The following is a 115343-nucleotide window of genomic DNA, read 5'->3' as shown; positions in this document are numbered from 1 at the left end:
ATCTACTCGCTGCTGATGCTGGAACACGGTTTTATCGCCCCGAGCATCAACATTGAAGAGTTGGACGAGCAGGCTGCAGGGCTGAACATCGTGACCGAGCCGACAGAACGTGCGCTGACGACGGTTATGTCTAACAGCTTCGGTTTTGGCGGCACCAACGCCACGCTGGTGATGCGCAAATACAAGGCATAACCTGCCATCGTTGAAAAAGGAGCCAGTCGGCTCCTTTTTTATCCTGTTGACAGACCCTTGCGTCTGCAGGCAAACTCCTGCCACAACATTATTCTCTCCGATAATGCGTAAGCGTTTAACGTCATCCAACGCGCCTTAATCCTGACAATCAGGTGGAGAAGGCGTGGCTATTACCCCGCCTTACTCTGCGAACTGGAGTAAAGCATGTCTGCAGTAATGAAAACCAAAATCTCCTCTTCAGCGAACGGTTCGTTATTTCGTATCACGCTTGCCATTTTCCTGACCTATATGACCGTCGGTCTGCCGCTGACCGTGATCCCTTTGTTTGTCCATCAGGAACTGGGCTTTGGCAACACTATGGTGGGTATCGCCGTAGGTATCCAGTTTCTGGCAACCGTGTTAACTCGCGGCTATGCCGGTCGCCTGGCGGATCAGTATGGCGCGAAGCGCTCCGTACTCCAGGGGATGCTGGCCTGTGCGCTGGCGGGCGGCGCCTGGCTGTGCGCTGCGCTGTTGCCAGTATCGGTTTTGGCGAAGTTTGGCATACTGATTGTCGGGCGTCTGATTCTTGGGTTTGGCGAAAGCCAACTGCTGACGGGTAACCTGAGCTGGGGCATGGGGCTGGTGGGGCCATCGCGTTCCGGTAAGGTGATGTCGTGGAATGGTATGGCAATATATGGCTCGCTAGCGACAGGGGCCCCGTTGGGACTGTTAATCTACAGCCATTATGGTATCCCTGTGCTGGCCTGCGTCACCATGCTGTTGCCGTTAGTCGCATGGGCGATCAACGGTACGGTGCCAAAAATACCGGCTCACGGTGGCGAGCGCCCGTCGCTGTGGAGCGTTGTGGGGATGATCTGGCGGGCAGGTATTGGACTTGGGCTGCAGGGCGTGGGTTTCGCCGCGATAGGCACATTCATTTCGCTCTATTTTGCCAGCAATGGCTGGGCGATGGCCGGTTTTACGTTAACCGCGTTTGGCGGGGCGTTTGTGCTGATGCGCGTGCTGTTTGGCTGGATGCCGGATCGTTTTGGCGGCGTGAAGGTCGCCACCGTTTCGCTGCTGATCGAAGCGATAGGGTTGACGCTGCTTTGGCTGGCGCCAAATGCCTGGGTGGCTCTGGCGGGGGCCGCGCTAACCGGCTGCGGCTGTTCGCTTATCTTCCCGGCGCTGGGGGTAGAGGTCGTGAAGCGGGTGCCGCCCCAGGTGCGCGGCACTGCGCTTGGCGGCTATGCCGCGTTTCAGGACATCTCTTATGGCGTGACGGGGCCGCTTACCGGGCTGCTGGCGACTTCTTTAGGCTACTCTTCCGTCTTCCTGGCCGCAGCGATATGCGCTGTTCTGGGGATTGTGGTGACGCTACTGTCATTGCGCCACCAGGCGAGTACCTAGGTCCGGCATACGGGGGGATGATGGTTTTACATCATCAACCACAGCAGGATGAGTAGTACGATCAGCGTCAGCGCGATGACCCACGGTTTTTTGAATACCCGTCTGGGCGAGGCGGGGGGAGACTGAACCGGGGGAATGGTCAGTGTCTCCTGTGCTCTGGCGACTCTGAGAACAAAGATTTTGTTAAGCAGGGTCAGCAACTGTGCCGCGCTTAGCGGTGTTTGCGCTGTCACGTGCCAGCTGGTTTGGGCAAAACTCATCACTTTTTGCCACTCTGCCGCTTCAAGCGGCTGTTTTAATGCGGCCTGTAACGAGGTCAGCGTTGGCGCCGCCTGCGCGCTGAGCGTTTGCCGGGCGTGTAGCCAGTATGAGAGCGGGGTGAAGTGGGTAGCCGGGATCAGCTCCCCGCTTTTTACGCCGCTGAGCTCCAGCATGGACTGCCAGATGAGCTTACTGGATTCACCGGTGGCGGCGGCAAGTTTGGTCACCTGCTGATTGAGCGTGTTGTGTTCCGCAGGCAGCAGCGGGCGGTGCGTTGGCGGGCGCTGCTGAGGCTGAGGAATCGAGAGCTGGCCGCTTTGCAGTAATTGCAGCACATTTTCCAGCTGCGGCTGAGTGAGTGCGTGCAGTGAAGTCTGCCCGTCATGTTGACGAATATAATCGCTGACCGCCTGGCGAGTGTTGCCCTGGTTAAGCCGTTCGCTCAGTTGCGCCAGGACCTGCCGCCGGTGATGATTTTGTTGTGCAAGGATTAAGCGTTGATTCAGGCTATTTTCCGCGGCCGTAAAATGGTTTGCCAACAGCGGCGCATCACTCTTCAGGCCCAGATCGTGTTTGACACCGGCCCACACTTCCGCATTTTGCTGCGATGTTAACGCCACCAGGCGCGTAATCTGGCGCTCGAGTACGGTGCGTTGCTGCATGGTGAGCGGAGGTTCGCCTGTCTCCGGAGGGCGATCGGACATACCTGAAACGGGTTGCGTCATGACTAATCCTTTCCGTATTACTGTACTAAATTACTGTACTAAGGGCCGGGGGATGATGTTCCTGGCGGCAAGATTATGGCACACTTCCCCGGTTTACACTCGCTCTCAGACAGGTACTGAATCGTGAAAATCCTTGTTGATGAAAATATGCCCTACGCGCGTGAGCTTTTTAGCCGTCTGGGGGAAGTGAAGGCCGTTGCGGGTCGTCCTGTCCCGGTCGACGCGTTAAACGATGCCGATGCGCTGATGGTTCGTTCCGTCACTAAAGTTAATCAGGCGCTGCTCGACGGCAAGGCTATAAAATTCGTCGGCACCGCCACCGCGGGCACCGATCATGTTGATCAGGAATGGCTGGCGCAGGCGGGGATCGGTTTTTCCGCCGCGCCGGGCTGCAACGCGATAGCGGTGGTGGAGTATGTGTTTTCAGCGCTGTTAATGCTGGCCGAACGCGATGGTTTTATGCTCCGCGATCGCACGGTTGGCATCGTCGGCGTCGGCAACGTCGGCGGGCGTTTGCAGAAGCGCTTTGAGGCGCTGGGGATTAAAACCCTGCTTTGCGATCCGCCGCGTGCCGATCGCGGAGATGAGGGCGATTTCCGCCCCCTTGATGAGCTGGTGCAGGAAGCGGATATTCTGACCTTTCATACGCCGCTATATAAAGAGGGGCAGTATAAAACGCTGCACATGGCGGATGAGGCGCTGATTCGCCGTCTGAAACCGGGGGCGATTTTAATCAATGCCTGCCGCGGCGCGGTGGTGGATAACGACGCACTGCTCAAATGCCTGGAGGAAAACCCGCCGTTAAGCGTGGTGCTGGACGTCTGGGAGCCGGAGCCGGACCTGAATACTGAATTGCTCAAGCGGGTTGATCTTGGCACACCGCACATTGCCGGCTATACCCTGGAAGGGAAAGCGCGCGGCACGACCCAGGTTTTTGAAGCCTATAGCGCGTTTATCGGTCATCCGCAGCAGGTGGCGCTGGATACGCTGCTACCGGCACCGGAGTTTGGCCGTATTACGTTGCACGGACCGCTCGATCAGGCAACGTTAAAACGACTGGTTCATTTGGTGTATGATGTGCGCCGCGATGATGCGCTGTTGCGAAAAGTCGCTGATGTCGCGGGCGAGTTCGACAAGCTGCGTAAAAATTATCAGGAACGCCGTGAATGGTCGTCGTTGTACGTACAGTGCAGCGATGCTCAGGCGGCGACGCTGTTGCGTCAGCTGGGCTTTAATGCCGTACATCATCCGATTCGTTAATATCATCTTAATGCGCCTGCCGGATACGCCGGCAGGGGCGCTTTTTTCTGGAGTACACCACCATGTCTGAAGGCTGGAATATTGCCGTACTGGGCGCAACGGGCGCCGTAGGCGAAGCCTTGCTCGAAACTCTTGCCGAACGTCAGTTCCCGGTGGGGGATATTTATGCGCTGGCGCGGGGTGACAGCGCTGGTGAACATCTGCGTTTTTCCGGTAAGTCGGTTGTCGTTCAGGATGCTGCCGAATTTGACTGGACTCTGGCCCAACTGGCCTTTTTTGCCGCCGGTGTTGAAGCAACCGCGACGTATATCGAAGAGGCCACTCAGGCGGGCTGCCTGGTAATTGATTTAAGCGGCCTGTTCGCGCTGGAGCCGGATGTGCCGCTGGTGGTGCCGGATGTGAATCCGTTTGTCCTTGCGGATTACCGCAATCGCAATGTTATCGCGGTACCAAACAGCCTGACCAGCCAGCTATTGTCGGCGTTGAAACCGTTGATCGATCAAGGCGGTCTGTCGCGTATCAGCGTAACCAGCCTGCTTTCCGCTTCCGCACAGGGGAAAAAGGCGGTCGATGCGCTGGCTGGCCAAAGCGCCAAATTACTGAATGGTATGCCGATCGATGAAGACGATTTCTTTGGTCGTCAACTGGCATTCAACATGTTGCCATTGCTGCCCGATCGTGAAGGTAGCGTGCGCGAAGAGCGCCGTATTGTCGATGAAGCACGTAAAATTCTGCAGGATGACGGTCTGATGATTTCCGCCAGCGTTGTCCAGTCTCCGGTGTTCTACGGCCACGCGCAGATGGTCAGCTTTGAAGCGCAACGCCCGCTGGCGGCGGAAGAAGCGCGCGATGCTTTTGGCCGCGGCGAAGATATCGAGCTGTCCGAGGAGAGCGAATTCCCGACCCAGGTGGGCGATGCATCCGGCAACGCCCGTCTTTCAGTGGGGTGTGTTCATAATGATTACGGTATGCCTGAGCAGGTACAGTTCTGGTCCGTTGCCGATAATGTTCGCTTTGGCGGCGCGCTGGTTGCGGTGAAAATTGCTGAGAAGCTGGTTCAGGAGTATCTCTACTGATGTCCGGGATGGAACAGCCGGTCTATAAAATTGCGCTGGGCATTGAGTATGACGGCAGCAAGTATTATGGCTGGCAGCGGCAGAACGAAGTCCGTAGCGTACAGGAAAAACTGGAAAAGGCGTTGTCGCAGGTGGCCAATGAGCCGGTTAACGTCTTTTGCGCGGGGCGTACTGACGCCGGTGTTCATGGCACCGGGCAGGTGGTGCATTTTGAAACCCGCGCGCTGCGTAAAGACGCGGCATGGACGCTGGGGGTTAATGCAAATTTACCTGGCGATATCGCGGTACGCTGGGTTAAGGCAGTGCCGGAAGACTTTCACGCCCGTTTCAGCGCCACGGCGCGCCGTTATCGTTATGTTATCTATAATCATCGTTTGCGCCCGGCGATATTGAGCCGCGGCGTCACCCATTATTATCTTCCTCTGGATGCCGGGCGGATGCATCGCGCCGCCCAGTGTCTGCTGGGAGAGAATGATTTCACTTCGTTTCGGGCGGTGCAGTGCCAGTCGCGTACGCCGTGGCGTAACGTGATGCACATTAACGTCGCGCGTTATGGCGCTTATGTGGTGGTGGATATCAAAGCGAATGCCTTTGTACATCATATGGTAAGGAATATTGTCGGCAGCCTGATGGAAGTAGGTGCCGGTAACCAGCCAGAGAGCTGGATTGCAGAACTTCTGGCGGCAAAAGACCGGACGCTTGCCGCCGCAACGGCAAAGGCCGAGGGATTGTATCTGGTATCGGTGGATTATCCGGCCCGCTACGACCTGCCGGTCATGCCGATGGGCCCGCTGTTTTTGGCGGACTAATACATACTCGACGTCATTCGAGCAGCATGATAAACACGCGACGGCGCCAGCAGGAAGGCGGCGCATAGATGGACCGGATACGCCGCAGCCAACGCGCATGCAGTTTGAGATATGATGAATGGAGTTATTAAGGGCTAACGCAAATTATGGATCTGATTCATTTTTTAATTGATTTTATCCTGCATATTGATGTGCATCTGGCTGAACTGGTTGCGCAATACGGTATCTGGGTATACGCGATTCTGTTTTTGATTTTGTTCTGTGAAACCGGTCTGGTGGTAACGCCTTTCCTGCCCGGAGATTCTCTGCTGTTTGTGGCAGGGGCGCTGTCAGCGCTACCGACCAACGATCTCAATGTGCATTTAATGGTGTTATTGATGGTGATTGCCGCAGTTGCCGGCGATGCGCTGAACTACACTATTGGTCGGCTTTTTGGCGAAAAGCTATTCAGCAATCCTCATTCTAAAATCTTCCGCCGCAGCTATCTGGACAAAACGCATCGTTTCTACGAGCGCCATGGCGGGAAAACGATTATTCTGGCGCGTTTCGTGCCGATCGTCAGAACTTTTGCGCCATTTGTCGCGGGGATGGGGCATATGTCCTATCGGCATTTCGCGATGTATAACGTGGCTGGCGCGTTGCTGTGGGTACTGTTGTTTACTTACGCAGGCTATCTGTTTGGCGATTTGCCGATCGTACAGGAAAATCTGAAGCTGCTGATTGTGGCGATTATCATCCTTTCGGTACTGCCAGGCGTGATTGAAGTCATCCGTCACAAGCGGGCAGCGGCGAAACAGGCGAAATAACGCGGTGAATTTCTTCGGTCGGTACACTGTCGTCCGAAGAGTAAAGTGTGAGCGGTTCGACCACTTTTTTATCCCATGTTACGGGATGTTATGATTTAATGTGCAACATTCATGGTCTGTAAGGGGCAAAAATGGCATTATGCGCCCCTTGCGACAAAACTGGCATCGACCAGGTTCTGGTAGAAAGGTTATCAATGAGCTGGATTGAACGAATTAAAAGCAATATAACCCCCACCCGTAAGGCGAGTATCCCTGAAGGTGTATGGACCAAGTGCGACAGTTGCGGTCAGGTATTGTACCGGGCAGAGCTGGAGCGCAACCTGGAGGTTTGCCCTAAGTGCGATCACCATATGCGCATGTCGGCGCGCAATCGCCTGCATAGCCTGCTGGACGAAGGTTCTCTTGTGGAGCTGGGAAGCGAGCTCGAGCCAAAAGATGTGCTGAAGTTCCGCGATTCGAAAAAGTATAAAGACCGTCTGGCATCAGCCCAGAAAGAGACTGGCGAAAAAGACGCGCTGGTGGTCATGAAAGGCACCCTGCATGAAATGCCGGTTGTTGCCGCTGCTTTTGAGTTCTCCTTTATGGGAGGATCAATGGGGTCTGTGGTCGGCGCGCGTTTTGTGCGTGCGGTCGAACAGGCTCTGGAAGACCACTGTCCGCTGATTTGCTTCTCGGCCTCTGGCGGCGCGCGTATGCAGGAAGCGCTGATGTCGCTGATGCAGATGGCGAAAACCTCCGCGGCGCTGGCGAAAATGCAGGAGCGCGGGCTGCCGTATATCTCCGTGCTGACCGATCCGACGATGGGCGGGGTATCGGCGAGCTTTGCCATGCTGGGCGATCTCAACATCGCTGAGCCAAAAGCACTGATCGGTTTTGCGGGTCCCCGCGTTATCGAACAGACCGTGCGTGAGAAACTGCCGCCGGGATTCCAGCGCAGTGAGTTTCTGATTGAGAAAGGGGCGATCGATATGATCGTTCGTCGCCCGGAAATGCGCCTGAAGCTGGCCAGTATTCTGGCGAAGCTGATGAACCTCCCGACGCCAAATCCGCAGCTTGCGCCGGAAGGCGAAGTGGTGCCAGCGGTGCCGGATCAGGAACCCGAGGCCTGATGATACAGAGGGCGGGCCTGACGGCGCTGCCCTTTTTTTTACGCGTAGTTATCTTAACTCTTGCCGGATATCATGGAAAAACAACCTATTCCTCAGGCCGCGTCGCCCCTGGCAACGTGGCTTTCTTATCTGGAACATCTGCACAGTAAAGCGATTGACCTCGGGCTGGCGCGTGTCAGCGAAGTGGCGAAGCGGATGTCAGTATTAAAACCCGCGCCGTTTATCTTTACGGTAGCGGGAACCAACGGCAAAGGAACCACCTGCCGTACCCTGGAATCGGTACTGATGGCGGCGGGTTATAAGGTTGGCGTCTACAGTTCGCCGCATCTGGTGCGCTATACCGAGCGGGTGCGGGTGCAGGGCGAGGAACTGCCGGAACTCGCGCATACGGCCTCTTTTGCGGAAATTGAAGCCGCGCGCGGCGAGATTTCCCTTAGCTATTTTGAATTTGGTACCCTTTCGGCACTGTGGCTGTTTCAGCAGGCGCAACTCGACGTGGTGATTCTGGAGGTTGGACTTGGCGGCCGCCTTGACGCGACCAATATCGTCGATGCCGATGTGGCGGTGGTGACCAGTATTGCGCTCGATCATACGGACTGGCTGGGGCCGGATCGCGAAAGCATTGGCCGTGAAAAGGCGGGTATTTTTCGCGCCCGGAAGCCAGCTATTGTTGGTGAACCGGATATGCCGCTGACTATCGCCGGGGTTGCCAGTGAAAAAGGCGCGTATCTGCAGCGCCGCGATGTTGACTGGCATTATAAAACAGCCGCGCAGAGCTGGTCGTTCAGCGATCGGCGCGGCACACTGGCCAATCTGCCGCTGCCGCAGGTACCTCTGCCGAATGCCGCGACCGCGCTTGCCGCCCTGCGCGCCAGCGGGCTTAAGGTTGACGAGCAGGCGATTCGCGAGGGGATTCAAAATGCGATGCTTCCGGGGCGCTTTCAGATAATCAGCGATACTCCACGGGTGATCCTGGATGTTGCGCATAATCCACACGCGGCGGCTTACCTCGCCGGGCGTCTCAAAACCTCAGGGAAAACGGGGCGCGTACTGGCGGTGATTGGTATGCTGCATGACAAGGATATCGCGGGTACGCTGGAAAACCTGAAAGCGGAAGTTGACGACTGGTACTGTGCGCCGCTGGAAGGGCCGCGTGGCGCCACGGCGGCACAACTGATGGAACATTTGCGCGCAGGCCAGGTCTATACCAGCGTCGCGCAGGCGTGGCATGCGGCGATGGCTGATGCCAGACCAGAAGATACGGTGCTGGTGTGTGGTTCATTCCATACGGTGGCGCATGTAATGGAAGAGATAGACGCGGGGAGAATCGGTGGCCAGTAAGTTTCAGAACCGTTTAGTCGGGACGATCGTGCTGGTGGCGCTGGGGGTGATTATCCTGCCAGGGCTGCTGGATGGTCAGAAAAAACACTATCAGGATGAGTTTGCGGCCATTCCGCTGGTACCAAAACCGGGGGATCGCGATGAGCCGGATATGCTGCCAGCGGCGACGCAGGCGTTGCCTTCACAGCCTCCGGAAGGGGCGGCGGAAGAGGTGAGAGCCGGGGATGCCGCGGCGCCATCGCTCGATCCGTCGCGGATCCCGGTGAACAGTAACAGTTTTGATGTGGCGCAGGAGCCGGTTGTGACGGCAAAATCGCAACCTCAATCTCCACCGAAACCTCAGCCTGCACCTAAACCTGAACCGAAACCTCAGCCTAAGCCGGTCGAGAAACCACAGCCGCAGAAGCCGGCTGAAATTCCGGCGCCGACCGGTAAAGCTTATGTTGTGCAGTTGGGCGCGCTGAAGAACGCCGATAAGGTCAATGAGATTGTCGGCAAGCTGCGCGCCTCCGGGTTTACTGTCTACACGGTGCCTTCGACGCCGGTGCAGGGGAAAATCACGCGCATTCTGGTGGGGCCGGATACCTCGAAAGAAAAGCTGAAGGGGCAGCTTGGCAAGCTGAAGCAGCTTTCAGGACTCAGCGGCGTGGTGATGACCTACAGTCCGAACTAACCCTATTCTCTTTTTAGCTGAGAAGAGTGTAATCTGTGAACAGCCTCCGCTGAAGGGGTGTAAGGCGGTATGGCGTTGAATGTTTTTTCAGCGCCATTTTTATTTCTGTAGGGTATGGAAATCCCTACGCAAACGTTTTCTTTTTCTGTTAGAATGCGCCCGAACCGGAAGACAGGGCGTGAAAATCGTGGGACGTATATGGTCTGGATTGATTACGCCATTATTGCGGTGATCGGTTTTTCCTGCTTGGTTAGCCTGATCCGCGGCTTTGTTCGTGAAGCTTTATCTCTGGTAACCTGGGGATGCGCTTTCTTTGTTGCCAGCCATTACTACACTGACCTGGCTGTCTGGTTCACGGGCTTTGAAGACGAACTGGTTCGAAATGGGATTGCTATCGCGATACTGTTTATCGCAACGCTTATCGTTGGCGCTATCGTTAATTTTGTGATCGGTCAACTGGTGGAAAAAACCGGCTTGTCGGGTACCGATAGAGTGTTAGGGATCTGCTTTGGCGCCCTGCGTGGTGTGCTAATCGTCTCGGCGATGTTGTTCTTTCTCGATAGCTTTACCAGTATGGCGAAAAGTGAAGACTGGCAAAAGTCTGAGCTGATCCCGCAGTTCAGTTTCGTTATCAGATGGTTCTTTGACTATCTGCAGAGCTCGTCAAGTTTCTTGCCCAAAGCATAAGCGTTGGGATGTAGCTTAACGAGGAAAAGACGTATGTGCGGTATTGTCGGTATCGCCGGTGTTATGCCGGTAAACCAGTCGATTTATGACGCGTTAACGGTGCTTCAGCATCGTGGGCAGGATGCCGCAGGCATCATCACTATTGATGCGAACAACCGTTTCCGTTTGCGAAAGGCGAACGGTCTGGTGAGCGATGTTTTTGAAGCCCGCCATATGCAGCGTTTGCAGGGTAATATGGGGATTGGTCACGTTCGTTACCCGACGGCTGGCAGCTCCAGCGCCTCTGAGGCTCAGCCTTTCTATGTTAACTCGCCGTACGGCATGACGTTGGCGCACAACGGTAACCTGACCAACGCTCACGAGCTGCGTAAAAAACTGTTTGAAGAAAAACGCCGCCATATCAACACCACCTCCGATTCCGAAATCCTGCTCAATATCTTCGCCAGCGAGCTGGACAATTTCCGCCACTACCCGCTGGAAGCCGACAATATTTTTGCGGCGATTGCCGCGACCAACCGGCAGATTCGCGGCGCCTACGCCTGCGTGGCGATGATTATCGGTCACGGTATGGTTGCCTTCCGCGATCCGAACGGTATTCGTCCGCTGGTATTGGGTAAGCGCGATGTGGGCGATGGCCGCACCGAGTATATGGTTGCGTCGGAAAGCGTGGCGCTGGATACGCTGGGCTTTGAGTTTCTGCGTGACGTCGCGCCAGGTGAAGCCATATACATCACAGAAAAAGGCCAGTTGTTTACCCGCCAGTGCGCGGAAAACCCGGTCAGTAATCCATGCCTGTTCGAGTACGTGTATTTTGCGCGGCCGGACTCATTCATTGACAAAATTTCCGTCTATAGCGCCCGCGTCAATATGGGGAGAAAACTGGGTGAGAAAATCGCCCGTGAATGGGAAGATCTCGATATTGATGTGGTGATCCCTATTCCGGAAACCTCCTGCGATATCGCGCTGGAAATTGCCCGCATCCTCGATAAGCCATACCGCCAGGGCTTCGTGAAAAACCGCTATGTGGGCCGTACCTTTATCATGCCTGGCCAGCAGCTGCGTCGTAAATCCGTACGGCGTAAACTGAACGCCAACCGTGCTGAGTTCCGCGATAAGAACGTGCTGCTGGTTGATGACTCCATCGTGCGCGGCACCACGTCAGAACAGATTATTGAGATGGCGCGTGAAGCCGGGGCGAAGAAAGTGTATCTGGCCTCTGCTGCGCCGGAAATTCGCTTTCCGAACGTGTATGGCATTGATATGCCAAGTGCTAATGAGCTGATTGCTCATGGCCGTGAAGTGGATGAGATCCGCCAGCTTATCGGCGCAGATGGCTTGATTTTCCAGGGCCTGAACGATCTGATCGATGCGGTTCGTGCGGAGAATCCGGATATTCAGCAGTTTGAATGTTCGGTGTTCAACGGTATCTATGTCACCAAAGATGTCGATCAGCGGTATCTGGATTATCTGGATACTCTGCGTAATGATGATGCGAAAGCGGTTCAGTTGCAGAATGAAGTCGAAAACCTGGAGATGCACAACGAAGGGTGAGTCTTACGGGTTATCATATGGCCTGCGCTCGTAAGAGCGCGGGCCATTTTTTTGGTGATTCATCATCCATCGCAACGTTATGCTGTTGCGTTAGAGAGGATAATCCGGCAAAGTTTGCGCCACTGTGTAAGAAGGAGCAATTACCGTGAAGCGACTCATTGTTGGTATTTCCGGCGCCAGCGGCGCAATTTATGGCGTGCGATTGCTCCAGGTTTTACGCGATGTGTCTGATGTCGAAACTCACCTTATTGTAAGTCAGGCTGCACGGCAGACGCTGGCGCTGGAAACGGATTTTTCACTGCGTGAAGTGCAGGCGTTAGCCGATGTGGTTCACGATGTTCGCGATATTGCCGCCAGTATCTCTTCCGGTTCGTTTAAAACCGCCGGGATGGCGATCCTGCCGTGTTCGATGAAAACCCTGTCCGGCATTGTGCATAGTTATACCGATGGTTTGTTGACCCGGGCTGCGGATGTGGTGCTCAAGGAGCGCCGCCCTCTGGTGCTGTGCGTGCGGGAAACGCCGTTCCATACCGGTCACCTGCGTTTACTGCTCCAGGCGGCGGAAATGGGCGCGGTGATCATGCCGCCGGTGCCTGCGTTCTATCATCGCCCGCAAACCCTTGACGATGTGATTAACCAGACGGTTAATCGCGTTATCGATCAGTTTGATATTACCCTTCCACAGGATCTTTTCACCCGCTGGCAGGGCGCACAGGATTGCACTAAATAAGTGCAATGCATCCGTGAGTGTGCTCTTGTGGTGCAATTTTGTCGTCCCGATCAAATCCCCGATATTTAATTTGCTTTTTTGCGTTCTGGCGCTGCGGTTTATCCGTTATTGCTGGTATCTTTCCCTTTAAGACAAATACGCAACCTTTAATTAACAAATTTAACGTTGTTTTCTGTAGTCATTGTGAAAATGGCATAAAATGTGCAGGAATTTGTCGGCAGTACAAATAACAAGACGACGCATCGCATAACAATATCACGACACTTAAGGGTAACCTATGAAGAAGACGGTCCTGGCTCTCTCTTTAATGATGGGAATTTGCAGCGTTTCCAGCGCATTCGCTGCGCTGCCGAAGAGTATTCGCATTGGCACAGACCCCACCTATGCGCCTTTTTCATCAAAGGATGCGAAAGGGGATTTCGTGGGTTTTGATATCGATTTGGGCAATGAACTCTGTTCGCGTATCAAAGTTAAATGTACCTGGGTGGGCAGCGACTTTGACGCGCTGATCCCGTCGCTGAAGGCCAAGAAAATCGATGCTATCATCTCTTCGCTGTCGATTACTGAAAAGCGTCAGCAGGAGATCGCGTTTTCTGACAAGCTTTACGCGGCGGATTCCCGACTGATTGCCGCCAAAGGTTCGCCGATTCGACCGACGCTGGCATCCCTGAAAGGTAAACATGTCGGCGTACTCCAGGGCTCCACGCAGGAAGCTTATGGAAATGCATACTGGCGCAATCATGGTGTCGATGTGATCGCCTATCAGAATCAGGATTTAATTTATTCAGACCTTGCCGCTGGCCGTCTGGATGCCGCATTTCAGGATGAAGTCGCCGCCAGCGAAGGCTTCCTCAAGCAGCCCGCCGGTAAAGATTTTGCTTTTGCCGGCCCCTCCGTTAAAGACAAAAAATATTTTGGTGATGGTACCGGTATCGGGTTGCGTAAAGACGATACCGAGCTGAAGACGGCGTTTGATAAAGCACTGGCCGATATGCGTAAAGACGGTACCTACGACAAGATGGCGAAGAAATACTTCGATTTTAATGTATATGGTGACTAAGACGCCCGCAGGCCCGGAATGCCGGGCCATGTGGAACCGTCTTGCTCTTTATTGGTGCGTGAGTGATTTTTTTGAACCATCATGGTGCGCAAGATGGCCTCGTTGCACGATAAAATTGCATAGTTACGCGTTTCTGGTGCGAAAAGATTTCCTTTCTGGCGCAGAATGTTTTGCCTTATCGGGGCGAATAATGGCACGATAACTGGTGTAAGTGCTTCTAATAAACCCGTTAGAATGACAGTCTGTTGAGGATAGTTATGAAAAAACTGGCGTTGTCTCTCTCTTTAGCGCTGGCGCTTTCCAGCGTTTCCGCCGTATATGCAGCAATTCCGCAAAAAATTCGCATCGGTACCGATCCGACTTATGCCCCGTTTGAATCAAAAAATGCGCAGGGCGAATTAGTGGGTTTTGACATTGATCTGGCAAAAGAGCTGTGTAAGCGCATTAATACAAAATGTACCTTCATTGAAAACCCGCTGGATGCGCTGATCCCGTCCTTAAAAGCGAAGAAAATCGATGCCATCATGTCCTCGCTTTCGATCACGGAAAAACGTCAGAAGCAAATTGCCTTTACCGATAAACTTTACGCGGCAGATTCTCGTCTGGTGGTGAAAAAGGGGAGTGATATCACCCCCGATCTGGATAAGCTGAAAGGTAAACGTGTGGGCGTGCTGCAAGGAACAACGCAGGAAACCTACGGTAATGAATATTGGGCGCCGAAAGGCATTGAGATCGTCTCTTATCAGGGGCAGGACAATATTTATTCAGACCTGACAGCCGGACGCATTGATGCCGCGTTCCAGGATGAAGTGGCCGCCAGCGAAGGGTTTCTCAAACAACCCATCGGCAAAGATTATCAGTTTGGCGGTCCGTCGATTAAAGATGAGAAGCTGTTTGGCGTCGGTACCGGTATGGGACTGCGCAAAGAGGACAACGAACTGCGAGAAGCACTGAATAAAGCCTTTGCCGAGATGCGTAAAGACGGCACCTACGACAAGCTGGCGAAGAAATATTTTGATTTTAACGTGTACGGAGACTAACCATCTTGCGTACCCCATCGTGCGTCATTTGGCGCGCGATGGTCGATGACAGACAGGGTAAGACAGCATGCTGTACGGGTTTTCTCAGGTTATATTTCAGGGCGCGCTGGTCACCCTTGAGCTGGCGTTAAGTTCGGTTGTTCTGGCGGTGCTCATTGGTCTGGCAGGCGCCGGGGCCAGACTTTCCAACAATCGTGCGCTGGCGCTAATTTCTGAAGGTTACACCACCTTAATCCGCGGCGTACCCGATCTGGTGCTGATGCTGCTGATTTTTTACGGATTGCAGATTGCGCTTAATAGCGTGACAGACGCACTTGGCCTGGCGCAATTTGATATCGACCCGATGGTGGCGGGGATTATCACACTGGGCTTTATTTATGGCGCCTATTTCACCGAAACTTTTCGTGGCGCCTTTCTGGCGGTGCCGAAAGGCCATATCGAAGCAGCGACAGCTTTTGGCTTCAGCGGCGGGCAAACCTTTCGTCGCATCTTATTCCCGGCGATGATGCGCTTTGCGCTGCCTGGAATAGGCAACAACTGGCAGGTGATCCTCAAGGCCACCGCGCTGGTTTCATTGCTGGGACTCGAAGATGTGGTGAAGGCGACGCAGTTGGCTGGTAAAAGTACCTGGCAGCCTTTCTATTTCGCTATCGTCTGCGGCCTGATTTATCTTGTATTTACCACGGTTTCCAATGGTGTGCTGCTGATGCTCGAACGCCGTTATTCTGTAGGCGTGAAGAGGGCTGACCTGTGATTGAAATTATTCAGGAGTACTGGAAATCCCTGTTGTGGACCGATGGCTACCGGTTTACCGGCGTGGCGATTACGCTCTGGTTGCTGATTTCTTCGGTGGTGATGGGAGGCATTCTGGCGGTTTTTCTCGCTATTGGCCGTGTCTCAAGCAATAAATACATTCAGTTTCCTGTCTGGCTGTTTACCTACATTTTTCGTGGTACGCCACTGTATGTGCAGTTGCTGGTGTTCTATTCAGGGATGTACACGCTGGAAATCGTCAAAGGAACAGAACTGCTGAACGCGTTCTTTCGCAGCGGCCTCAACTGTACGGTGCTGGCGCTGACGCTAAATACCTGCGCGTATACCACGGAGATTTTCGCCGGAGCGATTCGCTCGGTGCCAGCCGGAGAGATTGAGGCGGCGCGGGCGTATGGTTTTTCAGCGGTCAAAATGTATCGCTGCATTATTTTGCCTTCCGCGCTACGCATCGCTCTGCCTGCATACAGCAACGAAGTGATTTTGATGCTGCACTCCACCGCGCTGGCTTTTACCGCTACGGTGCCGGATCTGCTGAAAATCGCCCGTGATATCAACTCGGCAACTTACCAGCCGTTTACCGCCTTCGGTATTGCCGCTGTGCTGTATTTAATTATCTCGTATGTGCTGATTAGCTTGTTCCGCAAGGCGGAAAAGCGCTGGCTGCAGCATATCAAACCCTCTTCGACGCACTGAGAACGCCATGTCCGACAATAAATTAAATGTAATCGATCTGCATAAACGTTACGGCGAACAGGAGGTGCTGAAAGGCGTCTCGCTGCGGGCGGAAGCCGGGGACGTAATCAGTATTATTGGTTCATCAGGTTCCGGTAAAAGCACCTTTTTGCGCTGTATTAACTTTCTCGAAAAACCCAGTGAAGGCACGATTGTCGTTAACGGGCAAAATATTGGCCTGGTTCGTGATAAAGATGGCCAGTTGAAGGTTTCAGACAAGAACCAACTGCGTCTGCTGCGTACCCGACTGACAATGGTGTTTCAGCATTTCAATCTCTGGAGCCACATGACGGTGCTGGAAAACGTCATGGAGGCTCCGATTCAGGTGCTGGGATTGAGCAAACAGGACGCGCGCGACAGGGCGGTGAAATATCTGGCAAAAGTGGGTATTGATGAGCGCCAGCAGAGTAAATACCCGGTACACCTTTCAGGTGGCCAGCAGCAGCGCGTTTCCATTGCTCGTGCGCTGGCGATGGAGCCGGAGGTGTTGCTGTTTGATGAACCGACATCGGCCCTCGACCCGGAACTGGTGGGCGAGGTATTGCGTATTATGCAACAGTTAGCGGAAGAGGGGAAAACCATGGTCGTGGTGACTCATGAAATGGGGTTTGCCCGACATGTCTCTTCACACGTGATTTTCCTTCATCAGGGGAAGATTGAAGAAGAAGGGCATCCCGACGAGGTCTTCGGTAACCCAAAAAGTCAGCGCCTGCAGCAGTTCCTGAAAGGTTCGTTGAAGTAGTCATGCGGGTCAGTTAAGGGGCCGTCAGCCGGAGTGCGCGGTTCGGTTAAGTGGCGGTCAGGCGAACGCCTGAGGCGATTTTGAGGCTGACAATAGCGTCGGTTTTTTATGCGCTACAGCGGCGGGAGAGTTACAGCTTCAGCTCAGATTGCTGATAACGCGCGTTCTTTTCGCATTGCCCGGCGGCGCTTCGCTTGCGCAGGCCTGCGTGGAATACATAACTTTATGATATTGCTGGTTTTGTAGGTCGGGTAAGGCGTGATCCGCCACCCGACACGAAAACGGCACAATATGTGATGCCGGTTTGTCATCAGCGTTAGCCCAGGCTCACCGCAAGGGGCCGTGCATCTAAAACCTGGCGAGAACGCAGGCCCTCACCCATAACTGGCCGCCAGGTGAAGCCGGTCACAGGCGGTGGATATAACGAAGACCCTCGTATTTCTAGTGAACGGAACAGGCCACTAAGCTAAAAATGGGCGAAAACTAAACATATGCCATTTTCGCCTAACCCACTGCAAAAGCGATTGCCGCTGGATAACGTTCCGGCCAAATGAGGGGCGTTGAACTAGCTCAGCACATCGGCCAGGGCTTCATCCAGCTCATACCAACGAAAGCCAAATCCTGAGGCTTCAAGCCGTTTTGGCAGCATGCGCTGACCGGTGAGCACCAGCACGGAAGATTCTCCCATCAGCAGCCGGATAGCCGCAGCCGGGACGCGGAAGATCGCCGGGCGGTTCAACGCATGACCCAGCGCGTGGGCAAACTGTTCGTTGCGCACCGGGTAGGGAGCGACCATATTAAACGGGCCGCGCAGGTCATTATCCAGTAGCCACAAAATGCCGTTGACCATATCGTCAATGTGGATCCACGCCATGTATTGTCTGCCGCTGCCAATCGGGCCGCCGAGGCCGAGCTTAAACGCTGGCGTCAGTTTGGCCAGAATACCGCCTCGCGGCGCCAGCACGATGCCGGTGCGCAGCAGGCAGACCCGGGTCTGCTCGTTTTGCGCTTCACAGGCGATCTGCTCCCAGCGGGCGCACAGTTTATGCGTAAATTCGTTATGCGGCGGCTCTTCTTCGGTCACCACCACTTCGCCGAGGTCGCCGTAATATCCGGCAGCGGAACCGCTAATCAGCACCGCTGGCGGCGTGTCGCTGGCATGAATCAGCGCGACCAGTCTTTGCGTGATATCCCAGCGGCTGTGGCACAGTCGCTGCTTTTGCTCTGCCGTCCAGCGTTTATTGGCGATAGGTTCGCCAGCCAGGTTAATGACGGCATCAACGCCGTTGAGATTTGTCTGCCCTTCGAAATCGCGCCACAGAGTGACGCGCGAATCGAGCCGGGTTTTCGCCTTTTCAGGGCTGCGCGTTGAAACCGTTACGTCATGCCCCAGCGCTAATAACCGGGGGATAAGATGTCGGCCAATCAGGCCGGTGCCACCAGTAAGCAGAATTTTCATACTGCCTCCTAAGATGCGCCTACCGTCGCCAGCTCATGGTCATGGATACTGAATCGGCATAGCGCAATGCGTACAGTTTATCGATCTCTACTTCAGCATAGGTAACCCAGTGATGTTCGCATGCGATATTGAGCACATCCTGCGTTAATTTTTCCAGCAGGGAGAAGCGGTTATTCTCAATATGGCTAATGATGCGCTTGGTGATCGTGCGGTAGTTCAACGCGTCGTTAATATCTTCGCTGTTGCGGGATTTATCCGCCGGGTAGTGGATAGCGACGTTGACCACCACATCCTGGCGGTTGGCGATCTCTTCTTCTTTAATTCCAATAAAAGTACGCAGGCGCAGGTTCTTAATTCGAATAATGGCGTCTGGTTGAGACATTGCAGGCTTCCTCCGTGTAGTAATTTCCGCAATCATACATCAAAGCAGCGCTGGCGAGCAGAGGGTTAATTGGCTTGTATTTTCATGAGCGCTTCAACGGTGGCAGGGCGCTGGCGAATACGCTCGAACCAGTTGTGTACTGCCGGGAAATTTGCCAGATCGATGCGTTGACGCTGATGGGCATTAATCCACGGCCAGCAGGCAATATCGGCGATGCTGTAGTGGTTTCCGCCAAGCCAGGGACTCTCTCCAAGACGTCGGTTGAGGACGCCATACAGACGTTGCGTTTCCACCTGATAGCGCTCAATGGCGTAGGGAACCGCCTGCGGGGCAAAATGATTAAAGTGGTGATTCTGCCCGAGCATCGGCCCCAAACCGCCAACCTGCCAGAATAGCCATTGCAGCGTAACGTGACGCTCGCGAAGTTCACCGCTCAGTAGCTTGCCTGTTTTTTCTGCCAGATACAGTAGGATCTCTCCGGATTCAAACAGGTTTAACGGCATACCGCCGTCGGCGGGGGCGTGATCAACGATCGCCGGGATCTTGTTATTCGGTGAGATAGCGAGAAATTGCGGACGAAACTGTTCTCCCTTGCTGATATCTACCCGAATCAGGCGATAGGCTAACTGCGCTTCTTCGAGGAAAAGCGTGATTTTATTGCCATTGGGGGTGGGGGCATAGTAAAGATCGATCATGGCATCTCCCGCCGTTATTGCGCGCAAACTTTTCGAGTATAGGCGAAGGCGCCCGATTTGGCTGACGTGCCGGGTCTGTTATCGATTTCACCTCGCTCAAGTGGTTCAGGCAGAATCCTTATGGCGGCGTCGGTGACATCCTCTGAAAGACAGGATATGTTGATTCTTGTACCCTGACCTATTCGCTATTGAGGACACCATGAACCAGCCCGTCATTACCCTGTGGTCCGATGCCGATTTTTTTTCGCCGTACGTGATGTCAGTATATGTTGCGCTACGGGAAAAAAGCCTGCCTTTTACGCTGAAAACCGTCAATCTTAATCGCGGAGAACACTTACAGAGCGGCTGGAAGGGGTACTCTGCGACCCGTCGCGTCCCGTTGTTGGACGTCGACGCGTTCTCCCTGAGTGAATCTTCCGCAATTACTGAATATCTGGATGAGCGTTTCGCGCCGCCGGAGTGGGAGCGACTTTATCCGCATGACCTGCAAAAGCGCGCGCGGGCGCGTCAGGTGCAGGCCTGGCTCCGTAGCGACCTGATGCCGATTCGTGAAGAGCGTCCGACGACCGTGGTGTTTGCCGGCGCGAAGAAACCGCCGCTGAGTGAAGCCGGACGGAGAAGCGCTGAAAAATTGTTTGAAATCGCCAGCGGCTTGCTGGCCCACGGCCAGCAGAATCTGTTTGGCGAATGGTCTGTTGCCGATAGCGACCTGGCGTTGATGATCAACCGGTTGGTCCTGAACGGCGATGATGTCCCTGGCGCGCTGGCTGACTACGCCGCTTTCCAGTGGCAACGGGCGTCGGTTCAGCGCTTCCTCACACTGTCGGGCAAACATGCTGGCTGATAAGCCCTGGCAGTTCCGTTATTATAGGCGCATCGTAATGCGTGGAGATGGAATGTATGAAGCTGATGTTTGCATCGGATATCCACGGCTCTCTGCCCGCAACTGAGCGCGTTCTTGAACTGTTCGCACAACGCGGTGCGCAGTGGCTGGTGATCCTTGGCGACGTGCTGAATCACGGGCCGCGTAACGCTCTGCCTGAAGGGTATGCCCCTGCCCGGGTTGCGGAGAAGCTAAATGGCGTAGCGGAACGGGTGATTGCCGTGCGCGGCAACTGCGATAGCGAAGTTGATCAGATGCTGTTGCATTTCCCCATTACCGCCCCCTGGCAGCAGGTATTGAGCGCGCGAACGCGCCTGTTTTTGACGCACGGCCATCTGTATAGCCCGGATAATTTGCCACCGCTTGCCGCTGGCGATGTGCTGGCTTATGGTCATACTCATATTCCGGTTGCCGAGAAGCGCGACGACATTTTTCTCTTCAATCCCGGCTCGGTCAGCATCCCTAAAGGGGGATTTGCCCCCAGCTACGGCTTCCTGAATGGGGGGCAATTGCAGGTTTTAGCACTCGATGATAATCAGGTTATTGCAGAGGTCGCGATTTACCCGTAATTTACCCCTCAACCATATAGACGCGCCGCGAGAGCGCTTTAAAAAGTAAGGTTTTCTGATGGCGGAACAGAATCATTTGGCAAGCACAGAGTGGGTCGATATTGTTAATGAAAACAATGAAGTGATAGCGCAATCCAGCCGTGAACAAATGCGTGCGGAGTGCCTGCGTCACCGGGCGACTTATATTGTTGTTCATGATGGGATGGGCAAAATACTTGTGCAGCGTCGTACCGAAACGAAGGATTTCCATCCGGGGATGCTGGACGCGACCGCCGGCGGCGTGGTGCAGGCTGATGAGCAAATGCTGGAGTCCGCGCGCCGTGAAGCGGAAGAGGAACTGGGTATTGCTGGCGTACCGTTTGCCGACCACGGTCAGTTCTACTACGAAGATAAACACTGCCGCGTCTGGGGCGCGCTGTTTAGCTGTGTATCACATGGGCCTTTCGCGCTGCAGGAAGAGGAAGTGAGTGAAGTGTGCTGGCTGACTCCGGAAGAGATCACCGCCCGCTGCGATGAGTTCACCCCCGATTCATTAAAGGCGCTGGCGCTGTGGATGACCCGTAATGCCAATAATGAGTCAGCGAAAGCCGAAAAACAGGAAGAGGCGGAGTAGCCGCCGCTACGCATTACTGACAACGTGTGCGCTTTTCGAATCGCCCGGCGGCGCCTGCGCGAGCCTGCATCGCGAATGCTGAAGGTCGTGCAGGCCGCATCAGGCGGAAATGCGAGCACATTATCCGATACCGCTTTGTCATCGGCCGCAGGCGGAGTAGCCGTTAACAGCTGTCCCGCATGCATAATCTGGAGGCGATAGGTTTTCTGTCGCGCCAGTTTCCCTCATTAAGGCGTTCCAGAAGCGTTTTCCCGGCTTCGATGCCAATTTTTTGATGCGGTACCGCCATAGTGGTCAATGGCGGCTGACAGACCCGGCTGACATCGCTATCCCCAAAGCCGACGATGGCTAAATCATCAGGCACTTTGATGTGTCGACGCTGGCACTCATACAGCGCCCCGCATGCCAGCTCATCGGAAACACAAACCAGCGCGTCGAGCTCCGGCCAGGCCAGCACAAATTCCGCGAGCTGTGATGCGCCAGTGGAAAAATTGGCGGGCAGCGCGGCGTTAATTACCCGGTTGGGGGACATATGGTGGCGCAGCATGGCTTTATACCACCCATGTAAATGCTGCTGAAAAATCCACTGTTCCTGATTGGCGCACAGCAGGGCGATATTCTGATAACCGCGGTGGATGAGCATTTCCGTAAGCTCGAACATCGCCGCCACGTAATCAATGCCGATATTCATGTCGATAGGATCGGCGCGCATCGCGCCTATTTCCATCACCGGAATTGAGGCGTTTTTCAGCCAGTGGCGCACCGTATCGCTGTGTTCAACGCTAAGCAGAATGGCGGCGGCGATGTTAGAGGCCAGTAGCGTTTCGAGCAATTTTTCTTCCTGCTCAAGACGGTGCTGCGATTCCGCCAGCATAATTTGATAACCTGCGGGTTGTAATACCTGTTGCAGCCCGGCGAACATTGCTGAGCAGCCCGCCTCTGCAAGATTGGGTACTACCATGGCAATGGTTCTTGAGGAGGCCGATGCCAGCGCGCTGGCGGCAAGATTAGGCATGTACCCGAGCTCCTGCACCGCCGCTTCGATTTTTTCTCGTAGCTTATCGGAAACCTGTTCGGGCGTACGAAGAGCGCGAGAGACGGTCATCGTACCTACACCAGCCAGTTGAGCAACATCGGCGATCGTCACCTTACCGGTGCTACGCCGTTTTCGGGTTAGAGACATACATATTCCTGCTAAACAGACGCTTTTTATTATCATCCATTGCTTCACCTGTCACGGAGTATACCCCTTAAACGGGCTTTTTTAGCGTCTTTTCATGCAACCAACCGGAATTGATAGCGCTATCACAATTTTGCATATTCTCTTTTGGTAGCGCTATCTTTGTGAACTTTATCGCAGATAACTATTGTCCGCTTGCCTACAGTTTGCTCATCTTTTTTGTTAAAAGATGAGGGGAAAAATGCTGAAGACATGGCTCTCAGATGCCACGATTACGCTGCGGCAGAGTGTAGAAAGCTGGCCGCAGGCGCTGGAGATGTGCGCCCGCCCGCTGCTTGCAGCTGGCGTTATTGTGCCTGAATATGTGGCGGCCATTATTGCGCAACACCATCAACTGGGGCCGTATTATGTACTGGCGCCAGGTCTGGCGATGCCGCATGCGCGACCAGAGGAGGGGGCGAAAGGTTTAGGGTTATCGTTACTGAAACTGGAACAGGGAGTGTCGTTTGGCGCCGAAGAGTTCGATCCGGTTGATATTATCATTATGCTTGCGGCACCGGATAAACATAGTCATATCGAAATGATTGCTGACCTCGCCGAACTATTTTCCAGTGAGGCAGATATGCATAAATTACATCAGGCAACGAGCCTGGAGGAGATAAAAAGAATAATCGCGCGCTTCTGACCTGATTTTAATATCTGATTTCTACCCATTACGCGCCTGCGTGATGCGAACGTACTCTACCCAAAAAAGGTGATAACAATGAAAATTATGGCAATTTGCGGTTCTGGCCTGGGCAGTAGTTTTATGGTTGAGATGAATATTAAAAAAGTCCTTAAAAAGCTCGAAATAGAGGCTGAAGTGGAACACTCCGATCTTTCGTCGGCAACACCAGGGGCGGCGGATTTGTTTGTGATGGCGAAAGATATCGCCGCCAGCGCCAGCGTGCCGGAAAGCCAGTTGGTGGTGATTAACAACATCATCGATATTAACGAACTCGAAGCGCAGTTGCGTGCCTGGTTTGCTAAACAATAACTATTTATAGCGAGGCGGATATGTTTATCCTTGAAACGCTGAATTTTGTTGTTGATATTCTCAAAGTTCCCTCAATACTCGTCGGATTAATTGCGTTAATTGGCCTTGTGGCGCAAAAAAAATCTTTTTCCGATGTTGTGAAGGGAACAATTAAAACGATATTAGGGTTTATTGTTCTGGGGGGCGGGGCGACGGTACTCGTTGGCTCGTTGAACCCGTTAGGAGGAATGTTTGAACATGCCTTTAATATTCAGGGCATTATTCCGAATAATGAAGCGATAGTTTCTATTGCCCTTGAGAAGTATGGCGCTTCAACCGCGCTGATTATGGCATTCGGGATGGTGGCGAATATTCTGGTTGCACGTTTTACGCGCCTGAAATACATCTTCCTGACCGGACATCATACTTTCTATATGGCCTGTATGATTGGCGTCATTCTTACCGTGGCGGGATTCGACGGCGTGGGACTGGTATTTACCGGCTCACTGATCCTCGGACTGGTAATGGCGTTCTTCCCGGCCCTGGCGCAGCGCTATATGAAGCGTATTACCGGTACGGATGATATTGCTTTCGGCCACTTTGGCACGCTGGGTTACGTCCTGTCGGGCTGGATCGGCAGCGTCTGCGGTAAAGGCTCGCGTTCAACCGAAGAGATGAATCTGCCGAAGAACCTGAGTTTCCTGCGTGACAGTTCTATCTCTATTTCCCTGACCATGATGATTATCTACCTGATTATGGCGGTCAGCGCAGGGCGTGAATATGTTGAAAGCACCTTCAGCGGCGGTCAGAACTATCTGGTATACGCCATCATTATGGCGATTACCTTCGCTGCCGGGGTATTTATCATTCTGCAGGGGGTTCGCCTGATTCTGGCGGAAATTGTACCGGCTTTTACCGGCTTCTCGGAAAAGCTGGTGCCTAACGCGCGTCCGGCGCTGGACTGTCCGGTGGTCTATCCCTACGCGCCTAATGCGGTGCTGATTGGTTTTCTGTTTAGCTTCCTCGGTGGATTAGTGGGGCTGTTCCTCTGCGGGCAATTTAAGTGGGTCCTGATTCTACCGGGCGTCGTGCCGCATTTCTTTACTGGCGCGACAGCCGGCGTGTTTGGCAATGCCACCGGTGGACGGCGCGGCGCGATGATCGGCGCGTTCGCTAACGGGCTGCTGATCACTTTCCTGCCGGTGCTGTTGTTGCCTGTACTGGGGGCGATTGGTTTTGCCAATACCACCTTCTCAGATGCTGATTTTGGCGCCGTGGGTATTGTGCTGGGGAATCTGGCCCGCTACCTGTCGCCGCTTGCCATTACCGGCCTTGTTGTCGTGTTGTTCGCGCTGCTGGTTGTCTACAACGTGTTGGCGAAAAAGAAATCTGTGGGCGGTAGCGCGCAGGAGAACACCGGAGCTAAATCATGAATGTGAAAGAAGTGACTGAACTGGCGCGTAATATTCGTCTCGCCACCCTGAAATCGCTGACCAATCTTGGTTTCGGGCACTATGGCGGCAGCATGTCAGTAGTGGAAACGCTGGCCGTGCTGTACGGCGCGGTGATGAAAATCGACCCGGCGGATCCGGACTGGCCAGAGCGTGATTATTTTGTGTTATCAAAAGGCCATGCTGGCCCGGCGCTCTACAGTACGTTGGCGATTAAGGGATATTTCCCGATAGAGGAACTGAGTACGCTTAATCAGAATGGTACGCGCTTGCCAAGCCATCCGGACCGGCTGAAAACGCGCGGTGTGGATGCGACGACGGGGTCATTGGGGCAAGGGATTTCTATTGCTGGCGGGATGGCGTTGTCCCATAAGCTGGCGGGACGCGCGAATCGAGTATTTTGCATCGTCGGCGATGGCGAACTGAATGAAGGCCAGTGCTGGGAAGCGTTCCAGTTCATTGCCCACCACCGTCTGAATAATCTGACGGTGTTTGTTGACTGGAACAAGCTACAGCTTGACGGCAAGCTGGATGAAATTATTCGCGCTTTCAACCTGGAAGATAAATTCCGCGCCTTTGGTTTCGATGTTGTTACCGTCAAAGGCGATGACATACCCGGGCTGCTGGCTGCAGCGCAACCCGTTCCGCCGGTGGACGCGCGTCCGCGCGTGGTGATCCTGGACAGCATTAAAGGGCAGGGCGTGCCGTATCTTGAGAAGCTCAGTAATAGTCATCATTTGCGTCTGACGAAAGAGATGAAAGAGACGCTAAACGAGTTCATTCGCCAACGGGAGGCTGAGCATGATTAAGGTTGCACCAGTGGGACAAAAAGACGCAACGGAGATGCGCAAAATTTATGCCGCATTCGTCACCCGGCAAATCGAAGCTGGTCGCCCGATTATCGCCCTCGAAGCGGACCTGATGAGCTCCATGGCGATGGACGGCGTGGCGCGGGATTACCCACAGCACGTCATCAACTGCGGTATTATGGAAGCTAACGTGATTGGCACTGCTGCCGGGTTAGCGTTGACCGGGCGTAAACCGTTTGTGCACACCTTTACCGCTTTCGCCAGTCGGCGCTGTTTTGACCAGCTATTTATGTCACTGGATTATCAGCGCAATAATGTCAAGGTGATCGCCTCGGATGCCGGTATTACCGCGTGCCATAATGGCGGCACCCACATGTCTTTTGAAGATATGGGAATTGTGCGCGGTCTGGCACATTCAGTAGTGCTGGAAGTGACTGATGCAGTGATGTTTGAGGATATACTGCGTCAGCTTATCGATCTTGACGGCTTCTACTGGGTACGCACGATTCGCAAGCAGGCGTCGAGCGTGTATGCGCCGGGGTCAACCTTTACCATCGGTAAGGGTAATGTTCTGCGTGAAGGGGATGATATCACTCTGATTGCCAACGGTATTATGGTGTCGGAGGCGCTGGAAGCGAGTCGTCAGCTTGCGCAGGAAGGCGTGAGCGCGGCAGTGATTGATATGTTTACCCTGAAACCCATCGATCGCATGCTGGTGAAAAACTACGCCGAGAAAACCGGGCGTATCGTGACTTGCGAAAACCACAGTATCCATAACGGACTGGGTTCGGCGGTGGCGGAAGTACTGGTGGAAACCTGTCCGGTACCGATGCGTCGCGTGGGGGTAAAAGAACGTTATGGTCAGGTGGGGACGCAGGACTTTTTGCAGAAGGAGTATGGCCTCACGGCGCATGATATAGTCTCGGCGGCACGAGAGCTACTGTAAATAAAATGGCGACCCTGCTATATGGTCGCCATTTTTGCCGGGTCGCGTTTCGCGAATTCGGCCTGTAAAACGATAGACCCGGTCAGCGTTGCCGCCGGGTCTTTTAGCTTACTGCTGCTGAGCAGACTGAATCGCGGTCAGGGCGATGGTGTAGACGATATCGTCAACCAGCGCGCCGCGGGACAGGTCGTTCACCGGCTTACGCATCCCCTGCAGCATTGGCCCGATGGAGATCAGGTCGGCAGAACGCTGTACGGCTTTATAAGTGGTGTTACCGGTGTTCAGATCCGGGAAGATGAACACGGTAGCGCGACCGGCAACCGGAGAGTTCGGCGCTTTGGATTTCGCGACGTCAGCCATAACTGCAGCATCATACTGCAGCGGACCGTCGATCATCAGATCAGGACGTTTTTCCTGCGCCAGGCGTGTCGCTTCACGTACTTTCTCTACATCGCTACCTGCACCAGAGGTACCCGTAGAGTAGGAAAGCATCGCCACGCGCGGCTCAATGCCGAAGGCAGCGGCAGAGTCTGCGGACTGGATTGCGATTTCAGCCAGTTGCTCAGCGGTCGGATCCGGGTTGATCGCACAGTCGCCGTAAACGTAAACCTGTTCTGGCAACAGCATGAAGAACACGGAGGAGACCAGAGAACTACCCGGTGCGGTTTTGATCAACTGCAGCGGCGGACGAATGGTGTTGGCGGTGGTATGCACCGCGCCGGATACCAGACCATCAACTTCGTCCTGTTCCAGCATCAGCGTGCCGAGAACCACGTTATCTTCCAGTTGCTCACGGGCGACGGCTTCAGTCATGCCCTTGTTCTTACGCAGTTCGACCAGGCGGGCAACATAGCTTTCGCGCACCACTTCCGGGTCGACGATTTCGATACCGGTACCCAGTTCAACGCCCTGAGAGGCGGCAACACGGGTGATCTCATCCGGGTTACCCAGCAGCACGCAGGTTGCGATACCGCGCTCGGCGCAGATTGCCGCGGCTTTAACGGTGCGCGGTTCGTTACCTTCCGGCAGAACAACGCGCTTGCCTGCTTTACGCGCCAGCTCAGTGAGCTGATAACGGAAGGCGGGCGGGGAGAGACGACGGCTGCGCTCGGAGGTGGCGGTCAGGGATTCAATCCAGTCGGCATTGATATAGTTAGCTACGTACTCCTGAACTTTCTCGATACGCTCGTGATCGTCAACTGGTACTTCCAGATTGAAACTCTGCAGGCTCAGAGAGGTCTGCCAGGTATTGGTATTGACCATGAATACCGGCAGGCCGGTAGCAAATGCGCGCTCGCACAATTTGCTGATGCGCGCGTCCATTTCGTAGCCGCCGGTCAGCAAGATTGCGCCGATTTCCACACCATTCATCGCCGCCAGGCAGGCGGCGACCAGCACGTCAGGACGGTCAGCGGAGGTCACCAGCAGAGAGCCGGCGCGGAAGTGCTCCAGCATGTGCGGGATACTACGCGCACAGAAAGTGACTGACTTCACGCGACGGGTATTGATATCGCCTTCGTTGATGATGGTGGCATTCAGGTGATGAGCCATATCGATCGCACGGGTGGCGATCAGATCAAAGCTCCACGGCACTGCGCCCAGAACCGGCAATGAACTCCCGCTTTGCAACTGAGCGGGATCGATCTTCACGACTTTTGCTTTGGAAGAGTCATCGAAGATTTCCGACAGGTCAGGACGAGTGCGGCCCTGTTCGTCAACCGGCGCGTTCAGTTTGTTGACGATAACCCCGGTAATACTGGTGTTTTTTGCGCCGCCGAAACCGCTACGAGTCAGCTCAACGCGCTCTTTCAGTTGTTCCTGCGTATCGGTGCCCTGGGACATCACGAAGACGATTTCCGCATTCAGCGTTTTGGCGATTTCGTAGTTCAGCGACTGGGCAAACTGGTGTTTGCGGGTTGGCACCAGACCTTCAACCAGCACCACTTCCGCGTCCTGAGCGTTGGCGTGGTAGTTGGCGATGATCTCTTCCATCAGCACGTCTTTCTGATTGCTGGAGAGCAAGGACTCGACGTGGCTCATTTTCAACGGTTCTGCGGCCGGAAGGTCGGAGTTCGCGCGAATGATGGTTGTCGTCTGGTCAGGCGCATCGCCACCGGCACGTGGTTGCGCGATTGGTTTAAAGACGCTCAGACGAACGCCCTTACGTTCCATGGCACGGATAACACCGAGGCTGACGCTGGTCAGGCCTACGCTGGTTCCGGTAGGGATTAGCATGATTGTACGGGACACGATATATCCTCTTTCGTTACCGCCAGTATCAGGCGGGATACAAAACTACACCACCAGCTTCCCGTCATACTCAAGTTACATGTGCGTTGGCTTTGTTACTCGGCTCATCCATGAGCCTCTCCCTTACGGGTCGCCGCTACACGGCGTTCAAATCTGTTCCGGACAGATTTGTCGCTCACCCCAGTCACGTACTACTCGTACGCTCCTGGGGATTCTCTGCGTCGCCGCCTTCCTGCAACTCGAATTATTTAGGGTTATAGCTGGCGGTGTGGAATCAGGCGGTCAGACGGTGGGCGTCTTGCGCGATAACCAGTTCTTCGTTAGTCGGAATGACAACGGCCGGGCGAGTGCCTTCTTTGTTGATGAAGCCAGATTTGCCGAAACGGGCGGCCAGGTTACGTTCGTGATCAACTTCGAAGCCCAGTACGCCAAGTTTGCCGAGGGACAGCTCGCGAACCATCGCCGCGTTTTCGCCGATACCACCGGTAAACACAACCGCGTCGAGACGACCTTCCATTAGCGCGGTGTAGGAACCGATGTATTTTGCCAGACGATGACAGTAAACGTCCATTGCACGGCGAGCATCCGCTTTTTCCTGATAGTTGTCTTCAACATAGCGGCAGTCGCTGGTGACTTCGGTCAGACCGAGCAGGCCGGACTCTTTAGTCAGCATTTTGTTGATCGCGTCAACGCTCATGCCCAGCGTATCGTGCAGATGGAAAATGATTGCCGGGTCGATATCGCCTGAACGGGTTCCCATAACCAGACCTTCCAGCGGGGTCAGCCCCATGGAGGTATCAACGCATTTCCCGTTACGAATAGCGGAAACAGAGCCTCCGTTACCCAGGTGGCAGGTGATGATATTCAGCGTTTCAACCGGTTTGTTCAGAACTTTCGCGGCTTCCTGAGTCACATAAAAGTGGCTGGTGCCGTGTGCGCCGTAGCGGCGTATGCCGTGTTCTTTGTACAGGCTGTACGGCAGGGCGTAGAGGTAAGACTCTTCCGGCATCGTCTGATGGAAAGCGGTGTCGAATACGGCAACGTTTTTCTCTTTCAGGTGCGGGAATGACTTCAGCGCTTCCGCAATACCGATCAGGTGCGCCGGGTTATGCAGCGGAGCGAAAGACGCGGCGTCTTTGATCCCCTGAATGACGGAGTCATCGATCACGACGGAACGGGTGTATTTCTCGCCGCCATGAACGATGCGATGGCCAATTGCGGTCAACTGCGCAGACAGCTCTGGTTTTTGTGCCAGAATAGTGTTAACGATAAAGTTAAGCGCTTCACTGTGAGCGGCGCCAGCGCCTAAATCAGCCTCTTGTTTGCTGCCGTCCATTTTCCATTTGATACGCGCTTCCGGGAGATGGAAGCATTCGGCTAAACCGGACAGGTATTCGTCGCCGTTGAGGGCGTCAAGGATAGCAAATTTTAGTGAGGAGCTACCGCAGTTCAGAACCAGTACTAACTTACTCGACATGGAAGTACCTTTATGATGATACGTGGCTAAAAAAAACGTCAGAATGTCACAAAGCGTAGCGCAGGATGACATCGACATTTATGATTAACATCATGCCTTGTACTGTTTTAGGGCACGATGAGAGAAGTACATTTGATTTTATGCCATTTGCCTGATTTTCAGCCAATGGCAGAATATGCGATAATTTTACTAACCTGGTAAAAGGGTCTAACCGCCCCTTCAGGTGCGCACAGAATACCTGATTGACGCATCCATTGCCAAAATCTTTTGAACGTTGTCATGCATAGTTGGTGTTTTGCACAAATTTTTTAAGTTTTACATGTAAAGTTGAGGTGAGTCATGTCTGGTTCTGAGAAACGCCCTGTGAGTTTTTTTGGTCTGTTTCGCCACGGGCAGCACTATGCAAAGACCTGGCCTCTGGATAAACGCCTTGCCCCGGTATTTATCGAAAATCGCATTATTCGCGCGACTCGCTATGCGATCCGCATTATGCCGCCGGTAGCGGTTTTCACGCTGTGCTGGCAAATTGCGCTCGGCGGCCAGTTGGGGCCGGCGGTGGCTACCGCGCTGTTCGCATTGAGCCTGCCGATGCAGGGGTTATGGTGGCTTGGTAAGCGTTCGGTCACCCCTTTGCCGCCGTCGGTGCTGAACTGGTTTTACGAAGTGCGGGTTAAATTGCAAGAGGCGGGTCAGGCGCTGACGCCTGTCGATGGTAAGCCTGATTATCAGGCTTTAGCTGACACGCTTAAGCGTGCCTTCAAACAACTGGATAAAACTTTCCTTGATGATTTGTAATTGGATCAGGAAAACGCATATAAAAGAAGGCGCATAATTTATGCGCCTTCTTTTTTCACGCCGTAAAGTGCTACAGGAGTCAAAAATGGAAATGACCAATGCGCAACGTCTGATTTTGTCGAATCAGTACAAGATGATGACGATGCTCGACCCGGACAACGCCGAGCGTTACCGCCGTCTACAGACCATCATTGAGCGTGGATATGGGTTGCAGATGCGCGAGCTTGATCGCGAGTTTGGCCAGCTTACCGAGGAAACTTGCCGTACCATCATTGATATTATGGAGATGTATCATGCGCTGAATGTCTCCTGGACTAACCTGAAGGACGCCAGTGGCATTGATGAGCGTCGGGTAACTTTCCTTGGCTTTGATGTGGCCACTGAAGCGCGCTATCTCGGATATGTGCGTTTTATGGTTAATGTTGAAGGGCGCTACAGCCATTTTGATGCCGGGACGCATGGCTTCAACTCCCAGACGCCAATGTGGGAAAAATACCAGCGTATGCTGAGTACCTGGCACGCTTGCCCACGTCAGTATCACTTAAGCAGTAATGAAATTAATCAAATCATCAATGCCTGATGGAGGTTGCCGTGCAGTGTAAGGGGTTCCTGTTTGATCTTGACGGGACATTGGTTAATTCGTTGCCGGTGGTAGAGCGTTCCTGGTGTCGGTGGGCGGATCGATTCGGCATTGCCCACCATGACGTGCTGAGCTTCATTCATGGCAAACAGGCGATAACGTCGCTGCGTCATTTTCTCCCGGGGCGTAGCGAAGAGGAGATTCAGGCTGAGTTTGCCTGGCTGGAAAAGGTCGAAGCGACGGATACTGATGGCGTTACGGCGCTGCCCGGAGCGATCGCATTGCTCAATACTCTGGACAAAGCAGGCATTCCCTGGGCAATTGTGACTTCAGGTTCGATACCTGTCGCCCATGCCCGCCATCGTGCGGCAGGTCTGCCAGACGCCAACGTTTTTGTCACCGCCGAGCGTGTTAAGCATGGAAAACCCGCGCCGGACGCTTATCTGCTGGGCGCTGAATTGTTGGGTCTGGCGGCGGAACAGTGCGCCGTTGTGGAAGATGCCCCCGCCGGGCTGCTCTCCGGTCTGGCTGCGGGTTGCCGTACGATTGCGGTGAATGTCCCCGCCGACGCGCCGCGTCTTGATGAAGCGGATCTGGTGCTAACGACGCTTGAGAGCCTGGCGATCGAGCGTCTTCCTGACGGCAATGTGAATGTTATTCTAAAAGACTAATCTCATGATTTGGCCCCGCGTTGACGGGGCATTTTTATGCCAAACTTTCGACTCTATTTTCGGACAAGGATAAGTTGTGAACGGTGAATTGATCTGGGTGTTATCTCTGCTTGCCGTAGCCGTCGTGCTCTTTGCCACCGGGAAAGTACGCATGGACGCTATCGCATTGTTGGTGATTGTCGCTTTTATCCTCAGCAATACGCTAACCCTTAGCGAGGCTTTCTCGGGGTTTAGCGATCCCAACGTTATCCTTATCGCCGCGCTGTTTATCATCGGCGATGGTCTGGTACGCACCGGAGTCGCCAGCAAAATGGGGGCCTGGCTGGTGAAGGTGGCCGGTAACAGCGAAACAAAAATGCTGGTTTTTTTAATGCTGACCGTCGCCGGGCTGGGCGCCTTTATGAGTTCGACGGGCGTGGTAGCCATTTTTATCCCGGTGGTGCTTAGCGTTTCAATGCGCATGAATACCTCGCCTTCGCGGTTGATGATGCCGCTCAGCTTCGCCGGGCTGATTAGCGGGATGATGACGCTGGTCGCCACGCCGCCTAACCTGGTGGTCAATAGTGAGATGTTGCGTGAAGGGTTGCAGGGATTCGGCTTTTTCAGCGTGACGCCAATCGGCCTGGTGGTACTGGTGCTGGGCATTCTCTATATGCTGGTAATGCGCTTTATGCTGAAAGGAGAAGAGGGCGAGCAGGTGCGCGACGGCCGTAAACGGAGCACTTTTCGTGATTTAATCAAGGATTACCATCTGACCGGCAGGGCGCGCCGCCTGGCGATTCGTCCCGGTTCGCCGATGATTGGCCAGCGCCTGGATGACCTGAAGCTTCGCGAACGTTACGGGGCTAACGTTATCGGCGTTGAGCGCTGGAGGCGCTTTCGGCGAGTAATTGTTAACGTTAATGGGGTATCAGAATTCCGTGCCCGCGATGTTCTGCTGATTGATATGTCCGCTTCGGACGTGGATTTACGCCAGTTCTGCGGCGAGCAAATGCTGGAGCCCATGGTGCTTCGAGGCGAATATTTTTCCGATCAGGCGCTGGATGTGGGGATGGCGGAAGTTTCCCTTATTCCGGATTCCGAACTGGTGGGCAAGACGGTACGTGAGATCGCCTTTCGTACCCGTTTTGATCTCAATATCGTGGGCTTAAAGCGCGACGGTAAGGCCATTGATGGCGCGGTCATTGATGAAGCGCTACAGCTCGGCGATATTCTGCTGGTTGTGGGCAACTGGCGACAGATTGCCGCACTGGCTAAACGAGGGCGCGACTTCGTGGTGCTGAATATGCCAATTGAAGTCAACGATGCCTCTCCTGCGCACAGCCAGGCGCCACATGCAATATTCTGCATGGTATTGATGGTCGCACTCATGCTTACCGACGAGATCCCCAATCCAATCGCGGCAATCATCGCCTGTTTATTGATGGGAAAATTTCGCTGTATTAATGCTGAGAGCGCGTATAAAGCGATTCACTGGCCGAGTATTATTTTGATTGTCGGGATGATGCCGTTTGCGCTGGCGTTGCAGAAAACAGGTGGTGTTGACCTGGTTGTCAGAGGTTTGATGGACGTGGCGGGCAGCAAAGGTCCCTATCTGATGCTGGCATGCCTGTTCGTGATGTGTGCGGCGATAGGTTTGTTTATTTCAAATACCGCGACTGCGGTGTTGATGGCGCCCATTGCGCTGGCGGCGGCCAGGTCGATGGACGTATCGCCTTATCCTTTTGCGATGGTGGTGGCGATGGCCGCATCGGCGGCGTTTATGACCCCGGTATCTTCTCCGGTGAATACTCTGGTGTTGGGGCCCGGTAAGTACACATTCAGCGATTTTGTGAAGATCGGCGTACCGTTCACTATACTGGTCATGGTGGTGTGCGTACTGCTGATTCCGGTACTGTTTCCGTTCTGATGAGTTTCCCGGTCAGCTGATACTGCCCGGGAAATTGGGATTCACAGCGGTGAATCCTGGCTGATTTCATCAAGCGAAAGATGGAAACTTGGTACAAATACTCGCATAAAATAGTCCATCTCCGGGCTGCGGCGTGATTCCAGCGTTTTCTCAAGGCGGCTTTTGGCCAGCAAAAACTCATTGTTACCCGCCGACAGCTCTTCAAGGCATTTCAGATAGGCGCATAACGCATCGGCTTGCTTAACGAGCGCTTTCTCTTCTTCGCTATAGTGACGCTCGTCAATTAGCGGAGCAAAAATATCCCGCAGTTCGTCAGGCACCATATCGACCAGCTTTTGCTGGGCGATTTTCTCAATGGCTTTGTACTCCTGAGCAATCTGCGAGTTGAAATATTTCACCGGGGTAGGGAGATCGCCGGTCAGGACTTCCGAAGCATCGTGGTACATCGCCAACAGCGTAATCCGTTCGGCGTTAACCTGACCGCCAAATTTTCGGTTCTTAATCGCCGCCAGTGCGTGAGCCACCATCGCGACCTGCAAACTGTGTTCGGATACGTTTTCTGTGCGCACATTGCGCATCAGCGGCCAGCGATTGATGAGTTTCAGGCGGGAAAGGTGGGCAAAAAAATGACTCTGACTCATAGGAACCCTTAATCAGTAACAACGTCGGGAGCCATTGTGCGCCGGGAATGCCGCCGGATGCAACAAGTCCCGGCGGCGGATCTGACGAAATCAGAGCTGATGATAACCGGAAAGGAAACGCCCGAAGCGGGTGATTGCCATTGCCAGTTCGTCTTCGCGAGGAAGGGTGACGATACGCACGTGATCCGGCCATGGCCAGTTAAAGGCGGTGCCCTGAACCAGCAGGACTTTCTCCTGCAGCAGGAAATCGAGCACCATCTTCTGGTCGTCATGGATATTAAAGCGTTTCGCGTCAATTTTCGGGAACATATACAGCGCGCCCTGCGGCCTGGTGCAGGAGACGCCGGGGATTTCGTTGATCAACTCCCAGGCGCGGTTACGCTGCTCGTACAGGCGACCGCCAGGTACAATAAATTCACTGATGCTCTGATAGCCGCCGAGGGCCGTTTGAATCGCGTGCTGGGCCGGGACATTAGCGCACAGGCGCATAGAGGCCAGCATCTCCAGGCCTTCGATATAACCTTTTGCGTGTTTCTTCGGGCCGTTAAGCACCATCCAGCCCTGGCGGAAACCGGCAACGCGGTAGGTTTTTGACAGGCCGTTAAAGGTCACGGTGAGCAGATCCGGCGCCAGCGGCGCAATTGAGTGGTGCTGCGCGTCATCGTAAAGGATCTTGTCGTAGATCTCATCGGCGAAAATAATCAGGTTATTTTCACGGGCGATCTCAACGATCTCCATCAGCAACTCTTTTGAGTACACCGCGCCGGTCGGGTTATTCGGGTTGATGATCACGATACCGCGGGTGCGCGGGGTGATTTTGGCGCGGATATCGTCGAGGTCCGGGAACCAGTCAGAAGATTCATCACAAAGATAGTGCACCGCTTTGCCACTGGAAAGCGCCACGGCGGCAGTCCACAGGGGATAATCTGGCGCAGGCACCAGCATTTCATCGCCGCTGTTCAGCAGCGCCTGCATAGCCTGGACGATCAGTTCGGAAACGCCGTTGCCGATATAAATATCTTCAACCGTAACATCTCGCATTCCACGCGCCTGGTAGTGTTGCATGATGGCCTTGCGTGCGGAATATAGACCCTTTGAGTCGCTATAACCCTGGGCGGTGGGGAGATTACGGATGACGTCAACGAGGATTTCGTCGGGGGCATCAAAGCCGAATGGCGCCGGGTTGCCGATGTTCAGCTTCAGGACTTTGTTGCCTTCTTCTTCAAGGCGTTTCGCTTCTTTCAGAACCGGGCCGCGGATATCGTAACAGACGTTATCTAATTTGCTGGATTTTTCGATGGGGGACATGAACCTTTGACCTTTTAGCTGTTAGTGCCACTCCCTGCCGTGGAAGTCAGCACGAAATAATGTACTCCCCATCCCGGTCATTTTGAAGGGTTAACAGGAGAAGATTTTGTCGTTTTTGTTTTTTTGGAGTAATCAATATTCCTGATGATTGTTGGTTTTGTTTGTGGATTATGCCTTTATATGGCTAGTTTGTGGTCATATGTTGTGATTTTTTTAATTTTTTCGAACAGTTATATGGTTTGTTGTCTTGAGGGGTGTCCGTTTGTTTTTACGTAAAAGAGTCACTTCTTTTTGCTAAACGTTTAATTCACAGGCTACAAGACTTTGTAACAAGCTTGCCTGATATTTTTAATAAAAGCATTTAATCGATGAGTAATTTTTATTTTATGCAAATAAAATTTTATCGGCTGTTAATTTAATTAATGCGTAGAATCGTGTTTAAAATGGGCGATAAGACAAGTTAATAACGCTTATAAATATTGTTTTTTTCGGTTAGAATATCATCGTTAATATTGATGCCAGGCAAGCCAGACAGCGGTTGTGATATTATTAATATATTGTTATTGCAGGTTTTTGTTTGTGTTGTTGAGTGCCGACATCAGTTTGGATGTTTGTGGTGCGTAAAAGGATGAGCGTTGAGGGTTATTTTTGCGCCGCGTCACAGTAAACGGCGTCAGCGTAATTAAACGCGCCAGGGTGTATCACAAAATATTACTCAGCGATTCCGTGCATTTGCGGCTGATGAGTGCTTTCAAAAGCAATACAGGCACGGACGGCGTTTCGAGCCCGGAGCGTACACGTAATACTCGTACGTGGGATTATTCGCTTCGCTCACCTTCAGGGCCGCACTGGTGTGCGTTCAACATCGAACGCATTTTGTTTGAGCGCTGTCCGAGTCAAAATGGCAAGTGAAACAGCCCTGTGGGCCAGGCGCTCAGTCGCCTGTAAGTGAAGCCAATATGATAAATGAAAATCGCCCGATACTAAATTTAGACCTCGATCTGTTAAGAACCTTTGTTGCTGTCGCCGATCTCAACACATTTGCCGCTGCGGCTACTGCAGTACGCCGTACCCAGTCGGCAGTAAGCCAGCAAATGCAGAGGCTGGAGCAGCTGGTTGGAAAAGAGCTCTTTGCTCGTCATGGGCGCAATAAACTTCTGACGGAACAGGGCATTCAGCTACTGGGATACGCGCGGAAAATTCTGCGTTTTAATGATGAAGCCTGCATGTCGCTGATGTTCGGTAGTTTGCAGGGAACGCTCACGATCGGCGCATCTGATGAGACGGCGGAGACTATTTTGCCTTTCTTGTTGAACCGAATCGGCAGTTTTTATCCCAGGCTGACTCTCGAAATCAAAGCGCTCAATCATGTTGATGTTGAAAAGAGGCTGGCGAACGGGGCAATCGATCTTGCGTTGACCACCCGGCAGACAAGCGGTTATGAACAGATAAGGTTACGTACATCACCAACGTTATGGTACTGCGCAGCCGATTATATCCTGCCACAGGGCGAGTCTGTACCGCTGGTCCTGACCGATACGCCTGACACGCTCCGTGAAGCAATGATTACCGCCCTCAATGCCGCCCGGATCCCCTGGCATCTTGCCCACGCGGCGTCCTCAATCGCCGGCGTGAAAGCGGCGGTGAAAGCGGGTCTTGGCGTGACCGCGCAACCGGTAGAGATGATGGGGAGAGAGTTTCGGGTGCCCGGTAAGAGCGAAGGGTTACCCGGGCTGCCGGACACGCACTATATGCTGAGCTGTTATCCTCAGAAGGTCAGTGAGTTGGCGCGCGTCATTTTTCAGTCACTGAGCGCAGAACATCAACCGTGGTCTGTGCAGCGCGTTTATACCCCGGAAGGGGGAGAAGATCATCCCCTGTTTCATGAAGGGGAAAGTCCGACAAAAGGCACGAAATCTGGTAACAAAATGTAAGTGCGAAAAAGAACCACAAATGTGCGAAATGAACGCAGTGGTTCTTTTTTTCAATTTTTTTTGATGAATTACATGTTTTATTGGTTGTTTTTGATTGAAATCATACGGTTAATCTTCCTGTTCATCGTTTCGCCTCAATTTTTTCTGCACGTTTAATACTTCCTGCTAATGTTAAAAAACCGGATAGTTTGTTGCCGTTTTTTTGATTGAATTAACAAAACCGTGTCATAGATCAAGAAAATACCCCTACTTAGGGGGATGAATCGTGGCTAAATCCTGTCAAAATAGGCGGGTAATTTTGATTTACGGCGGAAACGGACACGATTCACCAGCACTAAATCCCTTCGATATGCAAGGCTACTTAGCAGAAAAGGGCATTTAATGTTAATGAAAAGAATCCAATGTAAATTAATGTTGTGAAAACTTTTGTTAAAGTTGACAAAAGGTTAACGAAAGGGGTAAAAAGCCACCGCAATTGGCCTTCCACATCAACAATCAAGGACGCTTTTTGCACGGCTATTTTTTTATTCCTCCCTGTGAAACGCTGTGGCGTTCATCTGCCGGTAAGAGCAGAGGGTTTTAGCGCTACACTTTTTTGGTTAAGCAATGCGTATGTCAACATCCACTGAAGTTATCGCTCATCATTGGGCATTCGCTATATTTCTCATTATTGCTATTGGTCTGTGCTGCCTGATGCTGGTTGGCGGCTGGTACCTCGGCGGACGCGCGCGGGCGCGTAGCAAAAACACGCCGTTTGAATCGGGGATCGACTCCGTTGGTTCTGCTCGCTTACGCCTTTCTGCGAAGTTTTATCTGGTAGCCATGTTCTTTGTCATCTTCGACGTGGAAGCCCTGTATCTCTACGCATGGTCGACTTCTATCCGTGAAAGCGGCTGGGTTGGCTTTGTGGAAGCCGCCATTTTCATTTTAGTGCTACTGGCTGGTCTGGTTTACCTCGTTCGTATCGGCGCACTGGACTGGACGCCTGCGCGTTCCCGTCGCACGCTGGTTAACCCGGAAACAGGCAGTCCCACTAACCGTCATACGCAGTAAAAGCGAGGCAATAAGATGGATTATACGCTCACCCGCATCGATCCTAACGGTGAGAACGACCGTTACCCCCTGCAAAAACAGGAGATCGTAACCGACCCCCTGGAGCAAGAAGTCAATAAAAGCGTGTATATGGGCAAACTCGAACACGCGTTGCATGACATGGTGAACTGGGGCCGTAAGAACTCAATCTGGCCTTACAACTTTGGCCTTTCTTGCTGCTACGTGGAAATGGTGACGTCATTCACTGCGGTGCATGACGTTGCGCGTTTTGGCGCAGAAGTATTGCGCGCCTCCCCGCGTCAGGCGGACCTGATGGTGGTGGCCGGGACCTGCTTTACCAAAATGGCCCCGGTCATTCAGCGCCTTTATGACCAGATGCTGGAGCCGAAGTGGGTTATCTCAATGGGCGCATGCGCCAACTCCGGCGGTATGTACGATATCTATTCCGTTGTGCAGGGCGTGGATAAATTTATTCCGGTTGATGTTTATATCCCGGGCTGTCCACCGCGTCCGGAGGCTTATATGCAGGCGCTGATGCTGCTACAGGAATCCATTGGTAAAGAACGTCGCCCGCTTTCGTGGGTGGTTGGCGATCAGGGCGTCTACCGCGCCAATATGCAATCGGAACGTGAGCGTAAACGCGGCGAACGTATTGCAGTGACCAATCTGCGGACGCCGGACGAGATTTAACTTGCGCCTGCGGGCGGGATAGCAACTTCGCAAATCAATCTACAACAGCGCGAAGCCTCGCCAGCAGTCACCACGGACCTTTTGCAATGGTGAACAATATGACCGATTTAACCGCGCATGACGCCGCACCAGCCTGGCAAACCCGCGATCACCTTGATGACCCGGTGATTGGCGAACTGCGCAATCGTTTTGGGCCGGATGCCTTTACCGTTCAGCCAACCCGCACCGGCGTCCCGGTCGTTTGGGTGAAGCGCGAACAACTGCTTGAGGTGGGTGATTTCCTGAAGAAATTACCGAAACCTTACGTAATGCTGTTTGACCTGCACGGCATGGACGAGCGACTGCGCACGCACCGTGACGGCCTGCCCGCCGCGGATTTTTCTGTTTTCTACCACCTGATCTCAATAGAGCGCAATCGCGACATCATGCTCAAGGTGGCCTTGTCTGAAAACGATTTGCATCTGCCGACGTTTACCAGGCTGTTCCCTAACGCCAACTGGTATGAACGGGAAACCTGGGAGATGTTTGGCGTGACCTTCGATGGTCACCCGAACCTGCGTCGCATCATGATGCCGCCGACCTGGGAAGGCCACCCGCTGCGCAAAGACTACCCGGCGCGCGCGACCGAATTCGATCCGTTTGAGCTGACCAAAGCCAAACAGGATCTGGAAATGGAAGCGCTGACGTTTAAGCCGGAAGAGTGGGGCATGAAGCGCGGGACCGAAAACGAGGACTTTATGTTCCTTAACCTCGGCCCGAACCACCCCTCCGCGCATGGCGCGTTCCGCATTATCCTGCAACTTGATGGCGAAGAGATCGTCGACTGCGTACCGGACATTGGCTACCATCATCGTGGCGCGGAGAAAATGGGCGAGCGCCAGTCATGGCACAGCTACATTCCGTATACCGACCGTATTGAATACCTCGGCGGCTGCGTTAACGAAATGCCGTACGTGCTGGCGGTAGAAAAACTGGCGGGGATCACCGTGCCGGACCGTGTTAACGTGATTCGCGTCATGCTTTCCGAACTGTTCCGTATCAACAGCCACTTGCTGTATATCTCTACCTTTATTCAGGACGTCGGGGCGATGACCCCGGTGTTCTTTGCCTTTACTGACCGCCAGAAAATTTACGACCTGGTGGAAGCGATTACCGGCTTCCGTATGCACCCGGCCTGGTTCCGTATCGGCGGCGTCGCGCACGACCTGCCGCGCGGCTGGGATCGTCTGCTGCGTGAATTCCTGGAGTGGATGCCGAAGCGTCTGGACGCTTACGAGAAAGCCGCGCTGCGTAACACGATCCTGATTGGCCGTTCGAAAGGGGTTGCCGCCTACACCGCAAAAGAAGCGCTGGAGTGGGGCACCACCGGCGCTGGCCTGCGCGCTACCGGTATTGGTTTCGACGTACGTAAATGGCGTCCGTATTCTGGCTATGAAAACTTCGACTTTGAAATCCCGACCGGCGGCGGCGTTTCCGACTGCTACACCCGCGTGATGCTGAAAGTGGAAGAGCTGCGCCAGAGCCTGCGCATTCTCCAGCAGTGCCTCGACAACATGCCGGAAGGCCCGTTCAAAGCGGATCATCCGCTGACCACGCCGCCGCCGAAAGAGCGCACGCTGCAGCATATCGAAACCCTGATTACGCACTTCCTGCAGGTTTCCTGGGGCCCGGTGATGCCGGCCAACGAATCCTTCCAGATGATAGAGGCGACAAAAGGGATTAACAGTTACTACCTGACCAGCGATGGCAGCACCATGAGCTATCGTACCCGTATCCGCACGCCGAGCTATGCGCACCTGCAGCAGATCCCGGCGGCCATTCGCGGCAGCCTGGTATCCGACCTGATCGTCTATCTGGGTAGTATCGATTTTGTAATGTCAGACGTGGACCGCTAATTATGCACGAGAATCAACAACCACAAACTGAGGCTTTTGAGCTGAGTGCGGCAGAGCGTGAGGCGATTGAGCACGAAAAGCACCACTATGAAGACCCGCGCGCGGCGTCCATTGAAGCGCTGAAAATTGTGCAAAAGCAGCGCGGCTGGGTGCCGGATGGCGCAATCTACGCGATCGCCGATGTGCTGGGGATCCCGGCAAGCGATGTCGAAGGTGTGGCGACGTTCTATAGCCAGATTTTCCGCCAGCCGGTGGGGCGTCATGTGATCCGCTACTGCGACAGCGTGGTGTGCCACATTACCGGCTTCCAGGGGATTCAGTCGGCAATTGAGAAGACGCTGGACATCAAACCGGGTCAAACCACCTTTGATGGCCGTTTCACTCTGCTGCCGACCTGCTGCCTGGGCAACTGCGACAAGGGGCCGACCATGATGATTGATGAGGACACTCACAGTTATTTGACGCCGGAAGCGATTCCTGACCTCCTGGAGCGGTATAAATGAAAAACGTTATTCGTACTGCCGAAACCCATCCGTTAACCTGGCGTCTGCGCGACGACAAACAGCCGGTCTGGCTGGATGAATATCAGAGTAAAAACGGCTACGCCGGGGCGCGTAAAGCGCTCTCCGGGATGGCGCCTGATGAAATCGTCACCGCGGTAAAAGACGCCGGTCTGAAAGGGCGCGGCGGTGCGGGCTTCTCCACCGGTCTGAAGTGGAGCCTGATGCCGAAAGACGAGTCCATGAACATCCGCTACCTGCTGTGTAACGCCGATGAAATGGAGCCGGGCACCTATAAAGACCGTTTGCTGATGGAACAACTGCCGCACCTGCTGGTGGAAGGGATGCTGATCTCCGCGTTCGCGCTGAAAGCGTACCGTGGCTACATCTTCCTGCGTGGCGAATATATTGAAGCGGCGGTGCATCTGCGCCGGGCGATTGCCGAAGCGACCGAAGCCGGTCTGTTGGGCAAAAACATTCTCGGCACCGGCTTTAACTTCGAACTGTTTGTCCATACCGGGGCAGGGCGCTATATCTGCGGCGAAGAAACCGCGCTAATTAACTCCCTCGAAGGCCGCCGCGCCAATCCGCGCTCTAAACCGCCGTTCCCGGCAAGCTCCGGGGTATGGGGCAAACCGACCTGCGTCAACAACGTGGAAACGCTGTGTAACGTTCCGGCGATCCTCGCGAACGGCGTGGAGTGGTATCAGAACATCTCGAAGAGCAAGGATGCGGGCACCAAGCTGATGGGCTTCTCCGGTCGCGTGAAAAATCCGGGCGTCTGGGAACTGCCGTTCGGCACCACCGCGCGTGAAATTCTTGAAGATTACGCTGGCGGCATGCGTGATGGCCTGAAATTTAAAGCCTGGCAGCCTGGCGGCGCGGGGACCGATTTCCTGACTGAAGCGCATCTCGACCTGCCGATGGAATTTGAAAGTATCGGTAAAGCGGGTAGCCGTCTGGGGACGTCGCTGGCGATGGCCGTTGACCACGAGATCAACATGGTGTCGTTGGTGCGTAACCTGGAAGAGTTTTTCGCCCGTGAGTCCTGCGGCTGGTGTACGCCGTGCCGCGACGGGCTGCCCTGGAGCGTGAAAATCCTCCGTGCGCTGGAGCGCGGCGAAGGCCAGCCGGGAGATATTGAGACACTTGAGCAATTGTGTCGGTTCCTCGGGCCGGGAAAAACCTTCTGCGCGCACGCGCCGGGCGCGGTTGAGCCGCTGCAGAGCGCGATTAAATATTTCCGCGAAGAATTCGAAGCTGGCATTAAACAGCAGTTCAGCAATACCCATGCAATCAACGGGATTCAGCCGAATCTGCTTAAGACGCGCTGGTGATTTTAACCCCTCACCCTAACCCTCTCCCCTCAGAAGTAGAGGGTTAGGGCCAGAGCCGCAGTCGTTTTTCTCCCTCTTTTGCAGAGGGGAGGGTGAATGAACCGGAACCGCTTTCTCTCTCGCCCCTTTGGGGAGAGGGTCGGGGTGAGGGGAAGAATTTTGATTAACGCTCGGTCTCGGCTGAGCCAACTGGAAGCATGCTAATGGCTACGATTCATGTAGACGGCAAAGAATACGAGGTTAACGGGGCGGACAACCTGCTGGAAGCTTGTCTCTCTCTGGGCCTTGATATTCCCTACTTTTGCTGGCATCCGGCGCTGGGAAGCGTTGGTGCTTGCCGCCAGTGTGCGGTGAAGCAATATCAAAACGCGGAAGACACGCGTGGCCGCCTGGTGATGTCCTGTATGACACCGGCATCCGATGGCACTTTTATTTCCATCGACGACGCAGAAGCGAAACAGTTCCGCGAAAGCGTAGTTGAGTGGCTAATGACCAACCATCCGCATGACTGCCCGGTCTGCGAAGAGGGCGGCAACTGCCACTTACAGGATATGACCGTGATGACCGGTCATAGCTTCCGTCGCTACCGCTTCACCAAGCGTACTCATCGCAATCAGGATCTGGGGCCGTTTATTTCGCATGAAATGAACCGCTGCATTGCCTGCTATCGCTGCGTGCGTTACTACAAAGATTATGCCGATGGCACCGACCTCGGCGTGTATGGCGCGCATGACAACGTCTACTTTGGCCGTCCGGAAGACGGTGTGCTGGAAAGCGAATTCTCCGGCAACCTGGTGGAAGTGTGCCCGACCGGCGTCTTCACTGATAAAACGCACTCCGAGCGCTATAACCGTAAATGGGACATGCAGTTTGCGCCAAGCATCTGTCAGCAGTGTTCCATCGGCTGCAACATCAGCCCCGGCGAGCGCTACGGTGAACTGCGCCGTATCGAAAACCGTTATAACGGCACCGTTAATCGCTATTTCCTCTGTGACCGCGGTCGTTTCGGCTATGGTTATGTGAACCTGAAAGATCGCCCGCGTCAGCCGGTTCAGCGTCGCGGCGACGATCTGATTGCCCTCAACGCCGAGCAGGCGATGCAGGGGGCGGCGGATATTCTGCGTCAGTCGAAAAAGGTTATCGGTATTGGTTCCCCGCGTGCCAGTATCGAGAGCAACTTCGCGCTGCGCGAGCTGGTGGGCGCCGATAACTTCTATACCGGTATCGCAAAGGGCGAACAAGAACGCCTGCAGATGATGCTGAAAGTGCTGCGCGAAGGCGGTATCCATACTCCGGCGCTGCGCGAAATTGAATCCTACGACGCGGTGCTGATTCTTGGGGAAGATATTACCCAGACCGGCGCGCGTATCGCCCTGGCGGTGCGTCAGGCGGTTAAAGGCAAAGCGCGTGAAATGGCGGCGGCGCAAAAAGTCGCCGACTGGCAGATCGCCGCGATCCTTAACATCGGTCAACGGGCGAAGCATCCGCTGTTCGTCACCAATATTGATGATACCCGTCTTGATGATATCGCCGCCTGGACCTACCGCGCGCCGGTGGAAGATCAGGCGCGTCTCGGTTTTGCCATCGCCCACGAGCTGGACGACAGCGCACCGGCGGTAGAGGGGATGAGCAGTGAGCTGAAAGGCAAAATCGACGTTATCGTTCAGGCATTAGCCGGGGCGAAAAAGCCGCTGATTATCTCCGGAACTAACGCTGGCAGCATTGAGATTATCCAGGCGGCGGCAAACGTCGCGAAAGCCCTGAAGGGGCGCGGCGCGGATGTCGGCGTTACCATGGTGGCTCGCGCGGTGAACAGCGTTGGCCTCGGGATGATCGGCGGCGGCTCGCTTGATGAGGCGCTGAGCGAACTGGAGACCGGCGCTGCTGATGCGGTTATCGTGCTGGAAAACGACCTGCACCGCCACGCTTCCGCCGCCCGTGTTGATGCGGCGCTGGCGAAAGCGCCGCTGGTGATGGTGGTTGACCACCAGCGCACAGCGATTATGGAAAACGCGCACCTCGTGCTCTCCGCGGCAAGCTTCGCCGAAAGCGATGGCACGGTGGTTAACAATGAAGGCCGTGCTCAGCGCTTCTTCCAGGTTTACGACCCGGCTTACTATGATGCGAAAACCGTGATGCTGGAAAGCTGGCGCTGGCTGCATTCATTGTACAGCACCGTTAACAACCGTCAGGTTGACTGGACGCAGCTGGACCATGTCATTGACGCCGCGATTGCCGCCTTACCGCAGCTGGCGGGTATTAAAGACGCCGCGCCGGATGCGACCTTCCGCATTCGTGGGCAGAAGCTGGCGCGTGAACCGCACCGCTACAGCGGTCGTACCGCGATGCGCGCTAACATCAGCGTTCATGAGCCGCGTCAGCCGCAGGATAAAGACACCATGTTCGCCTTCTCAATGGAAGGGAACAACCAGCCGGGCGCGCCGCGTTCGCAGATTCCGTTTGCCTGGGCGCCAGGCTGGAACTCCCCACAGGCGTGGAACAAATTCCAGGATGAAGTGGGCGGTAAACTGCGTCATGGCGATCCGGGGGTGCGTCTGATTGAAGCTTCCGCCAGCGGTCTGGCGTACTTTACTAACATACCGGCAGGCTTCCAGGCTGAAGAAGGGAAGTGGCGTATCGCGCCTTATTACCACCTGTTCGGCAGTGACGAAATGTCGCAGCGCTCTCCGGTATTCCAGAGCCGGATGCCACAGCCGTACATCAAGCTTAATCCGGCGGACGCCGCGAAGCTTGGCGTTAATGACGGTGCAACGGTCTCCTTCAGCGTTGATGGTCAGACGCTCCGCCTGCCGCTGGTTATTTCGGCGGGGCTGACGGCGGGTCAGGTTGGCTTACCGATGGGCATGCCAGGGATTGCGCCGGTACTGACCGGCGCGTGTATTGATACTCTGCAGGAGGCGAAAGCATGAGTTGGTTAACTCCCGATCTCATCGACATTCTGTTAAGCATCCTCAAAGCGGTGGTGATTCTGCTGGTAGTGGTTACCTGCGGCGCGTTTATGAGTTTTGGCGAGCGTCGTCTGCTGGGCCTGTTCCAGAACCGTTATGGGCCAAACCGCGTGGGCTGGGGCGGTTCGCTGCAGCTCGTCGCCGATATGATCAAGATGTTCTTTAAAGAGGACTGGGTTCCGCGCTTCTCGGATCGCGTGATCTTTACTCTGGCGCCGGTTATCGCCTTTACCTCGCTGCTGCTGGCCTTTGCGATTGTGCCGGTCAGCCCGAGCTGGGTTGTCGCTGACCTGAACATCGGCATTCTGTTCTTCCTGATGATGGCCGGGCTGGCGGTCTATGCGGTGCTGTTCGCCGGTTGGTCGAGCAACAACAAATACTCCCTGCTCGGCGCGATGCGTGCTTCTGCCCAGACCCTGAGCTATGAAGTGTTCCTCGGGCTTTCCCTGATGGGCGTGGTGGCGCAGGCGGGGTCGTTCAATATGACCGATATCGTCAATAACCAGGCGCATTTGTGGAACATCATCCCGCAGTTCTTTGGCTTCGTAACCTTTGCGATTGCGGGCGTGGCGGTGTGTCACCGTCACCCGTTTGACCAGCCGGAAGCGGAACAGGAACTGGCCGATGGTTACCACATCGAATATTCCGGCATGAAGTTCGGTCTGTTCTTCGTCGGTGAATATATCGGAATTGTTACCGTATCGGCGCTGATCGTGACGCTGTTCTTCGGCGGCTGGAATGGCCCATGGTTACCTCCTTTCATCTGGTTCGCGCTGAAAACCGCGTTCTTTATGATGATGTTCATTTTGATCCGCGCATCATTACCGCGTCCCCGTTATGACCAGGTAATGTCCTTTGGCTGGAAGGTATGCCTGCCGTTAACGCTGATCAACTTGTTGGTAACGGCGGCTGTCATTCTCTGGCAGGCGCAATAAGGGGTGAATTGACCATGACCTTAAAAGAATTATTGGTAGGGTTTGGCACCCAGGTCCGCAGTATCTGCATGATCGGGATGCACGCCTTTGCCAAACGTGAAACTCAGATGTACCCGGAGGAGCCGGTATATCTGCCGCCGCGCTACCGTGGCCGCATTGTGTTAACGCGCGATCCGGACGGCGAAGAGCGCTGCGTTGCCTGTAACCTGTGTGCGGTAGCCTGTCCGGTAGGCTGTATCTCGCTGCAAAAAGCAGAGATGAAAGATGGCCGCTGGTATCCGGAATTTTTCCGTATCAACTTCTCACGCTGCATTTTCTGCGGCCTGTGCGAAGAAGCGTGCCCGACCACGGCGATTCAGTTGACCCCGGATTTTGAACTGGGCGAATACAAGCGTCAGGATCTGGTGTACGAGAAAGAGGATCTGCTGATTTCCGGCCCGGGCAAATACCCGGAATATAACTTCTACCGGATGGCGGGTATGGCAATCGACGGCAAAGATAAAGGCGAAGCAGAGAACGAAGCTAAGCCTATCGACGTCAAAAGCCTGTTACCGTAAGGAGAGGGTAATGGAATTCGCTTTTTATATCTGTGGCCTGATAGCCATCCTCGCGACCTTGCGGGTGATCACCCACACCAATCCGGTGCATGCGCTGCTGTACCTGATCATTTCTCTGCTGGCGATAGCCGGGGTGTTCTTCTCGCTGGGGGCGTATTTCGCTGGCGCGCTGGAAATTATCGTCTACGCCGGAGCCATTATGGTGCTGTTCGTGTTTGTGGTGATGATGCTCAACCTGGGCGGTAGCGAAATCGAGCAGGAGCGTCAGTGGCTGAAGCCGGGGATCTGGATTGGCCCGGCCATTCTTTCTGCGGTGTTGCTGGCGGTGATTGTCTACGCCATCCTCGGCCTGAACGATCAGGGTATCGACGGCGTGGCGATTAACGCCAAAGAGGTGGGTGTTGCGCTGTTTGGACCGTATGTTCTGGCGGTGGAACTGGCCTCCATGCTGCTGCTGGCGGGCCTGGTCGTCGCCTTCCATATTGGCCGCGAAGAGCGCGCCGGGGAAGTGCTGAGCAACCGTCCGAACGACAGCGATAAAAGAAAAACGGAGGAACACGCATGATCCCTTTAACACATGGATTGATCCTCGCCGCTATCCTGTTTGTCCTCGGGCTGACGGGGCTGGTTATCCGCCGCAATTTGCTGTTTATGCTGATTAGCCTGGAGATCATGATCAATGCCGCCGCGCTGGCCTTCGTGGTTGCCGGAAGCTACTGGGGCCAGACTGATGGTCAGATAATGTATATTCTCGCCATCACCCTCGCCGCCGCAGAAGCGAGTATCGGCCTGGCGCTGCTGCTGCAGCTCCATCGTCGTCGCCAGAATCTGAACATCGATTCAGTAAGTGAGTTGCGTGGATGAATATGCTTGCCTTAACCATTATTTTGCCATTGATTGGCTTTGTCCTGCTGGCGTTCTCCCGCGGTCGTTGGTCGGAAAATCTATCCGCTACGGTGGGCGTGGGCTCGGTAGGTCTGGCGGCGCTGGTCACGGTGTTCGTCGGCGTCGACTTCTTTGCTAACGGTAAACAGGCGATCAGCGTGCCGCTGTGGACCTGGATGTCGGTGGGCGATTTCAACATTGGTTTTAACCTGGTGCTGGATGGTCTCTCTCTGACCATGCTTTCCGTGGTGACCGGCGTCGGCTTCCTGATCCACATGTTCGCCTCATGGTATATGCGTGGTGAAGAGGGCTACTCCCGTTTCTTCGCTTACACTAACCTGTTTATCGCCAGCATGGTGGTGCTGGTGCTTGCCGATAACCTGCTGCTGATGTATCTCGGCTGGGAAGGCGTGGGCCTGTGCTCCTATCTGCTGATCGGTTTCTACTACACCGATCCGAAGAATGGCGCGGCGGCGATGAAAGCGTTTGTGGTCACGCGTATCGGCGACGTATTCCTCGCTTTTGCGCTGTTCATTCTTTACAACGAACTGGGTACCCTGAACTTCCGTGAAATGGTCGAGCTGGCGCCTCAGCACTTCGCCGCGGGCAACAATATGCTGTGGTGGGCAACGCTGATGCTGCTGGGCGGCGCGGTAGGTAAATCCGCGCAGCTGCCGTTGCAGACCTGGCTTGCCGACGCGATGGCGGGCCCGACGCCGGTCTCCGCGCTGATCCACGCCGCAACCATGGTGACTGCCGGTGTCTACCTGATTGCCCGTACTCACGGCCTGTTCCTGATGACCCCGGAAGTGTTGCATCTGGTGGGGATTGTTGGGGCGGTTACGCTGGTGCTGGCCGGTTTCGCCGCGCTGGTGCAGACCGACATCAAACGTGTACTCGCTTACTCCACCATGAGCCAGATTGGCTACATGTTCCTCGCGCTTGGCGTGCAGGCGTGGGATGCGGCGATTTTCCATCTGATGACCCATGCGTTCTTTAAAGCGCTGCTGTTCCTCTCTTCCGGCTCGGTGATTCTCGCCTGCCACCATGAGCAGAACATCTTTAAGATGGGCGGTTTGCGGAAGTCTATTCCGCTGGTGTACGTCTGCTTCCTGGTGGGGGGCGCGGCGTTGTCTGCGTTGCCGCTGGTGACCGCGGGCTTCTTCAGTAAGGATGAAATTCTGGCAGGCGCGATGGCTAACGGTCATATCAACCTGATGCTTGCCGGTCTGGTCGGGGCATTTTTTACCTCGCTGTATACCTTCCGTATGATTTTCATCGTGTTCCACGGTAAAGAACAAATTCACGCGCATGCAGGGAAGGGAATTACCCATCATCTGCCGCTGATTGTGCTGCTGGTGCTTTCAACCTTCGTTGGCGCGCTGATTGTACCGCCGTTGCAGGGGGTTCTGCCGCAGACCAGCGAACTTGAGCATAGCCGTGTAATGACGCTGGAAATAACCTCTGGCGTTGTCGCGATTGCCGGCATCCTGATTGCCGCCTGGCTGTGGCTGGGTAAACGCACGCTGGTGACCTCGCTTGCCAATAGCGCCCCGGGCCGTCTGCTCGGAACCTGGTGGTACAACGCCTGGGGCTTCGACTGGCTGTATGACAACGTGTTCGTGAAGCCGTTCCTTGGCGTGGCGTGGCTGCTGAAGAGCGATCCGCTGAATGCGTTGATGAACATTCCGGCGATTCTGTCCCGTTTCGCAGGCAAAGGCCTGGTGGTGAGCGAGAACGGCTATCTGCGCTGGTATGTGGCTTCCATGAGCATCGGTGCGGTTGTGGTGCTGGCGCTGTTGATGGTATTGCGTTGAGTTTGTTGGCTGGATGAACGATTGCCGGATGGCGTTGTGCTTATCCGGCCTGCAAGCCCAAAAATAATTTTTAGAATTCGTTGAAAATCTGTTCCTGAAGTACAGGTGTCATCGGCGAAGTCAGACCGAAGACCGCCAGCGCAGAGCGACCGGAGCGTACAAAAGTACGTGAGGATTGCGAGCACTGCCGGGATTCGGGCTGGTGAGCGAGATAGCCTGAGCAGGAGTAAATATAAGGGACATACTTAGCTATGTTATTACCTTGGTTAATACTCATCCCCTTTATCGGCGGCTTTCTGTGCTGGCAGTCCGAACGCTTTGGCGTGAAGATGCCGCGCTGGATCGCGCTGATCACCATGGGATTGACGCTGGTGCTCGGTCTGCTGCTGTGGATGCAGGGCGGCTATTCTCTGACACAATCCACCGGTATTCCGCAATGGCAGTCTGAGTTCGTGCTGCCGTGGATCCCGCGCTTCGGTATTAGCATCCATCTGGCTATCGATGGTCTGTCGCTACTGATGGTGGTGCTCACCGGTTTGCTGGGCGTGCTGGCGGTACTTTGCTCCTGGAAAGAGATTGAAAAATATCAGGGCTTTTTTCACCTGAACCTGATGTGGATTCTGGGCGGCGTGATCGGCGTGTTCCTCGCCATCGACCTGTTCCTGTTCTTCTTCTTCTGGGAAATGATGCTGGTGCCGATGTACTTCCTGATCGCGCTGTGGGGCCATAAAGCCTCTGACGGCAAAACGCGTATCACGGCGGCCACCAAGTTCTTCATCTATACCCAGGCGAGCGGTCTGATCATGCTGATCGCCATCCTGGCGCTGGCGTTTGTCCACTTCAATGCGACCGGCGTCTGGACGTTCAACTACGAAGATCTGCTGAAGACGCCAATGTCGCACGGGGTGGAATACCTGCTGATGCTGGGCTTCTTTATCGCCTTCGCGGTAAAAATGCCGGTGGTTCCGCTACATGGCTGGTTGCCGGACGCGCACTCCCAGGCGCCGACAGCGGGTTCTGTTGATCTGGCCGGTATTTTGTTGAAAACCGCGGCTTACGGTCTGCTGCGCTTCTCTTTGCCGCTGTTCCCCAACGCGTCCGCCGAGTTTGCCCCCATCGCAATGTGGCTGGGCGTCATCGGTATTTTCTACGGCGCATGGATGGCATTCGCGCAAACCGATATCAAGCGTCTGATTGCCTACACCTCTGTTTCCCATATGGGCTTTGTGCTGATCGCGATCTATACCGGTAGCCAGCTGGCTTATCAGGGCGCGGTGATTCAGATGATTGCCCACGGTCTTTCCGCTGCCGGTCTGTTTATTCTCTGTGGTCAGTTGTACGAACGTCTGCATACTCGCGATATGCGTCTGATGGGCGGCCTGTGGAGCAAAATTAAGTGGTTACCGGCGCTGTCGATGTTCTTTGCCGTCGCGACGCTCGGGATGCCGGGTACCGGTAACTTCGTCGGCGAATTTATGATTCTGTTCGGCAGCTATAAAGCCGTGCCGATGATTACCGTTATTTCTACCTTTGGTCTGGTGTTCGCGTCGGTTTACTCGCTGGCGATGCTGCATCGCGCCTACTTTGGCAAAGCAAAAAGCGAAATCGCCGCCAAAACGTTGCCGGGGATGTCCCTGCGTGAATTGTCTATCATCCTGCTGCTGGTGGTTCTGCTGGTGTTGCTGGGCTTCTTCCCGCAGCCGATTCTGGATACCTCGCACTCTGCGATGAGCAACATTCAGCAGTGGTTTGTTAATTCTGTTTCTACTACAAGGCCGTAATTCGCCATGACAATAACTCCACAACAACTGATCGCACTGCTACCGCTGCTGATCGTCGGCTTGACGGTGGTGGTTGTGATGCTCTCCATTGCGTGGCGACGCAATCATTTCCTCAATGCCACGCTGTCGGTTCTCGGCCTGAACGCCGCGCTGATTTCACTTTGGTTCGTGGGTCAGAACGGCGCGATGGACGTCACGCCGCTGATTCGTGTTGACGGTTACGCCATGCTCTATTCCGGGCTGGTGCTGCTGGCCAGTCTGGCGACCTGTACCTTTGCTTATCCGTGGCTTGAGGGGTACAAGGACAATAAAGAAGAGTTCTATCTGCTGGTGCTGATTGCCGCAATGGGCGGTATTCTGCTGGCGGGCGCCAATCATCTGGCGTCCCTGTTCCTCGGTATCGAACTGATTTCGCTGCCGCTGTTCGGTCTTGTCGGCTATGCCTTCCGCCAGAAACGCTCGCTGGAAGCCAGTATCAAATATACCATTTTGTCTGCCGTTGCCTCTTCGTTCCTGCTGTTCGGTATGGCGCTGGTGTATGCGAACTCTGGCAACCTGTCGTTTCTTGCCCTTGGTAAGAGCCTGGCGGACAACGCTCTGCATGAGCCGCTGTTGCTGGCAGGGCTGGGTCTGATGATCGTTGGTCTCGGCTTCAAACTGTCGCTGGTGCCGTTCCATTTGTGGACGCCGGACGTATACCAGGGGGCGCCTGCGCCGGTATCAACCTTTCTGGCGACCGCCAGCAAGATTGCCATTTTCGGCGTGGTGATGCGTCTGTTCCTCTATATGCCGGTGGGCAATAGCGAAGCGGTGCGCATGGTACTGGGTCTTATCGCGTTCGCGTCCATTATCTTCGGTAACCTGATGGCGCTCAGTCAGACCAATATTAAACGTCTGCTTGGCTACTCTTCCATTTCCCATCTTGGCTACCTGCTGGTGGTGATGATTGCCCTGCAGAGCGGCGAGATGTCGATGGAAGCGGTAGGCGTGTATCTGGCCGGTTATCTGTTCAGCAGCCTCGGCGCGTTCGGCGTGGTGAGTCTGATGTCCAGCCCGTACCGTGGGCCGGATGCGGATTCGCTCTATTCCTATCGTGGCCTGTTCTGGCATCGTCCGATTCTGTCGGCGGTGATGACGGTGATGATGCTGTCTCTCGCCGGTATTCCGATGACGCTGGGCTTTATCGGTAAATTCTACGTGCTGGCGGTCGGTGTGCATGCGCACCTGTGGTGGCTGGTGGGCGCGGTGGTTGTTGGGTCTGCAATCGGCCTCTACTACTATCTACGCGTGGCGGTGAGCCTCTATCTGAGTGCACCGGAGACACTGAATCGCGATGCGCCATCCGACTGGCAGTACAGCGCCGGAGGCATCGTGGTGCTGATCTCCGCGCTGCTGGTACTGGTGCTAGGCGTATGGCCGCAGCCGCTGATTAGCATTGTGCAACTGGCGATGCCGCTGATGTAATTTGCCTGCTCAATGGTAAAGGATCGCTTCGGCGATCCTTTAAATCGGATGATAACCTGTAGTAGGTTTTGTGCTCGCCTTATTCATCTCACTTTGCGTTTTTTACTCCCTGATTTCTATTTATCAATAACGGACAAATTTATTTAATAAGTGTCCGCTGTTTTTTTACAAAGTGAATCGGGTAATGAAAACTATTATTTCGCTATAAATAGGGTTTTGTGAGGGGTAATAATAGTGTGATGTGCGATTAATTCGGATTTTGGCTTGTGGAAATATCCAGAGTGAGAATATTTATATGAAAAATAAGAATGCGGGGTTTATACTAGTCTGATAAATGAGATAGATATGTTATATTTATCGGGGGGATAACTATAATGTTGATAAATAAATTTAAACGTAATTTATACATAAAATAAATCTAAAAAACTAAAGATATAAATATTCATGATATTTAATGTGATTTACCCGAAGTAAAGCAGCGAATATTCCTAAGCACGAATTGACAATATTAAAATCTGTCGATAGCATGGCGCCAGTTTGATACGGATAACGACTTGAATATTATATCCATTTAATGGAGTGATATTCTTTGTATTATTAATATCAAGCACAAATGAAAGGATGCGCACGGTATTGCGCTTTTACGTTAATACATTGACTGCATTAACTGTATTGAAAAGGATAAATCATGAATAAAACATTACTTGCTACTATGGTTGCTGGTTGCGCGGTGTTCTCTGGTGCTGCGTTTGCAGTAGACGGTCAGGTGAAGTTTACCGGTGCTGTCATCGATGCGGGCTGTGACGTGGTCAACAATATGGCTAACCCGCTGGAAGTGCTGATGGGGCAGGTTCCCAAGACGCAGTTTACCGGCGTTGGCTCGACTGCCGCAGAACAACGCTTCGCTATTAAGTTAGAAAACTGCCCGAATACGGTGACTAAAGCATCGGTAATATTCTCTGGCGATAACGTTGGCGGCGACGACAGCAAACTGAAACTGACTGGAGCAGGTTCTTCTGGCGTCGCGTCCGGTGTAGCCCTGCAGCTGGTTGATGGCAGCACCAACGCGACCCTGCCGCTGTATTCCCGTTCGACCAGTCTGGATATTCCGGGTTCCGGTGATATCGATCTGCCGTTCCGTGTGCGTTATATCCAGACTGAGAGCACCGTTACTGCTGGTACCGCTGACGGCGCTGCGAACTTCACTATCAGTTACAACTGATTCCCGTCTATTTGACCGTGCAGCGAGCCGAATACGGCTCGCTTTTCCAGGGAGCAGGAGATGAAACGATACCTCAACGTGCTGATGGCTGGATGGCTGTTAGTCGGTTCTGCGGCATATGCGGGCGTCGTCACCGGCGGTACTCGTCTGATTTATCACGGTGGCAAAAAAGAGGCCTCTCTCAGCGTAACGAATAATGATGCTACACCATATCTTATTCAAAGCTGGGTAGAGGCGAATAACGGCTCTTCGCCCTTTCTGTTAACCCCGCCATTATTTCGCCTGGAGGGTGAACAGCAGACCCGTCTGCGGGTGATTTATAGCGGCGGGTTACCAGAAAATAAAGAAAGTATGTTCTGGATGAATATCAAAGCGATTCCATCCTCTCAGGCTAAAGAGGGCGCCAATACCTTACAGATCGCCATTAAAACGCGCATCAAATTAATTTATCGGCCGAAATCCGTTGCGGGAACGCCAGAAATGGTGACGGAGCAGCTGCGCTGGACGCGCAGCGGCAATACGCTGCAGGTTACTAACCCCACCGGATTTTATATGAATTTCGCTGAGGTAAAGATTGGTGGCGCAGAAGTCAAAGACGCTAATTGGGTGGCGCCGGGAGAAACGGCGCGCTTTGAACTACCGCGCGGTAGCGCAGGCACTTTGCGCTGGAAATTGATTAATGATTACGGAGGAATTGGCGCACCGCACAGCGCTGATTTATAAAGGCCGTCAGGCCAGGGAGTTCCAGAGAGAATGACAAATAACCATAATAAATGGCAGCTAAATCAGATAGCTGTAGCTCTGGTCGTTGCTTTACTACCGTGGTGTGATGATGCGCTGGCGCGGGATGTATTTAACCCGGCCTTGCTGGAAATAGACGGCCCGCAGACGGGCATCACGGATCTATCGGCCTATGAGCGTGTTGGAGGGCAGCAGCCGGGAACCTACCGGGTAGATATTTACCTCAACAATGTCTTTATGGATACCCGGGACGTGGCTTTTCAACAGCGCGACGCTCAGGGAGCAATCGAATTGCAGCCCTGTTTGAACGTTGAGGAGCTTGCCGTGTGGGGTGTGCGCGTTGCGCAGTTTCCTGAACTGGGCCGCAAATCGGCGGACTGTGCGGATTTGGGCGTAATACCGCAGGCAAAAGCCGATTTCCGTTTTAGCCAGCAGCGCCTGTTATTAAGCTTCCCTCAGGCGGCGGTTGCCAGCGCCGCGCGGGGATGGGTCGATCCGAAACGGTGGGATGACGGGGTGATGGCGCTCCTGCTGAATTACTCTTTGAGCGGGGCGAATAACTGGTCGCGTAAAGATCATACGCCCGACAGCGACAGCCAGTACGTTAATCTGCGTCCCGGCATCAATATCGGGCCGTGGCGTTTACGCAATTACACGACGTGGAACCGCAGCAGCAGCGGCGAGGTGTCACATAGCAGTTGGGATACGGTTTATACCTATGCGCAGCGCAATATTACCGCTCTGAAAGGCGTGTTGACGCTGGGTGACAGCAACACCGATGCCGATGTTTTCGAAGGCATTCCTTTCCGTGGGGCGATGCTCGCGTCCGATGACGATATGCTACCGGAAAGCCTGCGCGGATATGCGCCTGTCGTTCGTGGCATCGCCCGGACGAATGCCCAGGTCACGATTCGTCAGAACGGCTATGAGATTTACCAGTCCTACGTCTCTCCCGGCACGTTTGAAATCACCGATATGTATCCAACCGGCGGCTCGGGCGATTTATCGGTCACCATCAAAGAGTCTGATGGCAGCGAGCAGCACCTGGTGGTGCCCTATGCATCGCTTCCCGTACTTCAGCGTGAAGGCCGTCTGAAATACAGCCTTACCTCCGGCGTATACCGCGCCTATGACAATAGCATTGATCAGACGCCTCTAAGCCAGGCCACGGCGATTTACGGTCTGCCCTGGGGAGCGACCCTTTACGGTGGGGGGCAATTTAGCCGCAAATATCAGGCGCTGGCGCTGGGGATGGGGAAAAACCTCGGCGCGATCGGCGCCGTCTCAGCGGATGTCACCCAGGCGTGGTCGAAGCAGCGGAATCAAGACCGGGAGAGCGGGCAGTCGCTACGGGTCCGCTATAGCAAGGATCTGCCGGGCATGGGAACCAACGTGACGCTGGCGGGATATCGCTATGCGACCAGTGGCTACTGGGATATGCAGGAGGTACTGAATACCTATCAGGATAATCGCGATAGCGCTTCGAGCGAACGGCGGCGTAACCGCGGAGAAGCGACGCTCAGCCAGAGCCTCGGCGACGAAATAGGGTCGCTGTCGCTGAGCTATGTCCATGAGGATTACTGGTCCACCGGGCGTACGATGGAATCCGTTGGCGTCAGTTACAACAATAGCTGGCGTGGTATTAGCTATAGCCTGAACTACAGCTATAACCGCAATACCACCGATCGGAGTAGCGGAAAACGTAATGACGAAGATCATCTGTTCGCGCTCAGTATTAGCGTACCGCTCGGTGAATGGCTACCTAAGCCAGTTTATGCAAATTACGCGTTGAACAGCAGCAAAAATGGTTCTACCAGCAATACGCTGGGGCTGTCCGGCACGCTGCTGGAGCGTAATAACCTGAGCTGGAGCGTGCAGGAAGGCTATACCAGCCAGGGAAGAGGCGAGAGCGGCAGCATCAACGCGGACTGGCGCGCAACCTATGCTGAACTGACCGGCGGCTACAGCCATGACAAATACAACCATCGCCTGAACTACTCCCTGCGCGGCGGGGTACTGGTACATGAAAACGGCCTGACGCTGGGCCAGCCTTTTGGCGAAACGGTGGCTTTAATTAAGGCCCCTGGCGCCGCGGGCGTCGGCGTAAACAACCAGACCGGCGTCAGGACCGACTGGCGCGGCTATACCGTGGTGCCTTACGCCTCGCCTTATCGCAAAAATACGCTGACCCTTGATACCAGCACCATGCCGGATGATGTCGAGCTTGCGTTAACCACCCAGACGGTGGTGCCGACTCGCGGCGCGGTGGTTCGCGCAAATTATGTTACCAGCGTAGGCAATCGGGTGCTGATGACGATACGCCGGGAGAATGGTCAGCCCTTGCCTTTTGGCGCAATGGTAAGCGTGACAGGTGCCGCAGCACCAGCGCAAGCTTTTATCGTTGGTGATGGCGGGCAGGTCTATCTGACCGGGCTGGCACCTGATGGCGAACTTAATGTGAAATGGGGGGCTGGCGCACAAGAGCGCTGTCGGGTCCCGTATGCGTTGCCGTCAGGCAAAACCCTAACCGGTATTATTGTCGCCCAGGGGCTATGCCGCTAATCGAAAGGATGCAGAGACAATGAAACGATTTTCAGGAATATTGGCGGGTCTGGCGGCGCTGATGATATCGCCGCAGGCGATGGCGGGAAATGGCTGGTGCCAGAATAATAGCGGTGCTCCATTTCAGGACAGCTTTTCGTTTGTTCAAACGTTCACCGACCCTTTGCAAAATCAGGCCGGCAGGTTGTTTAACCGTTTGTACGGGTGGAATACCGGGGGAACATACCTGACAACATGTGATTGCAAATATTCCGCTACTCTGCGGGTTAAAGCGACGATACCGGGCCTGACTCAGACCCAGACCCGCAACGGACTCAATTTCTATCGACTTAATGAATACCTCGAAATTGCCAGCGAGATATATTTAGCGGGGTATCAAAATCAATTTTTTCCTACCCCGGTTAATAATCAGGGTTTTGATGTTATTGTATGTGGTGCAAATGGTACATATTTTGATGCCGGCTCGCGAGGATATATATCACTCTATTTTACCCGACCTTTTGTCGGCCAGGTGACGATCCCTCAGACGGTTGTTCTTAATGTTTACGGTTCGACGAAATCGGGAAGCTATAGCTCGATTCCAATGACGCAGATATCAATGAGCGGTACGGTGACGGTACCGCAATCCTGTGAAATTAATACCGGTCAGCCGATTCACGTCGATTTTGGCGATATTGCGGCCAACAACTTTAAAACAGCGGGCCAGATGCCGACGGGTTTCACTCCGCATACGGTAAATATGACGCTGGCCTGTACCAATATTTCCAACAAGGTAAAAATCGCCCTTTCATTTCAGGGGGCAGCGGATAACCATGACAACTCTGCGCTGGCCACCAGCAATAATGACATTGGCGTACGGATCGAAAATATTACCGGAACCAAAATCCCTGTTCTTTCAGGATTGTTACCGGTCAATATGAACTACTCTGCCCAGATCGGCGAAACAACCATGAAAATCTATCCGATTAATACTACCGGCAATTTGCCCGCAGGCGGCGGATTTACGGCCACGGCAACCATTCAGGCTGAAATTCAATAACAGGAGCAAATAATGAAAAAGGCGCTATGGCTGGCATTGTTACTACCTGTTTGTGCATCATGGGGAGGCGTCCCCCTGTATGTGAAAGGTAATATTTATTTTCTTCCCTGTAATGTGAGCACCGACACAAAATATCAGGAGGTGGATTTTGGTACGTTTCTGAAAAGTGATTTTCAGACGCCCGGTACCGCTTCAGAATGGAAAACATTTAATCTGAAGGTGGAAAACTGCCCGCCAGGAACAACAAAAGCGACGGTGAAGTTTGACGGCATAACGGATAGCGATGATGCCACGCATTTCGCCAATCAGGCGGCCAGTAATCCGGCGCAGAATATTGCGCTGCAAGTAACCAACGCCGGGCATACGATAACCTACAAAAATCAGGACCAGATGACGATTGATATTAACAGTGGCAACGCGACGGGCGTCTTTCCGCTGGCGGCACGCTTATATTCAACCCAGGGGGCGGTGACGGCCGGTAGATTTGAGTCTGTAGTACAGCTGACATTCACCTGGCAGTAACTTTAGAGCCTATCTCATTAGGACTATTTTGCTTGTCATTTTGAACCTGGGCAGTGCTCAGAATCCTCACGTACTAGGTGTACGCTCCGGTTCTTCCGCGCTGGCCGTGTTCAAACTGTCTGTGCCAATAACGCCTGGTGGGATAGGCTCTTAATATCTATAGCCGCCATACTTGAGGTTGCAGGTGCGTTGGTAATAGCCCGACCCACATCCCCTAATGCCGTTCACTTAAGCCAATCATCGGTGTTGTCTTTTGTTTTATTTGTCAGCGGCAATCGCATTATTGGTGGTTATGGCGAATATGGCGCATTTTTCATTTTCGCCCATTCAGATTCCGTGGTCTGTTCCGTTCACGATAAATACGCGGATAGTCGTTATATCCACAGCGTGTGAACGGGCAGGGGGACGTTTCGCCCGTCCCCCTGCACCCCCGGCATGGCGCTGAAAACCTGCCGCTGCGCGGTCCGCTCCACTCCGGCTTCATCTGGCGGACCGGGCGGGACTCGACGTCCCTGTCTCGACCCGCCCTCTGGCCGCCGTCCTGGCGGCCAGTCCTGGATGCGCGCCTGCGTTCTCGCCAGGTTTCCTTGATGCGCCCAACCCCCATGCGGTGAGTCCGTTATTCGTCAGTGGCTTTTCAGAGGCTGAAAGTCATAAAAAAATTATATCCTTTATATTTCAGCCCGTATCAGCTCAGTTAGTGAATCAACCGAATCAGATTTTCGTTTAAACCACCGATTAACAGAACCACTCAGCCAGCCATAAACGCAACTGACAACTCTTAACTGACAAGCATTAGGCCCACATCCCCGGGCCTCGTTCTTGTGGGCGCTGCGCACCTCAGCCGCTGGCTGTGGGGTTCCCGGCGTCGCCGCGTTATTCCCGTTTTTATTCCACTATTTCCTCTATTTCCACTATTCCACGGTATAGGTCAGAAAATCTTCCGCCAGTAGGGTGGACGGGAAGACTTCCCGACACTCAGCCAGCAGGCGCTGACAGCCCTCGGCGTCATAGCGCGAGCTGAAATGCGTGGCGATAAGCGTACCGACGCCCGCATCTCGTGCCAGCGCAGCCGTTTGCTGGCTGGATGAATGCCCGCGGCTGTTAGCCTTTTCCGCCATCGCCTGTTCGAGGGTGACCTCATGAACCATGACGTCCACGCCGCGCGCCAGCGCCAGCGCTTCTGTGCAGGGAGCGGTATCGCCGAAAATCGCCAGCTTTTTACCCGGCGTGGCCGGACCGAGATAGCGGCTGCCGTCAATGACCCTGCCATCTGCCAGTTCAACCGTTAATCCCTGTTTTAAACGCTGAAACATCGGGCCGGGGGGCATGCCATCGGCGATAAGCCTGGCGGCATCAAGCGTGCCTGGCTTATCGTGCTGCTCGATACGATAGCCGTAGCACTCAACCGGATGGTTTAGCGGCCAGGCAGTAACCCGGTAGCCTGCTTCATCAAAAACCACGCCTTTCTCAACTTCGACAACGGTAAGCGGATAATCGGTCCATGAACCGCTAAGACGTAGCGTGGTTTCCACAAACTCTTTCAGCCCCTCAGGCCCGTACAACGTCAGCGGCAGCGAATTTCCCTGCATCGAGCGGCTACAAAGCAGACCGGGGAGGCCGAACAGATGGTCGCCATGTAAATGGGTGATAAAAATCTTATTCAGTTTGCCAGGATGATAAGGGGTATGCAGAAACTGATGCTGAGTTCCTTCTCCGCAGTCGAACAGCCACATCTCAGCCGTTGTCGGCTGTTGCAAATTCAGCACCATAGACGTCATATTACGTGTACGGGTGGGCACGCCAGCGGATGTTCCCAAAAATAGTAATTCCATCGTCCGGTGTCCTTAGGGCGAGAGTCAAAAAACAGAGTATACCTGCCATTATTCAGGTTGCATGTGCGTTGGTTGCGGAGTGTCCGGGTGAAACGATATCAAGTAAGGAACGATAAATGATGATATGGCAGGATCTACACCACGCTGAACTGACCGTTCCACAGCTCTATGCTGTGTTGAAGCTACGCTGTACGGTGTTCGTTGTCGAACAAAACTGCGCTTATCTGGATGTCGATGGCGACGATCTGGTGGGAGAAAACCGTCATCTTCTCGGCTGGCGCGACGGCGAACTGGTGGCCTACGCGCGCATTCTCAAGAGCGATGATGAGTTTGAACCAGTGGTGATTGGCCGGGTGATCGTCAGCCCGGCGGCGCGCGGCCAGAATCTCGGCTATCAGTTGATGGAACTGGCGCTGGCCTGTTGCCGCCAGCACTGGCCGCAAAAGGCGATTTATCTGGGGGCTCAGGCCCACCTGCAAAAATTCTACGCCAGCTTTGGTTTTGTACCGGTTACTGAGGTTTACGATGAGGACGGCATCGAACATATCGGCATGGCGCGTGAAATCGTCGCCGTCTAACGAGCCGCAGTCAAACGTGGCTTCCTCATTGTAGGTACTGCTATTCATTGTGTTACCCCGTATAATATAGGGCCTTTATTCTGTGGCGGTTTGCGCGTTGTTTGTTTCCCTCTACCGGAAAGTTTATATAGCTGTCTGGCCGACGATTTTCCGCCAGCCGCCACACTCTCAACGGCGTTTACCTTTTGGTGGCCTTTAACCTGCGGCGGGTATACGGGTTAAAGGCCATCATTTGTTGTTTTTGCGCCTCTTGGTGTTCGCTGGGGCGATAAATATACGTTGAGATTGTTCGTCGGGGCTGAACCGAAGCAAGAGCGGCTGAAAATTGAACATAACGCTGCCAACGTGCGTGCGTTTTGCTTGCAGAAACACAGATAAAACGATGCATATCAAAACGGCAATAATTTGCATTATTTATACTTAGCCTCAATATTTGATACTGGACAAATTCATGTCAGTAAGCGCATTTAACCGACGCTGGGCGGCGGTGATCCTGGAAACGTTAATTCGCCACGGCGTGCAGCATATCTGTATTGCGCCCGGTTCGCGCTCGACACCGTTAACCCTGGCGGCAGCGGAAAACCACGCGTTTATTCACCATACCCATTTTGACGAACGCGGCCTCGGCCATCTGGCGCTGGGGCTGGCGAAGGCCAGCGGCCAGCCGGTGGCGGTGATTGTCACTTCCGGCACTGCGGCGGCTAATCTCTATCCGGCGCTGATCGAGGCCGGATTGACCGGCGAAAAACTCATTTTATTGACCGCCGACCGTCCTCCGGAATTAATTGACTGCGGGGCTAATCAGGCTATTCGTCAGCCGGGGATGTTTGCCTCGCATCCCTCGCAGACGATATCGTTGCCTCGTCCGTCGCCGGATATTCCCGCCCGCTGGCTGGTTTCGACTATCGATCAGGCGCTTGGCGCGCTGCGCACTGGCGGCGTTCATATTAATTGCCCGTTTGCTGAACCGCTGTATGGCGATATGGACGATACCGGCGTTGAATGGCAGCAGCAACTGGGGACATGGTGGCAGAGTGATAACCCCTGGTTGAGCCAGTCGTTGCATCTGGAAAGTGAAAAGCAGCGCGACTGGTTTTTCTGGCGACAAAAGCGCGGTGTGGTGGTAGTCGGGCGAGTGAGCGCCGAAGAGGGCAAAAAGGTGGCTGAGTGGGCGAAAACCCTCGGCTGGCCGCTGATTGGCGATGTGCTCTCACAAACCGGGCAGCCGCTGCCCTGTGCCGACTTGTGGCTTGGCAATAGCAAAGCGGTTACTGAACTGGCGCAGGCGCAAATCATTATCCAGTTGGGCAGCAGCCTGACCGGAAAACGGGTGTTACAGTGGCAGGCGACCTGCGAACCTGAAGAGTACTGGCTGGTGGACAATCTACCGGGACGTCTGGACCCGGCACAGCATCGCGGTCGTCGCCTGGTCTGCGCCATTGACCGCTGGCTGGAACTGCATCCGGCGGAAAAACGCCCGCAATGGGCGACCATGGTGCCAGAACTTGCGCGTCAGGCGTGGCAGGCGGCGGTCGCCAGTAGCGCGGATTTCGGCGAGGCGCAGCTGGCGCAACGGATTCACCGCTATCTACCGGAACAGGGTCAGCTATTTGTCGGCAACAGCCTGGTGGTGCGGTTAATTGATGCGCTGTCGCAGCTACCGGCCGGTTATCCGGTTTACAGTAATCGCGGAGCCAGCGGAATTGATGGCCTGCTGGCGACGGCCGCCGGGGTACAGCGTGCCAGCGCGCGCCCGACGCTGGCTATCGTCGGCGATCTTTCGGCGCTCTATGATCTCAATTCGCTGGCGCTGTTGCGTCAGGCGTCAGCGCCGATGGTGCTGATTGTTATCAACAATAATGGCGGGCAGATTTTCTCTCTGTTGCCGACGCCGCTGGAGCAGCGAAACCAGTTTTATCTGATGCCGCAGAATATCAATTTTGATCATGCGGCGGCGATGTTTGGTTTGCCTTACCATCGTCCGGCGGGGTGGGCGGCGCTGGAATCTGCCCTGGATGCCGCCTGGCGAGAGCCTGGCGCCACGCTAATCGAACTGGTGGTGAATGAAACCGACGGTACGCAAACGCTGCAGCAGTTGCTGGCGCAGGTAAGCCAGCTATGACGCTGCATTCGGTGGCAGAATGCGGCCAGTCGGGCTACCCCTGGCTGGTCTTTTTGCATGGTTTTTCCGGCGATTGCCGCGAATGGCGGACGGTGGGAGAGGCGTTCAGCGCCTATCCGCGTTTGTATCTCGATCTGCCGGGCCACGGAGGTTCGGCGAATATCGAAGTGAGTGACTTTGCCGATGTCTGCCAGCTCCTTAAGAATACGCTGAATAGTTACAACATACTAAAGTACTGGCTGGTGGGATACTCCCTGGGCGGACGGATGGCGATGGCCTATGTCAGCCAGCCGCGTAAAGGTCTCTGCGGGCTGGTCGTCGAAGGCGGGCATCCGGGATTACAGGATGACAACCAACGTCTGCTGCGCCAGCAAAGCGATGCCGCATGGGCGGAACGCTTGCGCTGCGAGCCTTTGCCGCAGGTCTTTGCCGACTGGTATCAACAGCCCGTTTTTGCTTCCCTTGATGAATCCCGTCGTGCGGCGCTGATTGCGCTCCGCAGCCAGAATAATGGCGCGGCGTTAGCGGCGATGCTGCAGGCAACCTCACTGGCGAAACAACCCGATCTTCGCGGGTTATTACAGATGCGTGATTTTCCTTTTCATTATCTTTGCGGCGAACGCGACGGCAAATTTCGCGCCATTGCGCGGCAACTTGCTGCGACCACGCACATTATTAATCATGCCGGACATAACGCACATCGGGAAAATCCCGATGCCGTAGCGGCCTGTCTGGCGCAGTTTTTAGCGAGTTAACTGAAGGACACCCTATGATCTCTCTTGATGAAGCCATGCTTTACGCCCCGATTGAATGGCAGGACTGCTCTGAAGGCTACACCGACATTCGTTATCAAAAATCAGCGGACGGGATTGCCAGAATCACCATCAACCGCCCGCAGGTGCGCAACGCATTCCGTCCACTGACCGTTAAAGAGATGATTCAGGCGCTGGCGGATGCCCGCTATGACGACAATATCGGCGTCATTGTCCTGACCGGCGAAGGTGACAAAGCGTTCTGTTCCGGCGGCGATCAGAAAGTTCGCGGCGATTACGGCGGCTATCAGGACGACGCCGGCGTGCATCACCTTAACGTTCTCGATTTCCAGCGTCAGATCCGTACCTGTCCGAAGCCGGTGGTGGCGATGGTCGCGGGTTACGCCATCGGCGGTGGTCATGTACTGCATATGATGTGCGATCTCACTATCGCCGCGGAAAACGCCATTTTCGGCCAGACCGGTCCGAAAGTCGGCTCATTTGACGGCGGGTGGGGCGCTTCTTATATGGCGCGCATCGTCGGGCAGAAAAAAGCCCGTGAAATCTGGTTCTTGTGCCGCCAGTACGACGCGCAACAGGCGCTGGATATGGGGCTGGTGAATACCGTGGTACTGCTGGCGGATCTGGAAAAAGAGACCGTGCGCTGGTGCCGCGAAATGCTGCAAAACAGCCCGATGGCGCTGCGCTGCCTGAAGGCGGCGCTGAACGCCGACTGCGATGGTCAGGCCGGTCTGCAGGAACTGGCGGGTAACGCCACCATGCTGTTCTATATGACCGAAGAGGGTCAGGAGGGGCGTAACGCTTTCAATCAGAAGCGCCAGCCGGACTTCAGCAAATTTAAACGGAACCCGTAATGCGACAGGTGCAGGTTTACCGCTGGCAGCTACCGATGGATGCGGGCGTCGTGCTGCGTGAACGGCGGTTAAAAACCCGCGATGGCGTGCTCCTGTGGCTGCAGGAAGGGGGGCGTGAAGGCTGGGGGGAAATATCTCCTCTGCCGGGATTCAGCCAGGAAACCCTGGACGATGCGCAGTCAGCTCTGCTTGCCTGGGCCACGGCCTGGCGCGATGGCCAGGACGCTGCTCCGCCAACGCCGCCTTCAGTTGCTTTTGGCGTCAGTTGCGCCCTGGCGGAGCTGCGTGACGAACTGCCGCACGCGGCGGATTATCGTGCCGCGCCGCTCTGTACCGGCGATCCGGATGAGCTGTTTTCGAAGCTTTCCCGGATGCCCGGTGAAAAAGTCGCGAAGGTTAAAGTCGGCTTGTATGAAGCGGTGCGCGACGGCATGGTGGTGAACCTGTTGCTGGAAGCGATTCCCGATCTGACGCTCCGCCTTGACGCTAACCGCGCCTGGACGCCGCTTAAAGCGCAGCAGTTCGCCAGATACGTTAATCCGCAATACCGCAGCCGTATTGCTTTCCTGGAAGAGCCGTGCAAAACCCGCGATGATTCGCGCGCGTTTGCCCGGGAAACCGGTATTGCCATTGCCTGGGATGAGAGCCTGCGCGAGGCGGGTTTTGCGTTTGTCCCGGAGCCGGGTTTACGGGCGGTGGTGATTAAACCTATGCTGACCGGCAGCCTGCAAAAAGTGCGGCAGCAGGTGGCGCAGGCTCATGCCCTGGGGCTGACGGCGGTCATCAGTTCATCCATTGAGTCGAGCTTTGGCCTGACGCAACTGGCGCGGGTTGCCGCCTGGCTGACGCCGCACACCATCCCCGGTCTGGATACCCTGAGTCTGATGCGCAGCCAGCTGGTTCGCTGTTGGCCGGGCAGCGATCTGCCGTGTCTGACCGTTGATGGCCTGGAGCCGCTGCTGTGACATTGGGTGACTGGCCCTGGCGCTACTGGCGTAAGCGGCGGGGAGAGGCGCAGGCGCTACGGCTGAATGAACAGCGGATAAGCTGGCGAGAACTGTGCGCGCAAATTGATGCGCTGGCCGCCGGGTTTCACGCGCAGGGCGTGAGCGAAGGCGATGGTGTGCTGATCCGCGCTTATAATCAGCCTGATGCTGTATTGGCATGGCTGGCGCTGTTGCAGTGCGGCGCTCGCGTCCTGCCGCTGAATCCGCAACTGCCGACCGCATTGTTGGCGCAACTGCTGCCCTCGTTAAGTCTGCGCCACGCGCTGCTGCTCAATGGCGATGACCTTGCGGAGAACCTCAATCTGCTGGTTATGCGCTCTGCAACTGGCGAGCACGCGGTTGACTGGCGGGACGATCGCATCGCCTCAATGACGCTAACGTCGGGGTCAACGGGGTTACCGAAAGCGGCGGTCCATACTTTTCGCGCTCATCTTGCCAGCGCTGAAGGCGTGCTGGCGATGATACCGTTTGCGCCTGAAGACGACTGGCTGCTGTCGCTGCCGCTGTTTCACGTTTCCGGCCAGGGTATTTTCTGGCGCTGGCTGCTGGCGGGCGCTGGTCTGACGGTGCGCGAGAGACAGCCGCTGGATCAGGCACTACGGGGTTGTACCCATGCTTCCCTGGTGCCAACCCAGCTCTGGCGTCTGCTGAACGGTGATGCCGGTGTGTCGTTAAACGCGGTCCTGCTTGGCGGCGCGGCGATTTCGGTGGCGCTTACCGAGCAGGCCCGTCAACGCGGTATTCGCTGCTGGTGCGGTTACGGGCTGACTGAGTTTGCCTCCACGGTGTGCGCCAAAGAGGCCGATGGTCTGGCAGATGTCGGGCGGCCGCTGCCGGGGCGTGAGTTAAAGATTGTTGATGGCGAAGTCTGGCTTTGGGCCGCCAGCATGGCAATAGGCTACTGGCGGGAGGGACAAATTACGCCGCTGATAAATGAGAGCGGCTGGTTTGCCACCCGCGATCGCGGCAGACTGGATAACGGCAAACTGACCATCCTCGGGCGCATGGACAATCTCTTTTTTAGCGGCGGGGAAGGCATTCAGCCGGAAGAGGTGGAGCGGACGATCGGCGCTCATCCGCAGGTTCAGCAGATTTTTATTGTGCCGCTGGATGATGCTGAATTTGGCCAGCGCCCTGTGGCGGTAGTGGAGTGCAGTGAACATTGCGATCTTGCTATGTTAGCTGCCTGGTGTTCCGACAAGCTGGCGCGCTTCCAGCAGCCGGTGCGCTGGCTACGGTTGCCGGAAACCCTGAACACGGGCGGGATTAAAATTTCCCGCCGGGCGCTGCGAGACTGGGTAAATGGCGGGCTTTAACCGCCATATCAACCAGCCAGAGGCGATCGTTTTCTTGTCTGTGACGTTGCAGCGCTGACGCTGTTCAGCGTATTGATGAGCCTCTTGACCCTCGCTGCTCTTTCAGAGCAAACCTTTCAGGGCCAGCGTTTTCCGGGTCGCCACGTTTAAATCATAGTGCGGAAAATCTTCCGCTTTTACCCACGCGTAGTCCTCGAACTCTTCGTTGATAGTCACCTCGCGGTTGGCGCTGACGCAGTCGAAAATCAGGTAAATCATATAAATTTCTTCCTGGCGGCCATCGGCGTAGGTTTTAACCCGCACGTCGTCACTAAAGGTCCACGGTGTAATACTTGCCAGTTGCAATTTATCCCCCAGCTCTTCACGAATCTCCCGTCGTAGCGCTTCTTCAATACGTTCTCCTGGTTCCACGCCGCCGCCGGAGAGCGCCCACTGGCCGGGAAACACGCCGCGATCGTTTGCCATTTTGCACAGCAGATAGTGACCTTCATTTTGGATAAGCGGGCAGACGATGGTCCTTTGACGCATGATTTTTCCTTAATAATGGCATGGATAACTATTGGGCTGGATCAGTTTGCGAGCCGCTTCCGTAAACTGCAAGTGAAAACGCGCGGCTGATCCCACGGATGAGCGACCTGGCGCACATTATTCAGGGACACGATAAATTGGAATCAGTAGCAACTGGTTACAATCACAAGGGTAAAGGCGGCCTCAGTTCATTGATTCCTTAGCGTTCAGCAGTACAATTCTGCGGTGTTTCGGGATTTTTTTATTCATGTCTTCTGGATAGATAAAAATGAAAAAAAGCATAATGATGGCCCTCTGCGGCATGATGTTCGTCTCGACGGCGGCAAATGCCATCAGCGTTGGCGGGCAGGTTGGTAAGCACTACACCAACCTTGGGGTCGGTTTTGGCACGGAATCCACGGGCCTGGCAGTGACCGGCAACTGGTTGCACAACGATGATGATGGCGATGCGGCAGGGCTGGGGTTAGGGCTGAATGTGCCGTTGGGGCCATTTCTGGCGACCGTGGGCGGCAAAGGCGTTTACACTAACCCGAAGGACGGCAGTGATGGCTACGCGGCAGCGGTTGGCGGCGGTTTGCAGTGGAAAATTGGCAGCAGTTTCCGCCTTTTTGGCGAATATTATTACTCCCCGGATTCACTCTCCAGCGGCATCGACAGCTATCAGGAAGCCAATGCCGGCGCGCGTTTCACCATTATGCGCCCGCTAAGTATCGAAGCCGGTTATCGTTATCTTAATCTGGCAGGCAAAGACGGCCATCGCGATAATACCGTGGCGGACGGTCCGTACATCGGCGTTAACGCCAGCTTCTGATCCTCCGGCGCGGTATGCCGCCGCGCCTGATTTTTCGCGTTTTTCAGCCAGCGACTTCGCGCTACTTTGTCGTTCCTTTCTCGCGTTCCCCCGGCAGACAACGATCGGCGTTGTTCGGGGAACGTCTGTGGTTCCCTGTCCCGCAGCGGGAATGATTTAAGGTATAGTATTCCGACTAATCAGGCTGGAGTTGACAATGTTAAACGTGGAAATGCTGTCCACTGGCGACGAAGTATTGCATGGACAAATCGTCGATACGAATGCCGCGTGGCTGGCGGATTTCTTTTTTGATCAAGGATTACCTCTCAACCGTCGCAATACCGTGGGTGACGATCTCAATGCTCTGGTGGCGATTTTACGCGAGCGCAGCGAGCATGCCGATGTTCTGATCGTTAACGGTGGTCTGGGGCCAACCAGCGACGATCTGAGTGCGCTGGCCGCGGCGACGGCCAAAGGCGAAGGGTTGATTTTGCATGAAGAGTGGCTGGACACGATGGCCCGTTTCTTTGCTGAACGGGGAAGGCCGATGTCCGCCAGTAACCGCAAGCAGGCGGAAATTCCGCAAAGCGCGGAGATGATCAATAACCCGGTCGGCACCGCCTGTGGCTTTGTTTTGCAGCTTAATCGCTGCCTGATGTTCTTCACCCCCGGCGTGCCTTCCGAGTTTAAGGTTATGGTCGAGCAGGAGATTTTACCGCGCCTGCGCGCACGTTTCCCGCTACCGGCTCCCCCGCTGTGTCTGCGTTTGACCACTTTTGGACGCTCGGAAAGCGAACTGGCGCAGAGCCTCGATCATCTGCCGTTGCCGCCTGGCGTGGTGATGGGCTATCGCTCGTCAATGCCAATTATCGAACTGAAGCTGACCGGGCCTGCTGAGCAGCGCGAGGCGATGCTGGCGCTGTGGTCGGAAGTGAAGACGGTCGCCGGAGATAGTATGATCTTCGAAGGCACTGAAGGCCTGCCGGCACAGATTGCCTGTCGCCTGCAGGCGCGCCAGCTAAGCCTGACGCTGAGCGAGCAGTTTACCGGCGGTCTGCTGGCGCTACAGCTTTCACGCGTCAATGCACCGCTGCTGGCCAGTGAAGTGATCCCCGCTCAGGAAGAGACCCTCGCGCAGTCCGCTCGCTGGGCGGCTGAACGGCGCGAAAAACACTTTGCTGGTCTGGCGCTGGCGGTCAGCGCTCAGGAAGGTGGGTATTTGAACTTTGCGCTCTCCACGCCGGAAGGTACTCACGCCCTGCGGGTCAAATTCAGCACCAATCGTCATAGCTTACAGGTGCGTCAGGAGGTCTGTGCAATGATGGCCCTGAACATGCTACGCCGTTGGCTCAATGGTCAGCCGGTAGCCAGCGAGCATGGCTGGATTAACGTTGTCGAGTCACTGTTCGTTTAAACACACCGCTGCGTCGGGAACCGCTTCCGGCGCGGCATAAGTCCAGCCCGCTGTACTCGCTTTAAAATATTCTGTGCACTATCTCGCATTTTCCCCTCTTCAGGCGTCCACTTCGCTGGAATAGTGTCGTCATTTGAAGTCGCTCACAATTTACAGCCCCGACAACCGCAACACTGATTCCAGTATTCAGGATTGGAGTCCATCATGTTGGAATCAAGCAAAGTTCCGGCGTTGACCCGCGCCATTGATATTCTCAATTTGATCGCTCGCATCGGCCCCTGCAGCGCCGCGACCATTATTGACGAACTGGGTATTCCGAAAAGTACCGTTTATTTGCTGCTGGGTGAGCTGAAAAAGCAGCGTTTTCTCAGCATCGATAATCAGGACAACTACTGCCTGTGGACCAAACTGGTTGAACTGGCCGGCCATGCGTTAAGCAAAATGGATCTGCGTGAACTGGCGCGCCCGCGCCTGACGCAATTGATGGATCAATGCGGGCTGCTTTGCCACCTGGGCATTATTGATAACGGTAACGCTTATTACATTCTGAAAATTGAATCCCCGGCCACCATCAGCGTGCGTTCGCATGAGGGGAAGAGTCTGTCGCTTTATCGCTCCGGTATCGGTAAATGCCTGCTGGCCTGGCAGCCTGAACGGGTACAGGAATCCATTATCAGCGAACTGCGTTGGGAGCAGGCTACGCCAACCACTATCACCAGTGCGTCGCAGCTTCGCGATGAGCTGGGGCGCATTCGCGCCAGAGGCTGGAGCTTCGATAACGGCGAAGATTATCCGGATGTTCGTTGCGTGGCCGCGCCGGTGTTTAACGCCAATAACCAGTTGACCGCCGCCATCTCCGTGGTGGGGACGCGTCTGCAAATCAATGAAGACAATCGTGATTACCTTGCCGGTAAAGCGATTGCCTGCGCCAAAGATATTTCCCGACTGTTGGGGTGGAAGAGCCCCTTTGAACAACAAGCCTCATAATAAGGAGAAGCGTATGACCCTACCGAAAATTAAACACGTTCGCGCCTGGTTTATCGGCGGTGCGACGGCAGAGAAAGGTGCAGGCGGCGGTGATTATCACGACCAGGGGGCGAACCACTGGATTGACGATCATATCGCCACCCCAATGAGCAAATACAAACAATATGAACAGTCCCGACAGTCGTTTGGCATCAACGTTTTGGGCACGCTGATTGTGGAGGTGGAGGCTGAGAACGGGCAGACCGGTTTTGCGGTATCAACGGCGGGGGAGATGGGCTGCTTTATTGTTGAGAAACACCTCAACCGTTTTATTGAAGGTAAATGCGTCAGCGATATTAAACTGATCCATGATCAGATGCTCAACGCCACCATGTATTATTCCGGCTCCGGTGGTCTGGTGATGAACACTATCTCCTGTATTGACCTGGCGCTGTGGGACCTGTTCGGCAAAGTCGTCGGCCTGCCGGTGTATAAACTGCTGGGCGGCGCGGTGCGCGATGAAATTCAGTTCTATGCGACCGGCGCGCGCCCGGATCTGGCGCAACAGATGGGCTTTATCGGCGGAAAAATGCCGACCCACTGGGGGCCGCACGATGGCGATGCAGGGGTGCGTAAAGATGCCGCGATGGTCGCAGAGTATCGCGAAAAATGCGGCCCGGATTTCTGGCTGATGCTGGACTGCTGGATGAGCCAGGATGTTAACTACGCCACTAAGCTGGCTCACGCCTGTGCGCCGTATAACCTCAAGTGGATCGAAGAGTGCCTGCCGCCGCAGCAGTACGAAGGCTATCGCGAACTTAAACGCAATGCGCCAGCCGGGATGATGGTCACCAGCGGCGAGCATCACGGTACGCTGCAATCCTTCCGTACGCTGTCGGAAACTGGCATTGATATTATGCAGCCTGATGTTGGCTGGTGCGGCGGCCTGACCACGCTGGTGGAGATCGCGGCGATCGCCAAAGCGCGCGGCCAACTGGTGGTACCGCACGGTTCATCCGTCTATTCCCACCATGCGGTCATTACGTTTACCAACACGCCGTTTAGCGAGTTCCTGATGACCAGCCCGGATTGTTCAACCTTGCGTCCGCAGTTTGATCCGATTCTGGTTGGCGAGCCGGTGCCGGAGAAGGGGCGCATTCACAAAAGCGTGCTGGATAAGCCGGGATTTGGCGTCGAGCTGAATCGCGACTGCAACCTGAAGCGACCTTATAGCCACTGATCCTGCCGTGCCGCACCGTGCTGACGTGCGGCCTCTTCTTGAGGATATTACGATGAGCAACACCTTGCTTGAGAGCGTGGTGAAGAAAAACCGCGCCCGTTTGATCCCGTTTATGCTGGCGCTGTACGTGCTGGCGTTTCTTGACCGCTCGAATATCGGTTTTGCCAAAGAGACCTACCAACTGGATACCGGGTTAAGTAATGAAGCCTATGCGCTGGGGGCGGGGATTTTCTTTGTGGTATACGCCTTTCTTGGCGTGCCTGCTAACCTGCTGATGCGCAAATTCGGCGCGCGAAAATGGATTGGCTGCACCACGCTGCTGTGGGGCGTGCTCTCCGCAGCGATGGCTGGGGCGGATACGGAAGCGAAATTTTTGCTGATACGCACCTTACTCGGGGCTGCCGAAGCAGGCTTTTTCCCCGGAATGATCTACCTGACCTCCCAGTGGTTTCCGCAGCAAAATCGCGCCAGCATCATGGGGCTGTTCTATATGGGGGCACCGCTGGCGTTGACTCTCGGTTCGCCTTTATCCGGTGCGCTGCTGGAAATGCACGGTTTTATGGGGCATCCGGGTTGGTTCTGGATGTTCATTATTGAGGGATTATTGGCCGTTGGCGCGGGGGTATTTACCTTCTTCTGGCTGGACGACACGCCGCAAAATGCGCGTTTCCTGAGCGCGACTGAAAAACAGGCGCTGATCGGCGAACTGGCCAGAGAAGAGGAGAAAAAGATCACATCGCGGCTCTCCGATGCGCTGCGCAATGGCCGGGTCTGGCAACTGGCGATTATCTATCTGACTATTCAGGTAGCGGTTTACGGTTTGATTTTCTTCCTGCCGACCCAGGTTGCCGCGCTGCTGGGCACCAAAGTCGGGTTTGTGGCCTCGGTGGTGACCGCCATCCCGTGGATTGCGGCGCTACTTGGCACCTGGCTTATTCCTCGCTATTCCGACCGTACCGGCGAGCGCCGTAATATTGCGGCATTCACCCTGCTGGCGGCGGCGATTGGCATTGCCGTCTCCGGACTGGTTTCACCGGTGCTGGCGATTATCGCCCTGTGCGTAGCCGCCGTTGGCGTGATTGCCGTGCAGCCGGTTTTCTGGACCATGCCGACTCAGTTGTTGTCCGGCACGGCGCTGGCCGCCGGCATTGGTTTCATCAATCTGTTTGGCGCCATTGGCGGTTTTCTGGCACCGATTGTTCGTGTCCAGGCGGAAACGATTTTCGCCAGTGATGCCGCCGGATTATTGACGCTTGCCGGTGTGGCGATTATTGGGGTCGCTATTATCTTTTCACTGCGTGTTAATCGCGCCGTTCCGCGGGCTGACAGCGTACAGCATTAACGTAAGGGATACCTATGAACGCAATTTTATCGAATCCGTTTAAAGCGGGATTATTACAGGGGGAAGCGCAAATTGGCCTGTGGCTGAGCTCGACCTCCTCTTATATGGCCGAGATCGCCGCCACTTCAGGTTACGACTGGCTGCTGATCGACGGCGAACATGCGCCGAATACTATCCAGGATCTTTATCATCAGCTTCAGGCTATTGCGCCGTATGCCAGTCAGCCGGTGATTCGCCCGGTAGAGGGCAGTCGCACCCTGATTAAGCAGGTGCTGGATATCGGCGCCAGAACGCTGCTGGTACCGATGGTCGATACCGCCGGACAGGCGCGGGAGATTGTTTCGGCAACCCGTTATCCGCCGATCGGGACGCGCGGCGTCGGCGCCGGAGTGGCCCGCGCCGCACGCTGGGGAAGGGTCGAAAACTATATGGCGCAGGCGAATGATGAACTCTGCTTGTTGATCCAGGTGGAGAGCAAAACGGCGCTTGATAACCTGGATGCGATCCTCGAAGTGGAGGGCATTGATGGCGTATTTATTGGTCCTGCTGATTTATCGGCTTCGCTGGGGTATCCGGATAACGCGGGTCACCCGGAGGTGCAGCGGATTATAGAACAGAGCATCCGCCGCATTCGCGCGGCGGGGAAAGCTGCCGGATTCCTGGCTGTGGACCCGGAAATGGCGCAAAAAGCACTGGCGTGGGGGGCGAACTTCGTCGCCGTGGGCGTCGATACCCAGCTTTATACCAGCGCGCTGGATAACCGGCTGGCGATGTTCAAGCCGGTAGCCGGGCAACCGGGAGGAAAGGGGAGCTACTAGGCGCTTAATGGCGCGGGTTTTCAGGCCAGCGCCTGCGCCAGCAGGGAGATGGGATGTTCACAGCGCTTGCTGGTGGACATCTCAATCTGCCACTTGCAGGTTTCGCAATCGGTCACCACCAGATCTGCGCCGCTTTCGTCAATCTGCCGGAACAGCGGTGCGCCAATCGCCTGCGACGAAGCGTAATTCTCCGACTTAAACCCGTAGGTTCCGGCGATACCGCAGCACTGGGAATCGAGCACTTGCAGTTGCAAGCCGGGGATCAGCCGCAGTAGCTCAAGGGTATACAGCGACCAGCCCATTTTCTCCATATGACAAGGGGTGTGATAAACCACCTTCAGCGGCAGCGATTTTAAAGGCAAACTGCGACCGGCATCCAACTGACGCCAAATCCAGCGGGTAGCCAGTTCAATCCGTTCGCGAATGTCGTGATTATCGATATCCAGCACATGCGAATATTCGTCGCGCAAGGTAAAGGCGCAGGTCGATGAGGTGGCGATAATCGGCAGGTTATTTTCCCGCATCGCCGCGACGTTACTGAGCGCCTGTTTACGCGCTTTAGCAAAAAATCCGTTGGCGATTAACGGCACGCCGCAGCACTTCTCTTTGCTGAGTAACTGCACGCCGACCCCCATAGCGTTCATCACGCGGACAAGATCTTTGCCCAGTTGCGGATGATTATAGTTGACATAGCAACCGTGAAAGAAAGCGACCTGCTCGCGATATTGCGCCTGTTGGGCGGCCAACTGGCGCCAGGCGCGGCGAAAGGTGCCGAAACCATACTTAGGCAGCGTGCGGCGATGATCGATTTTCAGCGTCGCGTCGAGAACCTGGCGTATCGGCTTTAGCCCGGTTACGGCATTAACCAGCGGTGCAAACGGTGTGGATAGCGTGCCCATCAGGTCGGTGTGGCTGAGCACGGCATCGCGCAAGGTCGGTTTTTGCTGACTGTACTGAATGCGCGCCCGCTGGATAATATCGCCGATTCTGACATCTGAAGGGCAGGCTACCTCGCAACGCTTACAGTTAATGCAATATTTTAACGCTTCATCGTAGAGGGCGCCGTCCTTCAGACGTAAACGCTCGCCGTCCGGTCCGGCCTGCTTGGGGCCCGGATAACGCGGATTGACGCGGCTGACAGGGCAGGCGGTAGTGCAAACGGTACATTTAATGCATTGCTCAAAACGGGTGTCGTTCATGATTCTTCTCCGGCAAGCTCGCTAATTTGCTTTGCGGCATGCAGCGCCGTCACCGCGCAGATGCCGCCGCCGCATCCCAGGGCAATGGCATCAAAACCTCCGAGCAGGGAACCAATGGCGAACAAATTTTCCAGTGGCTGCCCCTGACGCTGCGGGCGTAGATTCGCATCGGTTTTCAGGCCGAAACGTTGCCAGGGCTGCGAAGCAAAAAAGTCCTGCTGATACCAGCCTTCGCGCGGTAACGTCTGTTGCAGGTCGAGACCAAGAATCGGCTCCCGCACAGCGTCACGTTCGGCGACCAGTCCATTACTGAAAAAGCTGCCGCTGGCCAGCACGGCAAAACGCGGACGCAGCGGGATATCGCCGTGGTTGCGCGTCCAGACTGCGTCAACGACACCATTATGATGACTGATGTTGATCGCTTCATCCCCATTAAGCCAGGTTCCGCCGCGACGAATAAACTGGCGCTGTAGCTGAGCGTGCAGGCGCATCCCCGGCACCGATGGCGGCAGAGTCGGCAGCAGGCGAAGCGGGCAGGGCATGCGTTGTTGCAGCCAGTGATAGAGGCGATCATCGGCGAGACCGAAACAGGCTGGCATGATTAACAAATTGTGTTGCTGCGCGAGCGGACGGAGCGCGGCCAGCAGCGTCGGCCAATGGGCGTCGTCGTCCAGCAGGCGGGCGATATTCGCGGCGCGGAATTCGGAGGGATTATCGCGCAGGACATCAAGCAGAGGTAAATCGATCTCTTTCGCCGTCGCGCTGACGCCGCGCTGATTCAGTGAGGCCGCGGCCAGATGCGGCTGGAAATCGGCAAATCCGCTGATACCGACCAGACAGACCTGGCGGGCGGGCAGCGGCGCGGTAGCGATTTCCTGCGGTGAAAGCCAGGCCGCGCGTAACGTTCCTAACGGCGTGACGCGCAGATGCGACTGGCTGGCGTCTCCCTGCATGACGATGCCGCTGGCGGCAAGCAGTTGCTGGGTCTGGCGGGCGTACATCATAACCCGCTCGACGCCAAGTCTGGCATAAGGGTGTTGCGGAAGCTGGTGGGTTAGCTGGTTTATGCCGTGAGCGATATCGGTGACGCTTTCACCGTTCGGCAGCGCCGAGAGCAGATCCAGCGAGGCGGAAGAGAAGTGCAGAGCGCTTTGACCGCGACTGACAATCACGCTGCGCAGGCCGCGCTGGTTTAGCGCCAGCCCGCATAGTAACCCGGCCAGTCCGCCGCCGATAATCACGCAATCAAACTTCATCCTGATGCTCCTTCTGTAGCCCGCACAGGCCGAGATAAACCCAACGGGTAAACTCGCTTTCGCGCAGCGCATCGCCCCAGGCGACCGGTTGCACGCCTTTCCAGCGTTCGTTAAGAAATTCAGACAACTGCGTGAGGGATTGCGCAGAGGTGGCGACGTTGAAGCGCTGTAGCAGTCCGGCGGCGCGACAGGCGCACAGTTCGCCCTGGCAGGTCCCCATGCCGACGCGGGTGCGGCGGCGCAAATCGAGCAGATTTTTCACCGCCAGATTTTCCACTGCGTACTGAACTTCGCCGGCGGTGACGGCTTCGCATTCGCAGACCAGACTTCGGTGCTGGCGGCTATCGCCAAGCCAGGCAGGGGTGCGATCGCCATGGCGATAGATGGCCGACCCGCGCAGCGGCGCAGGTAAAGAGATAATTTTGCGCAGGGTGGTTTCTGCCGATTCCTGCGAACCGGGCAGCGGCGTATCGGCAGTGGTGCAGGGCGTGGTGTTGCCCAGTTTGCGGCACACCGCATCCGTGGCCCATTCCGCCATCAGGCGATAGGTCATCAGCTTGCCGCCGGTGATGGTGATAAAGCCGTTCAGGCCGTCGCGTTGGGCGTGATCGAGCAGGACGATGCCGCGACTGACGTTGCGCCCGCTCGGATCGTCATCGCTGGCGACCAGCGGGCGCACGCCGGAGTAAGCGCGCAGCACGCGGGTGCGGCCCAGTACCGGGGCCAGCTTTTCACCTTCGCGCAGCAGGATATCGACTTCGGCGGCGGTGACCCGGTTATCGTCTATTTCATCATAGGCGATATGCATTGAGGTGGTGCCGATTAGCGAGATGGTATCGCCGGGCACCAGAATATCGGCGTCGGCGGGTTTGCGGCAGCGGTTAATGACCTGTTGGTTAATACGGTGATCGAGGATTAACAGAGACCCCTTGGCCGGGAACATGGCGACGCGCAGGTCGGCATACTCGGCGATGTGCTGCCCCCAGATACCGGCGGCGTTGACCACCACGCTGGCGCGTAGCGTACGCGCTGCATGATGTTGGTGGTCATAAAAGTGGACGCCGCAGACGCGATCGCTCTCGCGAAGTAAACCGGTGACTTCACAGCCGGTGAGCACCAGCGTGCCATGCTCGCGGGCATCCAGCATATTGGCGGCGGTAAGACGGAAGGGATCTACGGTGCCGTCGGGAACCTGAACGGCGCCGATTAACGTGGGATTGACGGCAGGTTCAATGCGCAGCGCTTCGGCGGGCGTCAGGGGATTAGCATCAATATCCGCCTGTCGGCAGGCGGTGATAAAGGTTTGCTGATAGGCCAGATCGTCTTCGGGTAGCGTGATAAACAACCCGCTGGTTGGCTCAATACAGTGACGGGCGATGCGGCGTAAGATCCGGTTTTCGCTAATGCACTCTCGCGCCGATTCGCTATCGGTGACCGCGTAGCGCGCGCCGCTGTGCAATAATCCATGGTTACGTCCGGTTGCGCCGGTGGCGATGTCATGTCGCTCAATCAGCGCCACACGTAGCCCTCGCAGCGAACAGTCCCGCGCGATCCCCGCGCCGGTTGCGCCGCCGCCGATGATAATGACATCGCATTCCTGGGTGTCGGCCATTTTCACATCCCTCTACTTTCGCTTTACATCATTTAGCCATACTGAACGTGTGGATTGTTTGATTTCGAGCATATTCGAGCAAAATTCGAACTGAATTTGTGATTTTGTGCTCACAATGGAAAATTTTGTCATATTTCTGTAACAATATGTGCAATGTTTCACAGTATCGACACAGCGCTTTGCCTACTATCGCAGTCTCAACGGAACCTGGTGAATAAACTGGCTTTTTTGCATCAACATAAAGAGAACCGTACTGGTCACGGAGGCTGCAATGTTAAGTATTTTTAAACCTGCTGCGCATAAAGCGCGTTTGCCAGAGGCGGAAATCGACCCGGTATATCGTCGATTACGTTGGCAGATCTTTATTGGTATATTTTTCGGCTATGCCGCTTACTATCTGGTACGTAAGAACTTTGCCCTGGCAATGCCTTATCTGATCGAGCAGGGGTTTTCCCGTGGCGATCTCGGTTTTGCGCTCTCCGGCATCTCTATTGCCTACGGATTTTCGAAATTCATCATGGGGTCCGTTTCCGATCGTTCGAATCCGCGCATTTTCTTACCCGCTGGTTTGATCCTGGCCGCGCTGGTGATGCTGGTCATGGGTTTTGTGCCCTGGGCGACCTCCAGCATTATGGTGATGTTTGTCCTGCTGTTTTTGTGCGGGTGGTTCCAGGGAATGGGGTGGCCGCCCTGCGGACGCACGATGGTGCACTGGTGGTCGCAGAAGGAACGCGGCGGGATCGTGTCGGTGTGGAACTGCGCGCATAACGTCGGCGGCGGGATCCCGCCGTTGCTGTTCCTGCTGGGGATGGCCTGGTTTAACGACTGGCATGCGGCGTTGTATATGCCTGCTTTCGGCGCTATTTTGCTGGCGATTTTCGCCTTCGCCATGATGCGCGATACGCCGCAGTCTTGCGGTTTGCCGCCGATTGAAGAGTATAAAAACGACTACCCGGATGATTACAGCGAAAAGAATGAAGAAGAACTGACCGCAAAACAGATTTTCATGCAGTACGTCCTGCCGAATAAGCTGCTGTGGTATATCGCGGTGGCGAATGTGTTCGTTTATCTGCTGCGCTACGGCGTTCTCGACTGGTCGCCGACTTACCTGAAAGAGGTGAAGCACTTCGCGCTGGATAAATCCTCCTGGGCTTATTTCTTATACGAATATGCCGGGATCCCTGGCACCCTGATTTGCGGATGGATGTCCGATAGGGTGTTTAAGGGCAACCGTGGCGCGACCGGCGTCTTCTTTATGACGCTGGTGACCATTGCCACCGTGGTTTACTGGCTGAACCCGCCGGGTAATCCTGGCGTGGATATGGCCTGTATGATTGTTATCGGTTTCCTGATTTACGGCCCGGTGATGCTGATTGGTCTGCATGCCCTGGAGCTGGCGCCGAAAAAGGCGGCGGGTACGGCTGCGGGCTTTACCGGGTTGTTCGGCTATCTCGGCGGCTCCGTGGCGGCGAGCGCCATTGTTGGCTATACCGTTGACTTCTTTGGCTGGGATGGCGGCTTTATGGTGATGATTGGCGGTAGCGTGCTGGCTGTCCTGCTGCTGGCAGTGGCGATGGTTGGTGAAAAGCGTCACCACGCGCAGTTGAAAAAGGCTTAACTTAAGGAATGCGTATGAAAACATCCTTATCGACGTTCATGGGCGCAATTCTACTGGCGGGAGCGACGTTGAGCGTCAGCGCGGCGGCGGGGGATAAAATCGTTATCGCCCATCGCGGCGCCAGCGGTTACCTGCCGGAACATACTCTACCGGCGAAAGCGATGGCCTATGCGCAGGGCGCCGATTATCTTGAGCAGGATTTGGTGATGACGAAGGACGACCATCTGGTCGTCCTGCATGACCACTACCTTGACCGGGTCACTGATGTTGCCGAACGTTTCCCGAATCGCGCTCGCCAGGACGGGCGTTACTACGCCATTGATTTCACACTGGATGAAATTAAATCCCTGAAGTTTACCGAAGGTTTTGATATTGAGAACGGCAAGAAAGTACAGACTTACCCTGGCCGTTTCCCGATGGGGAAATCAGATTTCCGCGTGCATACCTTTGAGGAAGAGATAGAACTTGTTCAGGGGCTGAATCATTCGACCGGGAAAAATATCGGTATCTATCCGGAAATCAAAGCGCCGTGGTTCCATCATCAGGAAGGGAAGGATATTGCGGCTAAGACGCTGGATGTGCTGAAAAAGTATGGTTATACCGGTAAAAAAGATAACGTCTATTTGCAGTGTTTCGATGCAGCGGAGCTGAAGCGCATTAAGAATGAGCTGGAACCGAAGAGGGGGATGGATCTCAATCTGGTGCAGTTGATTGCGTACACCGACTGGAATGAAACTCAGCAAAAACAGCCGGACGGCAGTTGGGTTAACTATAACTACGACTGGATGTTCAGGCCCGGCGCGATGAAACAGATCGCCAGCTATGCCGACGGGATCGGCCCGGACTACCATATGCTGATTGATGAAAAATCGACGGTGGGGCATATCACGTTGACCGGCATGGTGAAAGAGGCGCAGCAGAACAAGATGGTGGTGCATCCTTACACCGTTCGCGCCGATCGCCTTCCTGACTACGCCACGGATGTTAATCAGCTTTATGACATCCTGTATAACAAGGCGGGCGTGGAAGGATTGTTCACCGATTTCCCGGATAAAGCGGTGGCGTTTTTGCAGGAGAAACACTAAAAAGCCGGATGGCGGCTTTGCCTTACCTGGCCTGTGAACTGCGGTTTTGTTGGTCGGGAGCGCTGCGCGCTACCCGACAAAATCACATCTCGATCTCAATATCCCCTTTTGCCCTGCAACAGCAGGGCAAAATTTCCCCTTCACTGATAAATGCCAGCGGCTCCGTCAGCCAGTCTACCTGGCCTGAGAGCAGACGACAGCGGCAGGAGCCGCAGTAGCCTTCGCGGCACTGGTATTCCACGTTGATATTATGCGATTCCAGCGCGGCCAGCAGAGAAGGGTGTTCATCCTGACACTCAAGATGCGTGTCAGAAATCTTCAGAAAAATACGACTCATCAGAGCTGGAAGTTGCTCAGGTCGTCAGCATCGACTTCGGAATCGATCTGCCCGACCAGATAAGAACTGACTTCCACTTCCTGCGGCGCAACCTGCACGTTATCGGACACCAGCCAGGTGTTGATCCACGGGATCGGGTTGGAGCGGGTCTGGAACGGCAGATCGAGACCAACCGCCTGCATGCGGATGTTGGTGATGTATTCGACGTACTGGCACAGAATATCTTTGTTCAGGCCAATCATTGAACCGTCACGGAACAGATAATCCGCCCACTCTTTTTCCTGCTGAGCCGCCAGCACGAACAGGTCATAGCACTCCTGCTTGCACTCTTCGGCGATTTCCGCCATTTCCGGGTCATCGGCGCCGGAACGCAGCAGGTTCAGCATATGCTGCGTGCCGGTCAGGTGCAGCGCTTCATCACGGGCGATCAGACGAATAATCTTGGCGTTACCTTCCATCAGCTTGCGCTCGGCGAAGGCGAATGAACAGGCGAAGCTGACGTAAAAGCGGATAGCTTCCAGCGCGTTAACGCTCATCAGGCACAGGTAGAGTTTCTTTTTCAGCTCGCGCAGGTTAACGGTAATGGTTTTGCCATTAACGCTGTGCGTACCCTCGCCCAGCAGATGCCAGTAGCTGGTCAGCTCGATCAATTCGTCGTAGTAGCTGGAGATCCCTTCCGCGCGTTTCTGAATCTGCTCATTGGTGACAATATCGTCAAACACCACCGCCGGATCGTTAACGATGTTACGGATGATATGGGTGTAGGAGCGCGAGTGGATAGTCTCGGAGAATGCCCAGGTTTCAACCCAGGTTTCCAGCTCCGGGATCGAGATCAGCGGCAGCAGGGCGACGTTCGGACTACGCCCCTGAATGGAATCCAGCAGCGTCTGATACTTGAGGTTGCTGATAAAAATGTGCTTTTCGTGCTCCGGCAACGCCTGATAGTCGATACGGTCGCGGGAAACGTCAACTTCTTCCGGACGCCAGAAGAAAGAAAGTTGCTTTTCAATCAGCTTTTCAAAGATGTCATATTTTTGCTGATCGTAGCGGGCGACGTTCACCGGCTGACCAAAAAACATCGGCTCAAGCAACTGATCGTTTTTGGTCTGCGAAAAAGTGGTATATGCCATTAAATGTGAGTCCTGTTGAAATTGTATCGCCCGGCGGTAGTTCGTTTGCCGGGCCTACAAAACCGTAGGCCGGGTAAGCGTCGCGCCACCCGGCAAAATAACTTAGATCTTACATGCGCCGCTTTCGCAGCCATCGTCCTGGATGGACGGCGCCAGGTCATCCTGGGCATCTTCCGCGCCATCGCGGGTGTTGTGATAGTACAGTGTTTTTACGCCGAATTTATAGGCATTGAGCAAGTCTTTCAGCAACTGCTGCATCGGCACTTTTCCTGACGGGAAACGCGTCGGATCGTAGTTGGTATTGGCTGAAATCGACTGGTCGATAAACTTCTGCATAATGCCCACCAGTTGCAAGTAACCGTCGTTGTTCGGCATCTCCCACAGCAGTTCATAACCGTTCTGCAGTTTTTCGTAGTCCGGCACCACCTGGCGCAGAATACCGTCTTTCGACGCTTTAATGCTGACGTGGCCGCGTGGCGGTTCGATCCCGTTGGTGGCGTTGGAGATCTGCGAAGAGGTCTCGGACGGCATCAGCGCAGAGAGCGTGGAGTTACGCAGACCGTGCGTTTTGATCGATTCGCGCAGGGATTCCCAGTCGTAATGCAGGGATTCGCTGACGATCGCATCGAGGTCTTTTTTGTAGGTATCGATCGGCAGAATACCCTGTGCATAGGTGGTTTCGTTAAACCACGGGCAGGCCCCTTGCTCGATAGCCAGTTCGTTAGAAGCTTTCAGCAGATAATATTGAATCGCTTCGAACGTTTTGTGCGTCAGGTTGTTGGCGCTGCCGTCTGAGTAGCGTTTGCCGTGCTTCGCCAGATAGTAGGCAAAGTTAATGACGCCAATCCCCAGAGTACGACGGCCCATTGCGCCGCGCTTAGCCGCCGGAATCGGGTAGTCCTGGTAATCCAGCAGGGCGTCCAGCGCGCGAACCGCCAGTACCGCCAGATCTTCCAGTTCATCCAGGCTATCAATCACGCCGAGGTTGAAGGCGGACAGGGTGCACAGCGCGATTTCGCCGTTTTCATCGTTAACATCTTCCAGCGGCCTGGTCGGCAGGGCGACTTCCAGACACAGGTTGGACTGACGGACCGGGGCGACAGCCGGGTCAAACGGGCTGTGGGTGTTGCAGTGGTCAACGTTCTGGATGTAGATACGGCCGGTGGAGGCGCGTTCCTGCATCATCAGCGAGAACAGTTCAACTGCTTTAATACGCTGCTTACGAATGCTGTCGTCCTGCTCGTACTTGGTGTACAGGCGTTCAAACTCATCCTGGTCGGCGAAGAACGCATCATACAGACCCGGAACGTCGGACGGGCTGAACAGGGTAATGTCTCCCCCTTTCAGCAGACGGGTATACATCAGCTTGTTGATTTGTACGCCGTAGTCCATGTGACGAACGCGGTTGGCGTCGGTACCACGGTTATTTTTCAGTACCAGCAGACTTTCCACTTCCAGATGCCACAGTGGGTAGAAGAGGGTTGCCGCGCCGCCGCGCACACCGCCCTGGGAGCAGGATTTCACCGCCGTCTGGAAGTGCTTATAGAACGGGATACAGCCGGTGTGGAAGGCTTCGCCGCCGCGAATCGGGCTGCCCAGCGCGCGGATACGCCCTGCGTTGATGCCGATACCGGCGCGTTGCGAGACGTATTTAACAATGGCGCTGGAAGTGGCGTTAATGGAGTCCAGACTGTCGCCGCACTCGATCAGCACGCAGGAGCTGAACTGACGGGTCGGGGTGCGCACGCCGGACATAATCGGCGTCGGCAGCGAGATTTTAAACGTGGATACCGCGTCATAGAAGCGCTTGATGTAATCCAGACGCGTTTCACGCGGATAGTTGGAGAACAGGCAGGCGGCAACCAGAATGTACAGGAACTGCGCGCTTTCATAGATCTCACCGGTGACCCGGTTCTGTACCAGATATTTGCCTTCCAGTTGCTTAACGGCCGCGTAGGAGAAGGTCATATCGCGGTCGTGCTGGATGAACGAATCCATCTGCCTGAACTCTTCTTCCGTGTAGTCTTCCAGCAGATGGGTATCGTATTTGCCGTTTTTCACCATCTTTGTGACGTGATCGAACAGCGCTGGCGGCTCAAACTGACCGTAGGCTTTTTTACGCAGATGGAAAATCGCCAGGCGCGCAGCGAGATACTGGTAATCCGGCGCATCGCGGGAAATAAGGTCCGCGGCGGCTTTGATGATGGTTTCGTGAATATCGGCCGTTTTGATGCCGTCATAGAACTGAATATGGGAGCGCAGTTCTACCTGGGAGATGGATACGTTATTCAGCCCTTCTGCCGCCCAATCCAGTACGCGATGGATTTTGTCGAGATTGATGCGCTCGGTGCGACCGTCGCGCTTTGTCACCAGCAGACTCTGATTCATGTGGATTATACCTGTCCGTGAAAGAAGATATCCCCCACTTATCCACAGAGACTCGTTGTGACTAACTCTGTGGATAAATACTATATGTAGGGGGTTATTGATAAAAGAAACGCTATATGGTGAGTATTCTAGTAAGGATTCTTTTGAGTACAAGAGTTGATTTTGACGTTAAATTGAGGTTGCGTAAGGGGAATAATCGCGAAATCCACGCCACATAAGGCCTGGAGAAGATGTCAATAAATCAGAAAAAAAAATGAAAATTTGATCGGGTGCCGATTTCTTCATCGGAAGAAGAAATCACGCGGCTTGATGCCGCGCAATCATCATAGGAAAAACTGCTGACGTTATGTGTTTTTCGTCGTTGTATGCAACATATAATTAACATCAACACCTGGCGCCAGCTTGAAGGTATTGGTCAATAAATTGTAATGCAGGCCGGTAATATGCTGTTCTTTCAGAATAGTCTGATCTACCCAACCAATCAGCTCCGCAGGTTTAATGAATTTCTTCACATCATGGGTCCCCTTGGGCACCATCTTCATAATGTACTCGGCGCCCACCACCGCCATCAGCCATGCTTTACCGTTACGGTTAATGGTCGAGAAGAAAACGTGGCCGCCGGGTTTGACCAACTGCGCGCAGGCGTGCACGACCGACTGTGGGTTCGGGACGTGTTCCAGCATCTCCATGCAGGTGACCACGTCGTACTGCTGAGCGTGTTTTCCCGCGTGCTCTTCGACCGTTTGCTGAATATATTCGACCTGTATACCGCTCTCCAGCGCATGCAGTTTCGCCACCTGTAAGGGTTCAAAACCCATATCGAGACCGGTCACCGTTGCGCCTTCGCGCGCCATGCTTTCCGCAAGAATACCGCCGCCGCAGCCGACATCGAGCACTTTTTTGCCGAACAGACCGCCGGAGCGCTCCGCGATGTAGCTGAGACGCAGAGGGTTGATGCGATGCAATGGTTTGAACTCGCCCTCTAAATCCCACCAGCGTGATGCGACGGCTTCAAATTTAGCGATTTCATTATGATCAACGTTGTGGGCTACCGACGATTTTTCGGCATTCATGAGCGCTTTTACTCCTTCTTCGATTCAGGTCTGGGAGTATATCAGCAGACCGCCGTGAATAAACCGTATATGCCGTCGCCAGCTTTGCCAGCCTTCGCTACTCCAGGCTGGAGACATTCATTCGCGACGAATTCGCCGTCCTGATGCGGCGAGAAATTCATTGGGTATAGATTTACCCGTATTACTGCGGCTGTGTTATAATTTGCGACCTTTGAATCCGGGATACAGTAGAGGGATAGCGGTTAGATGAGCGACCTTGCGAGAGAAATTACACCGGTCAACATCGAGGAAGAGCTGAAAAGCTCGTATCTGGATTATGCGATGTCGGTCATTGTTGGCCGTGCGCTGCCGGACGTCCGAGATGGCCTGAAGCCGGTTCACCGTCGCGTACTATACGCCATGAACGTATTGGGCAATGACTGGAACAAAGCCTATAAAAAATCTGCCCGTGTTGTTGGTGACGTCATAGGTAAATACCACCCTCATGGTGATACCGCCGTTTATGACACCATTGTACGTATGGCACAGCCATTCTCCTTGCGTTATATGCTGGTAGATGGTCAGGGTAACTTTGGTTCTGTCGATGGCGACTCCGCCGCGGCGATGCGTTACACAGAAATCCGTCTGGCGAAGATCGCCCATGAACTGATGGCCGACCTGGAAAAAGAGACGGTGGATTTCGTCGATAACTATGACGGCACGGAGAAGATCCCTGACGTCATGCCGACCAAAATCCCGAACCTGTTAGTCAACGGTTCGTCCGGTATCGCAGTCGGTATGGCAACCAATATTCCGCCGCACAACCTGACCGAAGTGATCAACGGCTGTCTGGCGTACGTCGAAAACGAAGACATCAGCATTGAAGGGCTGATGGAACACATTCCGGGCCCGGACTTTCCGACCGCCGCGATCATCAACGGTCGCCGCGGTATTGAAGAAGCCTATCGCACCGGTCGCGGGAAAGTGTACATTCGCGCACGCGCGGAAGTGGAAGCTGATGCCAAAACCGGCCGCGAAACCATCATCGTGCATGAAATTCCGTATCAGGTGAACAAAGCGCGTCTGATCGAGAAAATCGCCGAGCTGGTGAAAGATAAACGCGTTGAAGGTATCAGTGCGCTGCGCGACGAGTCCGATAAAGACGGCATGCGCATCGTGATTGAAGTTAAGCGTGACGCGGTGGGTGAGGTCGTGCTTAACAACCTTTATTCACAGACTCAACTGCAGGTCTCCTTCGGTATCAACATGGTTGCTTTGCACCATGGACAGCCGAAGATCATGAACCTGAAAGAAATTATTGCCGCGTTTGTGCGCCACCGCCGCGAAGTGGTGACGCGTCGTACCATTTTCGAGCTGCGTAAAGCCCGCGATCGTGCGCATATCCTTGAAGCGCTGGCGGTTGCGCTGGCGAACATCGATCCGATCATCGAGCTGATCCGTCGTGCGCCGACGCCGGCAGAAGCAAAAGCGGGGTTAATCGCCCGTCCGTGGGATCTGGGCAACGTTGCGGCGATGCTGGAACGCGCCGGTGATGATGCCGCGCGTCCGGAATGGCTGGAACCGGAATTTGGCGTGCGCGATGGTCAGTATTACCTGACTGAACAACAGGCGCAGGCGATTCTGGATCTGCGTCTGCAGAAACTGACGGGTCTTGAGCATGAAAAACTGCTCGACGAGTACAAAGAGTTGCTGGAACAGATCGCGGAACTGCTGCACATTCTGGGCAGCGCCGAGCGTCTGATGGAAGTGATTCGTGAAGAGCTGGAGCTGGTGCGCGATCAGTTCGGCGACCAGCGCCGTACGGAAATCACCGCCAATAGCGCTGATATCAACATCGAAGATCTGATCAACCAGGAAGATGTTGTTGTGACCTTGTCCCATCAGGGCTACGTGAAGTATCAGCCGTTAACCGATTACGAAGCGCAGCGTCGTGGCGGGAAAGGCAAATCTGCGGCGCGTATTAAAGAAGAAGACTTTATCGACCGTCTGCTGGTGGCTAACACCCACGACACGATCCTTTGCTTCTCCAGCCGTGGCCGTCTGTACTGGATGAAGGTTTATCAGCTGCCGGAAGCGAGCCGTGGCGCGCGCGGTCGTCCGATCGTCAACCTGCTGCCGCTGGAAGCCGACGAGCGTATTACCGCTATTCTGCCGGTACGCGAGTACGAAGAGGGCGTTAACGTCTTTATGGCCACCGCCAGCGGTACGGTGAAGAAAACGGCGCTGACCGAGTTCAGCCGTCCGCGTTCCGCCGGTATCATCGCGGTGAACCTCAACGAAGGCGACGAGCTGATCGGCGTGGATCTGACCTCCGGTTCTGACGAAGTCATGCTGTTCTCTGCCGCCGGTAAAGTGGTGCGCTTTAAAGAAGATGCCGTCCGTGCGATGGGTCGTACCGCGACCGGCGTGCGCGGTATTAAGCTGGCGGGCGAAGACAAGGTTGTCTCTCTGATTATTCCGCGCGGTGAAGGGGCTATCCTGACCGTGACGCAGAATGGCTACGGTAAACGTACGGCGGAAGGCGAATATCCAACTAAGTCTCGTGGTACGCAGGGCGTTATTTCCATTAAAGTTACCGAGCGTAACGGCTCTGTGGTTGGCGCGGTACAGGTGGATGATGCCGACCAGATCATGATGATCACCGATGCAGGCACGCTGGTGCGTACCCGCGTTTCTGAAGTGAGCATTGTGGGCCGTAACACGCAGGGCGTGATTCTCATCCGTACAGCGGAAGATGAAAACGTGGTCGGCCTGCAGCGCGTGGCTGAGCCGGTTGATGACGAGGAGCTGGACGCTATCGATGGCAGCGTGGCGGAAGGCGATGATGATATTGCGCCAGAAGCGGAAAGTGATGATGATATTGCCGAAGATGAAGAGTAATTCTCTACGGTAATTGTTCTGAAAGGGTCGGGGTTATCCCGACCCTTTTTGTTTTCCCGTTGCGGGGCCGTTGTTTTATCGTTACCTTAACGCCATTCTGTTGAGCCCCTGACGGCCGAGCATTGCGACATTGAAATACCTTGCTTCCTTTCGTACAACCCTGAAAGTTTCACGCTACCTGTTCAGAGCGCTGGCGGTATTGCTGTGGATGTTAATCGCTTTTATCTCGGTGTTTTACATCGTCAATGCTCTGCACGATCGGGAATCGAAAATTCGCCAGGAATTTAACCTCAATGCCGATCAGGCGCAGCGCTATATTCAGCGTACCGCCGACGTGATTAAAGAGCTGAAATATGTCGCTGGCAACCGCCTGACGGATGGGAGTGAAGACGGCGACACGCTGGTTCAGCGCGGTGATATTGCGATCCCTAATTTTGAACCGCTCTATCCTGATTCCGATTGCACGCTAATGAGCTCCACCTGGCGTAATTCGCTACAGTCGCTGGCATGGTTTATGCGTTACTGGCGTGACAATTTTTCGACAGCTTATGACCTCAATCGTATTTTTTTGATTGGGAGCGACAATCTCTGTATGGCCAACTTCGGCCTGCGCGAAATTCCGCTGGAGCGAGACCAGACGTTAAAAGTTTTGCACCAGCGCATTGAGCAGTATCGTGATGCGCCGCAAAACGAGCGCGGTAACAATCTGTTCTGGATAAGCCAGGGCGTGCGTCCTGGCGTCGGGTATTTTTACGCCCTGACGCCGATTTATGTGGCTAACCGCCTGCAGGCGATGCTTGGCGTAGAGCAAACGATCCGGATGGAAAGTTTCTTTATCCCCGGCAGTCTGCCAATGAATGTGACGATTCTCGACGATAACGGTCAGTCGCTCATTTCGCTTGCCGGGTCGGATAGCAATATAAAACCGGATGCCAAGTGGATGCAGGAGCGACTGTGGTTTGGCTATACTTCCGGTTTTCGCGAGCTGGCGATGAAAAAGAGCCTGCCGCCCTCTTCGTTGAGCATTGTTTATTCGGTATCGGTGGATCAGGTTCTGGAACGTATCCGGATGCTGGTACTTAACGCCGTCGTGCTTAACCTGCTGACCGGCGTGATCCTTTTTGCTCTCGCCCGGATGTATGAACGGCGGATCTTTATTCCGGCGGAAAATGACGCTCAGCGGCTGGAAGAGCACGAGCAGTTCAACCGAAAAATCGTCGCCTCGGCGCCGGTAGGGATCTGTATTTTGCGTACGCTCGATGGCACCAATATCCTGAGTAACGAGCTGGCGCATAACTATCTCAATATGCTGACGCATGAGGACAGGCAGCGATTAACGCAAATTATCTGCGGCCAGCAGGTGAATTTTGTCGATGTGCTGACCAGCAATAATACCAATCTGCAAATCAGCTTTGTTCACTCACGCTACCGTAACGAGAATGTGGCGATTTGCGTGCTGGTGGATGTGTCGGCGCGCGTCAAAATGGAGGAATCGCTGCAGGAGATGGCGCAGGCTGCGGAGCAGGCCAGTCAGTCGAAATCCATGTTCCTTGCGACGGTCAGTCACGAACTGCGTACCCCGTTGTACGGGATTATCGGCAACCTGGATTTACTGCAGACCAAGGAATTGCCGAAAGGGGTTGGCCGACTGGTAACGGCGATGAATAACTCTTCCAGCCTGCTGCTGAAAATTATCAGCGATATTCTCGATTTCTCAAAAATTGAATCCGAGCAGTTGAAAATTGAGCCGCGGGCGTTTTCGCCGCGGGAAGTGATGAACCATATTTCCGCCAACTACCTGCCGCTGGTGGTGCGTAAACAGCTAGGACTGTACTGCTTTATTGAGCCCGATGTGCCGCAACTGATGTCCGGCGATCCGATGCGCCTGCAGCAGGTGATTTCAAACCTGCTGAGTAATGCGATTAAGTTTACCGATACCGGCTGCATCATTCTGCATGTAAAGCGGGCGGGCGACTATCTGCAAATTAGCGTTCGCGATACCGGAGAAGGGATCCCGGCGAAAGAGGTGGTGCGTCTGTTCGACCCGTTCTTCCAGGTCGGTTCCGGGGTCCAGCACAACTTCCAGGGAACCGGGCTTGGCCTGGCCATTTGTGAAAAACTTATTAACATGATGGATGGCGATATTGCCGTCGAAACTGAACCCGGAATGGGCAGCCGGTTTACCATCCGTATTCCACTCTATGGCGTACAAAATAGCCTGCCGCTGCTTAGCGACGGCTTGTCTGAAAAATGCTGCTGGCTGGCGATAGATAATACTTCTTTGGCGCTGTTTATCGAGTCGCTGCTGACATATCACGCGATTCCGTTCCGTCGCTTTACCGGGCAAGAACCGGGAGCTGAAGACATCCTGTTGACCGACAGTGAGATCTCTTTGCCCTGGGCTGGCCTGGCTGCCGTTATCTTCTGTCGTCGCCATATTGGTATTCCGCAGGAGCGAGCCCCCGGCGAGTGGCTGCACAGTGTCGCCACACCGCATGAGTTGTTGTCGCTATTGGGGCGCATTTTCCACATTGCGGTCACCAGTGCAGGCAGCGAGCCTGCGTTATCCATTCCGGAGACGCAAACGGACAGCAATAATGATGACATGATGATTCTGGTGGTGGATGACCACCCGATTAACCGGCGTCTGCTGGCCGACCAACTGGGATCGTTGGGTTATCGCTGCGTCACCGCAAACGATGGCATTGATGCCCTGAATGTATTAAGTAAACAGCATATTGATATTGTGCTTAGTGACGTCAACATGCCGAATATGGACGGTTATCGCCTGACCCAACGCATTCGCCAGTTGGGACTGACGCTGCCGGTCATCGGGGTGACCGCCAATGCGCTGGCGGAAGAGAAACAGCGCTGCCTGGAGTCGGGTATGGACAGTTGTCTGTCGAAGCCGGTCACTCTGGATATTATCAGGCAGACCCTGGCGATTTATGCCGCGCGGGTGCGTCAGGGAAGAGAGTAAAAGATTTTCCCGGTCGCGGCGTTTATCGCCGCCCGACCGGGAGCAGAGGGGTTAGTCTTTGTCCGTTGAACTCAGCGAAACGGAAGAGAGATAGTTCAGCAGGGCGATATCGTTTTCCACGCCGAGCTTCATCATCGCCGATTTCTTCTGGCTACTGATGGTTTTGATACTGCGGTTAAGCTTTTTGGCAATCTCGGTGACCAGGAAACCTTCAGCGAACAGGCGCAATACTTCACTCTCTTTTGGCGACAGCCGTTTGTCACCATAGCCGCCGGCGCTGATTTTCTCCAGCAGGCGCGACACACTCTCCGGGGTGAATTTTTTGCCTTTTTGCAGCGCCGCCAGCGCTTTCGGCAGATCGGTCGGGGCCCCCTGTTTCAGGACGATCCCTTCAATATCCAGATCCAGCACGGCGCTCAGGATCGCCGGATTGTTATTCATCGTCAGCACAATGATCGACAGATCCGGGAAATGGCGCTTGATATACTTGATAAGCGTAATGCCATCGCCGTATTTATCGCCAGGCATGGATAAATCAGTGATCAGAACGTGTGCATCCAGTTTTGGCAGATTATTGATTAATGCGGTGGAGTCTTCAAACTCGCCGACAACGTTTACCCACTCAATTTGCTCAAGTGACTTACGAATACCGAACAGTACGATCGGATGGTCATCGGCAATAATTACGTTCATATTGTTCATGTATTAGGCTACCTTGCTACAGCAAGCTCTTGACGTAGACGTCAATGTCGCTGACATATTTTTCTATTCCTTGCGCATCTTTTTCACGAATCAGATGTTCAAGCGTTTCACATAACTGTTTGCCGGGTATCAGATTTAGCATAGCAAACGCCCCTTTCAGGCGATGAGCGGTTTGTGCCAGTGCGGCGAAATCGCTCGTTGTTAGTTCATTATACAGCCTCTTAACATCATCTGGTACCGTGTCGGCAAACAGGGCGTAATAGCCGCTGGCATGGAGTTGCACGTTACTCTCGCTGGCGGGAGCGTCTTCATCAGCCAACTGCTGCTCAATCAGCTGCAGGATCGCTTCCTGCATCGCGGTGCTGATATTAAAGTTAACGCGAAGCTGGCCTGGGCCAATTTTGCGTATTCCGGCCTCATCATCGCTTAAAAGCAAGCCTGAAGCAGTAAGATTAGACGGATTATCCGTTAAAAAGAGATCATATTGTTGACGCGTTAGTTTGTCATCCGGCGTAATGCAGCTCGCTCCCCAGCTTTCAAGTTGCCGCGTAACGATCCGGCGCACTTCATTGGCGGTGATATCAAGCAATACCACAACATCATCCAGCAGATGCTCGCCTGAATCGCTCTCTTCTTCACTGACCGCCATTTTCAGATGCAGGGAGTAGCGGGTACCCAGCGATTCACGCGCGTTGATATGCAACTGACCGCCCAGTTTGCGCATCAGTTGATCGCAGAGCCAGAAGGTGAGGGCGTTGGCTTTGCCGTACAGATCGGACTGCGTAGCGTTGAGGAACGGGAAGTGCATATTGTCGATTTCGTTACCGGAAACGCCGTTGCCAGTGTCGAGTATGCGGAAGGTCAGGCGATCGTCCGCTGACTCATCCTGACTCACTTCAAGGGTGATCTTGCCAATTGGCGTGGTGGTAACTGAATACTGGATAAGCAGTAAAAGCGTGCGCCGCAGCGCGTCACGATCGCCGTAGCGTTGCTCATTCGCCGGAAGCGCGTTATTAATCAGCAGTTGCAGACCTTTGCGTTTGATGAGCGGCAGGACTTCAGGTACGACTTCATCAATGAGTTGCTGAACAGAGAATCGCCCCTGAACGCTTTTCCAGTTATCGCTTTCCAGCAGATTTGCCAACTGTATTTCATCTACCAGCTGTACCAGTTCATCCGCATGCTGTGCCAGCTTACGACTCTCGCTAATGCCCAGCGCAGCCGCCTCTTCCGCCAGCGTTTGTGCCGGTTGCTTCAGCGCGGCGCCAATATGTTGCATAAAAGCGGTTCGACTATGCTGATTTTTCTCGTACAGACGCTGAGCCTGTCGGAGCTTCTTATTTACCATCACTTCACGATCCTGATCGCGAATAATGAATATTTGCGTACGAGGCGCGACTTGGCTACGAAACTGGCGGATCTCATATAGCTCATTATTCACCGTCGCCTGGATTACCCCCTGGTGCTGATCGGCCATATTGGTGATGTTTTGCAGGTTCAGATGCGGCAGCAGATGATCGGCGATAGGATTGCTGATGACGGTACGGTTAGCCTCCTGATCGTGAACCAGCAGCCCCAGCGGCAATAGCGAGACGATCTCTTCATGGATAGCGCGTTGGACGCGTAGTTCACTGTTGGCGGCCGAAGAGACCGCCGTACCGGATATGCTGTTCCGGTTGCTGTAGTGGCGGAAGGTGGTAAAACCGAACAGCGTCAGCGCCAGCAAACCGACGTTCAGCAGGAGCGGCAGTAAAATATTCTGTAAGGATTCCAGAATCAGCTCGCCGAAGGGCACTTTCCATATCAGACGCATGCCGGTGGTACTGATTGTGGTGATAATTTCAATCCGTGGGCCATTAAAGTTGATGCTGACAATGTCGCTTGTTGCTTTATCCGGCGTACTGGCGATATTTTTTGACGGATCCGGTTCAAGACGAAAACTATCCAGCGACATACTGGGGGGGATCAGGTCATTAATGGGCAGATCGAAAGCCACAACGGTCGCCAGATGGCCCGGTTGGTTGAAGGTGGTGCGCAAAGTAAAGTAGTAGCCATTTTGCCAGACGAGGTGGCGCAGCGAAGAGAATGTTTCGCGTTCATCCAGGGTATTTGCCTGAAGCAGCATTTCTTCCCGACGCGACTCTACCACGCTGCTGATGGTCGACTCTTTATAGCTGGATGATAAATCCTTCAACGGCAGCGTCGAAACCAGAATCAGGCTGTTATCAAGCCCATTCAGATAGTACATCGACCATGGAATTGTTTCCGCACCCCACAAAATGTCGAGGTAACTGGAGATTTTTTTCGTCATTTCCAGCGTAGAGCTGTCATGAGAACCAAAAATCAGCGCTTCGGTTTTACGCCGTGGTTTCTCCAGATAGTAAACATCCTGCTTTAAACGCGTTTCCTGTAAGTCTGTATCCTGAGTCGCGCCGGAAGAGGTCGAGGTGGCGGCAATATTGTCGTAAATTTGCCAGGTGGCGTAGCGCCAGGTATCAATGCGTTTGTGCAGGTCATCACTGATATCGACAATCTGGTAGCTTTTATCTTTCAGCCAGGTATTCACGGCGCTCTGAATCATGATCCCCATCGTCGCCAGCAGGACGATGACCATTAAAATGAAGAAGCGGGTAATGTTGCCAGGGATTAGGGACAATTTTTTCGAGGTCATCTTGTGAGAGTGCGACTCATCAGTGTTTATGAACGGGCGGTTGCGCCAGGAGCAACGGGAGCGTAGCGGATGCCACAAACAGTATAAAGGTTAACGTCGAAAATCCATACATCTGGATATCATACAAACACTTTTTTGCCTTGAGATTTATCTTAAACTTACCGGGTGGCAAAATGTACAGCCGCCTGGAGGTTGTACAAATATTTACTTTTTCTGTCAGTAAAAATAGCACTAAATAACAAAGAATTGTCTGAATAATGATTCTTCACAGCATAGCTGTTTGATTAATAGTCGTTATTTTTTTTGTTGGCAGGCATGGAGTAATTAAAGTGATGTAAAGAACGGTAAAAAAAAACCGAATGCGAGGCATCCGGTTGAAATAGGGGTAAACAGGCATTCAGAACTGAATGACGGTAATAAATAAAGTTAATGATGATAGCGTGGATAATTTTAGTCCCGGATGACGTTTTTGTTTTACCATTCAGTGCTATAGATTGGTCTCTTTTTAATGTGTTGATTTTATTTGTTTATTTTTATTTTTTGATTATTAGTGCTTATTTTGTTGCGTTTTTTATGCCTAAAAAAGTTCCCTTTCATTTACAAATTGAAATATTTTGCGGGTATTTTGAAACACCTTAGAAGTTTTAGTATCATATTCTTATTGGATTATTCTGCATTTTGCAGCACAATGAAATGGCCGGCTGATTAGAAGGGTAATCAGTAAGCAGTGGAATAATAAAGGCATATAACAAACAGAGGGTTAATAACATGAAAGTTAAAGTACTGTCCCTCCTGGTACCGGCTCTGCTGGTAGCAGGCGCAGCAAATGCGGCTGAGGTTTATAACAAAGACGGCAATAAATTAGACCTGTACGGTAAAATCGACGGTCTGCACTATTTCTCTGATGATAAGAGCAACGATGGCGACCAGACCTACATGCGTCTGGGCATCAAAGGCGAAACTCAGATCAATGACCAACTGACCGGTTACGGCCAGTGGGAATACAACGTTCAGGCGAACAACACTGAAAGCTCAAGCGATCAGTCATGGACGCGTCTGGCGTTTGCCGGTCTGAAATTCGGCGATGCGGGTTCTATCGATTACGGTCGTAACTACGGCGTAGTATACGACGTGACTTCCTGGACCGACGTTCTGCCGGAATTCGGTGGTGACACCTACGGTTCCGACAACTTCATGCAGCAGCGTGCTAACGGCCTTGCAACCTACCGTAACTCTGATTTCTTCGGTCTGGTTGATGGCCTGAACTTTGCCCTGCAATACCAGGGTAAAAACGGCAGCGTAAGCGGCGAAGGCGCGACCAATAACGGTCGTGACTGGAACAAACAGAACGGCGACGGCTTCGGTACCGCTGTAACCTATGACATCTGGGATGGCATTAGCGCTGGTTTCGCATACTCTCACTCTAAACGTACCAGCGATCAGAACACCGAAACTGAACTGGGCCGCGGTGACAACGCTGAAACCTATACCGGTGGTCTGAAATATGACGCCAACAATATTTACCTGGCGACTCAGTACACCCAGACCTATAACGCAACTCGCGCGGGCAGCCTGGGCTTTGCGAACAAAGCGCAGAACTTCGAAGTGGTTGCCCAGTATCAGTTCGACTTCGGTCTGCGTCCGTCTGTAGCTTACCTGCAGTCCAAAGGTAAAGATCTGGAAAACGGTTACGGCGATCAGGATATCCTGAAATATGTTGATGTCGGCGCGACCTACTACTTCAACAAAAACATGTCCACCTACGTTGACTACAAAATCAACCTGCTGGATGACAACAGCTTCACTCGTAACGCCGGTATCTCTACCGACGACATCGTTGCTCTGGGCCTGGTTTACCAGTTCTAAGCACGCTGAAGTTGCTAAAAAGGCGCCGATGGCGCCTTTTTTTATGCCCGGTTTAATCTTGCTGGTGTACTCTTTGGCTCTTAGCAAGAGGAAGCCAATTTTTATGGATATGACTTTTTTCCGCGCCACCCTGGTTGGGGTTTGCGTACTGTTTTCAGGTTGTGATTCAGCCACATCTCCCCAGGAACCCAAATCCGCCGTCACCGTGCTGGAGGGGAAAACCATGGGCACATTCTGGCGGGTCAGCGTGATAAATGTTGATCAGGCAAAGGATCAGGCGCTGCGCCAGAAAATTCAGGCACAATTAGATGCTGACGACCGCCTGCTCTCTACCTGGAAGAATGATTCAGCGCTGATGCGTTTTAACCATTTCTCCGGCACCACGCCGTGGCCGGTCAGCGAAGCGATGGCGGATATCGTCACCATGTCGCTGCGCATTGGCGCCAAAACCCATGGCGCGATGGATATAACCGTGGGACCGCTGGTGAATTTATGGGGCTTTGGCCCGGATAAACAACCGGTAAAAACGCCGGATCCGCAGCAGATCGCCGCGGCAAAAGCGCGTACTGGGTTACAGCATCTGACGGTGATTAACCAGGCCGATAAGCAGTTTTTGCAAAAAGACATTCCGGATCTGTTTGTCGATCTTTCTACCGTAGGTGAAGGTTATGCCGCCGATCATTTAGCGCGCCTGATGGAACAGGAAGGGATTTCGCGTTACCTGGTTTCGGTGGGCGGCGCGCTGGTGAGTCGGGGAATGAACGGCGAAGGGCACCCGTGGCGGGTGGCGATCCAGAAACCGACCGATCGTGAAAATGCGGTGCAGGCGATCGTCGATATTAACGGCCACGGTATCAGTACCTCAGGTAGCTATCGCAACTACTATGAACTGGATGGCAAGCGTATTTCGCACATTATCGATCCGCAAACCGGGTGCCCGATCGATCACAAGCTGGTTTCGGTTACCGTGATCGCCCCGACGGCGCTGGAAGCTGACGGCTGGGATACCGGACTGATGGTGCTGGGACCGGATAAAGCGCAGGATGTGGTACGTGAACAGGGGCTGGCGGTCTATATGATTGTTAAAGAAGGGGAAGGATTTAAAACCTGGATGTCGCCGCAGTTTCGCACTTTTCTTGTCGGTGAGAAAAATTAAACAGCAAGATTTCGGGTTTTTGATAACGGAGTTCGGCCCAGACTGAAGATACACTTAGTGCTTATCCCATCGGGGTGTTTGACTTGTCAGTTTGCGGTCGGCCATGGGCGAAAAACGCGTTGTGTTTTGAACGTACTTCAACGCGGCCGGGAGGGAGAGCGAAGCGCTTCCGGATTCCGACTGACAGGCCAATAACCCCCCGTAGGGAGGCGCTGCTTACCGCAGGAGTCCGTTATGAAACCGATAATGATTGATACCGATGCGCGTCGCTGGCAGGCCGTATGCGAACGCGATGTTCGCGCCGATGGTCAGTTTGTGTTTGCCGTGCTGACTACCGGAATTTGCTGTCGCCCATCCTGCCGTTCGCGACGGGCATTGCGGGAAAATGTCCGCTTTTATCCCTCCGTTGACGCCGCGCTGGCGGCAGGTTTTCGCCCGTGTAAACGTTGCCAGCCGGAAAAAATCGATCCGCAGCAGCAGAAGGTGGATAAAGTCGCAGCTGCCTGTCGATTGCTGGAGCAGGAGGCGCCGATAACGCTGGACACACTGGCGCGTCAGCTTGCGGTCAGTCCGTTTCATTTTCATCGTCTCTTTAAATCTGTCACCGGTATGACCCCCAAGGCCTGGCAACAGGCCTGGCGCGCCCGTCGCTTACGCGAAGCGCTGGCTCAGGGGGAAAAGGTCACCGATGCGGCGTTGTCCGCCGGTTTTCCGGATAACAGCAGTTACTATCAGCAGGCCGATGCCGCGCTGGGGATGACCGCCAGTCAGTTTCGTCGTGGCGGCGACAAGACTGATATTACCTGGATATGCGGCGACGGTCCTCTGGGGCGCTGCCTGGTCGCAGAAAGCGAACGAGGCGTATGCGCCGTATTGCCGGGAGAGAATGACGCCTCGCTCTATGAGGAATTAGCCCGAATATTTCCCAATGCACGCCTGGTGCCGGGTGACGACGTTTTTCGCCAACGGGTGGCGCAAGTATTTACGCATCTTAACGATTTCCGCCAGCCATTCTCTTTACCGCTCGATTTGCGCGGTACGGCGTTTCAGCTTCAGGTCTGGCAGGCGTTGCGGCAGATCCCGGCGGGCGAAACCCGCAGCTATCGTCAGGTCGCGCAAAGCATTGGCCGTCCCCGCGCGGTCAGGGCTGTGGCGAGCGCTTGCGCCGCCAACAGGCTGGCGCTGGTGATTCCCTGCCATCGGGTTGTCCGTGAGGGAGGGGCGTTATCCGGCTATCGCTGGGGGAGGGCGCGCAAAGCGCTGCTGCTGGCGCGCGAAGCACAAACCGAGGAGAACTGATGCTCGATCTTTTTGCCGATACGCCGCCCTGGCAGGAGCCGCTGGCACCGGGGGCGATCGTTTTACGTCGCTACGCCCGCGAGCGCGCTGCGGGACTTTTGCAGGTCATCGCCGATATTGCCCGCCGCTCGCCTTTTCGTCAGATGGTAACGCCCGGTGGTTATACCATGTCGGTGGCGATGACCAACTGCGGCGAACTGGGCTGGACCACGGATCAGCATGGATATCTCTACGCTAATACCGATCCGCTCACGGGCCAGCGCTGGCCGCCGATGCCGCAGCTTTTCCGTGAGCTGGCCTCAGATGCTGCCGCCGCTTGCGGCTATGCGCAATTTGCGCCAGATGCGTGCCTGATAAACCGTTATCAGCCGGGGGCGAAGCTGTCGTTACATCAGGATAAAGATGAACACGACCTGCGTGCGCCGATCGTGTCCGTTTCGCTGGGGCTGCCGGCAATATTTCAGTTCGGTGGCTTGAAGCGTAACGACCCACTACAGCGGGTACTGCTGGAACACGGTGACGTGGTGGTCTGGGGCGGGAAATCACGACTGTTTTATCATGGTATCCAGGCGTTGAAAGAGGGAATGCATCCGGCGACCGGCGCCTGCCGTTATAATCTCACTTTTCGTCTGGCGGGCAATAAAAATGAGAATTATTCTTGCCGTTACCGGCGAGCCGTTTAAACTGCTGGCTGTTTTTGCTTGCCCGGATTCGGTGTTATGGAACTTCTTCTTCTTGTCTGGCGCCAGTATCGCTGGCCGTTTATTGCCGTCATTGCCCTGAGTCTGCTCAGTGCGGCGTTGGGTATCGGGCTTATCGCCTTTATTAATCTGCGCCTGATTGCCATTGTGGATACCTCCCTGACGGTTTTACCGGAATTCCTCGGATTGTTGCTGCTGCTGATGGCCGTCACGCTCGGCTCGCAGCTGGCGCTGACCACGCTCGGCCACCATTTCGTTTATCGCCTGCGCGGAGAATTTATTAAACGTATCCTTGATAGCCAAATCGAGACGATTGAGAAAATCGGCAGCGCGTCGCTGCTGGCCGGGTTAACCAGCGATATTCGCAATATTACTATTGCCTTCGTGCGCCTGCCTGAGCTGGTGCAGGGGATCATTCTGACCTTCGGTTCCGCCGCCTATCTGGCCTGGCTATCGGGGAAAATGATGTTGATTACCGCGCTTTGGCTGGCATTGACCATCTGGGGCGGCTTTATACTGGTCTCACGCGTCTATAAACATATGGCTTTGTTGCGCGAAAGCGAAGATAAGCTGTATCACGATTATCAGACGGTGCTGGAAGGGCGCAAGGAGCTGACCCTTAACCGCGAACGCGCTGAATATGTATTTAACCAGCTTTACCTCCCGGATGCGCGTGAATATCGGCATCATATTGTGCGTGCCGATACCTTCCACCTGAGCGCGGTTAACTGGTCGAATATAATGATGCTTGGTGCCATTGGCCTGGTTTTCTGGATGGCCAATAGCCTGGGCTGGGCCGATACCGCGGTGGCGGCGACCTACTCATTAACCTTGTTATTTCTGCGCACGCCGCTGCTTTCGGCGGTGGGGGCGCTGCCCACTCTGCTCAGCGCTCAGGTGGCGTTTAATAAGCTGCGTCAGTTTTCGCTCGCGCCCTATCGCGCCGAATTTCCGCGGGCGCAGGCCAATCCTCACTGGCAGACACTGGAACTGCGCGATGTGGTGTTCCATTATCCCGATAACCGCTTTTCGGTAGGGCCTGTCAATATGACGCTGCAACGCGGCGAGCTGATATTTCTGATTGGCGGCAACGGTAGCGGAAAATCAACCCTGGCCATGCTACTGACCGGTTTGTATCAGCCGTGTGCCGGGCAGATTCTGCTGGATGGACAACCAATAGCGGCGGATAAACCGGAAGATTACCGTAAGCTATTCTCCGCCGTATTTACCGACGTCTGGCTATTCGACAGGTTGCTGGGGCCGGAAGGGAAAGCGGCCGATCCCGCGCTGGTGGACAAGTGGCTGGATTATCTACAAATGGGGCATAAGCTGCCGCTGGATAACGGTAAAATTCTCGATCTGAAACTTTCGAAAGGGCAAAAAAAGCGGGTGGCGCTGTTGCTGGCGCTGGCTGAAGAGCGCGATATCATCATGCTGGATGAATGGGCTGCAGATCAGGACCCGCATTTCCGCCGTGAATTTTATCAGGTATTGCTGCCGCTCATGCGGCAAATGGGGAAAACCATTTTTGCCATCAGCCACGATGACCACTATTTTCAGCATGCCGACAGGCTGCTGGAAATGCGCGGTGGTCAACTGGCGGTGCTGACGGGCGAAGAGCGAGCGCAGGCAAGCCGCGATGCGGTCGCCCGTACCGCCAGATAAACGTTGATACCTCTCCGGGAGGTTCTCTTCGGGGCTTCCCGCCATCCGCTGTTTTTTCCATCGACTGAATGCCTGGCGGTTATTATTTCCGTCTCCTCGCGCTATGCTTAATGCTTCCGGCCTGCTGGTCTGAGAGATATTTCACAAGGATTGCCTGATCGATGTCCGTTTTGCATAAAAAAAGCGCCAGGCTGCGCGACGAAGAGCGTGCCCGCCTCATCTGGCTACTGAGCACTGATAAAGCCGTCACATCTTCACTGTTGGGTAAATTAACCCTGGCTGAACGCTATGATGACGGTACTCTTCACGACGATCTGGCGGAAGTGGGCGCGCTGGTTTCGCACCTGCCGCCGCCGGATCTTGCCGATGCGCTGGAAGCGTTGCCTTATGACGCCCGTAACGCGCTCTGGCGACTGGTGGCCGACGACAAACGTGGCGAGGTGCTGCTGGAGGCGTCGGAAAGCGTCAGGGGCGATCTCATCGATAAGATGAGCGATCATGACCTGCTGTTTGCCTTACAAAATCTGGATATTGATGAGCAGGTCTATCTGCTGCAACACTTGCCGCGTGATCTGACCGGGCGACTGTTGGCCACGCTGTCGCCGGATAAGCGCGCGCGTATTCGCCAGATGATGCGCTACGCTGACAATACCGTCGGCGCAATTATGGAGTTCGAGGTTATCACCGTCCGCCCGGAGGCCACCCTTGCGGCGGTTCAGCGCTATCTGCGGCGATTGGGCAAAATGCCGGAAAACACCGATAAGCTGTTTGTGACCACCCGCAACAAGCTGCTGCTTGGCGAACTGGAACTGCAAACGATTCTGCTCAACGATACGCGTAAGCGAGTCGGGGAGGTGATGGAAGGCGATCCGATTACTTTTCAGCCGCATGAGGATGCGGAGAAAGTCGCCCGTACTTTCGAACGTGATAACTTACTTAGCGCCGCGGTGATTGACGCAGAAGGCGTGCTGATGGGGCGTTTGACCATTGATGAGATCGTTGATGTTGTTTATGAAGAGACGGATAACGATTTACGCCGGATGGGGGGACTGAGCAATGAGGATGATGTTTTCGCCCCGGTAAGCAAAGCGGTGAAAACCCGCTGGGCCTGGCTGGCGGTGAATCTCTGCACTGCCTTTATTGCTTCCCGCGTTATTGATGGTTTCGAACATACCATTTCCCAACTGGTCGCCCTGGCGTCGTTGATGCCGATTGTCGCCGGGATCGGCGGTAATACCGGTAATCAGACGATCACCATGATTGTGCGGGCGATGGCGTTGCAGCTTATTCAGCCGGGCAGCTTTTCGTTTTTGCTCCTCAGAGAGATGGGGGTCGCGCTGATCAACGGCATTGTCTGGGGCGGGATTATGGGCGCGATTACCTGGTGGCTATATGACGACCCCCAGCTTGGCGGCGTAATGATGCTGGCGATGATGTTAAACCTGCTGATGGCGGCGATGATGGGCGTGATTATCCCGATGGTGATGGTCAGACTGGGGCGCGATCCGGCGGTCGGCTCCAGTGTGATGATTACCGCTATCACCGATACCGGGGGGTTCTTTATTTTTCTCGGGCTGGCGACGCTTTTCCTGATGTAACCGGCGCTTTGTTGCGCAGGCGGCGGGGGATCAGCGCCATGGAGAGCAGACCTGCCAGGACGCCAATCGCCAGATTACTGGTGCCGACGGTGGCGCCGACGGTCACCAGCATTACCAGGGTTTCCGGCCACGGCGTCCGCGCGATCTCCGTCGGGCGAATGCTGTGCCAACTAAAAGTTTTCACCGCCACAATCACCATCACACCGGCGAGAACGGCCATCGGGATTCTCGCCATCACTTCGCTTAGTCCGGTGACCAGCAACAGTAGCACCAGGCCAGCGGCAAGGGTGGAGATCCGGCTACGCGCTTTGCCCATTTCAACGTTGACAATGGTCTGGCCGATCATCGCGCACCCGGCAATACCGCCGTAAAACCCGGCGAGAATATTCGCGATGCCCAGACCTGCGCTCTCGCGCGCTTTGCCGGAAGGGGTTTGCGTTAGATCATCAACTAATTTCGCCGTCAGCAATGATTCCATCAAACCCACAAAGGCGATACTCAGCGCGCAGGGCCAGATGATTTGCAAGGTTGTGATATCCAGCGGCACCATCAGGGTGTTCAGACCCGGCAAGCCGCCACGCATTGAGCCTTCATCCCCGACCGTTGGCAGTAATTGCCCGCTGGTGACGGTAAACAGCGTGAGCAGCACAATCGCAATCAACGGGGAAGGGATCGCTTTAATGTAACGTGGCGCCCATAATACGATCAGCAGCGTTAACAGGAATAAGCCGATAATCAGCGGCTGTTTACTCCAGAAATGGGGGATCTGGGCGAAAAAGATCAGGATCCCGAGGGCGTTAACAAAACCGGTCATGACCGCCTGCGGGATAAAGCGCATCAGCCGCGCCATGCCGCAAACGGCAAACAAAATTTGAATTATGCCTGCCAGAATAACCGCCGGAAGGATATAGCCGACGCCATATTGATGCACCATCGGCCCGATGACCAGCGCCACCGAACCGGCTGCCGCGGTGACCATGGCCGGTCTGCCGCCCAGTACCGACATGGCAAGGCATAACACCACCGAAGCGATCAGGCTAACCTTCGGATCAACGCCGGCAATAACGGAAAAAGAGATGACTTCGGGTATGAGGGCCAGTGCGGTCAGTGCGCCTGCCAGGGTTTCACGTGTCAGCAGCGCGGGAGAACGCACTATCTGGCGTAATGTGCCGACGTTAGCGGAGAGCGCGGAGTCAGAAACGGGTGGCATAAAAAAAGTTCGCAGAATATAAATAAAAGTGAGTATTGTCAGACGATGCTAACGTGCGGTCTGTCACAAAACCGAGGATGATAGCGCGGAATCGTTCCTGATACCAGTACAAAATGTGATTTATGATACACATTTATTAAACATTTTTATAACAGATCTCAAAACTCAACTTAAATTTTAAACAATATTTAAATTATTTTTCTTCGGTGCTACCTTTGGAGTCGAGAATCGTTTCACCTGCGCTAAATAAAAAAGCGAGTAAAGTAAGGCTCAAATCCGATGAAGAAAAAGATGGCCGTACCCAGCTCACAGGCGGTTGGTTCCAATAACACTCGGACCCACACCCGCCATGAGCAAGAGACGGATGTATTGCTGATTGGCGGCGGCATCATGAGCGCCACGTTGGGAACCTGGCTGCAGGAACTGGAGCCGGAGTGGTCTATTACCATGGTTGAGCAGATGTCCAGCGTTGCGGAAGAGAGCTCAAACGGATGGAATAACGCAGGGACCGGCCATGCGGCGCTGATGGAGCTGAACTATACGCCGCAAACCGCTAATGGAATCAATATTGATAAAGCGGTTGATATCAACGAATCTTTCCAGATCTCTCGTCAGTTTTGGGCGCATCAGGTGACGCGTGGCATTCTGAAAAAGCCGAAATCTTTCATTAATAGCGTGCCGCACATGAGTTTTGTGTGGGGCGAAGACAACGTCAATTTTTTGCGCGCCCGCTATGCGGCACTGCAACAAAGCGAACTGTTCCGCGGTATTCGCTACTCTGAAGATCATCAGCAAATTAAAGCGTGGGCACCGCTGGTAATGGAAGGGCGCGATCCGCAGCAGAAGGTTGCCGCGACTCGCTCGGAAGCAGGCACTGATGTGAACTACGGCGAAATTACCCGTCAGCTGATTGCCGGGCTGCAAACCCATGAAAATTTTTCTCTCCAGTTGAGTACCGTTGTGCGCCGCTTTAAGCGCAATGCGGATGAGAGCTGGAGCGTCACCCTGGCGGATGCCAACAATCGTCATCAGAAACGGGTCATTAAAGCGAAATTTATCTTTATCGGCGCCGGTGGCGCTGCGCTAACCTTGCTACAGGAAACCGGTATTCCACAAGCCAAAGAGTACGCGGGTTTCCCGGTCGGTGGACAGTTCCTGGTGTGCGAGAACCCGGAAGTGGTTAATCACCATCTGGCTAAAGTTTATGGTCAGGCGGAGGTTGGCGCGCCGCCGATGTCCGTTCCCCATATCGACACCCGGATTATCGACGGCAAGCGCGTGGTGCTGTTCGGACCGTTTGCCACATTCTCTACGCGTTTCCTGAAAAACGGTTCGCTGTGGGATCTGCTGGCTTCCACCAATACGTCAAATATCATGCCGATGCTTAACGTGGGCCTGGATAACTTTGATCTGGTGAAATACCTGATTAGCCAGGTGCTGCAAAAAGACAAAGATCGTCATGCGGCGCTGTGCGAGTATTATCCTGAAGCGCGTAAAGAAGACTGGCGCCTCTGGCAGGCCGGTCAACGGGTGCAGATTATCAAACGCGATGAGAAAAAAGGCGGCGTGCTGCGCCTGGGAACCGAAGTGGTCAGTGATGATGACGGTACGGTGGCCGCGCTACTCGGCGCATCGCCGGGCGCTTCCACCGCGGCGCCAATTATGCTGCAACTGATGGAAAAAGTCTTTAAGGATAAGGTCAATTCGGCAGAATGGCAGGCGAAACTGAAAGCGATTATACCAAGCTACGGTACGCGACTGGATGGCAATGCCGCGGAAGTTGAAAAGGCGCTGGCGTGGACCAGCGAGGTTCTGGAGCTGCACTATGCGCCGCACACGGCGCCCGATGATGTTCCGCAGGCGGAACTGAAGCCGTTGACTACAGGTCAGTCTGTCGCGGATATTGCGTTGTAATCCGTTATCCGGCGGCTAAGCCGCCGGACGCTCTCTGAAGCATTAACGGGTACGGCAAGGCAGAGCATCTTCAACCTCCCGTCGTGCGCCGCGCTACTCCTCGTGATTTTTTCCCTCTTCTAAAAAATCTTCATCTATCTCATCAATGTTTCCGGCGTGATCGCGGCCGGACAGCAGGTTCCAGCAGGCGATAAACAACGCGGCAATCAGCGGGCCAATAACAAATCCGTTGATGCCGTAGATTTCCATTCCGCCAATTGTGGTGATCAGGATCAGGTAGTCGGGCATTTTGGTATCTTTGCCGACCAGCAAAGGGCGCAGGATGTTATCCACCAGACCAACGATAATCACAAAGAAGCCGACGATAAAGGCTCCCTGCCAGAGCTGGGCGGTGGCGAAGAGATAGATGGCCGCAGGGACCCAGATAATCGCCGCGCCGACGGCCGGAATCAGCGACAGGAATGCCATTAGCGCGCCCCACAGGATGCTGCCATCAATACCGACGATCCAGAATGCCAGCCCACCCAGCGCGCCCTGAGCAAGCGCTACCGCGACGGTGCCTTTTACCGTCGCCCGGGCGACAGCGGCAAATTTAGCGAAAAGATGCTGCTTAACGTGGGTTGATAGCGGCAGCGATTCGAGAATCAGCCTGACGAGGTATGGGCCATCTTTTAGCAGGAAAAACAGCAGATAAAGCATGATGCCGAAGCTGATGGTAAAACCGAAAGTCCCTTTACCGATCAAAAATGCGCTACCGGCAAGGTACTGACCACCTTTTAGCGCAACCGAAGAAAGCTGCCGTTGGATTTGTTCGGCGCTATCAAGATTATGCTCAGCGAGGAAGCTGCGGGCCCATTCCGGCAGGTGAGCAAACAGGCTGGCAACCACCGCCGGGAACTGGGTATCATTATGCTGAAGTTTGCTGTAAACGACATTCAATTCAAAGGCCAGAGACGAGAGAATGATCGCCAGCGGAGTAAAAACGATCAGGCAGATAATGATAATTGTCAGCAGCGCCGCCAGGCCGTTGCGCTCTCCGAGTTTACCGCGCAGCGTGTTCTTCACCGGATGGAAGATCACCGACAGAATCGCGGCCCATAAAATGGCTGAATAATAGGGCGAGAGAACGTCGAAAAAAGCGAGGGTGACGATCAGCACTATCAGAATGAAAAAGCCTTTTGTAAGTCCATTAACTCTCATGTAAATCCTTCAAAAAATGACGTATAGAATAAAATAATAGAAGCTTTTCCACGATTTACAATCTGATTGATTTTCATGCTTCAGTAAGCAAAGGGGGAGGGGAATAAGGCCATTAAAAACCGGATATGGGAGCAGGGGCTGCGTTGATTGTGACGATGTACGCTCTGGCGGCCAGTCCGGATGCGCGCTGTGTTCTCGTCAGGTTTTTTGATGCGCCCATCCTCCATGCGGTGAGCCGGAGAAAGCCGCAGATGCAGCAGTAACTCCCAAGGCACTGTCGGTCATAAAAAGGGCATAAAAAACAGACGAGATTGTCAGTCTTGCCGCCGCATCAGGCTTTCGCCGAACCCACCGAAAAGTGATTCCCGTTGGCAAATACAACAGCGAATAACGCTGATGCCTCGCTTAACCGATGATGAGCATCAGGCAGCGCTTCTATTTTTTACGCATGGTTTACCGGTATTGTCATTTGTGAACGGAGTAGTACAGATATGTTGATTTTTTATCCGTGCTGTGAATAAAGTAGGGGGTGTCGTTTATCAATCTTGCGGAAACTGCTTATGTTTCATCTTATCAGGCCAGACGCCATCGGCCGTTTACCGTACCATCGGGACTCGCGGTGAAAAAAAACCAATACTTCGGGCCTGCGGCCGATTTTGCTATACGGACAACGCTGGCCGCTGCGGGTAGCATGCTTTTTGCTACCTGGCTGGGTTTTCATCACCCCTGGTGGGCCGCAATGACCGTCTGGCTGGTGGCGCAACCGACCCGCGGGCTGCTGCTGGAGAGAATGATTGCGCGCTTTACCGGCAGCGCAGTTGGCGCACTGGCCGGTATGGCGATTCTGCTGTGTCTGCCGATGAAATCATTCGGGCAATTATTGGTGCTGACGCTGTGGTTAGCGGCCTGCGCGGGCATTGGCAGTTTCTTCCGCCAGTTCCGTAATTATGGCTTTGTGCTGGCAGGCTACACCGCCGCTGTTATCGTTATGTTCAGCTATTTTGAAGCGCACACCGACTCACGCCTGGCCATTGACCGCACGTTTTGTACCCTGACGGGGATAGTTTTCACCGGGCTTGCGGCTTTTCACAGTTTGTCCGGCAACCGTTTTTCCGTGCTGAGTCAGCGATTTACTCTCCTGATTAATACCGTGTTATCGCAGGTACCGTATGCGCCGACCGCAAAACAACTTGTTGATTATATCGGGACGATTACCCGTCTTAACGCCGAGCTCGATAAAGAATCGGCAGGCTCGCTTTCAGCAATGCGCCAGGCCCGACAAATGAAACGAACGCTGCTTGCCTTGCTGAATGTTATCGCCACGCTGGCAACGCCCCACGCTGTGGTAGCCCGACATCCAGAATACCGCGTTCCCACTGCGCCTGACCTTTCGGCGCTTATCCGCCAGGCATCTGTGTCCGATAACACGCTGCTGGCACAGTCTCTGACGGAACTGCAACAATGCCTGGCGGGCGTGCCGGAAAGCTACGGTTTTTTTTGCCGGTTGCGCCACCATGACTGGCTGGTTGTGCTGCATGCTGTGTTGCGTCCGGTCGGGGCGCTCGCGTTATCTGGCAGCCTGTGGTTACTCACGGGCTGGGAAACCGGCCCCATTATGGTGATGACTGCCGTGCTGTTCGCGTCATTATTTTCCAGTAACCCGCAGGGCAACACTGCTCTTGCGGATGTGCTGTCGGGGACGATCATCGGGGCGCTGGCGGGGTGTCTGTTCCGGCTGTGGATCTCGCCGCAACTGAGTCATGATGCCGGAGTGCTGGTGATTATTCTGTTTCTGATGACCGGGGCCTACCTGATGGCATGCCCGCGTACCAGCAAAATGGCTATCGACATCAATATGACCTTTCTGTTGGTGACGCAGCCTTTTTCGTCCCAACTACCTGCCACGGTCTCCGACGTATTGATGCAAAGTGGCGCGATTTTATCCGGCGCCACGATTGCCGCCCTCTGGTACTGGCTGGTATTACCCGCATCTCCTCGCAGCAGCCAGGCGCGCGCCGCACGGCGTCTCATCGGGATTGCGCGTCGTTTATCCCGCAGTACATCCCCTCAGGAGGTGTCGTGGCTGCTGCGATATGGTCAGTCGACGTTGATGCAGTTATTTGCCAGCCACAGCCATGATGCGCAGTTTATCAGGTCCGGGCTGCGCTATCTGCGTCAGGCACAGCGCAGTGTTATGCAGTTTCACGCTCACAATCACGAACGCGCGTTTCACAGCCAGAAAACCGACGCATATCCGCGTACAATGCTGGCGGCACGGCTGGTTCAGCGCTATCTCACCTGTAACCGGCGTTCATCGTAAACATCGGTCATATAGGGCGATTAACGAGGTGGAGGCTGGTTGCCTGCGTGGACGGTCTGAAGGGCTTCCCGGATGCGATAAACAGTGTCTACCCGCAGACCCATATCCAGCTGTGCATCATCCATATGGTACGTAACAGCCTGAAATACGTGTCGTGGAAGGACTACAAAGCCGTCACCAGCGGACTGAAAGCGATTTATCAGGCCCCGACCGAAGAGGTGGCGCTGATGGCGCTGGATGCGTTCGCGGGTGAGTGGGACAATAAGTATCCCCAAATCAGCAAAAGCTGGCGTGCGCACTGGGAAAAGCTGAATACGTTCTTCGGCTACCCGCCGGATATCCGCAAGGCTATCTACACCACGAATGCTATAGAATCGCTGAACAGCGTGATCCGTGCAGCCATAAAGAAACGCAAAGTGTTCCCGACGGACGACTCGGTACGGAAAGTTGTCTATCTGGCGATCAAAGATGCGTCAAAAAAATGGAGTATGCCGATCCAGAACTGGCGGCTGGCAATGAGTCGTTTTATTATCGAGTTCGGTGACCGCCTGAGCGATCACCTTTAATACGGTGGCAGTTACACAGAATTACGGACAGGCTCTATTCCCTCGGTGACTGCATTTTCAGCCCTTTATGGGGATGCCAGTTATTATAGTCTTCCATCCATTCCGTCAGTTTTTCCATTACGGTCACCGCACCCGGCAGCTCATTCACATACACGTAGTCCCGCTTGAACGTTTTCACGAACGATTCAGCCATCCCATTGCTCTCCGGACTGCGCACCGGCGTCGTACACACGATGAACCCGAGTGAGGCGGCGAACGTTCTTGTTGCGTCCGCTATGTAGCAACTGCCGTTATCGGTCAGCCACTCAACGGCGTGTGGCAGATAAAGCGTATTTCCAGAGCGCTTTTCTACACTCTCTGTCAGCAGATCCTGCACCATAACGCTGTTTATACCACCTGTTGTTGCCGACCAACTGATAGCTTCACGATCACAGCAGTCAAGGCTGAACACCACCCGCACGACTTCCTGATTCCAGCAGCGTATTTCGAAGCCATCTAAGCACCAGCGCGTATCCGGCTTAAGTGTCACGACGTTGCCTGTACGACTGCTTGCTGGCTTTTTATGGCCTGATTTTGCCAGCAACAGGTTATTTGCCTGCATGATCCGATAAATGCGTTTGGGGTTAATCCGCCAGTTTTGTTCCCTCAGAGCACGATTGAGGTGCGCAGTCACGCGGCGATAGCCGTTTGTCGCCCGCTCGCTGCATATCTGGCGGATAAGCGGCAACAGTCGGGCATCATCGTCTTTGCTGTAGCGTGCTGACCGGTGCTGGCGTTTCTCCAGCAACCGGTCATACAGATTCGAACGTGATACACGTAGCACTTCAGCTATTCGGATGAGGGGGTATCGTCCGGTGGCAGCAATGGCATGCGTGATATCAACTTTTTTGCCTGTGCTATCTCAAGCGCGTCCCGAAGGATTTCGTCTTCCATCGTTTTGCGTCCCAGCATCTGTTCAAGCTGTTTGACTTTTTTCTCCAGCGCTTTGACTTCGGAGACGCTGACCACCTCCTCTCCTGCGGCGATCGCAGACTTCCCACCATCGTTCATGAGTCGTTTCCACTTAAAAAGAAGACTGGGTGTGATGCCATATTGCCGGGCAACGAGTGAGACGGTGTAGCCGGGCTGCATGGAGAGCGCAACAAAACGGGCTTTCTCTTCGGGAGTATAACGGCGGCGCTTTTGCTCGCCAGTGATCACTTCGATTCTTTGCACAGGAGACTCCTTAAACATAGCTCTATGACTATGTCTTACTGGCGAAGTGTCCGGTTTAAACGGGGGCTATTACAGCGTTATTATTGGTTATGCCAGTAGCGGCACACTATCCTCTATTGTCTATGGTGTGGCAAAGTTTGGTGCGGCAATGATGCTCGGCGGCGTCGTCCAGATGCTTTCCCCCCAGCCAGCAGGACTGGCCCGTAAAGAATCGCCTGATAACAAAGCCAGCTACGCCTTTGGCGGAGTAACCAATACCACATCGCAGGGTTACCCGGTCGGCCTGCTGTACGGTAAACGGCGAATTGGCGGCGCAATTATCTCTGCCGGAATTTATGTGGAGGATCAACGGTAGAGCACGTCACGCGCCGACGAGGCTCTCCAGCGGAATGCCGAATTGTGAATGAAGGCGGCGAATCATCGGCAGCGTCAGGTTGCGTGTTCCGTTCAGGATCTCATACACGCGGTTTGACTTGCCGATTGCTGGTTCAAGGTCTTTAACGGTCAGACCCTGTTGCTCCATACGGAATTTGATTGCCTCAACAGGTGATGGAGGAACGATCGGGTAGTGTTTTTTCTCATACTCTTCAATGAGTAAGCACATTACCTCGAAGTAGTCTCCTTCAGGGGTGTCGAGTTCTGGTTCGTTATCGAACATGGGTTCCACTGCCCGAAGGGCGGCGAGGTAGTCATGCTCAGTTCTGATTGGTTTAACGTTCATGGTTTACTCCATCTCAATCGTTTCTGCGTCTATGGCGTCGTATTGCCTGTGCGTTCCGATGAACTTAACGAACATCCATCCGCGCTGATAGGCAATGGCTACGATTAACCGGTAGTTATTCCCCTTTATATTAAATACCACTCGCCTGTTTTTCAGAATGCTGGCGCTACGGTATTGCTCTTTAATTTCTGCCGGGGTTTTCCAGTTGGCCTTTGTTGCCTCATCCACCCAGGCCCGTAGCGGTTGTTCTGCATCGGGATACTCCGCCCAAAAATCCTTCAGGTTTTTAACCGAGATTATCTTCATAGACCCATCATAGTCCCATAATGGGACTGTGTAAAGTCAGTATTCAAACTCCACCTCCGGGTGCAATGCCGTTCACTTAAGCAAATCATCGGTGTTATCTTTTGTTTTATTTGCCTGTGGCAATTGCATTATCGGTGGTTTAACGAAAATCTGATTCTGTTGATTCGCTTACTGAGCTGATACGGGCTGAAATATAAAGGATATAACTTTTTTTATGACTTTCAGCCTCTGAAAAGCCCCTGACGAATAACGGACTCACCGCATGGGGGTTGGGCGCATCAAGGAAACCTGGCGAGAACGCAGGCGCGCATCCAGGACTGGCCGCCAGGACGGCGGCCAGAGGGCGGGTCGAGACAGGGACGTCGAGTCCCGCCCGGTCCGCCAGATGAAGCCGGAGTGGAGCGGACCGCGGAGCGGCAGGTTTTCAGCGCCATGCCGGGGGTGCAGGGGGACGGGCGAAACGTCCCCCTGCCCGTTCACACGCTGTGGATATAACGAATATCCGCGTATTTATAGTGAACGGAACAGGCCACGGAATCTGAATGGGCGAAAATGAAAAATGCGTCATGCTCGCCAGAACCACCGATTGACAGAAC

Annotated in this window: 97 protein-coding genes and 2 pseudogenes (1 of these 99 running past the window's edge); 74 read left to right on the top strand and 25 right to left on the bottom strand. The window is 54.4% G+C overall.

Annotated features, from left to right (window positions below; genetic code table 11):
- Together fabB and FE839_RS13950 are read left to right on the top strand one after the other, a co-directional pair.
- Nucleotides 1-192: the final stretch of a beta-ketoacyl-ACP synthase I gene (fabB, locus tag FE839_RS13955; protein WP_138361410.1), read on the top strand. It extends 1026 nt beyond the left edge of the window; only the last 192 of its 1218 coding nucleotides appear in the window; its start codon lies beyond the left edge, outside the window; it ends in the stop codon at nt 190-192.
- A gap of 204 nt (nt 193-396) precedes the next feature.
- Nucleotides 397-1584 carry an MFS transporter gene (locus FE839_RS13950; RefSeq protein WP_138361409.1) on the top strand — a complete coding sequence of 396 codons (1188 nt, stop codon included), beginning with the start codon at nt 397-399 and terminating at the stop codon, nt 1582-1584.
- A 26-nt stretch (nt 1585-1610) separates the two neighbouring features.
- Here the strand turns inward: FE839_RS13950 and flk are convergent, their stop codons facing one another.
- A complete protein-coding gene (gene flk / locus FE839_RS13945) occupies nt 1611-2570 on the bottom strand; it encodes a flagella biosynthesis regulator Flk (protein WP_138361408.1) in 960 nt (319 codons plus the stop codon).
- 123 nt (nt 2571-2693) lie between these two features.
- Here flk and pdxB point away from each other — a divergent pair, with 123 nt between their 5' ends.
- The 15 genes from pdxB (at nt 2694) to hisP (ending at nt 16960) form a co-directional block, all read left to right on the top strand.
- Complete coding sequence (gene pdxB / locus FE839_RS13940) at nt 2694-3830, top strand: 4-phosphoerythronate dehydrogenase PdxB (RefSeq protein WP_138361407.1); 1137 nt, start codon at nt 2694-2696, stop codon at nt 3828-3830.
- A gap of 62 nt (nt 3831-3892) precedes the next feature.
- The gene (locus tag FE839_RS13935) at nt 3893-4906 is read left to right on the top strand and encodes an aspartate-semialdehyde dehydrogenase (protein ID WP_138361406.1); all 1014 of its coding nucleotides are present in this window, start codon (nt 3893-3895) and stop codon (nt 4904-4906) included.
- The gene (gene truA, locus FE839_RS13930; protein ID WP_138361405.1) at nt 4906-5715 is read left to right on the top strand and encodes a tRNA pseudouridine(38-40) synthase TruA; all 810 of its coding nucleotides are present in this window, start codon (nt 4906-4908) and stop codon (nt 5713-5715) included. Before FE839_RS13935 ends, truA begins: the two co-directional genes overlap by 1 nt.
- Nucleotides 5716-5861: 146 nt before the next feature.
- Entirely contained in the window at nt 5862-6521 is a 660-nt protein-coding gene (locus FE839_RS13925) for a DedA family protein (RefSeq protein ID WP_138361404.1), read from the top strand.
- Between the two features lie 194 nt (nt 6522-6715).
- The gene (gene accD / locus FE839_RS13920; protein ID WP_138361459.1) at nt 6716-7630 is read left to right on the top strand and encodes an acetyl-CoA carboxylase, carboxyltransferase subunit beta; all 915 of its coding nucleotides are present in this window, start codon (nt 6716-6718) and stop codon (nt 7628-7630) included.
- Nucleotides 7631-7702: 72 nt separating this feature from the next.
- Nucleotides 7703-8971: a bifunctional tetrahydrofolate synthase/dihydrofolate synthase gene (folC, locus tag FE839_RS13915; RefSeq protein ID WP_138361403.1), complete on the top strand. Its 1269-nt coding sequence runs from the start codon at nt 7703-7705 to the stop codon at nt 8969-8971.
- Nucleotides 8961-9644: a cell division protein DedD gene (gene dedD / locus FE839_RS13910; protein ID WP_138361402.1), complete on the top strand. Its 684-nt coding sequence runs from the start codon at nt 8961-8963 to the stop codon at nt 9642-9644. The genes folC and dedD overlap by 11 nt, the downstream gene beginning before the upstream one ends.
- 198 nt (nt 9645-9842) lie before the next feature.
- Nucleotides 9843-10331 (top strand): colicin V production protein, encoded by a 489-nt coding sequence (cvpA, locus tag FE839_RS13905; RefSeq protein WP_138361401.1) that lies wholly within the window; start codon nt 9843-9845, stop codon nt 10329-10331.
- Between the two features lie 33 nt (nt 10332-10364).
- Nucleotides 10365-11882, top strand: coding sequence for an amidophosphoribosyltransferase (gene purF, locus FE839_RS13900; protein ID WP_138361400.1), 1518 nt, complete (start codon nt 10365-10367; stop codon nt 11880-11882).
- A 145-nt stretch (nt 11883-12027) separates the two neighbouring features.
- Nucleotides 12028-12612: a UbiX family flavin prenyltransferase gene (locus tag FE839_RS13895; RefSeq protein WP_138361399.1), complete on the top strand. Its 585-nt coding sequence runs from the start codon at nt 12028-12030 to the stop codon at nt 12610-12612.
- Nucleotides 12613-12889: 277 nt separating this feature from the next.
- A complete protein-coding gene (argT, locus tag FE839_RS13885) occupies nt 12890-13672 on the top strand; it encodes a lysine/arginine/ornithine ABC transporter substrate-binding protein ArgT (protein WP_138361398.1) in 783 nt (260 codons plus the stop codon).
- A gap of 257 nt (nt 13673-13929) precedes the next feature.
- On the top strand, nt 13930-14712 hold the full coding sequence (gene hisJ / locus FE839_RS13880) for a histidine ABC transporter substrate-binding protein HisJ (protein ID WP_138361397.1): 783 nt from the start codon (nt 13930-13932) through the stop codon (nt 14710-14712).
- Nucleotides 14713-14779: 67 nt separating this feature from the next.
- Nucleotides 14780-15466, top strand: coding sequence for a histidine ABC transporter permease HisQ (locus FE839_RS13875; protein WP_138361396.1), 687 nt, complete (start codon nt 14780-14782; stop codon nt 15464-15466).
- Entirely contained in the window at nt 15463-16179 is a 717-nt protein-coding gene (locus FE839_RS13870; protein WP_138361395.1) for an ABC transporter permease, read from the top strand. Before FE839_RS13875 ends, FE839_RS13870 begins: the two co-directional genes overlap by 4 nt.
- Nucleotides 16180-16186: 7 nt before the next feature.
- Complete coding sequence (gene hisP / locus FE839_RS13865; RefSeq protein WP_138361394.1) at nt 16187-16960, top strand: histidine ABC transporter ATP-binding protein HisP; 774 nt, start codon at nt 16187-16189, stop codon at nt 16958-16960.
- A gap of 565 nt (nt 16961-17525) precedes the next feature.
- Here the strand turns inward: hisP and FE839_RS13860 are convergent.
- The 3 genes from FE839_RS13860 to yfcG form a co-directional block, all read right to left on the bottom strand.
- Nucleotides 17526-18419 (bottom strand): TIGR01777 family oxidoreductase, encoded by an 894-nt coding sequence (locus FE839_RS13860; protein WP_138361393.1) that lies wholly within the window; start codon nt 18417-18419, stop codon nt 17526-17528.
- Nucleotides 18420-18438: 19 nt separating this feature from the next.
- Nucleotides 18439-18801 carry a dihydroneopterin triphosphate 2'-epimerase gene (gene folX / locus FE839_RS13855; RefSeq protein ID WP_138361392.1) on the bottom strand — a complete coding sequence of 121 codons (363 nt, stop codon included), beginning with the start codon at nt 18799-18801 and terminating at the stop codon, nt 18439-18441.
- Between the two features lie 65 nt (nt 18802-18866).
- On the bottom strand, nt 18867-19496 hold the full coding sequence (yfcG, locus tag FE839_RS13850; RefSeq protein WP_138361391.1) for a GSH-dependent disulfide bond oxidoreductase: 630 nt from the start codon (nt 19494-19496) through the stop codon (nt 18867-18869).
- A gap of 199 nt (nt 19497-19695) precedes the next feature.
- Between yfcG and yfcF the strand changes: the two genes are divergently transcribed.
- The 3 genes from yfcF to yfcD are packed head-to-tail and all read left to right on the top strand — an operon-like array spanning nt 19696 to nt 21561.
- Nucleotides 19696-20340, top strand: coding sequence for a glutathione transferase (yfcF, locus tag FE839_RS13845; protein ID WP_138361390.1), 645 nt, complete (start codon nt 19696-19698; stop codon nt 20338-20340).
- Nucleotides 20341-20396: 56 nt separating this feature from the next.
- A complete protein-coding gene (gene yfcE, locus FE839_RS13840) occupies nt 20397-20948 on the top strand; it encodes a phosphodiesterase (protein WP_138361389.1) in 552 nt (183 codons plus the stop codon).
- A 58-nt stretch (nt 20949-21006) separates the two neighbouring features.
- Nucleotides 21007-21561, top strand: a complete 555-nt coding sequence (gene yfcD, locus FE839_RS13835) for an NUDIX hydrolase YfcD (protein WP_138361388.1) — start codon at nt 21007-21009, stop codon at nt 21559-21561.
- A 163-nt stretch (nt 21562-21724) separates the two neighbouring features.
- Here the strand turns inward: yfcD and FE839_RS13830 are convergent, their stop codons facing one another.
- Nucleotides 21725-22744, bottom strand: a complete 1020-nt coding sequence (locus FE839_RS13830; RefSeq protein WP_138361387.1) for a LacI family DNA-binding transcriptional regulator — start codon at nt 22742-22744, stop codon at nt 21725-21727.
- Nucleotides 22745-22982: 238 nt separating this feature from the next.
- Between FE839_RS13830 and FE839_RS13825 the strand changes: the two genes are divergently transcribed.
- The 5 genes from FE839_RS13825 to FE839_RS13805 all read left to right on the top strand — a co-directional run bounded on the left by FE839_RS13825 (nt 22983) and on the right by FE839_RS13805 (nt 26962).
- Entirely contained in the window at nt 22983-23426 is a 444-nt protein-coding gene (locus FE839_RS13825; protein WP_138361386.1) for a PTS sugar transporter subunit IIA, read from the top strand.
- A 78-nt stretch (nt 23427-23504) separates the two neighbouring features.
- On the top strand, nt 23505-23777 hold the full coding sequence (locus tag FE839_RS13820; protein WP_138361385.1) for a PTS sugar transporter subunit IIB: 273 nt from the start codon (nt 23505-23507) through the stop codon (nt 23775-23777).
- A gap of 20 nt (nt 23778-23797) precedes the next feature.
- A complete protein-coding gene (locus tag FE839_RS13815) occupies nt 23798-25189 on the top strand; it encodes a PTS ascorbate transporter subunit IIC (protein WP_138361384.1) in 1392 nt (463 codons plus the stop codon).
- A complete protein-coding gene (locus FE839_RS13810; protein ID WP_138361383.1) occupies nt 25186-26016 on the top strand; it encodes a transketolase in 831 nt (276 codons plus the stop codon). Before FE839_RS13815 ends, FE839_RS13810 begins: the two co-directional genes overlap by 4 nt.
- Nucleotides 26009-26962 (top strand): transketolase family protein, encoded by a 954-nt coding sequence (locus FE839_RS13805; protein ID WP_138361382.1) that lies wholly within the window; start codon nt 26009-26011, stop codon nt 26960-26962. Before FE839_RS13810 ends, FE839_RS13805 begins: the two co-directional genes overlap by 8 nt.
- A 108-nt stretch (nt 26963-27070) precedes the next feature.
- Here FE839_RS13805 and pta read toward each other — a convergent pair whose 3' ends face one another.
- Both pta and ackA read right to left on the bottom strand, forming a co-directional pair.
- Entirely contained in the window at nt 27071-29212 is a 2142-nt protein-coding gene (gene pta, locus FE839_RS13800; protein ID WP_138361381.1) for a phosphate acetyltransferase, read from the bottom strand.
- Between the two features lie 274 nt (nt 29213-29486).
- Complete coding sequence (gene ackA, locus FE839_RS13795; RefSeq protein WP_138361380.1) at nt 29487-30689, bottom strand: acetate kinase; 1203 nt, start codon at nt 30687-30689, stop codon at nt 29487-29489.
- Nucleotides 30690-31028: 339 nt separating this feature from the next.
- Here ackA and yfbV point away from each other — a divergent pair, with 339 nt between their 5' ends.
- The 4 genes from yfbV to FE839_RS13775 all read left to right on the top strand — a co-directional run bounded on the left by yfbV (nt 31029) and on the right by FE839_RS13775 (nt 34644).
- Entirely contained in the window at nt 31029-31484 is a 456-nt protein-coding gene (gene yfbV / locus FE839_RS13790) for a terminus macrodomain insulation protein YfbV (RefSeq protein ID WP_138361379.1), read from the top strand.
- A gap of 85 nt (nt 31485-31569) precedes the next feature.
- A complete protein-coding gene (locus FE839_RS13785; RefSeq protein ID WP_138361378.1) occupies nt 31570-32064 on the top strand; it encodes a YfbU family protein in 495 nt (164 codons plus the stop codon).
- Between the two features lie 11 nt (nt 32065-32075).
- Nucleotides 32076-32735, top strand: a complete 660-nt coding sequence (locus FE839_RS13780; RefSeq protein WP_138361377.1) for a sugar phosphatase — start codon at nt 32076-32078, stop codon at nt 32733-32735.
- Between the two features lie 76 nt (nt 32736-32811).
- The gene (locus FE839_RS13775) at nt 32812-34644 is read left to right on the top strand and encodes an SLC13 family permease (RefSeq protein WP_138361376.1); all 1833 of its coding nucleotides are present in this window, start codon (nt 32812-32814) and stop codon (nt 34642-34644) included.
- 41 nt (nt 34645-34685) lie between these two features.
- On the opposite strand, the gene yfbR is transcribed toward FE839_RS13775, so the two are convergent.
- Both yfbR and alaA read right to left on the bottom strand, forming a co-directional pair.
- On the bottom strand, nt 34686-35285 hold the full coding sequence (yfbR, locus tag FE839_RS13770) for a 5'-deoxynucleotidase (protein WP_138361375.1): 600 nt from the start codon (nt 35283-35285) through the stop codon (nt 34686-34688).
- 90 nt (nt 35286-35375) lie between these two features.
- Nucleotides 35376-36593: an alanine transaminase AlaA gene (gene alaA / locus FE839_RS13765; protein ID WP_138361374.1), complete on the bottom strand. Its 1218-nt coding sequence runs from the start codon at nt 36591-36593 to the stop codon at nt 35376-35378.
- A gap of 959 nt (nt 36594-37552) precedes the next feature.
- On the opposite strand from alaA, the gene FE839_RS13760 reads away from it, so the two are divergent.
- The 19 genes from FE839_RS13760 (at nt 37553) to FE839_RS13665 (ending at nt 60496) form a co-directional block, all read left to right on the top strand.
- Nucleotides 37553-38527 carry a LysR family transcriptional regulator gene (locus FE839_RS13760; protein WP_138361373.1) on the top strand — a complete coding sequence of 325 codons (975 nt, stop codon included), beginning with the start codon at nt 37553-37555 and terminating at the stop codon, nt 38525-38527.
- A gap of 606 nt (nt 38528-39133) precedes the next feature.
- Entirely contained in the window at nt 39134-39580 is a 447-nt protein-coding gene (gene nuoA / locus FE839_RS13750; RefSeq protein ID WP_138361371.1) for an NADH-quinone oxidoreductase subunit NuoA, read from the top strand.
- Between the two features lie 15 nt (nt 39581-39595).
- Nucleotides 39596-40270 (top strand): NADH-quinone oxidoreductase subunit NuoB, encoded by a 675-nt coding sequence (gene nuoB, locus FE839_RS13745; RefSeq protein ID WP_002913178.1) that lies wholly within the window; start codon nt 39596-39598, stop codon nt 40268-40270.
- A gap of 86 nt (nt 40271-40356) precedes the next feature.
- A complete protein-coding gene (gene nuoC, locus FE839_RS13740; protein WP_138361370.1) occupies nt 40357-42165 on the top strand; it encodes an NADH-quinone oxidoreductase subunit C/D in 1809 nt (602 codons plus the stop codon).
- A gap of 2 nt (nt 42166-42167) precedes the next feature.
- A complete protein-coding gene (gene nuoE, locus FE839_RS13735; RefSeq protein WP_138361369.1) occupies nt 42168-42668 on the top strand; it encodes an NADH-quinone oxidoreductase subunit NuoE in 501 nt (166 codons plus the stop codon).
- On the top strand, nt 42665-44002 hold the full coding sequence (nuoF, locus tag FE839_RS13730) for an NADH-quinone oxidoreductase subunit NuoF (RefSeq protein ID WP_138361368.1): 1338 nt from the start codon (nt 42665-42667) through the stop codon (nt 44000-44002). The genes nuoE and nuoF overlap by 4 nt, the downstream gene beginning before the upstream one ends.
- 203 nt (nt 44003-44205) lie before the next feature.
- A complete protein-coding gene (gene nuoG, locus FE839_RS13725) occupies nt 44206-46932 on the top strand; it encodes an NADH-quinone oxidoreductase subunit NuoG (RefSeq protein WP_138361367.1) in 2727 nt (908 codons plus the stop codon).
- Entirely contained in the window at nt 46929-47906 is a 978-nt protein-coding gene (gene nuoH, locus FE839_RS13720; RefSeq protein WP_138361366.1) for an NADH-quinone oxidoreductase subunit NuoH, read from the top strand. The genes nuoG and nuoH overlap by 4 nt, the downstream gene beginning before the upstream one ends.
- 14 nt (nt 47907-47920) lie before the next feature.
- The gene (gene nuoI / locus FE839_RS13715) at nt 47921-48463 is read left to right on the top strand and encodes an NADH-quinone oxidoreductase subunit NuoI (protein ID WP_138361365.1); all 543 of its coding nucleotides are present in this window, start codon (nt 47921-47923) and stop codon (nt 48461-48463) included.
- A gap of 10 nt (nt 48464-48473) precedes the next feature.
- On the top strand, nt 48474-49028 hold the full coding sequence (nuoJ, locus tag FE839_RS13710; RefSeq protein ID WP_138361364.1) for an NADH-quinone oxidoreductase subunit J: 555 nt from the start codon (nt 48474-48476) through the stop codon (nt 49026-49028).
- Nucleotides 49025-49327, top strand: a complete 303-nt coding sequence (gene nuoK, locus FE839_RS13705; RefSeq protein WP_138361363.1) for an NADH-quinone oxidoreductase subunit NuoK — start codon at nt 49025-49027, stop codon at nt 49325-49327. The genes nuoJ and nuoK overlap by 4 nt, the downstream gene beginning before the upstream one ends.
- On the top strand, nt 49324-51165 hold the full coding sequence (nuoL, locus tag FE839_RS13700) for an NADH-quinone oxidoreductase subunit L (protein ID WP_138361362.1): 1842 nt from the start codon (nt 49324-49326) through the stop codon (nt 51163-51165). Before nuoK ends, nuoL begins: the two co-directional genes overlap by 4 nt.
- A gap of 251 nt (nt 51166-51416) precedes the next feature.
- A complete protein-coding gene (nuoM, locus tag FE839_RS13695) occupies nt 51417-52946 on the top strand; it encodes an NADH-quinone oxidoreductase subunit M (protein ID WP_138361361.1) in 1530 nt (509 codons plus the stop codon).
- 6 nt (nt 52947-52952) lie between these two features.
- Complete coding sequence (gene nuoN, locus FE839_RS13690; protein ID WP_138361360.1) at nt 52953-54410, top strand: NADH-quinone oxidoreductase subunit NuoN; 1458 nt, start codon at nt 52953-52955, stop codon at nt 54408-54410.
- A 688-nt stretch (nt 54411-55098) separates the two neighbouring features.
- On the top strand, nt 55099-55632 hold the full coding sequence (locus tag FE839_RS13685) for a fimbrial protein (protein ID WP_138361359.1): 534 nt from the start codon (nt 55099-55101) through the stop codon (nt 55630-55632).
- Nucleotides 55633-55692: 60 nt separating this feature from the next.
- The gene (locus FE839_RS13680) at nt 55693-56355 is read left to right on the top strand and encodes a fimbrial biogenesis chaperone (RefSeq protein ID WP_138361358.1); all 663 of its coding nucleotides are present in this window, start codon (nt 55693-55695) and stop codon (nt 56353-56355) included.
- Nucleotides 56356-56385: 30 nt separating this feature from the next.
- A complete protein-coding gene (locus FE839_RS13675) occupies nt 56386-58935 on the top strand; it encodes a fimbria/pilus outer membrane usher protein (RefSeq protein WP_138361357.1) in 2550 nt (849 codons plus the stop codon).
- 19 nt (nt 58936-58954) lie between these two features.
- The gene (locus tag FE839_RS13670; RefSeq protein ID WP_138361356.1) at nt 58955-59974 is read left to right on the top strand and encodes a fimbrial protein; all 1020 of its coding nucleotides are present in this window, start codon (nt 58955-58957) and stop codon (nt 59972-59974) included.
- A 12-nt stretch (nt 59975-59986) separates the two neighbouring features.
- Nucleotides 59987-60496, top strand: coding sequence for a fimbrial protein (locus FE839_RS13665; protein WP_138361355.1), 510 nt, complete (start codon nt 59987-59989; stop codon nt 60494-60496).
- 914 nt (nt 60497-61410) lie between these two features.
- Here the strand turns inward: FE839_RS13665 and rnz are convergent.
- Nucleotides 61411-62331: a ribonuclease Z gene (gene rnz, locus FE839_RS13660; RefSeq protein WP_138361354.1), complete on the bottom strand. Its 921-nt coding sequence runs from the start codon at nt 62329-62331 to the stop codon at nt 61411-61413.
- A gap of 116 nt (nt 62332-62447) precedes the next feature.
- On the opposite strand from rnz, the gene FE839_RS13655 reads away from it, so the two are divergent.
- From FE839_RS13655 to menE, 6 genes are all read left to right on the top strand, one after another.
- Nucleotides 62448-62909, top strand: coding sequence for a GNAT family N-acetyltransferase (locus FE839_RS13655; protein WP_138361353.1), 462 nt, complete (start codon nt 62448-62450; stop codon nt 62907-62909).
- A gap of 451 nt (nt 62910-63360) precedes the next feature.
- A complete protein-coding gene (menD, locus tag FE839_RS13650) occupies nt 63361-65031 on the top strand; it encodes a 2-succinyl-5-enolpyruvyl-6-hydroxy-3-cyclohexene-1-carboxylic-acid synthase (RefSeq protein ID WP_138361352.1) in 1671 nt (556 codons plus the stop codon).
- Complete coding sequence (menH, locus tag FE839_RS13645) at nt 65028-65786, top strand: 2-succinyl-6-hydroxy-2,4-cyclohexadiene-1-carboxylate synthase (protein ID WP_138361351.1); 759 nt, start codon at nt 65028-65030, stop codon at nt 65784-65786. The genes menD and menH overlap by 4 nt, the downstream gene beginning before the upstream one ends.
- A 14-nt stretch (nt 65787-65800) precedes the next feature.
- Nucleotides 65801-66658: a 1,4-dihydroxy-2-naphthoyl-CoA synthase gene (gene menB, locus FE839_RS13640; RefSeq protein WP_138361350.1), complete on the top strand. Its 858-nt coding sequence runs from the start codon at nt 65801-65803 to the stop codon at nt 66656-66658.
- Nucleotides 66658-67623 carry an o-succinylbenzoate synthase gene (gene menC, locus FE839_RS13635; protein ID WP_138361349.1) on the top strand — a complete coding sequence of 322 codons (966 nt, stop codon included), beginning with the start codon at nt 66658-66660 and terminating at the stop codon, nt 67621-67623. The genes menB and menC overlap by 1 nt, the downstream gene beginning before the upstream one ends.
- The gene (menE, locus tag FE839_RS13630; RefSeq protein WP_138361348.1) at nt 67620-68981 is read left to right on the top strand and encodes an o-succinylbenzoate--CoA ligase; all 1362 of its coding nucleotides are present in this window, start codon (nt 67620-67622) and stop codon (nt 68979-68981) included. Before menC ends, menE begins: the two co-directional genes overlap by 4 nt.
- A 102-nt stretch (nt 68982-69083) precedes the next feature.
- Here menE and nudI read toward each other — a convergent pair whose 3' ends face one another.
- Complete coding sequence (gene nudI, locus FE839_RS13625) at nt 69084-69509, bottom strand: nucleoside triphosphatase NudI (RefSeq protein WP_138361347.1); 426 nt, start codon at nt 69507-69509, stop codon at nt 69084-69086.
- Between the two features lie 268 nt (nt 69510-69777).
- Between nudI and FE839_RS13620 the strand changes: the two genes are divergently transcribed.
- From FE839_RS13620 to yfaU, 6 genes are all read left to right on the top strand, one after another.
- The gene (locus tag FE839_RS13620; RefSeq protein ID WP_138361346.1) at nt 69778-70320 is read left to right on the top strand and encodes a YfaZ family outer membrane protein; all 543 of its coding nucleotides are present in this window, start codon (nt 69778-69780) and stop codon (nt 70318-70320) included.
- Between the two features lie 196 nt (nt 70321-70516).
- Nucleotides 70517-71713 carry a nicotinamide mononucleotide deamidase-related protein YfaY gene (locus tag FE839_RS13615; RefSeq protein WP_138361345.1) on the top strand — a complete coding sequence of 399 codons (1197 nt, stop codon included), beginning with the start codon at nt 70517-70519 and terminating at the stop codon, nt 71711-71713.
- A 204-nt stretch (nt 71714-71917) separates the two neighbouring features.
- Nucleotides 71918-72700, top strand: coding sequence for an IclR family transcriptional regulator (locus FE839_RS13610; RefSeq protein ID WP_138361344.1), 783 nt, complete (start codon nt 71918-71920; stop codon nt 72698-72700).
- Nucleotides 72701-72713: 13 nt separating this feature from the next.
- Nucleotides 72714-73919 carry an L-rhamnonate dehydratase gene (gene rhmD / locus FE839_RS13605; protein ID WP_138361343.1) on the top strand — a complete coding sequence of 402 codons (1206 nt, stop codon included), beginning with the start codon at nt 72714-72716 and terminating at the stop codon, nt 73917-73919.
- Between the two features lie 52 nt (nt 73920-73971).
- Nucleotides 73972-75261, top strand: coding sequence for an MFS transporter (locus FE839_RS13600; protein WP_138361342.1), 1290 nt, complete (start codon nt 73972-73974; stop codon nt 75259-75261).
- Nucleotides 75262-75275: 14 nt separating this feature from the next.
- Nucleotides 75276-76079: a 2-keto-3-deoxy-L-rhamnonate aldolase gene (gene yfaU, locus FE839_RS13595; RefSeq protein ID WP_138361341.1), complete on the top strand. Its 804-nt coding sequence runs from the start codon at nt 75276-75278 to the stop codon at nt 76077-76079.
- Between the two features lie 20 nt (nt 76080-76099).
- On the opposite strand, the gene glpC is transcribed toward yfaU, so the two are convergent.
- From glpC to glpA, 3 genes are read right to left on the bottom strand one after another with little or no spacing between them, the layout of a single operon-like run.
- Nucleotides 76100-77278, bottom strand: coding sequence for an anaerobic glycerol-3-phosphate dehydrogenase subunit GlpC (gene glpC, locus FE839_RS13590; RefSeq protein WP_138361340.1), 1179 nt, complete (start codon nt 77276-77278; stop codon nt 76100-76102).
- The gene (glpB, locus tag FE839_RS13585) at nt 77275-78534 is read right to left on the bottom strand and encodes a glycerol-3-phosphate dehydrogenase subunit GlpB (RefSeq protein WP_138361339.1); all 1260 of its coding nucleotides are present in this window, start codon (nt 78532-78534) and stop codon (nt 77275-77277) included. The genes glpC and glpB overlap by 4 nt, the downstream gene beginning before the upstream one ends.
- Complete coding sequence (gene glpA / locus FE839_RS13580) at nt 78524-80146, bottom strand: anaerobic glycerol-3-phosphate dehydrogenase subunit A (protein WP_138361338.1); 1623 nt, start codon at nt 80144-80146, stop codon at nt 78524-78526. Before glpA ends, glpB begins: the two co-directional genes overlap by 11 nt.
- Nucleotides 80147-80417: 271 nt before the next feature.
- On the opposite strand from glpA, the gene glpT reads away from it, so the two are divergent.
- The gene (gene glpT / locus FE839_RS13575; RefSeq protein WP_138361337.1) at nt 80418-81764 is read left to right on the top strand and encodes a glycerol-3-phosphate transporter; all 1347 of its coding nucleotides are present in this window, start codon (nt 80418-80420) and stop codon (nt 81762-81764) included.
- Nucleotides 81765-81778: 14 nt separating this feature from the next.
- Nucleotides 81779-82849: a glycerophosphodiester phosphodiesterase gene (gene glpQ, locus FE839_RS13570; protein WP_138361336.1), complete on the top strand. Its 1071-nt coding sequence runs from the start codon at nt 81779-81781 to the stop codon at nt 82847-82849.
- Between the two features lie 82 nt (nt 82850-82931).
- Here the strand turns inward: glpQ and yfaE are convergent, their stop codons facing one another.
- The 4 genes from yfaE to ubiG all read right to left on the bottom strand — a co-directional run bounded on the left by yfaE (nt 82932) and on the right by ubiG (nt 87777).
- Nucleotides 82932-83186: a class I ribonucleotide reductase maintenance protein YfaE gene (yfaE, locus tag FE839_RS13565; protein ID WP_138361335.1), complete on the bottom strand. Its 255-nt coding sequence runs from the start codon at nt 83184-83186 to the stop codon at nt 82932-82934.
- A complete protein-coding gene (gene nrdB, locus FE839_RS13560) occupies nt 83186-84316 on the bottom strand; it encodes a class Ia ribonucleoside-diphosphate reductase subunit beta (RefSeq protein ID WP_138361334.1) in 1131 nt (376 codons plus the stop codon). Before nrdB ends, yfaE begins: the two co-directional genes overlap by 1 nt.
- Nucleotides 84317-84418: 102 nt before the next feature.
- Nucleotides 84419-86704, bottom strand: coding sequence for a class 1a ribonucleoside-diphosphate reductase subunit alpha (nrdA, locus tag FE839_RS13555; protein ID WP_138361333.1), 2286 nt, complete (start codon nt 86702-86704; stop codon nt 84419-84421).
- Nucleotides 86705-87048: 344 nt separating this feature from the next.
- Nucleotides 87049-87777 (bottom strand): bifunctional 2-polyprenyl-6-hydroxyphenol methylase/3-demethylubiquinol 3-O-methyltransferase UbiG, encoded by a 729-nt coding sequence (gene ubiG / locus FE839_RS13550; RefSeq protein WP_138361332.1) that lies wholly within the window; start codon nt 87775-87777, stop codon nt 87049-87051.
- Between the two features lie 246 nt (nt 87778-88023).
- On the opposite strand from ubiG, the gene gyrA reads away from it, so the two are divergent.
- Both gyrA and rcsC read left to right on the top strand, forming a co-directional pair.
- Nucleotides 88024-90657: a DNA topoisomerase (ATP-hydrolyzing) subunit A gene (gyrA, locus tag FE839_RS13545; RefSeq protein WP_138361331.1), complete on the top strand. Its 2634-nt coding sequence runs from the start codon at nt 88024-88026 to the stop codon at nt 90655-90657.
- A 130-nt stretch (nt 90658-90787) separates the two neighbouring features.
- Entirely contained in the window at nt 90788-93637 is a 2850-nt protein-coding gene (gene rcsC / locus FE839_RS13540; RefSeq protein WP_138361330.1) for a two-component system sensor histidine kinase RcsC, read from the top strand.
- 51 nt (nt 93638-93688) lie between these two features.
- On the opposite strand, the gene rcsB is transcribed toward rcsC, so the two are convergent.
- Both rcsB and rcsD read right to left on the bottom strand, forming a co-directional pair.
- On the bottom strand, nt 93689-94339 hold the full coding sequence (gene rcsB / locus FE839_RS13535) for a response regulator transcription factor RcsB (protein WP_004103995.1): 651 nt from the start codon (nt 94337-94339) through the stop codon (nt 93689-93691).
- Between the two features lie 16 nt (nt 94340-94355).
- Nucleotides 94356-97010: a phosphotransferase RcsD gene (rcsD, locus tag FE839_RS13530; RefSeq protein WP_138361329.1), complete on the bottom strand. Its 2655-nt coding sequence runs from the start codon at nt 97008-97010 to the stop codon at nt 94356-94358.
- A gap of 768 nt (nt 97011-97778) precedes the next feature.
- On the opposite strand from rcsD, the gene FE839_RS13520 reads away from it, so the two are divergent.
- From FE839_RS13520 to mgtE, 6 genes are all read left to right on the top strand, one after another.
- Nucleotides 97779-98876, top strand: coding sequence for a porin OmpC (locus FE839_RS13520; RefSeq protein WP_138361327.1), 1098 nt, complete (start codon nt 97779-97781; stop codon nt 98874-98876).
- A gap of 103 nt (nt 98877-98979) precedes the next feature.
- Nucleotides 98980-100032, top strand: coding sequence for an FAD:protein FMN transferase ApbE (apbE, locus tag FE839_RS13515; RefSeq protein ID WP_138361326.1), 1053 nt, complete (start codon nt 98980-98982; stop codon nt 100030-100032).
- A 234-nt stretch (nt 100033-100266) separates the two neighbouring features.
- Nucleotides 100267-101331 (top strand): bifunctional DNA-binding transcriptional regulator/O6-methylguanine-DNA methyltransferase Ada, encoded by a 1065-nt coding sequence (ada, locus tag FE839_RS13510; protein WP_138361325.1) that lies wholly within the window; start codon nt 100267-100269, stop codon nt 101329-101331.
- On the top strand, nt 101331-102014 hold the full coding sequence (gene alkB, locus FE839_RS13505; RefSeq protein ID WP_138361324.1) for a DNA oxidative demethylase AlkB: 684 nt from the start codon (nt 101331-101333) through the stop codon (nt 102012-102014). The genes ada and alkB overlap by 1 nt, the downstream gene beginning before the upstream one ends.
- 36 nt (nt 102015-102050) lie before the next feature.
- Entirely contained in the window at nt 102051-103697 is a 1647-nt protein-coding gene (locus tag FE839_RS13500; protein ID WP_138361323.1) for a multidrug ABC transporter permease/ATP-binding protein, read from the top strand.
- Between the two features lie 161 nt (nt 103698-103858).
- Complete coding sequence (mgtE, locus tag FE839_RS13495) at nt 103859-105295, top strand: magnesium transporter (RefSeq protein WP_138361322.1); 1437 nt, start codon at nt 103859-103861, stop codon at nt 105293-105295.
- Here the strand turns inward: mgtE and FE839_RS13490 are convergent.
- On the bottom strand, nt 105258-106505 hold the full coding sequence (locus FE839_RS13490) for a SulP family inorganic anion transporter (RefSeq protein WP_138361321.1): 1248 nt from the start codon (nt 106503-106505) through the stop codon (nt 105258-105260). The genes mgtE and FE839_RS13490 overlap by 38 nt on opposite strands.
- A gap of 279 nt (nt 106506-106784) precedes the next feature.
- On the opposite strand from FE839_RS13490, the gene mqo reads away from it, so the two are divergent.
- Nucleotides 106785-108419 (top strand): malate dehydrogenase (quinone), encoded by a 1635-nt coding sequence (gene mqo / locus FE839_RS13485; protein ID WP_138361320.1) that lies wholly within the window; start codon nt 106785-106787, stop codon nt 108417-108419.
- A gap of 93 nt (nt 108420-108512) precedes the next feature.
- On the opposite strand, the gene FE839_RS13480 is transcribed toward mqo, so the two are convergent.
- Nucleotides 108513-109619 (bottom strand): AI-2E family transporter, encoded by a 1107-nt coding sequence (locus FE839_RS13480; protein ID WP_138361319.1) that lies wholly within the window; start codon nt 109617-109619, stop codon nt 108513-108515.
- Nucleotides 109620-110238: 619 nt separating this feature from the next.
- Here FE839_RS13480 and FE839_RS13475 point away from each other — a divergent pair.
- Nucleotides 110239-111939, top strand: coding sequence for an FUSC family protein (locus tag FE839_RS13475; RefSeq protein WP_138361318.1), 1701 nt, complete (start codon nt 110239-110241; stop codon nt 111937-111939).
- A gap of 35 nt (nt 111940-111974) precedes the next feature.
- Nucleotides 111975-112505, top strand: a pseudogene (locus FE839_RS13470) (IS256 family transposase); the annotation flags it as partial.
- A 34-nt stretch (nt 112506-112539) separates the two neighbouring features.
- Here the strand turns inward: FE839_RS13470 and FE839_RS24670 are convergent.
- Nucleotides 112540-113738 (bottom strand): IS3 family transposase gene (locus tag FE839_RS24670; RefSeq protein ID WP_171034882.1). Its coding sequence is split into 2 segments (ribosomal slippage): nt 112540-113396 and nt 113396-113738, totalling 1200 coding nucleotides; the frame shifts between segments, so codons are not numbered across the junction.
- 118 nt (nt 113739-113856) lie between these two features.
- Between FE839_RS24670 and FE839_RS13455 the strand changes: the two are divergent.
- Nucleotides 113857-114075 (top strand): annotated as a pseudogene (locus tag FE839_RS13455) (tail assembly protein); the annotation flags it as partial.
- 6 nt (nt 114076-114081) lie between these two features.
- Here FE839_RS13455 and FE839_RS13450 read toward each other — a convergent pair.
- A complete protein-coding gene (locus FE839_RS13450) occupies nt 114082-114441 on the bottom strand; it encodes a helix-turn-helix domain-containing protein (RefSeq protein ID WP_138361316.1) in 360 nt (119 codons plus the stop codon).
- Between the two features lie 3 nt (nt 114442-114444).
- Nucleotides 114445-114747, bottom strand: a complete 303-nt coding sequence (locus tag FE839_RS13445; protein ID WP_138361315.1) for a type II toxin-antitoxin system HigB family toxin — start codon at nt 114745-114747, stop codon at nt 114445-114447.
- Nucleotides 114748-115343: the final 596 nt, after the last annotated feature.

The sequence above is a fragment of the Klebsiella indica genome, from assembly GCF_005860775.1.
Classification (GTDB): domain Bacteria; phylum Pseudomonadota; class Gammaproteobacteria; order Enterobacterales; family Enterobacteriaceae; genus Klebsiella; species Klebsiella indica.
Note: the sequence above shows the minus strand (reverse complement) of the source record. Positions and strands in the feature narration are given on the sequence as shown.

Bases quoted from the DNA above. Each gene is read 5' to 3' on its own strand.
- FE839_RS13950 (WP_138361409.1), top strand. From the start codon at position 397: ATGTCTGCAGTAATGAAAACCAAAATCTCCTCTTCAGCGAACGGTTCG.
- flk (WP_138361408.1), bottom strand. From the start codon at position 2,570: ATGACGCAACCCGTTTCAGGTATGTCCGATCGCCCTCCGGAGACAGGC.
- FE839_RS13935 (WP_138361406.1), top strand. From the start codon at position 3,893: ATGTCTGAAGGCTGGAATATTGCCGTACTGGGCGCAACGGGCGCCGTA.
- truA (WP_138361405.1), top strand. From the start codon at position 4,906: ATGTCCGGGATGGAACAGCCGGTCTATAAAATTGCGCTGGGCATTGAG.
- FE839_RS13925 (WP_138361404.1), top strand. From the start codon at position 5,862: ATGGATCTGATTCATTTTTTAATTGATTTTATCCTGCATATTGATGTG.
- accD (WP_138361459.1), top strand. From the start codon at position 6,716: ATGAGCTGGATTGAACGAATTAAAAGCAATATAACCCCCACCCGTAAG.
- folC (WP_138361403.1), top strand. From the start codon at position 7,703: ATGGAAAAACAACCTATTCCTCAGGCCGCGTCGCCCCTGGCAACGTGG.
- cvpA (WP_138361401.1), top strand. From the start codon at position 9,843: ATGGTCTGGATTGATTACGCCATTATTGCGGTGATCGGTTTTTCCTGC.
- purF (WP_138361400.1), top strand. From the start codon at position 10,365: ATGTGCGGTATTGTCGGTATCGCCGGTGTTATGCCGGTAAACCAGTCG.
- argT (WP_138361398.1), top strand. From the start codon at position 12,890: ATGAAGAAGACGGTCCTGGCTCTCTCTTTAATGATGGGAATTTGCAGC.
- hisJ (WP_138361397.1), top strand. From the start codon at position 13,930: ATGAAAAAACTGGCGTTGTCTCTCTCTTTAGCGCTGGCGCTTTCCAGC.
- FE839_RS13875 (WP_138361396.1), top strand. From the start codon at position 14,780: ATGCTGTACGGGTTTTCTCAGGTTATATTTCAGGGCGCGCTGGTCACC.
- hisP (WP_138361394.1), top strand. From the start codon at position 16,187: ATGTCCGACAATAAATTAAATGTAATCGATCTGCATAAACGTTACGGC.
- FE839_RS13860 (WP_138361393.1), bottom strand. From the start codon at position 18,419: ATGAAAATTCTGCTTACTGGTGGCACCGGCCTGATTGGCCGACATCTT.
- folX (WP_138361392.1), bottom strand. From the start codon at position 18,801: ATGTCTCAACCAGACGCCATTATTCGAATTAAGAACCTGCGCCTGCGT.
- yfcG (WP_138361391.1), bottom strand. From the start codon at position 19,496: ATGATCGATCTTTACTATGCCCCCACCCCCAATGGCAATAAAATCACG.
- yfcF (WP_138361390.1), top strand. From the start codon at position 19,696: ATGAACCAGCCCGTCATTACCCTGTGGTCCGATGCCGATTTTTTTTCG.
- yfcE (WP_138361389.1), top strand. From the start codon at position 20,397: ATGAAGCTGATGTTTGCATCGGATATCCACGGCTCTCTGCCCGCAACT.
- yfcD (WP_138361388.1), top strand. From the start codon at position 21,007: ATGGCGGAACAGAATCATTTGGCAAGCACAGAGTGGGTCGATATTGTT.
- FE839_RS13830 (WP_138361387.1), bottom strand. From the start codon at position 22,744: ATGTCTCTAACCCGAAAACGGCGTAGCACCGGTAAGGTGACGATCGCC.
- FE839_RS13825 (WP_138361386.1), top strand. From the start codon at position 22,983: ATGCTGAAGACATGGCTCTCAGATGCCACGATTACGCTGCGGCAGAGT.
- FE839_RS13820 (WP_138361385.1), top strand. From the start codon at position 23,505: ATGAAAATTATGGCAATTTGCGGTTCTGGCCTGGGCAGTAGTTTTATG.
- FE839_RS13815 (WP_138361384.1), top strand. From the start codon at position 23,798: ATGTTTATCCTTGAAACGCTGAATTTTGTTGTTGATATTCTCAAAGTT.
- FE839_RS13810 (WP_138361383.1), top strand. From the start codon at position 25,186: ATGAATGTGAAAGAAGTGACTGAACTGGCGCGTAATATTCGTCTCGCC.
- FE839_RS13805 (WP_138361382.1), top strand. From the start codon at position 26,009: ATGATTAAGGTTGCACCAGTGGGACAAAAAGACGCAACGGAGATGCGC.
- ackA (WP_138361380.1), bottom strand. From the start codon at position 30,689: ATGTCGAGTAAGTTAGTACTGGTTCTGAACTGCGGTAGCTCCTCACTA.
- yfbV (WP_138361379.1), top strand. From the start codon at position 31,029: ATGTCTGGTTCTGAGAAACGCCCTGTGAGTTTTTTTGGTCTGTTTCGC.
- FE839_RS13785 (WP_138361378.1), top strand. From the start codon at position 31,570: ATGGAAATGACCAATGCGCAACGTCTGATTTTGTCGAATCAGTACAAG.
- yfbR (WP_138361375.1), bottom strand. From the start codon at position 35,285: ATGAGTCAGAGTCATTTTTTTGCCCACCTTTCCCGCCTGAAACTCATC.
- alaA (WP_138361374.1), bottom strand. From the start codon at position 36,593: ATGTCCCCCATCGAAAAATCCAGCAAATTAGATAACGTCTGTTACGAT.
- FE839_RS13760 (WP_138361373.1), top strand. From the start codon at position 37,553: ATGATAAATGAAAATCGCCCGATACTAAATTTAGACCTCGATCTGTTA.
- nuoA (WP_138361371.1), top strand. From the start codon at position 39,134: ATGCGTATGTCAACATCCACTGAAGTTATCGCTCATCATTGGGCATTC.
- nuoB (WP_002913178.1), top strand. From the start codon at position 39,596: ATGGATTATACGCTCACCCGCATCGATCCTAACGGTGAGAACGACCGT.
- nuoC (WP_138361370.1), top strand. From the start codon at position 40,357: ATGGTGAACAATATGACCGATTTAACCGCGCATGACGCCGCACCAGCC.
- nuoE (WP_138361369.1), top strand. From the start codon at position 42,168: ATGCACGAGAATCAACAACCACAAACTGAGGCTTTTGAGCTGAGTGCG.
- nuoF (WP_138361368.1), top strand. From the start codon at position 42,665: ATGAAAAACGTTATTCGTACTGCCGAAACCCATCCGTTAACCTGGCGT.
- nuoG (WP_138361367.1), top strand. From the start codon at position 44,206: ATGGCTACGATTCATGTAGACGGCAAAGAATACGAGGTTAACGGGGCG.
- nuoH (WP_138361366.1), top strand. From the start codon at position 46,929: ATGAGTTGGTTAACTCCCGATCTCATCGACATTCTGTTAAGCATCCTC.
- nuoI (WP_138361365.1), top strand. From the start codon at position 47,921: ATGACCTTAAAAGAATTATTGGTAGGGTTTGGCACCCAGGTCCGCAGT.
- nuoJ (WP_138361364.1), top strand. From the start codon at position 48,474: ATGGAATTCGCTTTTTATATCTGTGGCCTGATAGCCATCCTCGCGACC.
- nuoK (WP_138361363.1), top strand. From the start codon at position 49,025: ATGATCCCTTTAACACATGGATTGATCCTCGCCGCTATCCTGTTTGTC.
- nuoL (WP_138361362.1), top strand. From the start codon at position 49,324: ATGAATATGCTTGCCTTAACCATTATTTTGCCATTGATTGGCTTTGTC.
- nuoM (WP_138361361.1), top strand. From the start codon at position 51,417: ATGTTATTACCTTGGTTAATACTCATCCCCTTTATCGGCGGCTTTCTG.
- nuoN (WP_138361360.1), top strand. From the start codon at position 52,953: ATGACAATAACTCCACAACAACTGATCGCACTGCTACCGCTGCTGATC.
- FE839_RS13685 (WP_138361359.1), top strand. From the start codon at position 55,099: ATGAATAAAACATTACTTGCTACTATGGTTGCTGGTTGCGCGGTGTTC.
- FE839_RS13680 (WP_138361358.1), top strand. From the start codon at position 55,693: ATGAAACGATACCTCAACGTGCTGATGGCTGGATGGCTGTTAGTCGGT.
- FE839_RS13675 (WP_138361357.1), top strand. From the start codon at position 56,386: ATGACAAATAACCATAATAAATGGCAGCTAAATCAGATAGCTGTAGCT.
- FE839_RS13670 (WP_138361356.1), top strand. From the start codon at position 58,955: ATGAAACGATTTTCAGGAATATTGGCGGGTCTGGCGGCGCTGATGATA.
- FE839_RS13665 (WP_138361355.1), top strand. From the start codon at position 59,987: ATGAAAAAGGCGCTATGGCTGGCATTGTTACTACCTGTTTGTGCATCA.
- rnz (WP_138361354.1), bottom strand. From the start codon at position 62,331: ATGGAATTACTATTTTTGGGAACATCCGCTGGCGTGCCCACCCGTACA.
- FE839_RS13655 (WP_138361353.1), top strand. From the start codon at position 62,448: ATGATGATATGGCAGGATCTACACCACGCTGAACTGACCGTTCCACAG.
- menD (WP_138361352.1), top strand. From the start codon at position 63,361: ATGTCAGTAAGCGCATTTAACCGACGCTGGGCGGCGGTGATCCTGGAA.
- menH (WP_138361351.1), top strand. From the start codon at position 65,028: ATGACGCTGCATTCGGTGGCAGAATGCGGCCAGTCGGGCTACCCCTGG.
- menB (WP_138361350.1), top strand. From the start codon at position 65,801: ATGATCTCTCTTGATGAAGCCATGCTTTACGCCCCGATTGAATGGCAG.
- menC (WP_138361349.1), top strand. From the start codon at position 66,658: ATGCGACAGGTGCAGGTTTACCGCTGGCAGCTACCGATGGATGCGGGC.
- nudI (WP_138361347.1), bottom strand. From the start codon at position 69,509: ATGCGTCAAAGGACCATCGTCTGCCCGCTTATCCAAAATGAAGGTCAC.
- FE839_RS13620 (WP_138361346.1), top strand. From the start codon at position 69,778: ATGAAAAAAAGCATAATGATGGCCCTCTGCGGCATGATGTTCGTCTCG.
- FE839_RS13615 (WP_138361345.1), top strand. From the start codon at position 70,517: ATGTTAAACGTGGAAATGCTGTCCACTGGCGACGAAGTATTGCATGGA.
- FE839_RS13610 (WP_138361344.1), top strand. From the start codon at position 71,918: ATGTTGGAATCAAGCAAAGTTCCGGCGTTGACCCGCGCCATTGATATT.
- rhmD (WP_138361343.1), top strand. From the start codon at position 72,714: ATGACCCTACCGAAAATTAAACACGTTCGCGCCTGGTTTATCGGCGGT.
- FE839_RS13600 (WP_138361342.1), top strand. From the start codon at position 73,972: ATGAGCAACACCTTGCTTGAGAGCGTGGTGAAGAAAAACCGCGCCCGT.
- yfaU (WP_138361341.1), top strand. From the start codon at position 75,276: ATGAACGCAATTTTATCGAATCCGTTTAAAGCGGGATTATTACAGGGG.
- glpC (WP_138361340.1), bottom strand. From the start codon at position 77,278: ATGAACGACACCCGTTTTGAGCAATGCATTAAATGTACCGTTTGCACT.
- glpB (WP_138361339.1), bottom strand. From the start codon at position 78,534: ATGAAGTTTGATTGCGTGATTATCGGCGGCGGACTGGCCGGGTTACTA.
- glpA (WP_138361338.1), bottom strand. From the start codon at position 80,146: ATGGCCGACACCCAGGAATGCGATGTCATTATCATCGGCGGCGGCGCA.
- glpT (WP_138361337.1), top strand. From the start codon at position 80,418: ATGTTAAGTATTTTTAAACCTGCTGCGCATAAAGCGCGTTTGCCAGAG.
- glpQ (WP_138361336.1), top strand. From the start codon at position 81,779: ATGAAAACATCCTTATCGACGTTCATGGGCGCAATTCTACTGGCGGGA.
- yfaE (WP_138361335.1), bottom strand. From the start codon at position 83,186: ATGAGTCGTATTTTTCTGAAGATTTCTGACACGCATCTTGAGTGTCAG.
- nrdB (WP_138361334.1), bottom strand. From the start codon at position 84,316: ATGGCATATACCACTTTTTCGCAGACCAAAAACGATCAGTTGCTTGAG.
- nrdA (WP_138361333.1), bottom strand. From the start codon at position 86,704: ATGAATCAGAGTCTGCTGGTGACAAAGCGCGACGGTCGCACCGAGCGC.
- ubiG (WP_138361332.1), bottom strand. From the start codon at position 87,777: ATGAATGCCGAAAAATCGTCGGTAGCCCACAACGTTGATCATAATGAA.
- gyrA (WP_138361331.1), top strand. From the start codon at position 88,024: ATGAGCGACCTTGCGAGAGAAATTACACCGGTCAACATCGAGGAAGAG.
- rcsB (WP_004103995.1), bottom strand. From the start codon at position 94,339: ATGAACAATATGAACGTAATTATTGCCGATGACCATCCGATCGTACTG.
- rcsD (WP_138361329.1), bottom strand. From the start codon at position 97,010: ATGACCTCGAAAAAATTGTCCCTAATCCCTGGCAACATTACCCGCTTC.
- FE839_RS13520 (WP_138361327.1), top strand. From the start codon at position 97,779: ATGAAAGTTAAAGTACTGTCCCTCCTGGTACCGGCTCTGCTGGTAGCA.
- apbE (WP_138361326.1), top strand. From the start codon at position 98,980: ATGGATATGACTTTTTTCCGCGCCACCCTGGTTGGGGTTTGCGTACTG.
- ada (WP_138361325.1), top strand. From the start codon at position 100,267: ATGAAACCGATAATGATTGATACCGATGCGCGTCGCTGGCAGGCCGTA.
- alkB (WP_138361324.1), top strand. From the start codon at position 101,331: ATGCTCGATCTTTTTGCCGATACGCCGCCCTGGCAGGAGCCGCTGGCA.
- FE839_RS13500 (WP_138361323.1), top strand. From the start codon at position 102,051: ATGGAACTTCTTCTTCTTGTCTGGCGCCAGTATCGCTGGCCGTTTATT.
- mgtE (WP_138361322.1), top strand. From the start codon at position 103,859: ATGTCCGTTTTGCATAAAAAAAGCGCCAGGCTGCGCGACGAAGAGCGT.
- FE839_RS13490 (WP_138361321.1), bottom strand. From the start codon at position 106,505: ATGCCACCCGTTTCTGACTCCGCGCTCTCCGCTAACGTCGGCACATTA.
- mqo (WP_138361320.1), top strand. From the start codon at position 106,785: ATGAAGAAAAAGATGGCCGTACCCAGCTCACAGGCGGTTGGTTCCAAT.
- FE839_RS13480 (WP_138361319.1), bottom strand. From the start codon at position 109,619: ATGAGAGTTAATGGACTTACAAAAGGCTTTTTCATTCTGATAGTGCTG.
- FE839_RS13450 (WP_138361316.1), bottom strand. From the start codon at position 114,441: ATGAACGTTAAACCAATCAGAACTGAGCATGACTACCTCGCCGCCCTT.
- FE839_RS13445 (WP_138361315.1), bottom strand. From the start codon at position 114,747: ATGAAGATAATCTCGGTTAAAAACCTGAAGGATTTTTGGGCGGAGTAT.